The sequence below is a fragment of the Hafnia alvei genome (assembly GCF_900095695.1).
Taxonomy (GTDB): domain Bacteria; phylum Pseudomonadota; class Gammaproteobacteria; order Enterobacterales; family Enterobacteriaceae; genus Hafnia; species Hafnia alvei_B.
This window is the reverse complement of record NZ_FMIQ01000041.1, coordinates 1-115,343: the sequence shown is the minus strand read 5'-3', so window position 1 is coordinate 115,343 and position 115,343 is coordinate 1. Positions and strand designations below refer to the sequence as shown.

The window sequence follows — 115,343 nt, the reverse complement described above, 5'->3', positions numbered from 1 at the left end:
CCAAATCTCAGCTATCAAAGACTGTGCGCGATACCCTTTAGCCCGTAGTCGTTTGCTTTCTTCTCGATCAAGCACGCCATCGTTGGTGAACTCGTTATGCGCCCGGCTAAAGTCACCCAGCGCAGCGAGCAGATCGTTAAACTTGTGCAGCAGCTCCTCATTCCCGACCTGATCGACATCAGGCAATTTCACGAACACACCACCAGCGCGTTTGCACATAGCCTCGGTAATATCCGTGCGACCGGAAAAGGCCTCCATTTGGATGACCATGCCGAACGGCACCATTTGCCCACCGATCTGGCGAACGCGGTTACTCAGCGCGTTATGGGTACCATCGTGCGAAAGCTGTTGCGCCATCGCTTCATACCCACCCGGTGTAGAAGTGATCAGCTTGTGCATTGCTACTGTCATATCAGCCGGGGCTGGAAAGTTCTTGTTGTCCACAGCGTTGGTCCTTTTTTTGTGGTTTTACTTTTGGTCTGGTTACTTATGATTTATGGCTACAGGACATCTCCTCGCTTGTTGGTTTGTGATTTGGAAATGGCTTGATCTCTTCAGCTCGGACTGTTCCGTCCAACTGTTGAATAACGTTTACATTGCGCTTTGTTCTGATCGCCTTACTGATAGCTGTTTGATGTACACCAAGCGTTGCGGCCGCGGTAACCTGCCCCTTCTCCTTGACATAATCAGCTAGTGAAACGACTCTCACTGAACACCTCCTGACTAGATGAAAGTCCAATAATAATACCCAAAGTATTATTTAAATCAATACCTGAGGTATTCGCATTTTTATGACTAAAGGTATTAAAATCAAAGAATGAAAAACCAAAAGACATTGACGCCAGATCAGCTTGAAGACGCCAAGCGACTAAAAGCGATTTATGAGGCTAAAAAGAAAACACTGGGACTAACCCAGCAATCTATCGCCGACGAGCTGAATGCGAGTCAAGGTGCGGTTGGTCATTATCTAAATGGTAGGAATGCGCTTAATACAAAAGCCGCAGCTGTATTTGCCAAGATGCTAAACATCAGCATTTCAGACTTTAGCCCTACTCTTGCAAAGGAAGCACAGCAAATGGCGTCATCACTTGATGCCAATGTTAAAAATCCAATTCCTTATGCTCGCGGCAATCTCTATCCAGTCATTAGCTGGGTAAGTGCTGGCGCATGGGCTGACGCTTGCGAGCCCTATACTCTTGATGATATTGATGAATGGTTCGAATCAGATGCTACTGTTTTTGGCTCTGGTTTTTGGCTGCGTGTGCAAGGCGATTCAATGACAGCCCCTAGCGGCATCAGTATTCCTGAAGGTACTTTAGTGCTTATAGATACGGGCAGAGATCCTGTGAATGGCAGCTTAGTCATTGCAAAACTAACGGATGCGAATGAAGCCACATTTAAAAAATTGATCATCGATGGTGGAGCTAAATATCTCAAAGGTCTGAACCCTGCATGGCCTCTCGTTCCAATCAATGGCAACTGTAAAATTATCGGAGTCGCAATCGAAACCAAACTGAGATTAGTTTAGTCCTGCATCTACCCTCTAAAGAGCTCTCTAAACTGTTGGGCTCTCTGTCTTATCCTCAGCAGTTCACCCCGCAAAAAAATAAAATCACTTAACTTTCAATAAAATAATATCCAAATATTAAATTAAAATACCGCTGGTATTGATTTAAATAATACCTAAGGTACTATTAATTCATCCCAGAGATACTCGTTACACTTGTTTTGGCTTGTGAGGGGTCTCAAGCAGAGTGGGTGGCGTAGCTCAGTTGGTAGAGCGTCACAAGCGTTCATAGCGTAGCGGGTACGCGCTGGTTCAAGTCCAGCCACCACTGCTCATTTATGTGGAGAATTATTAGAGAACCTATCTGTTTGTGTGAATTTTAATTAATTCGCACCGGAGATACTCATACCTAAAAAAATGTGGAGGAATAATCGTGACGTTAAGCGAATTACCAGCAAAGACACTCGTTAAGCAGGCGCATGCAGGCACCAAGCTAGTGAGAGGGCAATACCCGGAGGCCGCAGCAATATTGCGTGAGGTCACTACTCGGTATGACGTGTTGTATGAAGTGCGTCTGCAAGCCAAGGATGCAGAAAGAAAGCCTGAGCTTGTAGATTTGAGCCAACAGATAGAACTACTAAACAGAGTCCTTAGCTGGATTTTGAAAGAGCTTCCTACGCCAACACAAAAGGCTGCAGCAATGGCCATGAGGCTAAGCTCGGTAATAGAGATCATTTCAAATCTTGAACTCCCAGCACAGGGGCAGAAAAATGACTAACTCAATCGTGATCGACATTGAAACTATGGATGTACGCCCTTCTGCTTTAATCCTTTCTATTGGGGGCTTCGCTTTTGATATCTCAAACATCGAGAAGACACGCAGTTCTATTCTTGAAGTTAGCCGAGATCTAGATGTAGCCGAATATTCCCCATATATCTTTTACGCACTTGTGGATACGTTCAACCAGCTCATGTCTGGCCGTTCTGTTGGCAAAGATACTCAGTTCTGGTGGAGAACTCAGGGGGAAGATGCTCATGAAGCTTTAGCCGGTGAGCGCCATTCATTAAGCACGCAACTGCTGAACTTATCCAACTGGATCGCTCAGCATAATGATGCCCGGATATATTTTCGTGGTACTGATTTTGATGGCTCCATTTTGGAACATGCTTATCGCCAATGCGGTTTGACCTGCCCTTGGAAATACAACGGCAAGCGAGACGTCCGCACGTATATCGATGCGCTAACTGACAGCCAAAAAGGTTACATCGTGGACCACCAGCCATGTTTTCAGATTATTAAGCATCATGCACTGCATGATGCAATGAATGATGCTGAGCAAATGGTCATAGCCTACTCTGGCAACATGGCATCCCATTAAAACTGATTATTAGTACCCAAACTACCCGCCAGCTCATACTGTGCTATTGGGCTGGCTATCGAGGAATGACTATGGCGCGAATGCTTCCATTGCTGGAGTGGGCAAAAGAGGAATTTGGCGACCTCGCCCCTAGCGAAAGAATCTTAAAAAAATATGCCAAGGGGCAGATGATCGTCCCACCTGCTCAGAAAATTGGTCGAGAGTGGATGGTTGACCGCAATGCTCGATATGTGGGCATGCTGGCAACACCTGTACTCTCAAAGACGGCAAATCCAATGCTAAAAAGGATTATTTCAGATGGCTGCTCGTCCACGCTCGCATAAGATCACTATACCGAATCTGTATAGGAAATTAGATAAGCGTAATGGAAAGGTCTACTGGCAATATAAGCATCCTATCACCGGTAAATTTCACAGCTTAGGGTGCGATGAAGATGAGGCCAAACAGGTCGCTAGTGAAGCAAACGTAATTATTGCTGAGCAGCGTACAAGGCAAATCCTGTCTATTAATGACAAAATTGCGCAGTTAAAAGGCTCGAGAGAATCCATTACTGTTTCTGAGTGGCTTGATAAATATATAACCATTCAGGAAGAACGAATTAAAAACGAGGAATTAAGACCCAATACTTACAAGCAGAAAATAAAACCCGTCCGTCTGTTCCGTGAACACTGTGGTATGCAGTATTTAAAAAGCATTACTACTCTCGATATCTCAGAGATTGTCGATCCAGTAAAGGCCGATGGACACAGTCGTATGGCTCAGGTCGTTCGAATGGTTCTGATTGATATATTCAAAGAGGCCCAGCACGCTGGGCACGTGCCTCCAGGCTACAACCCTGCACAAGCAACCCGACAGCCCCACAACAAAATCTCACGACAGAGATTATCTCTTGTGGAGTGGCAGGCGATTTTCACACAAGCAGATCACCACCCAGCCTATCTCAAGAGCGGGATGCTATTAGCATTAGTCACCGGCCAAAGGATCGGAGATATATGCGCGATGAAGTTTTCGGATATTTGGGATGACATGTTGCATGTAACCCAAGAAAAGACAGGCATGAGATTGGCGATCCCACTGAGCCTCAGATGCAACGCGATTGATATGAGCCTTAGAGATGTAATTGCGGTATGCCGCGATGCCGTGGTCAGTAAGTATTTGGTTCATTTTAGGCATTCAACATCTCAAGCCACATGCGGCGGAAATGTATCGGTAAGTTCGCTGACAACGACTTTTAAGAAATCACGCAACAATTGCGGTATCAGTTGGGAAGAAAAGACAGCACCAACCTTTCACGAACAAAGATCGTTATCGGAACGACTCTATCGAGAGCAAGGAGTCGATACGCAAAAACTACTTGGGCATAAATCAAAAAAAATGACAGATAAGTACAACGACGATCGGGGGAAAAATTGGATGGTTGTTGCTATATAAAAGAGCCAATCACAGGAGGGTTTTGGGGAAGAATTTTGGTGGAGTTTTGGGGAAGATTTCTTGTTAACAAAAAATAACGGGGCTCTAACGGCCCCGTTTACATTTACGCTATTACATGTGCTTAATAATCGCGTCACCAAACTCTGAACATTTCAGCAGCTTAGCGCCTTCTAACTGACGTTCGAAGTCATAGGTCACGGTCTTGGCAGCAATCGCGCCTTCCATGCCTTTAACAATTAAATCAGCCGCTTCAAACCATTCCATGTGGCGCAGCATCATTTCAGCGGACAAGATAATAGAACCTGGGTTTACTTTATCTTGGCCAGCATACTTAGGTGCCGTGCCGTGGGTAGCTTCGAACAGTGCGCATTCGTCACCGATGTTAGCGCCCGGTGCAATACCGATACCACCAACCTGTGCGGCCAGCGCATCAGAAATGTAGTCACCGTTCAGGTTCATACAGGCGATAACGTCATATTCGGCAGGACGTAGCAGGATCTGTTGCAGGAACGCATCCGCAATCACATCTTTAACGATGATGTCTTTGCCGGTTTTAGGGTTCTTGATTTTAACCCATGGGCCGCCGTCGATCAGTTCGCCACCGAATTCTTCACGCGCCAACTGGTATCCCCAGTCTTTAAATGCGCCTTCGGTGAACTTCATGATGTTGCCTTTGTGAACCAGCGTCAAAGAATCGCGGTCGTTGGTGATCGCATATTCAATCGCCGCGCGTACCAAACGCTTAGTGCCCTCTTCCGAGCAAGGCTTGATGCCGATACCGCAATGTTCAGGGAAGCGAATTTTCTTCACGCCCATTTCATCACGCAGGAATTTGATCACTTTGTCAGCTTCAGCGCTATCTGCTTTCCATTCGATACCAGCATAGATGTCTTCTGAGTTTTCACGGAAGATCACCATATCGGTCAATTCTGGCTGTTTCACCGGGCTTGGCGTGCCCTGATAGTAACGGACTGGGCGCAGACAAACGTAAAGGTCGAGCTGCTGGCGCAATGCAACGTTAAGAGAACGAATACCGCCGCCAACCGGAGTGGTCAGTGGGCCTTTGATAGCCACGCGGTAGTCACGAATAAGGTCCAGCGTCTCTTCAGGCAACCATACGTCTTTGCCATAAACCTGAGTTGATTTTTCGCCGGTGTAGATTTCCATCCAAGAAATTTTGCGTTCGCCTTTGTAGGCTTTGTTAACGGCTGCATCTACGACTTTGATCATTGCAGGAGTCACGTCAACACCGATACCGTCACCTTCAATGAACGGAATCACCGGGTTATGCGGAACAACCAGTTTCCCCTGAGCATCAACCGTAATTTTCTTACCTTCAGCCGGAACAACAACTTTGCTTTCCATTAACCTCTCCTTCAGCGCACGTACTTATAAAATACCGTTTATAAATATTACTACCCATTAACCTGGGTCATTCGTTTTTGTACAGTAACTGCTTGATTTCGCTAAGGCATGAATTTTAAAAAACGCAGCCTTTTGTTAATGCAATGTAAGATACCTGTCAATATTACTTGAAATATTGTCTGTCGCCAATCGGAATACGATTTCAGTTATAATGTTGCGACCATCTGCTATCATAATCACTATGTCAAAATTCCCTGTTAAAAATCACAAAGTTAACCGATTCAGCTCGCGCCCTGCTGCGGCTGTAAAGCGTCCACGTGGGCCACGAAAAGTGGTCATATTCAACAAACCTTTCGACGTTTTGCCTCAGTTCACCGATGAAGCAGGACGCACTACCTTAAAAGACTTCATCCCGTTGACCGACGTTTACGCCGCCGGTCGTCTCGATCGAGACAGCGAAGGCCTACTGGTGCTAACCAACGACGGCCAACTTCAAGCTCAGCTAACTCAGCCAGGGCAAAAAACGGGTAAGGTCTACTATGTTCAGGTTGAAGGTGCGCCAGACGAAACCGCTCTAGAGCAATTCCGCCGTGGCCTTGAGCTAAAAGACGGTATGACGCTACCCGCCGGGGTTGAAATCGTTGCCGAGCCAGAATGGCTTTGGCCGCGTAATCCCCCAATTCGTGAGCGTAAATCTATCCCTACCACATGGATGAAAGTAACGCTTTATGAAGGCCGTAACCGGCAGGTGCGTCGAATGACAGCGCATATTGGTTTCCCCACCCTGCGCCTGATCCGCTACAGCATGGGAGATATTACGTTGCAAGATCTCGCCCTCGGCGCGTGGCAAGAAATCCAATATCCCTAGCCGTGAAGCATGCATAACACATGGCTGAATTAAACGCCTTAAGAACGAAATGGTTAAGCAATATTGAATAGCTAAACAATAGAAGAAGGAAATCTGATGCTAAAACCTCATGTGACCGTTGCCTGCGTTGTGCAATCCCAAGATCGTTTTTTGATCGTTGAAGAAACCGTACACGGCAAACCGACCTGGAATCAGCCTGCGGGTCATTTGGAGGCCGACGAAACTTTGTTGGAGGCCGCGGTGCGTGAGCTATGGGAAGAGACGGGGATACACGCCCAGCCTCAGCACCTGTTGCAAATGTATCAATGGGTTGCGCCAGACAACACCCCCTTCTTGCGTTTTACCTTCTCGATTGATTTGCCAGAACAGCCGGAAACGCAGCCACACGATAACGATATTGACCGCTGCCTGTGGCTTACCGCCGATGAAATTATTCACAGTGACCGTCTGCGGTCGCCGCTGGTTCGCGAGAGCATCCTGCGTTATCAACGTCAGGAACGATATCCGCTGGAAATTCTCGCTACTTTCGGTGAACTGAAAAGCCGCTGATTAAGCGATAAACCCCGCATCGTCGTAACACCGTTCACTTAAGCGTGATTTTAGGGGAAGTACACCGATGGGGGGCGTAGCAGCTTTAGCTGCCGGAGCGCCCCGCGGTGTGCTAGCCCCGTGTATCTCGATCTCTTAAACGAACGGCGTTACGCATCGGCGGGGTTTTTCTTATCCTCTCAGCATGACGTGCTGGCGATCACACTTTTTACCTTTGATATTCTTATTCGTCACAATTGACGTTTTTTTAACTCATAAAAATGACGACCCCGCCCCAAATCACTTAATTTGTCTCGCGCTAAAAACGTTACTCATTCTTTTTATTAGAAAAAATTCTTAGGCCTCTCTTTGGCACGGATCGTGCTCATGCATTGAGCATGATAGTCACCGTTGTCATCTGAACCAGAGGACCGAACATGAATCGCTTTGTGATTGCAGAACCTTTGCGATGCATTGGCTGTAATACTTGTCTGGCTGCCTGCGCCCAGACGCACAAGGATCAAGGGTTGCAGCAGCACCCTCGCCTTGCGATGACGCGTACCGGCGACCAAACGGCCCCCATCCTGTGCCGCCAATGTGAAGACGCACCGTGTAAACGAGTATGCCCAGTTAGCGCCATCAGCCAAGGCGCAGACGCCATTGAGCTAAATGAAAGCCTGTGCATCGGCTGCAAACTATGTGGTCTGGTCTGCCCCTTCGGGGCGATTACACCTTTTGGTAGTCATCCTCTGGATCTTCCCAATCAATTTCAATATCACGTCAGCGCGGCTGAGCTTGCCGATGTCCCCGTCAGTCCGCCGACGATGGAACCCTTTCTGGCATGGAATGCAGGGGTACGTAGCATTGCCGTCAAATGTGACCTATGTGCTTTCTCGCCGTCTGGCCCCGCCTGTATCCAAGTTTGCCCCACCGATGCGCTGCACTTGGTCGATGAAAAACTGATGGCTCAGCAACTGCTACAACGCCGCTTGGAAGCCTCTTCCGAGTTAGCGTCTGACCTTCTGGCGCTCGCCATCCCACCGCAGGAGCACCTCTAATATGGATTCTCTACAATTGTTGTTCTGGTCTGTTGGTCTCTACGTTGTGGGTGCCGTACTCTCTTTACTGTTTGCACGGCAAGAGCGTATCGCGATTTGGGCCACCGGCATCAGCGCAATTCTGGGCGGTATTATCGGGCTGTGCAGCGCGTTTCCGGTATTGATGCAGGGCATAACGCTCACCTTTTCTGCTGCCGGCCCCTTCCCTTTCGCCGAGTTCGTGGTTCGAATGGATCCCCTCGCGGCGTTTATGGTGCTGGTCATTTCATTACTGGTGACCCTTTGCGGGCTGTATTCACTTTCTTATGTTGAGGAGTATCGCGGCCGCGGAGCGTGGAGCATGGGGTTCTTCATGAACCTGTTCATTGCCTCCATGGTGGCGCTGGTGGTGATGGACAATGCCTTTTACTTCATCATTCTGTTCGAAATGATGTCGCTCGCCTCGTGGTTTTTGGTTATTGCCGATCAGGACGACGAATCTATCCACGCGGGCCTGCTCTATTTCTTTATCGCCCACGCCGGTTCCGTGCTCATCATGATTGCCTTCTTCCTGATGTGGCAGCAAAGCGGCAGCCTCAATTTTGCTTCTTTCCGCAGCCTCTCGCTTTCTCCAGGGCTGGCCTCGACCGTTTTTCTGCTGGGCTTTTTTGGCTTTGGTGCCAAAGCAGGGATGCTGCCGCTGCATAGCTGGCTGCCTCGCGCGCACCCTGCGGCACCTTCCCACGCATCGGCCTTAATGTCTGGCGTTATGGTGAAAATCGGCATTTTTGGCATCATCAAGATCGGTATCGACCTGCTAGGTGCCACCGAGCTGTGGTGGGGGATCGTGGTGCTGGGATTTGGTGCCGTATCTTCCGTGTTAGGCGTGCTGTATGCGCTTGCCGAGCACGATATCAAGCGGCTCCTCGCATGGCATACGGTTGAAAACATCGGCATCATTTTAATGGGCGTGGGCGTAGGCATGGTTGGCATCGCCACTCAGCACCCTGTTCTCGCCGCGTTAGGTCTGCTTGGCGCGCTCTATCACCTGCTGAATCACGCCGTCTTTAAAGGGCTGTTGTTCCTCGGCGCAGGCGCCGTTATTTACCGTGTGCACACCCGCGATATGGAAAAGATGGGCGGCCTCGGCAAACTTATGCCGTGGACAGGACTGGCATTTCTCATCGGCTGTATGTCTATTTCGGCACTCCCCCCGCTCAACGGCTTCATCAGTGAGTGGTACACCTATCAATCGCTGTTCTCAATGAGCCATTCCGGTGATTTCATCATGCGGCTAAGTGCGCCCATTGCCATTGTGATGCTGGCCATCACCGGCGCACTCGCAGCGATGTGCTTCGTTAAAGTGTACGGCATTAGTTTTTGCGGCGGTGCGCGCAGTGAGCAGGCCGCGCAGGCTCGCGAAGTGCCTTGGCCAATGACGCTCTCCATGTTGCTGTTGGCGTTACTGTGCATTTTGCTTGGCGCAGGTGCCAGCATTGTGGCACCCATCATTTCTAGCGTAGCCACTACGCTCGTCAATACTCACCCCATCACCGTCTCTGAAGGATTGCTGCTGGTTCCCGCGCAGGCCTCTCAGGCCATGCTTTCCCCAGCGGTCATGTTCATCTTATTACTGGCATTGCCGCTGCTGCCGCTGCTGGTCTATCTGGCGTTACGCGGTAACCAGCAGAAATTTCGTCGCCATGGCGATCCTTGGGCCTGTGGATACGGCTGGGAGGATGCCATGTCTGCTTCCGCTGGCAGTTTCACTCAACCGCTGCGCGTGATGTTTATGTCGCTTTATCGGCTGCGTAAACAGCTCGATCCGTCACCTCTTTTAGCACGTGCGCTAGATAGCACCACCCGCGGAGCCGCACGTGCAGAACCGTTTTGGGACGAAGGCATCATCTACCCACTGGTTCGTGGCGTGCGACGTTTTGGCTCACGCGTTCAAAATCTGCAGGGGGGCGATTTCAGACTGTACTGCCTCTACATTGTGGCCGCATTAGTGATCCTACTTTTGATTATTGCGGTGTGAGGAGAAAATCATGTTAATGCAAGAAACGCCCTCGCTGGCGATGGGGATCTTCGCGCTAATGCAAGCGATTATCCTATTAGCCATGACTCCACTGATGACCGGTATCTCGCGCCAGATCCGCGCCAGAATGCAATCTCGCCGCGGGCCGGGGATTTGGCAGGATTATCGCGATCTTGGCAAACTGTTCAAGCGCCAAGAAGTCGGTCCAGCACAGTCCGGCATTATTTTCCGCCTGATGCCCTATGTTTTGCTCGGCAGCATGCTGTTAGTGGCGATGTCTCTCCCAGTCTTCACACAGACTGCCCCCTTCGGTGGCGCGGGTGACCTTATCGCTTTGCTGTATCTTTTCGCTCTGTTCCGGTTTTTCTTCTCGCTTTCCGGCTTGGATACCGGCAGCACTTTTGCCGGTATTGGTGCCAGCCGTGAACTCACGTTGGGGATCTTAGTTGAACCAACGTTGATTCTGGCTCTTTTGGTGGTGGCGCTTATCGCGGGGTCAACCAACATTGGCACCATCAGCGCCACCTTGACTCAGGGGTGGAGCTCACCCACGGCAACGTTCTTGGCGCTGCTAGCCTGCGGATTTACCGCCTTCATTGAAATGGGAAAAATTCCCTTCGACGTGGCCGAGGCCGAACAGGAATTGCAGGAAGGGCCGCTCACCGAGTATTCAGGTTCGGGACTGGCCTTGGTGAAATGGGGAATCGGCCTGAAGCAGGTCGTGGTCGCAGAACTGTTTCTAGCGGTGTTTATTCCCTTTGGTAAGGCCGCCACGCTCAGCGCTTCTGCGCTCTTCTTCGCGTTGATCCTCATGCTTATCAAACTTCTGGTGGTATTCGTGCTGGCCTCACTGGTGGAAAACAGTTTGGCTCGCGGTCGCTTCCTGATGACTCACCGTGTGACATGGCTTGGCTTTGGCGTTGCAGCGCTAGCCTTCGTGTTTTACCTAACCGGTCTATAAGGAGCTACCGCCATGATGGAAAATATCGCTCTAACGACCCTTTTGCTACCGTTTATCGGCGCACTTATCACCGCCTGCGCACCCAAACGTTACGCTAAATGGCTATGTACTCTCCTCGCCCTATTAGCCACCTTGGGCACGCTGGCACTGGGTTGGCAATATTGGCTGCATGATAAAGCCGACGTCACCTATACCCTACTCAGCTACGGCACGGTCGAGCTGTTTGGTTTTACCATTGACCGAATCAGCACCCTTATCGTGTTTGCCGTGGTGTTTCTTGGCTTCTTGGTCAGCCTCTATTCAACGGGTTATCTCACCGTTGGTAATAAAGAGCATCCACATGAGGACAGCAATCGCTATTACGCGTTTCTGCTGATCTTCATTGGTGCCATGGTCGGGCTGGTGCTTTCATCCACCATTCTGGGGCAACTGCTGTTTTTCGAAATCACAGGCGGCTGTTCGTGGGCATTAATTGGCTATTACCAGACGCCAAAATCTCAGCGTTCCGCCATGAAAGCGCTGCTTATCACCCATGTGGCCTCGATTGGGCTGTATCTCGCGGCCGCCACACTGTTCCTTAATACCGGCACTTTTGCCCTCAGCGCGCTGGCTAATTTACACGGCAGCGCCAGCTATATCGTGTTCGGCGGGATCTTGTTTGCCGCATGGGGGAAATCTGCCCAGCTACCGCTACAGGCGTGGTTGCCCGATGCGATGGAAGCGCCAACGCCTATCAGTGCTTATTTACATGCGGCATCAATGGTCAAAGTCGGTGTTTATATCTTCGCGCGTGCCATCCTATCGGCCGGAGAAGTGCCGCATATTATCGGCTGGGTCGGCATCATCATGGCGACCATCACGCTGATCTACGGCTTCTTAATGTATTTGCCGCAAAAAGACATGAAGCGCCTGTTGGCATGGTCAACCATTACCCAGCTTTCCTACATTTTTCTCGCCCTCTCGCTGTCGATATTCGGCTCTAAACTGGCCTTTGAAGGCGGTGTGGCTTACATCTTCAACCATGCCTTTGCCAAAAGCCTGTTCTTCCTGATCGCCGGAGCACTTAGCTACAGCTGTGGCACCCGAATGCTGCCGCGTTTAAAGGGCGTGCTGAAGAAAATGCCGCTGCTTGGCATCGGATTCTGCGTGGCCGCCTTAGCCATTACCGGCGTCCCCCCGTTTAACGGCTTCTTTAGCAAATTCCCTATTTTCGCCGCAGGTTTTGCGCTTTCACATGAGTTTTGGGTCATGACGCCATTAATGGTGCTGGTACTCATCGAATCTGTCGCCAGCTTTGCGTGGTTCATTTATTGGTTCGGTCGCGTCATTCCCGGCACGCCGAGCGAAGAGGTTGCTCAAGCGGCGCCGGTTCCTCTAGCCATGCGTATCGTGTTGGTGGTGCTGATCGCGATGTCAGTATTCTCAAGTTTTATCGCCGTTGCCTGGCTTGGATAAGGGAGTCAACTATGACCGGATCATTGATCGTTAATAACCTCGCAGGGCTGATGATGCTCACGTCGCTGCTGGTCATTGGCGCCAAACGCCCTACCGCTTCTTGCTGGCTCTATGCTTTGCAGTCGCTGGTTTTGGTGCTGATATTCTTCACGCTGTCGCAAACTCTTGAGGCTCATCAGTTAGCCCTTTGGGCCATCAGCGCCTTCGTTACCAAAGTCGTAATGGTGCCGCTTATTATGGGTTATGCCTTTCGCAAGCTGTCAGATCCCAGCGCCAACGGCAGCATTATCAGCATGTCGATGCTGATGCTGTCTGCTGCCGTTATCGTGGTGCTGTGTTGGTTCGTGGTCGCGCCGGTTCAACTGCCGTTACTGGCGACGCTGAAACCTGCGCTGGCGGTCTCGCTTGGGCATTTCCTATTGGGGCTACTGTGTATCGTAACCCAGCGCAATATCCTGAAGCAGGTATTTGGCTACTGCCTGATGGAAAACGGCTCTCATCTCACTCTGGCATTGCTGGCATTCCGAGCACCAGAGCTAGTTGAAATCGGTATTGCCACCGATGCCATTTTTGCCGTGATCGTCATGGCGGTGCTAGCGCGCAAGATTTATCGCACGCTCAACACGCTGGACGTTGAACAACTCACGGCGCTGAAGGGGTAACGCGATGAATCAAGAATCGATTTTATTTCTCCTACTGGCGACGCCGTTAATTGCCTCGTTGTTAACCTTTGCCAGCCGCCTGCTGGGGGATTCAGCCCGCGTCATAGTCACAGCGCTGCACAGCGTTGGTATTCTCGCGTTGTTAATCGTCGCCCTGTGGGTAGTTGCGATGACAGCCGAGCACGGCGAGCTTTTATCGGCTAACCACTGGCTGCATATTGACAGTCTTAGCGCCCTGTTCTTGGCAATTCTGGGCGTGATTGGCTTTTTAACCGGACTTTACTCTATCGGTTACATGCGCCATGAAGTCGACGAAGGGGAAATTTCCGTCCCAACGCTGTGCAATTACTATGGTTTCTTCCACCTGTTCCTCTTCACCATGCTGCTGGTGGTCACCAGTAATAATCTCATCTTAATGTGGGCCGCCATTGAAGCCACCACCTTAAGCTCGGCGTTTCTGGTGGGAATTTACGGACAGCGCTCGTCGCTGGAAGCCGCATGGAAATACATCATTATTTGTACCGTCGGCGTTGCCTTTGGCCTGTTTGGCACCATTTTGGTTTATGCCAATGCGGCCAGCTTTATGCCCGATGCCAACAACGCTATTTTCTGGACGGAAGTGCTTAAACATGCGGGCCAGCTAGATCCCACCCTCATGCATTTGGCCTTTGTATTTATCCTGATTGGCTTCGGAACCAAAACCGGGCTATTTCCTATGCATGCGTGGTTACCGGACGCTCATAGCGAAGCGCCCAGCCCCACCAGCGCCCTGCTTTCTGCGGTGCTGCTGAACTGCGCTCTGTTGGTGATAATCCGCTACTACATCATCATCAGCGCCGCTATCGGGCCAGAATTCCCAAGTCGATTACTGATCGTATTTGGCTTGCTGTCCGTTGCCGTTGCGGCGTTCTTTATTCTGGTTCAGCGCGACATTAAGCGTTTGCTGGCCTACTCCAGCGTCGAAAATATGGGGCTGATTGTGGTCGCTATCGGCATCGGCGGCCCGCTGGGTGTGCTGGCGGCCTTGCTGCACACGCTGAATCACAGTCTGGCCAAAACGCTGCTGTTTTGTGGTTCTGGCAACGTGTTATTGAAATACGGCACCCGTGATCTGCACGCGGTGAGAGGTATGCTCAAAATCATGCCGTTCAGCGCGGTGCTGTTTGCGGGGGGCGCCCTGGCGCTCGGCGGAATGCCGCCGTTTAACGTCTTCATCAGTGAATTTATGACCGTTGTTGCTGGTTTGGCTGCGGGGCATCTTTGGCTCACCCTTTTCATCCTGCTGCTGTTAACCATCGTGCTCGGTGGTTTAGTGCGCATGGTGGCGTGTGTTCTGTTTGGCGACGCCCCTGATGCCGTCAGCAAAGGCGAACTGGGGCTGCTCACGACCTTACCGATGGCGATCCTAATCGTGCTGATGCTGGTGATGGGGACGCATATTCCCCAACCGGTGACACGTCTGCTTGAAAACGCCGCCACCATCGTCATGAATCCATCATCAACGCAGACCCCAACCTTCAACTGGCCGTGGGTCGCTGCACAACATGTTTCGTCCGCGCAATGCGCACCAACATCCTGCATGGAGAAGTAATGTGAGCTACCTAAATGTGGTAAATAATAATCAACAGGGTGAAAAGCGCGGTACGGGCTATTTGAAAAAGCTGCGCGAAAAGTTTCCCAATAGCGTACTGGATGAAGAGTGGCAAACCGCCGATCAGCTCACCGTGACGGTGAAAACCAACGAACTGCCAGAGATAGTGGAATATTTGTACTATCAGCTCGGCGGCTGGCTGCCGGTCTTATTCGGCAACGATGAACGCTCTCTGAATGGCTATTTTGCCGTTTATTACGTGCTATCGATGGAGGAAGGCGAGAAGTGCTGGGTGACGGTTAAAGCCTTGGTTAGCGCGTCCACGCTAGAGTTCCCTTCAGTGACGCCTCGCGTTCCGGCCGCGGTATGGGGCGAGCGTGAAATTCGCGACATGTATGGTTTGATACCGGTGGGTTTACCCGATGAGCGGCGTTTAGTGCTACCCGATGACTGGCCAGACGGCATGTATCCGTTGCGCAAAGACGCAATGGATTACCGCCAGCGCCCAATGCCAACCACCGATGCCGAAACCTATGAATTCATCAATGAACTCGGCGGCAAAGATAACCGCATTGTGCCCATTGGCCCGATGCACATTACCTCCGATGAACCCGGGCATTTCCGCTTATTTGTCGACGGCGAGCAGATTATCGATGCGGACTATCGGCTTTTCTACGTGCATCGCGGGATGGAAAAGCTGGCTGAAACGCGCATGGGTTATAACGAAGTCACTTTCCTCTCCGATCGGGTATGCGGCATTTGTGGCTTCACCCACAGCGTGGCTTACACATCATCGGTTGAAAATGCGCTGGGTATTGTGGTTCCTCCTCGGGCTCATACCATTCGCAGTATTTTGTTAGAAGTCGAGCGGCTACACAGCCACTTGCTAAACCTCGGCCTATCGAGTCACTTTGTGGGCTTCGATACCGGATTCATGCAGTTTTTCCGCGTGCGTGAAAAATCCATGATGATGGCAGAGCTGCTCACCGGCGCACGCAAAACCTACGGCTTAAACCTGATTGGCGGCATCCGTCGTGACATTCTCAAAGCCCAGCAGATGAAAACCCTGCAATTAGTCCATGAGATGCGCGATGACGTCACCCAGCTAGTCGATATGCTGATGAATACGCCCAACATTGAGCAGCGCACACAGGGCGTAGGTATTTTAGATCGTAAAATTGCACGTGATTTCAGCCCCGTTGGGCCACTGATCCGCGGTAGCGGTTTCAAACGAGACATGCGCTTCGACCACCCCTATGCCGATTATGGCAACCTGCCGAAAACGTTGTTTACCTTCGACGGCGGCGACGTGTTCTCGCGCGTGATGGTGCGCGTGAAGGAGGTTTTCGACTCTTTAGCCATGATCGAATACGGCTTAGATAATCTTCCCGAAGGCAATCTGCTGGTCGAAGGCTTCACCTATCAACCGCATAAGTTTGCACTGGGGTATGCCGAGGCACCGCGCGGTGAAGACGTGCATTGGAGCATGCTGGGTGATAACCAGAAACTGTTCCGCTGGCGCTGTCGCGCCGCGACCTACGCCAACTGGCCGGTATTACGCTACATGCTGCGTGGAAACACCATCTCCGATGCCCCGCTTATCATTGGCAGCCTTGATCCCTGCTACTCCTGTACAGACCGAGTGACCCTAGTTGACGTGCGTAAGAAAAAATCCAAAACCGTCTCCTATCGGGAAATTGAGCGCTATAGCGTTGAACGTAACCATTCACTGCTGAAATGAGGGTTAAACAATGCTGAAACTGTTTAAGACCATCCTCAAAGCCGGTGAGCCAACGGTGAAATATCCTTTCAAGCCGCTGGACGTTTGTCCCGGTTTTCGTGGCAAACCAGAATACGATCCCGAGCAATGTATCGCCTGCGGGGCCTGTACTGTCGCCTGCCCCGCGAACGCATTGACGATGGAAACTCACCTCCAGAATGGTGAACGCATTTGGCAACTGTTTATTGGCCGCTGCATTTTTTGTGGCCGGTGTGAAGAGGTGTGCCCAACGCGCGCCATTGTGCTGTCGCCCGAGTTTGAAATGGCGGTAACCCACAAACCTGATTTGTATGTAAAAGCCACGTTTCAACTGCAGAACTGTCGCAGCTGTCATCGTCCTTTCACGCCGGTGAAATCGGTGGAGTATGCCATGGCGCTGCTGATCCAGTCTGGCGTCGATGCCGCCAGCGTTGAGGAAATGCGGCCCAAGTTTGAAACCTGCCCTAGCTGCCGACGTAAAGATGACCTGAGCCACCATGAGCACCAAAACCTGTGCTATCACGTTGGGGAGAAAAGCCAATGAGCCACACACCGAGTCCGATAGGGCACACTGCCAGCCAACCGATTCAATTGGACGAGTCGGCAACCGCGCTCAAACAAACCCTGCTCAGGGACATTAAGCGTTCTGCCTATGTCTATCGCGTTGACTGCGGCGGCTGCAACGGCTGCGAAATAGAAATATTTGCGGCTATAACGCCCCTATTTGACGCCGAGCGCTTTGGGATCAAAGTGGTTCCCTCCCCGCGTCATGCGGATATTCTTCTGTTTACCGGCGCCGTCACGCGCGCCATGCGGGTTCCGGCATTGCGCGCATATGAAGCGGCACCCGATCCTAAAATCTGTATTTCTTACGGCGCCTGCGGCTGCGGCGGAGGCATTTTCCACGATCTGTACTGCGTATGGGGCGGCAGCGATACCATTGTTCCGATTGATGTCTGGATCCCTGGCTGTCCGCCAACGCCTGCCGCCACCATTTACGGCTTTGCCGTCGCACTCGGCTTGCTCGATCAAAAACTCAAAGGCGTTGACCACCAACAGCAGCCGAATGAGAAAGCCTCGTTATTGCTGCCACAAACGCTGCCAGAGCTAAGGATACTCATTGAACGCGAGGCTCGGCGCTTGGCGGGTTATCGTCAAGGGCGCGAGATCAGCGATCAATTCCTCGGACTGCTACAAAACGGCGATGCGAACACGGTGGCAAGCAATATCGATCAATGGTTGCGAAGTGCTAGCGACCCACGCTTAAGCGAAATCGTGCATCGGCTACAAAGCCTGCTAGCTACGGGAGGTCGATAATGGCTGGGGAAGAAAAACCAAATCAGCACAACGTGGTCTTTTGGTCGCTGCGGCAAAAATTTCTTGATAGCGGCGACGTCCCCGAACAGGCGCAGCAGGTGATGTATTACTCCTTAGCGATTGGGCATCACGTGGGCGTTATTGACTGTCTGAACACCGAGCTCACCTGTTCTTTAGCTGAGTACCAGAACTGGATTTCACGCTTACCGGAGGGCGATGCGCTGCGTAAAATGCGTGGGCTGCTGACTTTTGGTGAGATAACGATTGATAGCACGCACACGCAAATGCTGGCCAACGCATTTGCTCCGCTCTGTGAGTCAGCGGAAGCGCCCTTTGCCGAGTGGAGTTCAACCTTAATCCGTTTGTTAGCCGAGATAGTTCACGAGCCTGCCATCTATCTGATGGTGAAAAAGACACCCGCTAATATCTGATTGCCTCATCACAAATCAAGAAGCACAGCAATGTGCTTCCCAAACGGTGCATTACTTGGTGTTCACAAATTTATACTTCTCGGGCAGAAATGCCTAAACGCTGCATCCGCGACAGCAGCGTGGTGCGCTTTATTCCCAGTTTAACCGCGGCGCCGCGAGGCCCTGCCACAATACCGTTAGTTTCCCGCAGCACCTGCACGATACGCTCTCTTTCTTCTTCATCATTTTCTGGGGCTTTGGTTTGCAGGATCTGCGCCATTTTAGAGATTTTATCTGCCACATGGCGTTTGGCTGCGGGGATCCTCAGATCATTGAGCTGTAAATTAAGCGGTCCGCGACGAGTCAAAATTACCGCTCTTTCAATCACGTTTTCCAGCTCTCGCACGTTGCCAGGCCAAGGATAGTGGCTCAGATGGTTTAAGGCTTCGGCGGGAATACTGTCAATATCTCGATTCATGCGGCGAGCCAGCTTTTGGGTGAAAAATCTCGCCAATAAAGGAATATCTTCTGGTCTTTCGCGCAGCGGCGGTAACAAAATCGGAAACACATTCAGCCGGTAATAGAGATCGCCACGGAACTCACGTTCAGCCGCCATGTGTTGCAAATCGCGGTTGGTCGCAGCAATAACGCGTACGTTCACAGGGATCACTCGATTCCCTCCCAAGCGCTCAATTTCGCGCTCCTGCAAAACTCGTAGCAGTTTGGGCTGAAGTTCGAGTGGCATATCGCCGATCTCATCTAAAAATAACGTTCCACCTTCGGCCATTTCAAAACGCCCAAGATGGGTATTGGTGGCACCGGTAAACGCCCCTTTATCATGGCCGAACAGATCGCTTTCAAGCAGGCTAGAGGGCACCGCCGCACAGTTCATTTTTATCATGGGATTATTATGTCTAGCGCTAAGCTTATGAATAGCGCGAGCCACCATCTCTTTGCCCGTTCCCGTCTCCCCCAAAATCAATACGGTGCTGTCGCTTTCTGCCACCATCTCCATTTGTTCAACCACATCACTCATCGCTTGGCTTTGGTAAATAATATCGCTGAATCCATCACTATTTTGGATCTGCTCATTGAGCCAGATATTTTCATGCGCCAGACTGTCTTTACTGCGGGTAATCTGTCCATAGGCATCGGCGTTTTCCACCGCAATACCGATACGAGCAGCGATCTGAGCCAAAAGTTGGCAGCTGTCGCGGGTAAAAATAGCGGGCTCGGGATGCGCTAAAATCAGAACACCGAGGGGCTTGTGGTTAAACGATAGCGGCAGGAAAAAAGCCGCCTGCATGCCTTTTTGCGCCAATGACTGCAATAAAGGATCTCGCCGCCAATCGGCTAAATGCTTGGTGGTTTGCAGCAAAATAGATTGATTCTCATGCAGCGATCGCGCCACCATGCTGCCGTCAAGTTCGAGAGAATATTGGCTGCAGGTCACAGACTGTTGCGGTAAATAGTCGCTGGCATACACCACTAAACTTTTCTGCTTACCCGCGTCACGTAACGCCATGCCAATCGATGCGATGCCAAAAAAACGATGGATCTCTTTCGACACTTCTGCCACCAGCGCATCCGTTTCAAGATGTGAGAGTACAGAATTGGTGGTATCCACCAGAATCTGACAGTGATCGCGCTCATGGCTTAAATTTGCGCACTCTTCCCGCAGCCGTTCTTGCTCCAGTAAGCCTTCAAGAACCGGCGTGACCAACCGTGCGAGCCAGGAAAAAAGCACTTTATCCTCAGCGGTAAAGCGCCCACCGTCATTACGCACAAAACTAAGCTCAACCAGCGTGCTACCCGCAAGCTTGACCACATGCAAATTGCTGTCGCTCACGCTACCCGAAAAAGCCGTTGCCGCACGCTCAACGCTGCCATCGTCAAAACAGCGATAATAAACGCCGTCACTGAGGCGAAGTTCGATAAATTGTACAGGGCTAAAAGGGGGCGGTAGCGGGATAAATGCTTTGAGCGCAGCAATACTGTCGGTTTGGCCAAGCAGCTGCTGCGTAACCAGAGAGACAACCTCCTGCCACGGTAAATTTTGCGGAGTAATAACGCTAGTAACAATGCTCGTTTCGCTCGGCTTCATAATATCGCAACGTTATCATTCTGATTATTGAATACGCAGTGTAATACTTTTTAGAATTAATATAACAAGTGACACATTATTCTTTGATCAGAACAGGATATTTTTTTGTTGCCTATCACTCGTATATATCCAAGTCATCTTTAATAATCAATTTTTGTGATCTCGATGGTTATTCTGCATTGGTCAGAAAGTTTTTTGGTACGCAATGTGCATAGTTTAAAGCGAATATAGAATGATAACCTCACAACGTTCCTTTTTTTATATCGTTTGATATGACAGGAGTTAACTATGAGCACAGGCAATCCATTTGATTTACGCTTACCGGATGAAATGGCAAAGGTCGCTGAGCAGGCAGGATTATATAAGGCGACTAAAAAGAAAGAACTCTCATTCTTTCTCGCATTAACCGCCGGCGTATTTATTTCTCTTGCCTTTGTCTTCTACATCACTGTGACAATGGGCCCAGCGCCCGCCACGGGGATCACCAAGCTGGCCGGTGGCTTATGCTTTGCATTAGGTCTAATTCTGGTGGTTGTTTGCGGCGCCGACCTCTTTACGTCTTCGGTTCTTACCGTGATGGCCAAGGCGAGCGGGCTTATCAACTGGCGTCAGTTGATAACCAACTGGATCATTGTTTATGTTGGCAATTTTGTCGGCGCTATGCTGCTGGTCGCGCTAATCTGGTTCGCAGGACAAGCGATGAATAGCAACGGTCAATGGGGACTCAACGTCTTACAGACCGCCGATCACAAAATGCACCATACGTTTATTGAAGCCGTATGCCTTGGTATATTGTGTAATCTGATGGTCTGTCTTGCCGTATGGCTCAGTTACTCTGGCCGGACGCTGGTCGACAAAATTGCTGCCCTGTTATTACCTATCGGCATGTTTGTCGCCAGTGGTTTTGAGCACAGCATTGCCAATATGTTTCTTATTCCTCTGGCAATCGTCATTCGTAATTTCTCACCTGATTCGTTCTGGCAAACACTGAATACCACACCGGATCAATTTTCTGCTCTAACCGTGAATAATTTTATTACTGACAATCTTATCCCCGTCACTATAGGTAATATTATTGGCGGTGGCGTATTAGTGGGCATTACTTACTGGATGATCTATTTACGCCATCCAAAAAATGGATAATAACATTATCGTCATTAATGACGACATGAAAACTCATTATCATAATGGCGCCTTGCCATTGTGATAAATATAAAAAACGTTACTGCATAATATCGGCAAGGGTAAGGTTTATTTCTATTCGTCAGATTTGACGATTTGAAAATATAATTTTTATCTGCTGTTAAATTGACAATCAACAGCGCTAACCAGATGACAAACCATTACCAATAGGTAAAGACAAATAGGTCCATTTAACATGCTAAAGAAACAGGCTAATCTTATTCAACATGACACAATAGACAGCCTTTCAGCCTGCTTTATTGCGTATTTTAAGCATTATGGCAAGCCGAAAAAAGCCTGCTTTTTAGCACATATCCAAACGCTATATCACAGACATACGGGTGTGAATCTTCCTTTAGGCGAAGGTGAAAGCCATCATCTGGAAATATTATTTAACCAAGCCATCAAAGCATGGCATATCTATCGATACCACACATATGAACACCCCACGAAGAGAAGCCAGGGCCTCCTGAAGGCAGGACGGGTATTTCGCGTCAATAACTGGAGCCTGCGCGAACTGTATCAGTGGTCGAAGAAGAATAGCTTCGACCTCTTCAACCATCTCAATATGCGGGGTGCCAAAAGGCTACAGTGTGTTTATCTCAACGATGAGGAACAGCCCTATTATATTCGCTGGCGCTCTGCCGCAGAAGGCATTCATCCTTATGATATTATTGATTTTTCATGGCGTGAAATTTTCACTTATCGCGTTATTCACTCTGCATCGTTGATCGTGCATAACCGCTGTGCGGGCAGGGAGAATGGTGTCTGCGTCAACGGAAATAACTACCGTTCGATTCGTGATGCCTATCAAAATTTGATGCCGAATAAGTCTTATGGTGCTATTTGCCGTCAACTGCGTCATGGAAAGACACCCGACGAAGCGTTTGACGACGACGAGTGAAGAGAAAAACGAAAATATTTTCTTTTTTTTGCATCCAATCCGTCACCCCGTCCGTATATGAGTATGTGAGGCACAGAGCCTGACTTTTTCCCCTACTCATAAGGAACGCATCATGAATATGTTTACCCGTACCTTACTTTGCTCTTCTCTGCTGGTGTGTGGCGCTTCTGCATTTGCACAAAACATGTCTGAAGCCTCCATGATGTCTGGTGGTACCACCATGGTCGGCGGCGCAGCGATGTATCCACAAAAAAATATCGTCGAAAATGCGGTGAACTCTAAAGATCACACCACCTTGGTCGCCGCGGTCAAAGCGGCTGGTTTAGTCGATACCCTACAGGGAAAAGGGCCATTCACCGTGTTTGCACCAACCAATGAAGCGTTTGCCGCACTGCCCGCTGGCACCGTAGATACCCTACTAAAGCCAGAAAACAAAGCCAAACTGGTTTCTGTTCTCACATATCATGTGGTCCCCGGCTCTCTGGATATGAAAGCGCTGGAGAAAAAAATCCATCAAGGTAATGGCAAAGCCATGCTTAAAACCGTGAATGGTCAAGATATCTGGTTATTACAAAACGGCCCGCACAATATTCAGATTAAAGATGCAAACGGCGGTGTTGCTAATATCAGCACATATGACGTTCATCAGAAAAACGGCGTCATCGATGTCATTGATAAGGTGCTCCTTCCTAAATAAAGCCGTCTATACTTGCTGCAGGTTATTTCAGTAGATTATTCCTGCACAGGGTAGAACGATGAATAACGGCGATATTGAGCCTCTAACACGACTAATCCAAGAGGCTGCTCGGGGAAACCGAGCGGCCTTTGAAGATCTTTATCGTCAAACGTCGCCGAGGCTTTATTCGGTTGCCGTACAAATCCTGCGGAATCCCACATGGGCGCAGGATATTCTGCAAGAAAGTTTTATTACTATCTGGCACAAAGCGGCCACTTATCAGCCGGGCCTTAGCAGCCCACAAACTTGGTTGACGCATATCGTCCGTAATCGCGCCATTGATGGCTTACGTAGCGGTAGCGCACGCTATGAAATTCCAACCGATGATGAATTCGATACGGTGATAAGTGACAACGGCATTAATGAGGATCCGCTACAGCATATTCAAGACAGCGTGCAAAATTTGCGGCTTAAAGAGTGCTTAGCGGGGCTGCCTTCCGATCAGCAGCAAACCGTCGTGCTGGCTTATTATCAAGGGCTGTCACATGGCGAAGTCTCCGCCTTTCTCCACCAACCGCTGGGGACAATTAAAAGCTGGATACGCCGTGGGCTGGAACAACTTAAAGGATGCTTAGGCCTATGACTCCGCGTACCGAACATCTCGATAAACTGGCTGGCGAATACGTGCTTGGCACGCTTCGCGGTTTGCCACGAGCACGGTTTGAGCGTTGGCTGGAACAGACGCCTGAGCTACAGGTTCATGTACTACGTTGGCAAAATGGCCTCGCGCCGCTTGATGACCTCTATCTGCCGATTCAGCCTCCGGCTCACGTTTGGCAAAATATTGTACGTCAGCTAGACGGCGAACGTGACAACGTCACTAATATCAAATCTCACTGGCTTAAACGCCATGGTTGGATCGGCGCAGCCGCATTAGCAGCGGCCTGCCTGCTATTAGTGTTACTACCGAGAACATTGGTGAAACCGTATGCCTCGCCGTCTGAAGTCGCAGTACTTGCCGCACAAGACAATAATATGCGCTGGCAGGTTAGCTTAAACCCAGATAGCCATGCGTTAACGCTAACGCCACCGCGTGGGTTGAATATTCCGAGCGATCGCAGCCTAGAACTGTGGGCAATACCGAAAGGTGGTAAGCCTATCTCCCTCGGTATTATCAGCAATACCGCATTGAGCGCCGTTTCGGCGTTAGGCAAACCGATTATTGATGGCAGCCTGCTCGCCATCAGCTTAGAACCGCGCGGCGGTTCTCCAACCGGACAGCCAACCGGTAAGGTTCTGTTTACAGGCAGTATTCAACTGTAAAATAGATATTGTGCTCGGCATGCCTATCGCTTAAGCCTGCGCCGTTAGACCAGTCGTCTAGAAAATACGGCGCAGTGCTTTTTCCACGCCCTGCTTTCGTGCTAAAATCCGCCCCTTAAATTTGTGTTCCACTCAGACTGTGAGAGTCTCATGTCAGATAACAGCCAGAAAAAAGTGATCGTCGGGATGTCCGGCGGCGTTGATTCCTCCGTATCCGCCTACCTATTACAACAACAGGGATATCAGGTTGCTGGCCTGTTCATGAAGAACTGGGAAGAGGACGACAATGAAGAGTACTGCTCAGCGGCGACCGACCTGGCCGATGCTCAGGCAGTCTGCGACAAGTTAGGTATCGAGCTGCATACCGTAAACTTTGCGGCAGAATATTGGGATAACGTATTTGAGCTGTTTTTAGCCGAATACAAAGCAGGCCGTACGCCTAACCCCGATATCCTGTGCAACAAAGAGATCAAATTCAAAGCATTCTTAGAGTTTGCCGCTGAAGATTTAGGCGCCGATTTTATTGCGACGGGCCACTACGTGCGCCGCCGCGATATCAACGGCACCACGCAGCTGCTACGCGGCGTTGATACCAACAAAGACCAGAGCTACTTCCTGTACACGCTGAGCCATGAGCAAGTTGCACAGAGCCTGTTCCCTGTGGGTGAGCTCGAAAAGCCAGAAGTCCGCAAAATTGCCGAACAGTTAGATCTTGCCACCGCGAAGAAAAAAGACTCAACCGGTATTTGCTTTATCGGCGAGCGCAAATTCCGTGACTTCCTTGGCCGCTATCTACCTGCGCAACCGGGCAAAATCATGACCGTTGACGGTGATGAAATCGGTCAGCATCAAGGTTTGATGTACCACACGCTCGGACAGCGCAAAGGCCTCGGTATCGGCGGTACCAAAGACGGTGGTGAAGATCCTTGGTATGTAGTTGAAAAAGACCTTAAAAACAACGTGTTGTTAGTTGCTCAAGGCCACGACCACCCAAGCCTGTACTCCCATGGTTTGATTGCCCAGCAGCTGCATTGGGTCGACCGCAAAACCGTGCGTGAACCGTTCCGCTGCGTGGTTAAAACCCGCTATCGTCAGCCTGATATCGCCTGCACCGTTACGCCAATTGATGATGAACGCATTGAGGTTCGCTTCGATGAGCCTGTTGCAGCGGTCACTCCAGGACAGTCTGCGGTGTTTTATATCGACGAAGTCTGCTTGGGCGGCGGCGTCATCGAACAACGCATCATTGACTAAGTTTTCAGCATCTTACTTAAGCCGGAGCACATTATTTGTTCTCCGGCTTTCTTATTTACAAAATTCAGACAGTTATAAATAAATCCTTTCTTAAATTACGGTTGAAAGTCGCGTGCTAGACTGAGAATATTCTGACGAATACTAATCAGAGATAAACGATGAATCCGCTACAGTCGCTCGATGTTCTCTACATAAATGCTTGTGTCACCTATGCATCGCTGTCGGTGAGCTATTTTGTGCTTAGCAAACACAACGCATTAAATTCAAATTCATCGTTAAGTCGCCGCATTTTATTTGGCGTGATTGCGGGACTGATCTCGTTGTATCTCACACGCAGCAAAATGTACTTCACGCAGGAGGTTTACTACAGCTTCGAAATTGTACCGATGCTGTTAGTCACTTTCTTTGGTGGCGGTATTGCAGGGATCACCGCATGGCTGGTTAACTTCGCGACCACCGGCGGCTTCGTTCTCGATAATCTGCTACTGGCGGTGATGCTGGTTCCGGTGCTCATCGCAAGAGTCTGGGAACGCAATACTTTCCGCACCTATCTTAAAACCATCATTTTGATCACGCTTTATCGCATTGTGATTGTGCTGCCGTTTTTGCATACCAAAAATCACATGCTAGATATTTTGATTTACCAAGCTGTCTCTTTTCTCTGCCTGCTGGTTTGTTACCAAACGCTATCCATCAAGCGCCGTAGCGTCGATGCCTTCTTTAAAGTGCGCGCGGCGTCTCTGCTTGATCCGATGACCAAAGTACATAACCGGCAAGCGCTTGAGCAACAAATGCAGGCGTTGTCGAAGTCACGTTCCCCGTGCTGTTTAGTAATGATCGACATTGATAATTTTAAATCTGTTAATGATACCTACGGGCATTTGGCGGGCGATCAGGTACTGATTGAGGTGGCAGAATTGATTCGTTTGATCACGCGATCAAGCGATTTTGTTGCGCGTTTCGGCGGCGAAGAGTTTGCAATCATCATCCATTATGACGATCTCAATCGCGCCTACCACATCTGTGAGCGCATTCGGCTAGCCATCAGCAACCGTAAATTTTTCCTCTCCCACGGGCCTAAAATCCATGTGACGGCCTCGTTTGGTATTAGCCTGTTTGATGGCAAAACCGCAACCTTAGAAGAAGTGCTCAATCGCGCCGATAACGCGCTTTATACGGCGAAGCACAGTGGCAAAAACAGGGTAGTCATCGAGTAAAGCTTGCTCTAGCGGCGTGGGAATTGAGCAGACGCCAGCTAAATGTCGGTCAGGGACTCGATTGCCTCTGTGTTTAAGCCCTGCTTTGTGGCATGATCTGCGCTTAAATTTCTACACGAGTTTCTAAAGCCGTGTTAATTTTTCCTTGTCCGCGCATACAGGAGTCTCCGTGGCGAAGAACTACTATGACATCACCTTGGCATTAGCCGGTATCTGTCAATCAGCCCGACTGGTTCAACAGCTGGCACATGAAGGTCAGTGCGATAACGCAGCAATGAGAACGTCGCTGAACAGTATTCTTCAAACTAATCCTCCCTCGACGCTAGCCGTATTTGGCGATCATGAGCGCGATCTTAAGTTAGGCCTCGAAACGCTATTAAACGTGTTGAATGCCAACCGCCAAGGGCCTGGCGCTGAGTTAACGCGTTATTGTCTGAGCCTGATGGTGTTAGAACGCAAGCTCATTGGCAACAATGCAGCCATGCAAACGCTGTCTGACCGCATCAATGTTCTAGACCGCCAGTTGGCACATTTCGATCTAGAATCTGAAACCATTATTAGCTCACTGGCCTCGATTTACGTTGACGTCGTTAGCCCACTGGGGCCGCGCATTCAGGTCACGGGTTCCCCAACCATCCTGCAAAACCCACTGATTCAAGCCAAAGTACGCGCCGCATTGCTAGCGGGTATTCGCTCTGGGATCTTGTGGCAACAGGTTGGCGGCGGGCGCTTGCAGCTGATGTTCTCACGTAATCGTTTATTCCAGATGGCGCAAAATTTACTCACGCATTGTTAATTCAAGGCTTAGTAAATTCTAACGACAAGATTTTGTAGGTTTTAAATACAGTTAGCCCAGCGATCGCTCGCTGGAAGATTTACCGATTGGTTACGTTTTTCTATATCCACCTCAATCCCTCAGGAGTTGCTACCGATGGAATTATCCTCTCTGACCGCTGTGTCACCGATTGACGGCCGCTATGGCGATAAAGTCACCGCGCTGCGTCCGATTTTCAGTGAATATGGTCTGCTGAAGTTCCGTGTGCAGGTAGAAGTACGTTGGTTGCAGAAATTAGCAGCCTGTGCAGAAATCCGCGAAGTTCCGGCTTTTGACGCCGACGCAAACGCTTACCTCGACAAAATCGTCGCAGAATTCAGCGAACAAGACGCTCAGCGCATCAAAACCATCGAGCGCACCACCAATCATGACGTTAAAGCCGTAGAATACTTCCTGAAAGAGAAAGTTGCCGAAGTTCCTGCGCTGCACGCTGTATCGGAGTTCATCCATTTTGCCTGTACGTCTGAGGACATTAATAACCTGTCCCATGCGTTGATGCTGAACACCGCTCGCGAAGAAGTTATCAAGCCACAGTGGCGCAAAATCATCGACGCCATCGCAGGTCTATCTCAGGAATATCGCGATATCCCCCTGCTTTCTCGCACCCATGGTCAGCCAGCCACACCATCAACCGTAGGCAAAGAATTTGCCAACGTGGCTTACCGTATGGAGCGCCAATTCCGCCAGTTAGGTAATGTCGACATTCTCGGCAAAATCAACGGCGCAGTCGGTAACTACAACGCTCACGTGGTGGCATATCCTGAAGTCGACTGGCATCAGTTTAGCGAAGAGTTCGTTACGTCTCTGGGTATCCAATGGAACCCATACACCACTCAAATTGAACCGCATGACTACATTGCAGAACTGTTCGACTGCGTGGCACGTTTCAACACCATTTTGCTCGACTTTGACCGCGACATTTGGGGCTATATTGCACTTAGCCATTTCAAACAGAAAACCATCGCGGGTGAAATCGGCTCCTCCACCATGCCGCACAAAGTCAACCCTATCGACTTCGAAAACTCTGAAGGTAATCTGGGTCTCTCCAATGCGGTACTGGGGCATTTGGCCGCTAAATTGCCAGTTTCACGCTGGCAGCGCGATCTCACTGACTCCACCGTACTGCGTAACTTAGGCGTTGGACTTGGCTATGCGTTAATCGCTTATCAGTCCACCCTGAAAGGGATTAGCAAACTGGAAGTAAATCGCGATCATCTTCTGGATGAACTGGATCACAACTGGGAAGTTTTGGCCGAGCCAATTCAGACCGTGATGCGCCGTTACGGCATTGAAAAGCCGTATGAAAAACTGAAAGAGCTAACGCGTGGTAAGCGTGTTGACGCCGCGGGTATGCAGGCATTTATTGATGGACTGGCCCTGCCTGACGACGAGAAAACGCGTCTGAAAGCCATGACGCCGGCCAGTTACATTGGTGAAGCCATTACTCTCGTCGATAAGCTGAAATAATTAGCCTTTCCGCTGCAAGCTGCCCGCGATTGCGGGCAGTTTTCATTCAACCTGTTGTATTTTTTGCTTCGTTCTAAACCGCCACCACGAAATCACGCATTTTTCCTTCTGCAATCCGAAATCACGGTCTACACTGAGGATCTCATCCGTCTTAATCAATACATATAATCCGGACGTTCAATGCTATGAGCGCAGAAAATAGCCTGCAGTTATTAAATAAATTACAGCAAGATATTGCCCAAACTGGCTCGATGCCAATCTATCTTCGATTTAATGAATCTCTCCGTGAAGCCATCGATCAAGGGATCGTCAAACCAGGCGATTTTCTGCCAAGCGAGCGCGCGTTCACTGACGCGTTAAAAATCTCCAGAATTACGGTGCGTAAAGCGCTGGCATGCCTTGAGCAAGACGATATTATCGGCCGAGGTCGCGGCTTTGGTACTATGGTGAAAAACACGCCTACGTCGCCGCTGGCCTACTCTCTTGCCACCATTAAAGGGTTTTCGGGTGAGGTGAATTTACAAGGCCGTACGCCTGGTTCAGTGTGGATCAAACGTGAGCGCGTGACTGCATCCGTCAACGTGGCCGAAAAGCTGAATATTCCTCATAACAGTTCGGTATTTCGCCTAGAACGTATTCGCACCGTAGATCACAGCCCCGTTTCCGTCGCCATTTCATACGTGGTTGAAAATGCCATTGATGACGTCGAACAAATCGGCAATTCATTGTATGACTATCTACGCAGCCGCCAGATCCAGTTTGGTAAGCTTTATAGCCAAATTAGCGCCTGTTTGGCGAGCAACGAACTGCGTGAGAACCTGCTGATCAAAGAACCTTCGGCGATGTTAGTGATCCGTCAAACTTTGCTCGATCACGAGCTGCGACCGTTGGAGTACAGCATCAACTATTGCCGTGGCGATATGTATGAGTACTCAACCGAAGACTGAGTTCTAACGCCCCGTCATCAAAGCGCTGCTCAACCCATTGGGTGGCGTTTTTATTCCGCACTCTGTGAATCTCTCCGCAAATTCAGTGAGCAACCCCTTTTCAAACCTTACCGCACTGTGCACAACCTCGCAGGCTTTTATCGCCGATGAAATTCTCCCAAGCAATTAAATTTTCTCAGGATTACTCTTTTTCTGGCTAAAGCAGGACGAGTCATATAGGCGTGCATTTGAAAATATTGCTTGCAAAGCATACAAACAAGTATAAAATTTTATACATAAAAAGGATCGACACCATGTGTGATCAAAAACGGACTTTTATTGCCATAACAGTTTCAGGTTTAAAACTCACCCCCTGCGTTAAACCTATCGACTGGAGGGGCTCATCTAAGAAGGCGTTGCTCTCCTTCTGTGATGAGGTTAAAAAAGCAGCGGGATTTGAGCTTCACCGTGTTCAATATGGCCTTGAACCTCGGCACTGGAAACCAAGAAACGATTTAGGTTCCGGCGTCGTTGAAATCCGCATAGATAACGGTAATAACCAATACAGAATCATGTATGTCGCAACATTTGCCGAATCAGTCTATGTACTGCATTGTTTTGCCAAGAAAACACAAAAGACCTCTCGCATAGACAATGAAATCGTCATGCTACGGTATAAAGAAATCGTCAAAGAAAGGAGTCTTAAAGATGAGTAATCACGACATAAATAACCGCATAAATAACCACATTGATACTCAGTCTCGCCATATCACTGAGGCCGATGGCAATATTTTTGCAGACCTTGGTTTTTCTGACAACCAAGCTCAGCAATTGCACGCAGAATCTCTCACCCAGATTAACGCAGAATTAGAAATGAAGATCACACTGATGGTTGAAATAACCCAGTGGATTGCGTCTAACAACCTTAAACAAAGCGCAGCCGCAGAAATATTAAATATTTCTCGCCCAAGGGTTTCTGACGTGGTGAACCAAAAAACCGAGAAATTTACTATCGACTCACTTGTCGGCATGTTGAGCATGACCGGCAAGCGAGCACGTTTAGTTATTGAGTAGTGCGTGGAGGGGTTAGAAAAATTCGGCTAACTCTTCCGTGGTCGGTGCACAATCGCCGCCGCGGAAAGAGACCACATAGGCAGCAATATGATTGGCTAACGTCAATGCATCCTTGGCCGATAATCCGCTGGCTAACCCCGCCAACAGTCCAGCACAATGACTATCCCCAGCGCCAATCGTATCAACCATGTTTACGGAGCAAGCATCAACCCAGCCTTTTTCATCATCCGCTTGGTGATAGTAGCAGCCAGCATCTCCCATTCTGACTACCACGAGTTCTTTGGTTTGTTCGTGGCGCTGCTGGCAAAATGCCTCAACCCCATCCTTTTTCATTCCAAGGATCTGGGCTTCACGCTCGTTTAACGTGAGGATAACGCCGGAGCGCAATAGCTGCTGAACCACCTGTGGTGGAATACGATCCAGCCGTGGGCCAAAATCAACCACCACTCTCACACCAGATGGCAAACCTTTAACCCAATTGAGCAAAACATCACCACGCGGAACGCTAAGCTGATAGCCAGAAATAGACACAAAACCTGAAGTAGGTGTCAGCGGCTCTAGCCAATGTGCCTGCCACTGGTTTTCAATACCGTCAAACGAGATAAACGTGCGCTCACCATCCGGTTCAACCAGCGCCAAACACCACCCATTGTCGCCGCCGGTCACGTTCAGCTGGCTATGAATGCCTTTGCTCGCCATGGCCGCCCGCAGCCGGTCTGCCCACATCCCTTCGCCAATCGGCAGCATGGGTACACAGTTAACGCCTAAGCGATGCAGCGCCAGCGTAATGTTTAACCCACATCCGCCCAGATGAACGCCGCGCTCAAAGGCCGGTTGATCGCCGCCCCTTTCCGGCAAACGATCGGTTTGCGCCACAACGTCCATGACCGAGGCGCCGAGCACCATAACGGGCTGTGCCTGTTTTCGTTGATGCAAAAATTGGTTCAGCCACGGTTTCATTATTTTGCTTCCTGCCATTGAGCTCGGAATTTTTCGAACGCGGTGCTATAGCGCGTCATATCGATAGGGTTAGTTTGTTGCAGCGTTGCAAGCCACTCTGGTTTAATTGCGTTAACACCTTTCAACGCGCCGCAGATGGCCGTTGCCATAGCACCAATGGTATCGGTGTCTCCGCCGAGGTTGGCACACAGCACCGCACACTGGTTAGGACACCCCTGAGACAAATCAACCATCGCGATCGCCGCAGGAACAGACTCAATGGTGCTCACCCCCGCCCCCACCAGTTGGTAAACCCGTTCGCAGGCGTCTTCGACACCATCAGCCCCAGCAACCACCGAAAGCGCCAATTCAATACGCGCAGCCAATGATGCGCTGAACGTTGATGGACGAAACTCCTGCGCATAGGTCGCTACGGCAGGCAGCGCCATTTTTATCTCATCCCACGCAGCGCCTTCCACCGCTTTAGAAACCGCCCACGCAATCGTCACTGCGCCAGCTACCGCAATATCCGATTTATGCGTTGGGCTAGAAGCTTCCCAAACCTGATCAACAAAAGTACGCAAGGGAGCCGAAGGAAGCACGCATCCCAAAGGAGAAACACGCATTGCCGCACCGTTAGTCACGCCGTTGTTTTCTAAACTGCTTATTGGCTTGCCTTGTTTCTGTTCACGCAGCGCTACTTTTGAGCTCGGGCCTAAAATATTCTTATTGAAGGCATCGAAACTATCTACCCAACGAATAACGTTTCTCGCAATCAGTTCAGGCACCACTTTTCCGTTAGCCTCTACCAGCGCGTCAGCTAATGCCAGCGCCATCGAGGTATCATCGGTAAATTGTCCAGCGGTGAAATAACATGCAGCGCTGTTTTCCTGAGGGCCATCTAAGAAGCGGTCAATCCAACCAAAATGGCTACGCACGCGCGAACGTGGCCAAAGTTCGGAAGGCATTCCGAGTGAATCGCCTAGCATTTGGCCATAAAGCGCGCCAAGAATACGCTGTTGGAGGGTCACCTCTGCCTGTGAAGATTCGTGTAATTCCATAACAAACAACCTCAATATGTCATTGGCGACTGAGTCAGTGCAAGTCGCCGCAAGATTAGAAAACTGTCTTAATTTCCGATAGCAACCTGCGTAATTTCACGGTTCTTTTCGCGGAAAAAGAGGATGAAGAGCAGCATCACGGCAAAGACCATCGCGGCGCCAACCCCCCACACGGTAAACCAGTCGAAGGTCATACCGTTGTGCGCTTCAGGCAGTTGGAAGGCCGTCATCGCTCTTCCTCCCAGCCAGTTACCAATAAAGCTACCAAAGCCTTGGCAAATAAGAGTAATCAAGCCCTGCGCCGCTGTTCGCATATGCGCGGGTGCTTTCTTATCCACATAGATATAGCCGGTCACAAAATAGAAGTCGTAGCTGACACCGTGTAACAAAATGCCGATAAACAGCATGCTATACATCAGCACATCCGCCGTACCGCCATAGATAAACAGCACATAGCGAATGCCCGCGGTAACAAACCCCAGCAAGAGAACTTTTTTGATGCCGTAGCGTTTTAGCAACAATGGCAGCGCCAGCATGGCAAAGATCTCGGATACCTGTCCAAGCGTCATCCAGCCGGTGGCATTTTCTAAGCCCACCTGCGTGAGGTAACCATTGGCGAACTGGTAGTAGAAGGCCAGCGGCATGCAGAAGAGAAACGAGCACAGCGCGAAAATTGCAAAAGAACGGTCGCGTAGCAGGCCCAGCGCATTCAATCCGAGCAAATCTTTAATATCGGTACGCTGCCCCACTTTCGGCGGGGTATTTGGCAGCATAAAGCTGTACAAACCCAGCAATACGGAAGCAACCGCCGTGACAATCAGCGGCATATTGGTGTCCGAGACGTTATCCATCCCCAACAGTGGCGGCAGCATAAAGCCAACAACCAAGCCCGAAGCAATCCAGCCTAAGGTGCCTAATACACGGATACGGGGAAAATCTGTTTCAGTATCACGAATATTGGCAAAGGCGATACTGTTGGTCAGCGCCACGGTTGGCATATACGTCAAGGCATAAACCACCAGCAGAGGGAAAAATGTTGAGAACTGCGTCTGCCATGCCAAAAGCAGCATCAGCGCGCCGCCCACCAAGTGCAGCCACCCAAGCACCTTCTGCGCCGCAAAAAAACGATCGGCAATAACCCCCACCAGCACCGGAGACAATATTGCAGCGATCGCAGTGCTGCTGTAAGACCATGCGATCTCTGAAGGAGAAAACCCCAGTTTGTTCAGATACTGCCAAAGAGGCACAAACCATGCCCCCCAAATAAACCACTCCACGAACATCATCACGGATAGTTTAGTATTGTTATTATTAACTATTTGCATTTGATTTCCTTGCACACGAATGGACTAAGAACCCTTTCATTGCGTAGTACCTTAATAATACCATTGAAATAAAACCGAGAGCTGAATCGAACAATCATATTTACTCTCTGTTTCCAGGCAAACGTTTTCTTCTCATTTCCTTCCCCCACACTTCTAGCTAGGCATCGTCTAATCGTTATTTTACTGAGCGCATTAGGTAAATAAATTGTATGAAAATATTTTCTTAATTGTTTTTTATTCCCACACCTTTACAATGGAATTTATGATTAGCAAGCTAAGAATATAAAAAGCAAATGCTTATCATGATGTCTTCATCAACCTTCTCTGCCTCTCACTCAACATGACGCTGGATCAAAACAAACAGCATTTTTTGGGTGGCAGGTATCTATTAAAGCAAGGTGCCGTTATGTCTAAGCCTCATGAAGCAATTCCAGCCAGAAGGCTGTTCTTAAAAAAATCGTTAACGCTTATTCCACTCGCCGCCGCGGCGGGAACCGGTGTGGTATCTCTCACCGCTATCGCCCAAGCGTCACCTGCAAAATCACCGGGAATAAGTCAGCACTACGTTCCTGTCTATTTTAACAATGAGGAGTGGGCCTTCCTGCTAGCAGCCTGTGAGCGCCTGATCCCTAGCGATGTAAATGGCCCAGGCGCGGTATCGCAAGGCGTCCCGGTTTTTATTGATAAACAGATGGAAGCCCCGTTCGGGCATGGCGGCCTGTGGTACATGCATCCCCCTTTTGTTGCCGCGGTGCCGGAGCTGGGGTATCAGTCCAAATTGGTTCCCCGTGAGGTTTATCGTTTAGGGATCGGTGCGGTGAACGATTATTGCCAGCAGAAATTTCAACATCGTTTTGCCGAGCTAAAGCCGGATCAGCAGGATCAGGTGCTATCTGGGCTTGAAAAAGACCAGCCGGCATTCGATGCCGTATCCGCCAAAATGCTGTTCGATTTGCTGCTACAAAACACGAAAGAGGGATATTTTGCTGACCCGATCCATGGAGGCAACCAGACGCTTGCGTCGTGGCAACTGATCGGATTTCCTGGTGCCCGCGCCGACTTCACCGATTGGGTTGATCATCCCAATGAGCCTTATCCACAGGGCCCTGTCAGTATTTCCAGCAAGAGGACTGCATAAATGACAACCATAAAAAAAGACCCCGTTGACGTAGTCATTGTCGGTTTCGGTTGGACCGGAGCCATTATGGGCATGGAAATGACCGATGCGGGTTTAAGCGTAGTGGCCTTAGAGCGCGGTGAAAAACGTGATACCTACCCAGACTTTGCCTATCCACGTATTGCCGATGAATTAACCTACGGTATTCGGCTTAAACTTTTTCAGGAAGCGGCCAAGGAAACGGTGACCGTGCGCCATAATCCCGGAGATTACGCCGTACCCTACCGCCAATTTGGATCATTCTTGCCGGGCAACGGCGTTGGTGGCGCCGGGGTACACTGGAACGGCATGCACTGGCGTGCATTACCGAGCGATTTAAAATTACACACGACGATCGGCGAGCGCTACGGAAAGGCATTTATTCCTGATGGCATGTTATTGCAAGACTATCCTGTTGATTATGCCGACTTAGAGCCTTTCTTTGATAAGTTCGAAAAAGTCTGTGGGACCGCCGGTAAATCAGGCAATCTGCGGGGAGAAATTATCGAAGGCGGTAATCCCTTTGAAGGCCCAAGAGCCTCCGAATATCCAACTCCGCCGCTAAAATCGCTCTATTCTGGCACTTTGTTTAGCCAAGCCGCCAAAGAGCTGGGTTATCATCCTTTTGCCATCCCTGCGGCAAACTGCTCACAGCCGTATACCAATCCCTACGGTGTGCAACTCGGTCCGTGCAACTATTGCGGTTACTGCGAGCGCTTTGGGTGTTTCATGTATTCCAAAGGCTCGCCACAAAGTACCATCTTGCCCGTTCTCACCCAGCGCAAAAACTTTGAACTCCGCACCAACTCAATGGTTATCAAGGTAAACCTCGATAGCAGCGGTAAAAAAGCCACCGGCGTGACCTATATTGACGTACAAGGCCGTGAAATAGAACAACCGGCCAATATGGTTATCTTGAGCGCATATCAACTGCATAACGTTCGCTTACTGTTACTTTCTGGCATTGGTCAGCCCTACAACCCACAAACGGGTGAAGGGATGGTCGGTAGAAACTACGCATATCAGATGAACAGCGGTATTTCTCTCTTCTTTGATAAAGACACCCATTTCAATCCGTTTATCGGCGCTGGCGCTGCGGGCGCCGTTATTGATGATTTCAATAGTGATAACTTCGACCATGCCGATCTTGGGTTTATCGGGGGTGCTTATATCTCCGCCGTGCGTACCGGCGGGCGTCCAATCCAGCAAATGACACTGCCTGCCGATACACCAACGTGGGGCGCAGGTTGGAAACAAGGGATCAAGGATAACTATCTGCACTCGATGAGCATCGGCTCCGAGGGGTCTGTTATGCCTTACAAAGAGTGCTATTTAGATCTCGATCCAAACTATAAAGATGCTTTCGGCCAGCCACTGCTGCGCATGACCTTCGATTGGAAGCCCAACGAAGTGAAAATGACACAGCACATCACCCGTAAAATGCAGGGGATCGCTACCGCGATGAATCCTAAACAAATGAAAGTCTCGGTGATGGACATGAACAGCCATTATGACGTGCGGCCTTATCAGTCAACGCATACCACCGGCGGCGCTATTATGGGTGATAGTCCATCCAACAGCGTGGTGAATAAATATCTGCAAAGCTGGGACGTCCCTAACGTCTTCGTACAGGGTGCAAGTGCCTTCCCGCAAAACATGGCCTATAACCCAACCGGGCTGGTTGGTGCGTTGGCCTATTGGTCAGCACATGCCATTCGCACCCAATACTTAGCCAATCCGGGCCCATTGGTTCAGGCCTGACAGGGAGAGTAATCATGAAAATAAGTAGACAAACGCAGCTGGCCATCGTGTTACTGAGCGCATCTGGACTTTATGCTCAAGCCGCTCCAGCGCCAATGGAACAACGGATCGCTCATGGTGAATATCTTTCCCGTGCAGGCGACTGTACCGCATGCCATACCGCCGTCGGTGGTCAACCCTTTGCTGGCGGGTTAAAAATGACGACGCCGGTCGGGGCCATCTATTCCACCAATATCACCCCAGATAGAAAACAAGGTATTGGCGAATACAGCTTTACCGAGTTTTCCGACGCGGTGCGCAAAGGTATCCGCAAAGATGGCACCCATCTCTATCCGGCTATGCCCTATCCCTCCTTCGTTAAAATCAACGAAGACGACATGCAAGATCTCTACCTTTATTTCCAGCATGGCGTAAAACCCGTGGCGCAAGCCAACAAAGATAGCGATATCCCATGGCCGCTGAATATGCGCTGGCCGCTGGCTGGCTGGAATCTTTTGTTCCGTCATGACGGCGTATTCCAGCCTGATACTCAGCAGACGACCGCATGGAACCGGGGAGCGTATTTAGTTCAAGGGCTGGGCCACTGTGGTTCTTGCCATACTCCACGCGGGATCGGTTTCCAAGAGAAAGCGTTAGACCAGTCTGAGCCTGAATATCTCAGCGGGGGTACGTTAGAAGGCTGGCACGCGGCCAACTTACGCGGTGATAAAGTCACCGGTCTGGGTCAGTGGAATGAGCAACAGATTGCCCAATTCTTAAAATCCGGCCATACGGAAAAGTCCGCCGCGTTTGGCTCTATGACCGACGTGGTGCAAGACAGCACCCAATATTTAAATACAGAAGATGTGCAGGCTATTGCGGTCTACTTAAAATCGCTGCAGCCGATGGGCGACAACGCCAAAGAACCCGTGAAGGTTCCCGCCACCTATCAGGCACTCGCCAGCGGTAAGGCCACTCAACCCGGCGCACAGCTGTATCTTGATAACTGTGCGGCCTGCCACCGTTCAGACGGCATGGGCTATGAAAACACGTTCCCTGCGCTCGCGCATAATCCTGTGCTGCTTAGCCAAGACCCCTCTTCACTCATCAGCATTGTATTAAAAGGTTCTCATATGCCGATTACGCAAACGGCACCAACCGGACTCACCATGCCAGATTTTGGCTGGCGTCTCAGCGATGAAGATGTCGCTCAACTACTGTCATTTGTTCGCACTGGCTGGGGAAACCAATCAGAGCCTGTCAGCGCATCGCAGGTGAAAGATATTCGTGCCGATCTGCCAAAGCCTAAAGATAAGTAATCGTTTTTCCGCTTCATTCACTGTTACTGCACACTCTCATAGGCTCCATTCGGGGCCTTTTATTTCCCGTTTAGTTTTCGTTTAAGTTTGATAGCGCATGGTTGAGGAAGGGTTTAGGCGATAGTTTCGATACTGGTTGTCGCAACACTGCAACAATGAATATTGAGGGAATCACCTATGTTTAAACAATCCTTATGCGCATTGGCCATCATCGGCACGATGACCGGCATGGCACAAGCCGACGATTACACCTATGTCGCTGGCGGCCTGCAAGTTGGTGGTATCACCAGCAAAAGTGATTTTGATAAATTAGTGCACCAAAACCGTTCAGATCAAAGCAAAACCACCATGGGTGGCTTTTACCTGCGCGGTGGCTACGGATTTGAAAATAATCTGTTCATTGATGCGCGTTTGAGCGGAATGGGAAACAGCCAACGTAGCAGCGGCGATAGCCTACTGGGCCTTGGCTATCATTTCCCCATTAATCCAAGCACCGATATGTATGCAATCATCGGTGCCAGTGGTCACGCCATTTCAACCAATTTTGATTGGGATAAGAAGCGTGATAAAAGCTGGGGCAGCGCAACCGGCGAAATTGGTGTGAAAAGCCACATTACGGATAAAATCGGCATGAACGTCGCCTATCGTTATGCTGAATATGACAGTCGCGGTTTTAACGAAGCGCGAATTGGTGCAGATTATGCCTTAACATCAAATCTTGCGGCCGAAATTGGTTATACCTACCATAATTGGAAAGTGGACGATCAGATCGGTGAGATCGGGCTTCGTTATACTTTCTAGTAAGATAACGTAAATATTAATCTTGCCAAGAGGTGCTTTCTCTTGGCCCCCCATTTTAGGGAGAAGTCATTCATGCGAATTCTGGTCGTTGAAGATAATGGTTTGCTTCGTCATCACCTGTCTGTGCAAATGCGCGATATGGGCCATCAGGTCGATGCGGCGGAAGATGCCAAAGAGGCTGATTTTTTTGTTAATGAACAAACGCCAGATATTGCGATTGTTGATTTGGGCTTGCCGGGAGAAGACGGCTTAAGCCTGATCCGCCGTTGGCGTTCAGAGCAAATTAAGCTGCCAATCTTGGTACTGACCGCTCGTGAGAGCTGGCAGGATAAGGTTGCCGTGCTTGAGGCCGGTGCTGATGACTACGTCACTAAACCTTTCCACCTCGAAGAGGTGATTGCACGTATGCAGGCGCTGATGCGTCGCAACAGCGGATTGGCCTCGCAGGTTATTACCCTGCCGCCGTTCCAGATCGATCTTTCGCGTCGTGAGCTCACGGTTAACGACAATCTGATCAAACTGACCGCATTTGAATACACCATCATCGAAACGTTAATCCGTAACCACGCCAAAGTGGTCAGCAAAGACGCTCTGATGCTACAGCTTTACCCTGATGCCGAACTTCGCGAAAGCCATACTATCGATGTCTTGATGGGGCGCCTGCGTAAAAAATTGCAGAACGAATATCCACATGAAGTGATTACAACCGTGCGTGGTCAAGGCTACAGGTTCGATATCAACGAATGAATCTCTCGCGCTGGAACCGCTTTAAAGCACAGCCGTTCTCGTTAAGAACGCGCTTTCTACTTGCCACCGCAGCCGTAGTTTTCATGCTGTCATTAGCCTATGGCGTGGTTGCAGTGGTTGGTTATGTGGTCAGTTTTGATAAAACCACGTTCCGCTTATTGCGCGGTGAAAGTAATCTGTTTTTCAGCCTGGCGCACTGGGAGAACAATAAGCTCACCATCACCTCTCCGCCCAACTTCGATCTTAATGCACCGACGTTGGTGATGATTTACGATGACAAAGGCAAACTGCTTTGGTCACAGCGTAAAGTTCCTGAGCTTGAAAAACGTATTGAGAAATCTTGGCTAGAAAAGCCTGGATTCTATGAGTTGGACTCCAGCACCGTGTTCAGTAGCACCGTGCTGGGAGACAACCCGAAGGTTCAAGACCAACTCAAAGACTACGATGATGATGATGACGATGCGATGACCCACTCCGTTGCGGTAAATCAATACGCCGCAACGGCGCGTCTACCGGCACTGACTATCGTCGTCGTCGATACCATTCCGCAGGAGTTACAAAACTCCGATATGGTGTGGGGCTGGTTTACCTACGTCCTGATCGCTAACATTCTGTTAGTCGTACCGCTCCTGTGGTTGGCGGCATACTGGAGTTTGCAGCCGATCAAAGCGGTGCTAATACAGGTCCGTGAGCTTGAAAGCGGACAACGGGAACAACTGAGTGAAAATCCACCGCGCGAGCTGCGTGGTCTGGTACGCAACCTGAATATTTTGCTCAACAATGAGCGCCAGCGTTATACCCGTTATCGCACCACGTTAACTGATTTAACCCATAGTCTGAAAACGCCGTTGGCTGTGCTGCAAAGCACTCTACGCTCTTTGCGTAATGGTAAAGACTTAAAAATTGAACAGGCTGAGCCCATTATGCTGGAGCAAATTAGCCGAATCTCACAGCAGATTGGCTACTATTTACACCGTGCCAGCATGCAGTCTGAACACAATATGCTAAACCGCGAACTTCATTCAGTTGCACCTTTATTAGATAGCCTATGCTCGGCGCTTAATAAAGTTTATCAGCGCAAAGGCGTTGATATTACGCTAGATATTTCTCCTGAGCTTACGTTCGTCGGTGAAAAGAACGACTTTATGGAAGTGATGGGTAATGTGCTGGATAACGCCTGCAAATATTGTCTGGAATTCGTCGAAATCACCGCTCAGCAGACGGATAAAGAACTGATTATCATGATCGACGACGATGGCCCGGGTATTCCAGAGAGCAAACGTGAGCTGATCTTCCGACGCGGGCAGCGCATTGATACCCTGCGTCCAGGGCAAGGTCTTGGTTTAGCGTTAGTCGATGAGCTATTACAACAGTACGACGGTGAAGCCATCATTACTGATAGTCAGTTAGGCGGAGCAAGAATGAGCATTCATTTTGGCCGCCAACAGGTTTCACACGCCGTCGACTAAACAATAACTGCCCTCTTTTCTCTCAATACGGCGTGCTATCTGCGCCGTATCAGCAAAACATTCCGCTTTAAAGTACAAGTTGTGACAAACAGGCAGAGGAATCCCTGCGCGCATCCGTTATAATCCCAACAGATACATACACAGGGAATTAACAATGGATTATCAACTTGATCTCGACTGGAATGATTTTTTGCAACGCTACTGGCAAAAACGCCCGGTCATCCTAAAGCGTGGGTTCAAGAATTTTGTTGATCCCATCTCACCCGATGAGCTAGCAGGTCTTGCGATGGAAAACGAGGTTGATAGTCGCCTTGTGAGTCAACAAGATGGCCGCTGGCAAGTGGCTCACGGCCCGTTTGAGAGCTATGACCATCTAAGTGAAAACAATTGGTCTATCCTAGTTCAGGCAGTCGATCACTGGCACGTCCCCTCCAGCGCATTAATGCGCCCATTCCGCAAACTTCCTGACTGGCGAACTGACGATCTCATGATCTCGTTCTCAGTACCGGGCGGCGGCGTGGGGCCTCATTTGGATCAGTACGACGTCTTTATCATTCAGGGTACCGGTCGTCGCCGGTGGCGTGTTGGCGAAAAGCATCCGCTAAGACAACATAGCCCGCATCCCGATTTGCTTCAGGTTGAGCCCTTCGATGCCATCATCGATGAAGAGATGGAGCCGGGTGACATTCTGTATATTCCACCAGGGTTCCCACATGAAGGCTATGCGCTAGAGAACTCACTGAACTACTCGGTTGGCTTCCGCGCCCCCAATAGCCGTGAGCTCATCAGCGGCTTTGCCGATTTTGTGCTGGCCAACGAACTGGGCAGCGAACGCTACAGCGATCCCGATCTTGCCCTGCGCGAAAACCCTTCTGAGGTTCAAAGCGCCGAATTGGAAAAACTGCGTGGCATGATGATGAGCCAATTGCAGAATCAAGATAATTTCAACCTTTGGTTTGGTGAATTTGTTAGCCAGTCACGTCATGAGCTGGATATTGCACCACCTGAACCGCCCTATCAGGCCGGTGAGATTTACGAATTACTCCAATCAGGTGAATCCCTTGAACGACTGGGCGGGCTTCGTGTTATCAACGTAGCAGGTAGCTGTTATGTCAACGGTGAGATTATTGTCACTGAACACAGCGCTGCTGCGCAGGCCTTAGCACGTGAATACGTCGTTGACGCAGCGATGCTGGGAGACGCGCTTGACGATCCAAGCTTCCTCGTTACATTGGCAGCTTTGATTAATAGCGGCTATTGGTTCTTCCGCGATTAAGCCTATCTATATTTAGAAAACCTAACATCTGGCAGATTAGATAAATTTGTCAGATGTTTTTCCAATTAAAATATAAAATAATTATTTATTAATACATTTTTAATTTAGAGTTATTCAATATATGTGCCATCCCTCTCTATTAAACTAATAATTTACGTATTATTCTCTTCCTTATCCTTTCAATAGCAGCATTTTTTTAGAAAACCACTTTCTATGGACCCGCTATCTAATAAGAAAATATCTCTACGTATTAACGTACTAAAAGCGGCAAGAACACGTATTGAATGGACATTCAATACCTTCAGCCGAATTTGTGTCTCTTTTTCAGGTGGAAAAGACTCAACTGCAATGCTTCATTTAGCCGCAGAGCAGGCAAGAAAAAAGGGCAGAAAGTTTGATATTATCTTTATCGATTGGGAGGCTCAGTTTAGCCACACCATCAATCACATTGAAAAAATGCGAAGCTTATATCAAGACGTCATCGATCATTTTTATTGGGTTGCGCTCCCTATTACAACGGGGAATTCTGTCTCACAATTTCAACCCGAATGGCAGTGCTGGACGCCAAATACAAATTGGATCCGCAAACCGCCCGCAGATGCTATTACCGATCCTGAGTTTTTCCCATTTTACTATGACGGTATTACCTTCGAGTCATTTATGCCCGCCTTCTCTGACTGGTATTCCAACCGTCAACCCAGCGCCATGATGATTGGAATTCGAACCGATGAGTCCTATACCCGTTTCTGGGCTATCGCTTCTCAACGTAAAAACCGCTTTGCCGATGACAAACCATGGACAACAGGAACGATTTCAGGTCATACCTACAATATTTACCCTATATACGACTGGAAAACAGACGATATTTGGACCTACTTCTCCTCCTCAAAAAAAATCTATAATCCTTTGTATGACCTGATGTTTCAGGCTGGTGTGGGGTTACATGCCATGCGTATCTGTGAACCTTTTGGGCCAGAACAGCGGCAAGGTCTATGGCTCTATCACGTTCTTGAGCCTGAATGCTGGGAACATGTTTGTGAGCGAGTCTCTGGCGCTAATACCGGCAGCATTTATGCCAACAGCCGAGGCGATTTCTATGCTCGCCGTCAGGTACATAAACCCGACAATCACACTTGGCATAGCTATGCTCTATTTTTACTAAATAGCATGCCGCAGCAAACCGCCGAACATTATCGAAATAAAATCGCAATTTATTTACGCTGGTATCAGACCCATGGTTTCCCAAGCGATATACCCGATGAGCAAGAAAAAGATATCGGCGCTAAAGATGTTCCATCATGGCGGCGCATTTGCAAAGTGCTTTTACGCAATGATTATTGGTGTCGGTCACTATCATTTAGCCCTAATAAGCCAAGCAGCTATGAACGTTACAACAAAAGGATCCAAGCAAAAAGGAAATGCTGGAGCATTATATGAATATTAATTTATTAATAAACGAACTAAAAATAGCATTAGGTGAGATGTCTGAAACCGCCCAAATTGAGACTCTAAATAAGATCCGATTAGCACTGCATAAGATCAGCCCTTTTTCTAATGAACCTATCGATTGCGTACTTTGGAAACCCATTGAGAACGTTGTCTCCAATGATTACAACCCTAACTCCTTAGCTCCACCAGAAAAACGTTTGCTATACACATCACTATTACGCGATGGATATACTCAGCCTATTGTTACCAGCCAACTATCCACGGATGATAAAACAAACGTTATCGTTGATGGTTTTCATCGCCGTGAGCTCGCATCCAAGCGCCCTCTTTTGCGCACCCGAGTGCTTGGTTATCTCCCCGTTGTGATGCTTAACGAAAGTACACAGGAAAAAACACATCTGATTGCGGCGACTATTCGTCATAACCGCGCCCGCGGTAAACACCAGATCAGCGCCATGTCCGATATTGTCCGTGAGCTCTATCATTTAGGCTGGGACGACGAAAGAATCAGTGAGGAATTAGGCATGGATGCCGATGAGTTTTTACGTTTAAAACAGATTAGCGGCCTGATGGAACTGTTCGAGGACCGTGAGTTTTCAGAGGCATGGACGGTGAAATAAAAAAAATCGCCATCCTGACGTAATGAGGATGGCGATCAAAATGCGCTTCACAAAAGTAAGCCGCAAGCCGCTATTTATAAATCTCTTCTAGCAACTCTCGAACGTATTCAGGCACCACCTGGCTTGCTGCGCCGTAATGCTTCTCGTCAAACTGACTCTCAACCTGACTGGGCTCAAGATTGAGCTCAACGGTATGAGCGCCATTTAAATGAGCTTCATGTACAAAGCCCGCCGCAGGATAAACATGTCCCGATGTGCCAATCGCAATGAAGTAATCAGCTTTTGCCAGAGCATCATAAATCTCATCCATGCCGATTGGCATTTCACCAAACCAAACAATGTGTGGACGCAGCGGCGCAGGAAATTGACAACAATGACAGCGGTCATCGACGGTTAAATCCCCTTTCCATTCGATAACCTGTCCTGACTGAGTACAACGAACTTTGAGCAATTCCCCGTGCATATGAATAACACGGGTATTCCCTGCTCGCTCGTGCAAGTTATCGATGTTTTGCGTCACTAGCACAAAGTTGTCACCCAACTGCCGCTCTAATTCGGCTAGCGCCAAATGGGCCGCATTAGGCTGAATTTCTGGCTGCTGTAGCTGATGACGACGTGCATTATAGAAACTCTGCACCAACTCCGGATCGCGATGGTAGCCTTCTGGCGTGGCCACATCTTCAACGCGATGTTCTTCCCACAGTCCATCAGCCGCACGAAAAGTTCGAATTCCCGATTCAGCAGAAATCCCCGCGCCGGTGAGTACCACGACATATGGCTTAGTCATACACCCTCCTGCCTGATTATTCGCGTGACACAGCGTGTCACGGTGGAAAATTCGTGAACGAAAACGCTGGTGTCGTAATCGTTTGTTTTTCCTAAACCGGCATATACGATGACGGGTACGCATAACCACAGCTCCTCATTGGTTTCATTACCACAGCAAATAATTAATCGTCGTTAGTCGGTCAAATTCAAAAACGCGGCACCGCGCACGCCGCCAGCATCACCGTAACGAGCAGGCTCAATACGTGGCGCTTTAGCAACCCGCAGCAAAGCACGCGGGACGCGCTCATTCAGCAGCGGATAGAGCTCAGAGAAATTCGACAATCCACCGCCGAGCACCACCAGATGCGGGTCGATCACGGTAAATAAATTTCCCAAACACATCGCCAACACGTCGGCAAAGCAATCTACATGCGCCAACGCTTTATCATCCCCCGCGCGGTAACGCTCAATAATTTCTTTAGCACCGAGATTTTCACCGGTACGGTGCTGATACAGCCATTCAAAGCCACGCCCAGAAATATATTTTTCGATGCAGCCCTGCTGTCCGCAGCCGCACGCTACACGGGGTGTGTCCGCTCCCATACGATCCAAGGCATCAACCGGCAAACGGAAATGGCCAAACTCACCGGCAATATAATTACGGCCAGTCAAGGTTTTACCATTAATCACTAATCCACCGCCCACGCCGGTACCGAGGATGATCCCAAGCACAATGGGATAAGCACGGAACTCTTCGTCCCACGCTTCCGAGAGAGCAAAACAGTTGGCATCGTTATCCACTCGAACCGGACGCCCGATAAGCTGAGAAAGATCGCGCGGGAGCGGTTTTCCCATTGCGGCAGGCACGTTAGACGTGAAGAGTTCGCCCGTATCGGCGTTGGGTAATCCAGGGATGCCGATACCTACTTTGCCCTGAGCGCCGGTAAAAGCATCGGCCTCAAAGGTTAACGACGCTAGCGTATTTAACAGTTCATGGTAATCGTCGCGTGGCGTAGGCACCCGCTTACGCCAAATTTGATTCAGCTCGGCGTCGAATACGCCCAGCTCTATTTTGGTGCCGCCCATGTCAAAACCGTAATACATTAACTCTCCTTGTTGCGCGTCGTTAAATGAAGTCGTTACTGTCTGCCGTTTATCTCGGTATTATTGACCACCACGGGTTACTGACCGCCGCTGAGTACACGCGCAGGATCGATACGGCTTGCGCGACGAGCGGGATACCAGCTGGCCACCAAACTCAGCACAATCGCCGTGACCAGCACTTCCACCACGTCAATCCAATGCAGCTCTGTCGGCAAGAAATCGATAGGATAAATATCGCCCGATAGCAATCGATGCCCGATCACCTTTTCAATAACTTTAGAAATATTAGTCAGTTCGAGTGATGCCACCACGCCGATCACCACACCGCAAATGCTACCAACCATGCCCGCAAGCAATCCATACCAGATAAAAATCGCGCGAATAAGCCGGTCTTTCGCACCCAGCGTTCTTAGTACGGCGATATCACTGCTTTTGTCTTTCACCGCCATCACCAGCGTAGACACAATGTTGAAACACGCCACCCCAATCACCAAAACCATCGCCAGATACATGATGGCGCGGATCATCTGGATGTCACGGAACATATAGCCGTAGGTGCCTTTCCAACTGCGAATATAAACGTATGCATTGGTCACCTCACCCGCATCTCGCACCAGTTTGTCGGCGTTAAAGACATCCGCAACTTTGATGGAAATACCGGTAACGCTGTTGCCAAGATCTTGATACTGCTGAGCATCCGCCAGCGGTACCATCGCCAAACTGTGATCCAGCATGCCACTTAATTGCAAAATACCGCTCACGTGCAGACGAATACGTTTAGGCTGCAAAAGCTTCATCTGTGGATCGTTGTTTGGCACCATCACGGTCACCCAATCGCCAACCTTCACATGCAGCGCATCAGCCACACCTTTACCGAGAATAACCTGCTGCTCTCCGGCTTTAAACGTTGACCATGCGTTACCCTGCACGTATTGCGACAGTGAGCTCACGCGGCTCTCTTGCTCTGGATTAACGCCGCGCAGTTGTACCGCCACCAGCTGAGTGCCGCTTTCAATCAGGCCAGTAAATTCCACATAGGGTGCTGCAGCAACGATACCCTTTACTTTTTCAACCCGTTCTAATACCTGCGGCCAGCCGTTAAACGGCTGCTCCACTGGATAGATTTCACCGTGAGGCACAACAGAAAGAATGCGATGATCCAACTCGCGTTCAAACCCATTCATGGCGCTCAGGCCGACGATCAAAACGGCGACACCCAGCGCAATACCAACGGTAGAAATCACGGAAATCAGAGACACCATGCCGCCACGGCGTCGTCCGCGGCTAAAACGCAGACCGATCAGCAGAGATAATGGTGAAGCCGACATTATTGCGCCCCCATCAGGGTCACATTTTGCTGAAGCTGGCCATCACGCATTTCAAGCTGGCGGTTCAAACGCTTCGCCAATGCCAAGTCATGGGTAACAACCAAAAAAGCCGTTCCTTGACGCACATTTAGCTCGCCTAACAGGTCAAAAATACTGTCGGCGGTGCGCATATCAAGGTTACCGGTCGGTTCATCAGCCAACACCAAAGAGGGATTGTTTACTAACGCACGCGCAATCGCCACGCGCTGACGCTCACCGCCCGACAGCTCGGAAGGTCGATGATGACTACGCTTAGCCAATCCAACGGCGGTCAGCATGTCCATCGCTTTGCCTTGGGCGTCGTCACCTTTTTTACCACCAATTAACAGCGGCATCATCACGTTCTCTAACGCGCTAAAATCGGGCAGCAAATGGTGAAATTGATAGATAAAACCCAGCTCACGGTTTCGTAGTTCGGCTTTGGCAGCTGAAGACATATCGTTAAGCGATTGACCTTTAAAAATCACTTCGCCGGAGGTCGGAGAGTCCAGACCACCAAGCAGATGCAGCAACGTACTTTTACCTGAACCTGAGCTGCCCACGATGGCCATCATTTCGCCGGGCTGCATGTCAAAGGTCACATTACGCAATACGTCCGTGTGCAATTTACCTTCGTGATAGGTTTTGCACAGGTCTTTGCACTGCAACAGTTCTTTATACAAAGACGGAGAATTACTCATAACGTAAAGCCTCAGCAGGATTCACCGCGGCGGCACGCCACGACGGATATAACGTAGAAAGCAGCGCGAGCAGCATTGCCACAACGGCAATCAGCACCACCTGCGGAATATTGATATCAACCGGCAAACTCCCACCGGCCAACATTTCGCCTAACCCCGGAATAACATTGATTTGGCTGGCAAACACCACGCCCAATACGGCACCGAGTAAGGCACCGATAATACCGGCACTGGCACCCTGCACCATAAATACCGACATAATCTGCGCACGCGTTAATCCTTGGGTTTGCAAAATCGCCACCTCGCCCTGTTTTTCCATCACCAACAGGCTCAACGAGGTAATAATATTAAACGCCGCGACGGCGATGATTAGGCTGAGCAGCAGCCCCATCATATTTTTTTCCATTTTGACCGCTTGGAATAACTCGCCCTTCCGCTCACGCCAATCTTTCCATACCAAGCCTTTCGCCAGCGGTTGGCTGACCAGCGCATCAATCGCCAGTGGCTTATCCATATAAATACGCCAGCCGGTGATATTTCCCAGCGGGTAGCGCATCAGGCGGGAAGCATCCTGCTGATTCATCAGCATTTGATACTGATCGACTTCGCTATTGGCGGAGAATGTGCCCACCACGTTAAACACGCGTTGGCTAGGAATGCGACCCATCGGCGTAAACTGGCTAGCGCTAGGCACCATAATGCGCAGCTTTTCACCGCGCTTCACGCCCAGTTGACCCGCGAGTTGGTCACCTAAAATCACATTGTATTGGCCCGGCTGCAAAGCCTGTTGAGTCGCACCATTAAGATAAGGCGACAGCGGATCTTTTTCGTCAGGGTTCACACCGATAATCACGCCCACCGCCACGCTATGCGCGCTTTGCAATACCGCATTACCGGTGGTCAGCGGCGTGATACTTTTCACACCGACAAGGTGTTCAAACTGTGCGGCAGGAACCTGTTGAGGATTGATCGACCCTTGTGTCGACGTCACTAATGCCTGCGGCATCAGCCCAAGAATATTATTTTCTAGATCTCGCTCAAAACCGTTCATCACCGAAAGAACGGTGACTAACGCCATAACGCCGAGCGTGATACCTATAGTAGAAAGCCAAGAAACAAACCGGCCAAAGCGGTCTGAGGCTCGTCCGCGCATGTAACGCAGACCGATGAATAACGCGACAGGTTGATACATGAAATCCGTTCGGTTGCAGTTGGTAAGGCAAAATGAGTATGGATGATAACATTTAGGAAACCCAAAAAAACTACGTAATGCATTTTCACGTCATTTTGTAGTGATTTCAGGCCCCTCAACGACCTGACGTCAACCCTATCACCCTACACTTCAACAGTAAGGCACTCACTCACCAGTTGCTAAAGTGAAGTGATAAAGGATAATAAAGCCTAGAACCGCGGTGCCTGATCGGGCTACGCGCCAAAAGAGCGACAGAGACTGACTAACGATTTATGCCTGAACAATACCAATACACGTTACCTGAGCGTTATACGCTCCCGGCCAAAGCTGGCGATGTACGGCTTTTAGGTCAGCTCACTGGATCTGCATGCGCGCTAGAATGCGCGCAGATTGCCGAAAATCATGCTGGTCCGGTGGTGCTGATCACCTCGGATATTCAATCAGCGCTACGGCTACGCGACGAAATCCAACAGTTCACTACCCGCATGGTGACTACCCTGTCTGACTGGGAAACGCTGCCATACGACAGTTTCTCACCGCATCAGGACATCATCTCCGCTCGCCTGTCTAGCCTGTATCAGCTCCCGACGATGAAACGCGGCGTCTTCATTCTACCGGTCAACACGCTGATGCAGCGCGTATGTCCGCATGAATTCCTGCATGGGCATGCGCTGGTGATGCACAAAGGCCAGTTGCTATCCCGCGACAAACTCCGCAGCCAATTAGAACAGGCTGGCTATCGCAGCGTCGATCAGGTGATGGAACACGGTGAATTTGCCACCCGTGGTGCTTTGCTCGATCTCTATCCGATGGGTAGCGATGAGCCTTACCGTATTGATTTCTTTGATGATGAAATCGACAGCCTGCGTATATTTGACGTGGATTCTCAGCGCACGCTTAACGAAGTTGAATCCATCAACTTACTTCCGGCACACGAGTTCCCAACCGATCAAACCGCGATCGAGCTGTTTCGTAGCCAGTGGCGTGAGCTCTTTGAAGTACGCCGCGATCCCGAACATATTTACCAACAGGTCAGCAAAGGCATCTGGCCTGCGGGGATAGAGTATTGGCAGCCGCTGTTCTTCAGCCAAGCACTGCCGCCGCTGTTCAGCTATTTCCCAAGCAACACGTTATTAGTCAATACCGGCGAATTAGAAGCCTCGGCGGATCGATTCTGGTTGGATGTGAATCAGCGCTACGAAAACCGCCGCGTTGACCCCATGCGCCCACTGCTCACGCCCGACAAGCTCTGGTTGCGCGTTGATGAGCTGTTTTCCTCGCTCAAACAGTGGCCACGCGTTCAGCTAAAAACCGACAAGCTAGATAAAAAAGCGGCGAACACCAACCTCAGCTACCAGCCTTTGCCGGAGCTCACGGTTCAGGCGCAAAACAAAAATCCGCTCGATCTTCTGCGGCGCTTCATTGAGCAAACCAAAGATGCCATTGTTTTCTCGGTAGAAAGCGAAGGCCGCCGCGAAACCATGCTAGAACTGCTGGCCCGCATCAAAATAAATCCGAAGCTGATTACCCGCATAGAAGACGCGGAAGCGGGCAAAATTTATATTATGCAGGGCTCGTGCGAGCATGGATTTATCAATCCAGAGCTCAAGCTTGCGCTGATCTGTGAAAGCGATCTGTTGGGCGAACGCGTTAGTCGTCGTCGCCAAGACAACCGCCGCACTATCAATACCGATACTCTGATCCGCAATCTGGCTGAGCTGAGCATCGGTCAACCGGTCGTTCATCTCGAGCACGGCGTGGGCCGCTATGGCGGTATGACAACGCTGGAAGCCGGCGGCATCAAGGGTGAATACCTGATCCTAACCTATGCCGGTGATGCCAAACTGTATGTTCCGGTTTCCTCGCTATATCTGCTAAGCCGCTACTCCGGTGGCGCAGACGAAAGCGCACCGCTGCATAAATTAGGCAGCGACGCGTGGACCCGAGCCCGCCAAAAAGCCGCGGAAAAAGTCCGCGACGTCGCGGCTGAGCTGCTGGATATTTATGCCATGCGGGCGGCGAAACCCGGCTTTGCGTTCAAACAGGACCGCGAAGCCTATCAAATGTTCTGCCAAACGTTCCCATTCGAGACGACGCCTGACCAAAGTATGGCGATCAATGCCGTACTCAGCGATATGTGTCAGCCACTGGCGATGGACCGCCTCGTGTGCGGCGATGTGGGCTTCGGTAAAACAGAAGTGGCGATGCGTGCCGCATTCCTCGCAGTGCACAACAATAAGCAGGTGGCAGTATTAGTGCCAACGACCCTTCTGGCTCAACAGCATTACGACAATTTCCGTGACCGTTTTGCCAACTGGCCAGTTCGCATCGAAATGATTTCTCGCTTCCGTAGCGCGAAAGAGCAAACGCAGGTGCTGCAAGATGCCGCTGATGGCAAAGTCGATATTTTAATCGGCACTCACAAACTCTTGCAGGCTGACGTGCAGTGGCGTGATTTGGGTCTTCTGATCGTCGACGAAGAGCATCGCTTTGGCGTGCGACAGAAAGAACGCATCAAAGCCATGCGCGCCGACGTGGATATTCTCACGCTGACGGCTACGCCAATCCCACGTACGCTCAACATGGCGATGAGCGGAATGCGCGACCTATCGATTATTGCCACGCCTCCGGCGCGTCGTTTAGCCGTGAAAACTTTCGTGCGCGAATATGACAGTTTGGTGGTGCGCGAAGCCATCCTGCGTGAGGTGACGCGCGGCGGCCAGGTCTATTACCTGTATAACGACGTTGAAAACATTGAAAAAGCAGCCCAGAAGTTAAGCGAGCTGGTGCCTGAAGCGCGGATTGCAGTCGGCCATGGCCAGATGCGAGAACGTGAACTTGAACGCGTGATGAATGATTTCCACCACCAGCGCTTCAACGTTCTGGTATGTACTACGATCATTGAAACGGGCATCGACATCCCAAGCGCTAACACCATCATTATAGAACGTGCCGATCATTTTGGTTTGGCACAGCTGCATCAGCTGCGTGGGCGTGTGGGTCGCTCTTTCCATCAGGCCTATGCGTATCTGCTTACGCCACCGCCTAAAGCGATGTCGACCGATGCACAAAAACGCTTAGAAGCGATTGCGTCGCTGGAAGACTTGGGTGCGGGCTTTGCGTTAGCGACTCACGATCTGGAAATTCGCGGCGCGGGCGAGCTGTTGGGCGATGACCAAAGCGGCCAGATGACCACCATTGGCTTCTCTCTGTACATGGAACTGCTAGAAAGCGCGGTTGATGCGCTTAAAGAAGGACGCGAACCTTCGCTAGAAGATCTCACCAGCAATCAGACCGACGTTGAGCTCCGCATGCCGGTGTTGCTGCCGGATGATTATATCCCGGACGTCAGCACCCGTTTGTCATTCTATAAGCGTATTGCCAGCGCCAAGAGTGACGATCAGCTTGAAGAGCTAAAAGTGGAATTGATCGATCGCTTCGGCCTGCTACCTGATGCGGCGCGCAATTTACTGCAAAGCGCCAAGCTGCGTCTGGATGCGATGGAACTTGGTATTCGCCGTATTGAAGGCAATGATAAAAGCGGTTTCATTGAGTTCGGCGAGAAGAACCATGTTGACCCCATGTTCCTAATTGGTCTGTTGCAGAAAAAACCGCACATCTTCCGTTTGGATGGGCCAACTAAGCTGAAGTTTATTGTCGACCTCAGCGAACGTAAGGTACGGCTCGAGTTTATTTCCGATCTCCTCAGCCAGTTTGCTGAACATCGGGTTTGATCTTGCAACGGGGTATATGAATATATGCCCCGTACTTTATTGATACAAAATACATGTCATACATACCACATTTTTTATTACGCCGTTGATTATCTATAAATCAAAAAAATTCAGGTCGTAACAATTAAATCTTTCGAAGTGTTATTTTTATTTGGCTTAGCATTTTAATTAATCATAATATAAAAGCATGAACCTGATGAAGAGGAAGCACATTCAACGCTTACGGATATATATGCTATATATATATCGTATTGCAGCAACTTTCCATCTATAAAAACCTCATCTGCATTTTTATTTAAATGAGGTTTTTTATAATCAGATGATTTAATTCTTTCCGAATGTAAGATTACCGTTTGATAAGTATATAAGATATAGGCATGGATCCAATATACTGATCGTCACTATCATTATTTATAACATCGCCGGTATTTAGATTAATTCTATGTGTCGGTTCTTTTTTGCAGAAAATCGCTATCTGAACAGAATAAATCCCATTTGGCGAGTTATAGTTAGTTATTTGCCTTATTGTATAATGATCCATTAGATTATTTCCTGCAGAATCACAAGGAACCTCGGGGAACTCTACTGTGAACCCTACGCTATCTTCTATATGATGATCAATAGGTTGATCATTACTACCAAGAACAGGTACGCGAACATACATTACAAACTGCCCATCAGGACAATAAACTTTACCAGCACTCCAGTGACCATAACCAACATGAATACTTCTTGGGATGTTATTTCCTCCCCTAACCCCAGCACCTATAACTTGCAACATAAACACCTCTTTAATGTAGTTAAATTAAATGATTACCCATGCAAATATTCGATTTTTAATACAATCAAAACCAATCGAAATTAACATAAGACAATTTAATGTCAACTCACCACTGACTTATTTACATATTAATTAACCATGTATCAAAGAAATAAAACAATTGCAGAAACAGCATCTGGTAAATATATACATCGATTTAATGAATTGAATAAATTCACCACCACCAATATATAGTTAACAAACTTAGAAATACTGGTTTCAGCATCTTTAATACTTATTCAATCTAATTCAGGTTATAGCGCCTAAGATAACCAGCATCATCCAGAATGACATGACAGTCTTACTATTTTCAGGATGAATTTTTCACATCTCACTGAAAAAACAAGATGAGCTATATTTATTGAACGGCTTGAATTCACAAATGAATGGCCAAGCTAGGGACTTAAGATTTAGCTCCATATCATGTGCTGATGAGTTCGTTTTAATACATGAAGTAAATAATGCTGGAATGCTTGAATCAGTAAGGGAGGCATTAGCCTCCCTTACTGATTCGCGTTATCAAACTCTTATACGCTTTGGTTCAGCACCAGCTGGCCGTTACGGTCAACGGGGATCTGGGTACCCGGATCTTTATCCATGCGAACCCGACCTTGCTGATCGCCAATTTTGTAGGTGACGTCGTAGCCCAACAGTTTCTGCGATTTGTCGTAAACGGTTGAGCAGCGTTGCTGGGTGCTGGTATAGGTGTCGTTGTTTTGCATTGCGCCCTGAACCTGATTACCGGCATAGCCACCGCCTAATGCCCCAACCACGGTCGCCACATCTTTGCCGCGTCCGTTACCGATTTGATGGCCTAATACCCCACCCGCCACTGCGCCTAGCACAGAACCCGCTATTCGATTTTCGTCTTGTACCGGACGGCGATGCGTTACCGTGACATTACGACACTGCTGCCGTGGGGTCTTCACTGACTCATGAATCGGCGTTGCTGAGAGTACCTGCGCATAACGCGGTCCAGTGCTAAACACGTCTAAACTTGCTACTGCAGCAACGCTTAACGCTGCGGCTACGCCGATACCAACACCTGCCAACATTGATTTATTCACAGGGCACTCCTCCTGAATAGACTCACGCAATGGTGATGAATACGTTGCTTATGAACATAACGGACTCATAACGATGCGAAAGTCATAGGATCCTTTCGCTCGGTGTGCGTGCTTCACCTAACTTATAGGAGATAGTTTGCATAGGAATATTCATTGCAACAATCAGACAACATAACCAAATGATATTCATTACTCACTTTAAGAGCTTTCCTATCAGACCCTTTAGTTCGTGCGCTTTAACGTTGTGTGCCTCTAAAAGAGGCGCTTATTGGCATATACCAATACTTACCCTGTATAAAAAACACTCGTCAATGTATCAGCAGCCAGAATTTTTAAATCTAAATAAGCACACACTTTGTTTCTAAACGGCGCAAAGCCTATGCAATAACTGAGCTACCTTAGTTTTTGTAGGGCTCGTTACTTTCATTTTTTTCATATTCATTCATTGGAGAAAAAACAATGAAGCATTGCGTTGCATTACTATTAGTACTCTTCTCTTCGCTGCTGCTTAATCCATTTTTTGCATATGCGGATAATTATCAAACTAGCGTCAACTGTGCGTATAGCCATACATTAGGTGACGACGCTATTCTCATGTATGGCATGCCTAATCATGCTATGTGGCATGACTTTTTTGGTAACCAAAAAACCGACGCATATTCAACTTATGTAACACTTCGTGAAGCAGCAGGAACCACCTGTGACACTTTAGCTGACTCTTCAGCCTATTGGGCACCGGCCATGAGATTGCCAAACCAGCAAACTGCACCGCCTAAATACACCAAAGTCTATTATCAAACTGTCAACAGCACACAATATCCATTGACCTCCTTACCTGAAGGGTTACAGCTATTGGCCGGCAACCATACTGGAACAGCGGAAAACCCTTACATTTCATTCTTTTGTAACGATGGTACGGGTTATAGCAATAGTGACCAACGCATATGCCAGCGTGCATCTGACGGCACATTACAGGTCGATATCGGAATTCGATTCCCTAACTGTTGGGATGGACATACGCTGAAAGCTAAGCCGTCAGGTTCACCAGCAAAACCGAATGCGGTTTATTCTAATAGCGATGGTTCCTGTCCTGTAGATTATCCAAAGCATATCCCAACGATAAATATGAACGTCGCCTATATTATTAATGGCTATGACAAATTGGATTTAACTCAGGTTCAATTGTCATTAGACCCGATCATGAATGGCGAACAACGAATTGAACAATGGGGAACGATGTATACCGCTCACGGTGATTTTATTAATGGCTGGTCACCCGATGCAGCAAAATTTATGACAGAACGCTGCATGAATAATAATTATGACTGTACAGGCCATATGCCATATAGCTATAGCGATCCTATTGCTGACACCTACGTCAGTAATTTAGCTGACAGTGACAAAAATTTTGGCTCACAAATCCAAATGCTAGCGCTAGGCGATATATCAAACAGCAGCGCACTGAATAATCCCATGAAGATTGCGCTGGTAAAATATAAAATCCCACCTATGCCGACCCAATATCCCGCAGATCAAACGGCGCTATTCAGCTATAAGTTAAGATTATCAGGCGGTATTCTCACCACACCGGCAAATGCCATCACTATGTATGCGTATCCTGCCAACACTAACTGGGATGAAAATAGCGTTACGTGGAATAACCGCCCATCGTGCGATGTGTCCAGCTGGAGTTCGTTGTATTTAGATAATGCTGTTTCCTACCGAGAGTTTGATGTTACGACACTGGTGCAAAAAGCGCGGCAAAAAGGACAAACTGAAATTGCCTTCTGCATAGCAGGTGATAGTAAAACATCAGGATATACCTATTCGTTTAGCACCAAAGAGACGCCTTACCTGTCTCAGTTACGCGTTGTTGCTACCCAGCCAGGTGGAGAATAACGTCATATTGCCTGACACGTTAGGGTAAAAAAAACGGCTCTAATCAGAGCCGTTTCATTTCAACGATATATTCAGCAACGCATTAGTGCAGTTTCAAACGCGGACGAATCACGCGATTGATGCCACCGACCAGCATCATCAGCCCAGTCTTGATATAGCCGTGCAGCGCGATTTGGTGCATACGGTACAGCGAAATATAAACCATACGCGCAATACGCCCCTCTACCATCATTGAACCACGCATCAGGTTGCCCATCAGGCTGCCAACGGTGCTGAATTTAGACAAAGAAACCAGTGAACCGTGGTCTTTGTACACGTAAGGCTTCATATTGCCGCCTTTGAGCTGTGCCAAAATGTTGGCGTAGCAGCGAGAAGCCATCTGGTGCGCGGCCTGAGCACGCGGTGGAACAAATCCGCCGGTTGGCTGCGGGCATGACGCACAGTCACCAATCGCGAAGATATTCGGATCGCGCGTGGTTTGCAGCGTTGGCTCAACCACTAATTGGTTGATACGGTTAGTCTCTAAACCGCCAATATCTTTCATGAAATCAGGCGCTTTAATGCCCGCCGCCCACACCATCAGATCGGCAGGAATAAATTCACCATCTTTCGTGTTGAGGCCATTTTTATCCGCGCTGGTAACCATGGTTTTGGTCAGAACGCGCACGCCTAACTTCCTCAGTTCGCTGTGTGCTGCGCCAGAAATTCGGGGAGGCAGCGCAGGAAGAATTCGCTCGCCCGCCTCAACTAACGTCACGTTTAGCGCTTCACTGCTCAGGCCTTCAAAGCCATAGCTGTGCAGTTGCTTAACCGCATTGTGCAGCTCCGCAGACAGCTCAACGCCGGTTGCTCCGCCACCCACAATCGCGATATTCACCTTCGCCGCTTTATCTTTTTGCGCCGAGAACTTCAGGAACAGATTCAGCATTTCGTTGTGGAAACGACGAGCCTGATGCGGGTTATCTAAGAAAATGCAGTTATCTTTCACGCCCGGTGTACCGAAATCATTCGAGGTACTGCCCAACGCCATCACCAAAATGTCATACGACAGCTCGCGCTGTGGTACCAGAATTTCACCCTGCTCGTCGTGAATGTCTGCCAGCGTCAGCTGCTGCGCAGCGCGATCGATGTTGGTCAACGAACCCAGTTGGAAGGTGAAGTGGTGATTACGCGCATGAGCCAGATAGCTCAACGCATCCACGCCGTCATCCAACGATCCGGTTGCAACCTCATGCAGTAGTGGTTTCCACAAGTGGCTATGGTTACGGTCAATCAGAATGATTTCCGCTTTGTCTTTACGACCGAGTTTATGGCCCAGACTGGTTGCCAGCTCGAGACCGCCCGCACCACCGCCGACAATCACGATTTTTTTCTTAGATGCGCTCAAAGCTTTCTCCCTTGGTAAAAAATGTAAACCAATAGTTAATTAACGGTAAATAATCAATACCCTTATTTTACGTATGGTTCACTCAGGTTAATTTAATTTTCTACGCAAAGAATAACACGACAGGTCATTTGGTCATACCAAAATTGATGCACATCAATTTTTATGTTTATTCCTTGGGCGATATGTATCATCTCCTCACAAATTTGAGTTGTTTTTCAACGTAATCATTACAAATCAGACGCTCTTCACACTTCTATCGCCTACTCGAATCATCAACATGACAAAGCCCAGTTTTTAACCTTTATTTAACCATGCGAGCCTAGTCTCCAAACCTCTCTTACAACAAGAAATCGATACCTCTCCCCCTATACGAAGGAGCCGTACAATGAAGAACGTCCGATCCGGCCTGATTTGGCTATTGGTGGCGTTAATCGGCGCTTATGCTTTTGGCATGCTAGCGCTGAGCCGTGGCGAACATATTAATGCGGTGTGGCTGGTGATAGCCGCTATTGCCTGTTACAGCATTGCCTACCGTTTTTACAGTCTTTTCATTGCTGAAAAAGTGTTTGAACTCGATGACCGTCGATTAACACCCGCCGAGCGCCACAACGATGGTTTGGACTATGTGCCAACTAACAAATGGGTGCTATTCGGGCATCACTTTGCGGCGATTGCCGGAGCGGGTCCGCTAGTCGGCCCCATTTTGGCGGCGCAAATGGGCTTTTTACCCGGTACCATTTGGATTTTGGTTGGTGTCATGCTGGCGGGCGCAGTGCAGGACTTTTTAGTCCTGTTTATTTCGACTCGTCGTGATGGCCGGTCGCTGGGCGAAATGGCTAAACAAGAGCTGGGCTCTTTTGCAGGCGTCATCACGATGCTTGGCGCATTAGGCGTGATGATTATCATCCTCTCAGCCTTGGCTCTGGTGGTAGTTAAAGCCTTAGCTGACAGTCCGTGGGGGCTGTTTACCATTGCCGCTACGATCCCTATCGCTCTGTTTATGGGCGTGTACATGCGTTATCTGCGCCCGGGGAAAATTGCGGAAGTCTCGATCATTGGCTTTGTTCTGATGATGGCCGCGATTATCTACGGCGGCGATATCGCCATGCACCCTTATTGGGGGCCTTTCTTTACTCTACACGGCACCACGCTAACGTGGGTGTTGGTTATTTATGGCTTCATTGCTTCCGTACTGCCGGTTTGGTTGCTGCTGGCACCGCGCGATTATTTATCGACCTTCCTGAAAATTGGCGTGATCGCCGGTTTAGCCGTGGGGATTGTCTTTGCTGCGCCAGAGATGAAAATGCCAGCGGTAACCCGCTTCATTGACGGCACTGGCCCGGTATTCTCCGGCAGCCTATTCCCATTCTTGTTTATTACCATCGCCTGCGGTGCCATCTCAGGTTTCCATGCGCTGGTTTCCAGCGGCACAACGCCGAAACTCATCGAGCGTGAAAGCCATATTCGCTTTATCGGCTATGGTGCCATGTTGATGGAGTCATTCGTGGCCATCATGGCATTAATCTGCGCCTCGGTTATCGACCCTGGCGTCTATTTCGCCATGAACTCCCCTACGGCACTGATCGGTACTACGGTAGAAAATGCCTCACAGGTGATTAATAGCTGGGGTTTTGTCGTCACTCCTGAAACGCTTGCCATGATTGCCAAAGACGTGGGTGAGAATTCCATTCTGTCACGCGCCGGTGGTGCACCGACCTTCGCCGTTGGCATGGCACATATCATCACCGAGGTCTTCAACAGCCGCGCCATGATGGCGTTTTGGTATCACTTTGCCATTCTGTTTGAAGCACTGTTCATTCTGACCGCCGTGGATGCGGGTACGCGCGCCTGTCGTTTTATGGTGCAAGATCTGGTTGGTGTCGCAATTCCAAGCTTAGCCAACAACCGTTCTTGGTTTGGTAATCTTGCAGGAACCACGGTGGCCGTTGCCGGCTGGGGCTTCTTCGTTTATCAAGGCGTGGTTGATCCGCTAGGAGGAATTAATACGCTCTGGCCGCTGTTTGGTATCGGTAACCAAATGCTGGCCTCGATGGCGTTAATTCTCGGCACGGTCGTGCTGTTCAAGATGAAAAAGCAGCGCTACGCATGGGTGACCATTCTGCCAACGGTCTGGTTATTCGTGACTTCAATGACCGCTGGCTGGCAGAAGATTTTCCATGAGAAAGCCAGCATTGGTTTCTTAGCACAGGCCAAACGGTTCTCTGCGGGGATCGATTCAGGCACCCTCATTGCACCTGCGAAAACCATCAAAGATATGGAAACCATTGTGATGAATAACTACATCAACGCCGCGCTGTGTGGCTTCTTTATGTTGGTTGCCATCACCATGCTGATTTCTGCTTTCTTTGTTATTCGCCGTGCACTCAATGCCAACCAGCCGACGGTGCACGAGACAACGCCGGCACTGCGTGAGGAAAAATCACATGGCTGAGGAACATGATGTCAAAGCACACATGATGATCAAAAGCGGTCTGCCGTGGAAAAGGCAGGCGCAGCCGAATATGGTTATCCTGCGCTGTTTGCCACTTTCGCTGGGTGAGTCACACCCAACGTCGGCATGGCAGTGGGTAAAACTGATGTATCGGCGAGCCGCACAAAGTTTGCGTTTGATGGTTGGCGTGCAAGATTATCAGAACTACGTGCGCCACCAGCAGCTACATCATCCTGAAAATACGCCAATGACCGAGCGTGAATTTCATCGCTATTGCTTAGAGGCACGCTTCCCAAGCAAGGGGGGGAAATTGGGCAAATGCCCATGCTGAGGATCACGCGTTTATAAACATCAAAACCGGCCAAGTGGCCGGTTTTTTTATGGAGATTTATTCTATTTTATCGCTTGAGGTACGCTCTTCATTGCCAACCTCTTTTTCGCCCGTTTAGACCACTTGGGCGATAGGCTACAAACGAGCTAGCCCAACAGATTGGTGCCAAACGCACCCTGCCAATCTTGTTCAAATTTCTCAACGGCAGACTGCACTGCGGGGCTCAGCAGCATTTGCTCAGCAATATCGACCGGCAGCGTGATCGCCTCACACCCCACCAACATGCAGTCCAATGCCTGGCGTGGCGTTTTAAAGCTCGCTGCCAGCACGCGAGAATTTGGCGCATGCATCTTCAGCAATTGATGTAATTCTCGCACCATGCCGATACCATCGCCGCCCTGCGCATCAACCCGATTAACATAAGGGGCAACGTAGGCTGCTCCGGCCATAGCCGCCAGCAACCCTTGGCCTGCACCGTATACCGCGGTGCCAAGCGTGGCGATATTCATTGTATTCAGCTGTTTGATGGCTGCCAGCCCCTCTGCCGTGGTCGGGATTTTCACGATCACGCCAGAAATTCGCTCGGTCAGCATAACGGCTTCCGTCACCATGCGTTCCGAATCGTTAGCCATCACCTGCGCAAAAAGTTTACCCGAACCGCCCAGCGCATCTCGCAAAGCCGGCAAAACCTCCCATACAGATTTACCCTCTTTGGCAATAATACTTGGGTTGGTTGTCACCCCTTGCAAGGGTAAAACACGCGCCAGCCTTTTCACCGCAATGACATCGGCCGTATCCAGATACAGTTCCATTCACTTCCCCCTATCGAAAATGTGCTCAACGTCTGATTGTGCTCACTATAAAGCATTAAACCCATTTGCAGTTGATCAATATCAACTCAACTTTCATTCGAAAGTGCATTAATCTTCGTTAGAAGAAATTGAACACTAATCATACCTTCGGAGTTCGTATGCTATTTAACCTGCAACGTTATTCGACCCATGATGGTCCAGGGATCCGCACAGTGGTATTTCTGAAAGGGTGCTCCTTAGGGTGTCGTTGGTGTCAAAATCCAGAGAGTCGCTCACGAGCCCGTGAACTGCTGTATGACGCAAGACTGTGCCTAGAAGGGTGTCAGCTATGCGAACAGTGTGTGCCGCACGCCATTCAACGAGAGAATAGTGGCGTCACGATCGATCGTCATGCGATCGCTGAGCGCGATTTAGATCGTCTGGAGACATGTTGCCCTACGGGCGCGTTGTCTGTATGCGGGTCGGCACTGGATCTGGATGAGGTGATGGGGTCGGTGCTGCGAGACTTGCCTTTTTATCAGCGAACCGGCGGCGGAATAACCCTTTCTGGCGGCGAGCCTTTCATGCAGCCCGAAGCCTGCGCAGAATTGCTGAAGCGCAGCCATCAACACCAAATTCATACTGCCGTTGAATCCTGCCTGCATGTGCCTTGGCATAACATTGAGCCCAGCCTTGAGTTTCTGGATCTATTGTTAGCCGATTTAAAGCATGTTAACGCAAACACCTTTAAACAATGGACTGACGGCTCTGCTAAACGCGTGATGGACAATTTTTGCCGTCTCGCCACGCGCGGCGTCAATATGACGATCCGTGTTCCACTCATTCCCGATTTTAACGCCGACGAACAATCCATTCGCGCAATCACCAACTTCGCCGCCGATGAACTCGGCGCCAAAGAGATTCATTTTCTGCCCTACCACACGCTCGGCATCAATAAATACCGCCTGCTGGATATGCCTTATATAGCGGCGGATAAGCCATTGGATAACCCAGAGTTACTGGACTTTGCGCAGCAATACGCCCGCGATAAAGGTCTTACCGCTCTGCTACGAGGATAACGTCATGACCCAACTCGATTTAACTTCGCTGTCGCCACGTATTCGCGCTCATAAAGAGGCGCTAATCCATATCGTTAAGCCACCGGTGTGTACCGAACGTGCACAGCACTATACCGAGATGTACCAACAGCATCAGGATAAACCGCTGCCCGTACGCAGGGCACTGGCGTTAGCCCACCATCTCCAGCAACGCACCATCTGGATTAAACATGATGAGTTGATCATCGGCAATCAGGCCAGTGAAGTGCGTGCCGCGCCGATATTTCCTGAGTATACGGTCAGTTGGATTGAGCAGGAAATCGACGAGCTGGCGGATCGCCCTGGCGCTGGATTCTCTGTCTCAGAGGAAAATAAAGCGGTATTGCATAAAATCTGCCCGTGGTGGCGAGGCCAAACCGTTCAAGATCGCTGCTACGGTATGTTTACCGACGAGCAAAAAGCCCTACTCTCAACCGGTATCATTAAAGCAGAAGGCAATATGACCTCCGGTGATGCCCATCTAGCGGTCAATTTCCCGCTGCTGTTGGAGAAAGGATTGGACGGACTGCGGGATAAAGTCGACGAACGCCGCAGCCGTTTGCAGCTCACCGACTGGGACGATCTGCACAAGGAGCAGTTCCTAAAGTCGATTGATATCGCCCTAAGCGCCCTTAGCGATCATATTTTACGCTACGCGGAGCTGGCGAAAAGCATGGCGGAACAGGAGAGTCGGCCTGAACGTCAGGCTGAACTGCGCCATATTGCTGCAAACTGTGAATTGATTGCACATCAGCCACCGCAAACCTTCTGGCAAGCGCTGCAGCTGTGCTATTTCATGCAGTTGGTGTTACAGATCGAATCCAACGGACATTCGGTTTCATTTGGCCGCCTCGATCAATACCTTTATCCATGGTATCGCCGCGATGTGGAGCTGAAGCAAAGCATCAGCCGTGAATTTGCCATTGAGCTATTGCACGGTTGCTGGCTGAAATTGTTAGAAGTGAATAAAATTCGCTCGGGTTCACACTCAAAAGCCTCTGCCGGTAGCCCGCTCTACCAAAACGTCACCATCGGCGGACAAACATTGTTAAACGGCCAGCCGCAGGATGCCGTCAACCCCCTGTCTTACACCGTTTTAGAATCCTGTGGACGATTACGCTCTACGCAGCCGAACCTCAGCGTTCGATATCATGCGGGCATAAGCAATGATTTCCTCGATGCCTGCGTACAGGTCATTCGTTGTGGCTTTGGCATGCCAGCGTTTAATAACGATGAAATCGTGATCCCTGAGTTTATCAAACTGGGCGTTGAACCGCAGGATGCCTATGATTATGCCGCTATTGGATGCATCGAAACCGCCGTCGGCGGAAAATGGGGATATCGATGCACCGGAATGAGCTTCATCAACTTCGCCCGTGTGATGCTGGCTGCATTAGAACAAGGCCGCGATGCAACCAGTCAAAAAACATTTCTACCGCAAGAATTAGCGCTGTCTAAAGGTAACTTTGAGACGTTCGATCAGGTCATGAACGCTTGGGATGAGCAAATCCGTTACTTCACTCGCAAATCAATCGAAATTGAATGCGTTGTGGATACCGTGCTTGAAGAAAATGCCCATGACATTATCTGTTCTGCGCTCGTTGATGACTGCATCGAAAGAGGCAAAAGCGTGAAGCAAGGCGGCGCTAAATATGACTGGGTCTCTGGCCTACAGGTCGGCATCGCTAACCTCGGTAACAGTTTAGCGGCAGTACGAAAATTAGTCTTCGAACAAGGCGTTATCGGCCAGCAACAGCTTGCCGCGGCGCTGGCAAATGATTTTGATGGTTTAGACGGTGAACTGCTGCGCCAGAGACTGATGAACAATGCGCCGAAATATGGCAACGACGAAGATGACATAGATAACTTGCTGGTTCGTGCCTATCAGACCTATATTGATGAACTGAAACAGTACCATAATACCCGTTTTGGTCGTGGGCCGATCGGCGGAACCTACTATGCGGGGACGTCATCCATTTCGGCTAACGTGCCTTTTGGTGCGGCCACGCAGGCCACACCAGATGGACGCAAAGCCAAAACGCCACTGGCGGAAGGCGCAAGCCCGGCATCGGGAACCGATCATCTTGGGCCCACGGCGGTATTTAACTCTTTAGGCAAACTCCCCACCGCCGCAATTCTAGGTGGCGTGTTGCTGAATCAGAAACTCAATCCAGCTACGCTGGAAAATACGCGCGATCGAGAAAAACTGATGCTGATGCTGCGCACCTTCTTTGAAGTGCATAAAGGCTGGCACGTGCAGTACAACATCGTTTCACGCGAAACACTGCTGGAAGCAAAAGCGCGCCCAGAACGGTATCGCGATCTTGTGGTGCGCGTAGCGGGCTACTCAGCGTTCTTTACGGCCTTATCTCCTGACGCTCAGGATGATATCATCGCGCGTACCGAACATACGCTTTGATGTGGGCGATTAAACACAAAGCTATCGGTGGCTTAGGCCACCGATAAATTAGGTCGTTAAGCCAAGGAACTCATGAATTCAAGACAGCAAGCTATTCTCCAATATGTCAACGACACACGCCGCATTAGCGTGGCCGATCTGGCACGTGATACCGGTGTTTCAGAGGTGACGATCCGTCAAGATCTGAACCTATTGGAAAAACGTAACTATCTAAAACGTATCCACGGATACGCCGTAGCGCTAGAAAGCGACGATGTAGATGCTCGAATGATGATTAATTTCACGTTAAAACAAAAATTGGCAGCCTACGCGGCATCTTTGGTTAACGATGGTGAAACAATTTTTATCGAAAATGGCAGTACCAATGCCCTTCTCGCCCGTTATCTGGCAGAACGCAAACGCGTTACGCTGGTGACCGTAAGCACCTACATTGCCCACCTGCTGAAAGAAACGGATTGTGACGTCATTTTAATGGGTGGACTGTACCAAAAGCGCAGTGAAACAATGGTAGGCCCGCTAACCCGCCAATGTATCCAGCAGGTTTACTTCAACAAAGCTTTCCTCGGCATTGATGGTTTTCACCCAGAAACAGGCTTTACCGGTCGCGATATGATGCGCGCCGATATCGCCAATACGGTTTTAGCCAAAGGCGTTGAAAACATCGTGCTGACAGACTCTTCAAAATTCGGCCAAATTAACCCCAACCCATTGCAGCCCACTCACGCGATTAATCGGGTGATCACCGATTATCGTTTAAACGATGAATACAGAAACCATCTCAAAAAACTAAATATTCAGCTCGATATCGTTTATGAGGAGCAGGGTACGCTATGAGTGAAATGACCTTCAGCCGTGAACAGACCTCACAGATGGTCCACAAATTACAAAAATATCTACAGGCTGAATTAGACGTTGAAATTGGTGATTTTGATGCAGAATTCTTGCTGGATTTCTTTGCCAAAGAGCTCGGCGCGCATTTTTATAATCAAGGGATGGCTGACGCACTGCGCGTAGTAGAAGAAAAAACGGAAGATCTTGTCGATACGCTGACTTGGCTGCAAAAGCCTGTCGATTAAAAACATACCGCCCATAGCTAACTCTAACGTCCGATATTAGGGGGAACCGTAGGGATGGGGTCGTAGCAGCTTTAGCTGCCGGAGCGCCTCACCCTACGGTAGCCCCCGTGAATCTCAATCGCCAAAGCGACCAGCATCAACCATAACACTATCTTTTTCTATAGTATTAATATTCAGAGTTAACAATAACCTCTTCACCCAACGCCCCTGCTTTTGGCAGCGGCTGATAGCTTGAGTTAGATGCCCGCAATACCCGAATACCACGGATACCGACATCGCGAGCCGCGGTGATATCACCATCCGAATCACCGTAATAAACCTTAATCTGCTTTTCTTTGATCCAGTTTATCTTGGTATTTTGTCCAGGCTGATCGCCTGCAAAGATCACGCTATTCATGTTTGCTGCCGGTATCGAGAAATCCGCTTGCAAGGTATTCGTAACGGTTTCTGTTTTGGTCGGGCTGCGACCAGTAATGAAATAAATGCTGTCACCACGCTTAAGATGCATTGCAATCAGATCTTTACCCACCTGCTTGGGCATACTGAAGCTATCCCAACCGTTATTCATTTTCTCCCAAAATGCGGGATCTTTCAGATAGTTTTGATCTTGCGGAGAGAACTCTTTCTGCCCACGATAAAATCCTGGGCTCGAAAATAGCACCGTATCATCAATATCAAAACCGACTGCTATAGGAGGAATACCCTGTAGGCTATTCTCAATCTGCGTCACAGAAACCCAGTGAATTGGCGCTTGATGTGCCAACTGTGCAACGGTAACCCCAGCATTAAGAGGCGTATCTGTAGACACTTTTGCCTGTGCCGATGGGCTTAAACTGATAACAAGGGCTAACGCACTGAGTGCAACCGCAATCTTTCGCATGGATATTCCTTTTATTTGTTAATTCTCACATTCACAGCTGTGAAATATCGGATTAGGGTTTTGTCACATTCGCGCTTCATAGTATGCAGCAAATACATCAGAAAACGTGCTCTGGTTCAAAATTGATGGGCGTAATAAGCAGGCAAACGGGAAGAACATCGCATATTGATAGAAAAGTGACGTACTGAAGCGCAAAGAAAATAAAAATAGTGGTTGTACAGTATTGCGTTAATAGAATCTCGACTGTATAAATATACAGTATATTGTGAATGCGGAGGCGACCATGCGCATTGAATTGACATTGGACAAACGTAACAAGCTGCCAGACGGTGCTCTGGAAGCATTAAACCACGAATTTTCAAAACGAGTAAACCATATCTATCCTGAAACTGCGGTACAGGTTCGAATGACTAACTCGAATACGCTAACCGTTATGGGCGGACTGAAATCCGACAAAGAACGCATCGAGGAAGTCCTGCAAGAAACGTGGGAAAGTGCCGACGACTGGTTCGATAACGGGTTTAGCGAATAACACTAATTCGCGGTGTAAACACACACTTTTACGCCGCAATAATAAGCCTAATTCATTGAATGATAATAGGCGATGAGTTCCATCTCCGTTAGCCATCGGCAATTCCTACGGATAGTAAAATGCGTAGGCCGGGAGTCGCTTCCCGGCTTTTTTTTGCCTATCTAGCCGCACAACATCTTTCTTGCACTATTATTTCGTTCGCGATTTGCAGCAAGGCCTTTCCACCGTAGGGATCAGCCTTTTTTGCACCAGCAAAATCACCGTTTTGAGCATCAGCAAGGCAATCACAAGGTTAGTGAAAACGAACATGGGAACCGCTAACGCTGCAAACAATCCATCTTGTTCACCCACGCTTAAATGCAGAGCCGTGGTTGCTAGTGCCGAAATACCGAATGAAAAGCTCCAAAATGAAGCATTGAACGGCTGTTTCATGTACCACGGCATTAGCCTAAGCATAAAAATAAGCTGCAATAATCCATAACCAAACAGCATCTTGGCAACGAAGTCTGTATGTCCACCATTAACGCTGAGGTAGGCACTGCATGCCACCAGCGCTGGAGCAAGTTGAATACCCAGCGAAGTTCGTACCGGCTTAGCCATTTCGCCATGGCTGCGCATACGATGCAGAATCGCGGGTTCCAAGCTCAGCCATGAAAATCCCCCTGCGCCTAAGAACAGAATACCCAGATCGTGAAAACCCAATGCGCCACACGCCATGGCACTGATGAAGTTATTAGCTACCGTGGGCAAATATAAGCCTGGTGTCGTGGCCTCTGGCGGATGTTCTCCCTTCCACAGCCCCGCGCTTTGCCATGCGGCATAGCACAGTTGGACGCAGGCACCGATACCAAACATGATTTCAGCCAGAAGGTGCGTTGGCGAATAGTGAGCAAAGCCAATTGAAACCAGCATCGTGGTGGCCGGAAATAAGCTCACGAAACTTCCGCTCAGCGGGTGGCGCATTTCAGCTATCACTAATTGCGGATAACGTACAAGACGATATATAAAAGCCAACGCTAAACTGAGCCAAATCAACGTTGCTAGCCCAACCAAACCTTCGCCAATGAAAGGTGAAACGGGCCAAATAGTCGCCGCATAGCGCCAAGCAAACCCCATCCCGATGATGCCCAGCACCATCCCAAAATATCCTGCAGGGATATTGACCACGTGAGGCTCAGTGCGCTCAGCGGTGCTTTCTAAAGAACTATTCATGAGAACTTTTACACAACTCAAACAGGACGCAGATTATAGCGGATGATCCCTCTGCTGTTTTCACTTTCATCCTACAAAACTCGCAAAGTGTCATTTTTGATACGCTTTATCACCACCCTACGCTGGGTTTAGGTCATTTATCTGATTGTATTGGCATAAAATGATGGACTAGGCTTAACTTAACTCGGTGGTTTAACTAACCTCAATACTCTAGGACTTATGCCGTAGGAGAACAATAAATGAACAGCGACAATCCCGAGCATGCAATGACGTTTGGTGAACTACTTGAACTGATCCACGATCAACAACGACGAATTAATGTGCTGGAAACTGCATTTTCCTATTTAGCATTCGGACTCGAGGGAAAAAGCTGTCAACTATTGACCCACAGCTTGAAATTGGAGGCCAACAACCAAACATATGATACTAAGACGCAAGAATACTTCGCCAAACTTGCAGAACAGTTTGAGGTACGTAATTCCGGCGTTAGCGAGACAACAACAATCGCAAATAATCACAATATCTAGTTAGTACCTGTGTTTAATTCATCGCCAGAAAACATTTTTTTAACAAAACACATAAAAAATGCGTCATTTAAACAGTTAGATGCGTATACTGAAAATGCTCATCTAATGAGACACATTGATCCTGGTTAGTAGCTCACGACAGTCACTACGTTTTAGGGGGTCTTTATGAACGGAAAAGATGAAGTAATTCAGACGCACCCAGTGGTTGGTTGGGATATCAGTACTGTTGATAGCTATGATGCTTTGATGATCCGCCTGCACTATCTTTCTTCACGCGATCAAGATCCTGAGAAAGCGGAAGTGGATCGTACTCTGTGGTTAACCACCGATGTTGCACGGCAGCTCATTGACATCCTCGAAGCCGGAATTGAAAAGATAGAATCTTCGGAATACCAAGACATTGATTACCTTAAACATTAGTACATTAACGCACCGCTAGAACACCGCCCCTCACAAGGCGGTGTTTTTTTATGTCTCGATTTCCCTCTGCAACCCTGCAAAGGTTATCATCAGGTTGTAAAATAGATCACAAATGTTGTTCAACCAAATTTGTTGCGCTGAATTCGTTCATCGCCATAAAAACGGGTGTACTCATGGAAAAACCATGACACGGAGGATCCCTTTATGAAATACGATTTAGCTATTGTCGGCTGTGGCTCTGTTGGTGCAGCCGCTGGCTATTATGCTGCACTTTCAGGCTTAAACGTTTTGATGCTAGATAGCCATACCCCACCCCATCGGCAGGGTAGCCATCATGGCGACACCAGAATTATTCGCCATGCCTATGGCGAAGGTGAGAAATATGTTCCCTTGGTGCTACGCGCACAGGAGCTCTGGAACAAGTTGGAAGAGGCTTGCGCAGTACAACTTTTTCATCGCAGCGGCGTTCTTAACATAGGGCCGTCCAGTTCTGAATTCATGCGTAATGCCGAAAACAGCGCCTCTCAGTTTGGGCTGTCCGTAGAGAAATTGGACGCTGAACTACTGCGAAAACGCTGGCCTGAGTGGTCAGTGCCTGATGGCTACATCGGTTTATTCGAGCCAAACGCCGGGTATTTAAAAGCCGAGCTCGCGGTAGGTATTCTCAATGAAAAAGCCGCCGAGGCCGGTGCTGATTTGCACTTTAACTGTCAAGTTGATGCAATTACACCTGAGGATAACGGGGTAAAAATCACCACGTCTGAGGGAGAATTTAGCGCACGCCAAGTTGCCGTTACGGCTGGAACATGGGCAAAAGCATTACTACCGGAACTGCCAATAACGCCAGTACGCAAAGTTTTCTCTTGGTATCAAGCCGATGGCCGTTACAGCGAAAATAACAACTTCCCTGCTTTTACGGTTGAAACTCCCGAAGGCGATCAGTTTTATGGCTTTCCATATAACAATGACGGTCTAAAGTTGGGTAAACATAATGGCGGACAAGCCATTACCCTGCCCGAGCAGCGCCGTCCGTTTGGTACTAATCCACAGGATGGTAGTGAAGTATTTGGCTTTTTACGTCAATTCCTGCCCGGCGTTGGCGTCTGTTTGCACGGTGAGGTTTGCACCTATGATCTCTCCCCAGATGAAGATTTCATTCTAGACACACTACCGCATTCACCGCAGGTCAGCGTAGTAACCGGTTTAAGCGGGCATGGTTTTAAATTTGCTACCGTATTAGGTGAGATTATTGCGCTTCAGGCCGCAGGCCAACCCGTTCCATTCGATCTCTCTCCTTTCAAAATAAGTCGATTTTAATTGCTTGCCCGCAAAAATGCGGGCTAATAATTTAATAGCACAAGCCATCGCTCACGGTGGTTATTTTAGAATTGACAACTGCATATTAAAAACACTAACTTATAGAGGTGGAATTTATATAAATCATATCAAAAAACATAAGACGTTATTTTCAAGGATGATGAATGAACGTATTAGTTGTAGACAAATGTCTCTATACACGATTGGGTATATCCTGTTACTTTTCTGAAGAAACAGGTATAAATATTCACCATGTGAATTCGGTGATTCAAGCTTTAGAGAAAAAAGATATACCTAATCCTGATATTATTTTAGTCAACCTGACGGATTATTGTCGAATCAATGAGCAAGACACATCTCTGATACGATTTTTCTCTCATTATTCACACGTTAAAATATTTGTTTACCTGGATGCGGACTATCCGAATGGCACTAGACCCATTATATTAAATGGCCATGTATATATCATTAATAAACAAAACCTTACAGCAATTTTATCCGTTTTCACCGAGTTACATCGAAAGCCAGATCTGCATAAAAGCATACAGCAATATTTTGGCAATTATCCGGCATTGACCGATCGCGAAGCCTCTATAACCCAATATTGGATGGAGGAAATGCCTAACCACAAAATTGCACGTAAGTTAAACATCTGTGGCCGAACCGTATATGTACATAAGCAACATATCACCGAGAAAATGCATGTACGTAATCGGCTTGAGTTCTGCTATCTCTATAATGTCATTAAATATGTAGTCTTCCCTAGCCCTAACCTAATCAAATAAATTCTGCAATAAAAAAAGCCCGCGTATGCTCGCGGGCTTTTTAAAAAGAAAATACTTTTCATAATATAATTCACAAAACAATAGTTTTGTATTTACATCATAATTAATTAATAGGCATCATTAATTTACAGTACTGTGATTATTTTGTAAGACTCGTTCTTGTTCTTTTTTCTGGCGACGCAAACGCAATTTGTTTATCAGCGCTTTAGCCTCAGCCTTGGTCGCTACTGCTGGTGCTGAGCCACGCAGTGGCTTTCGTGCTGTTTCACGCATAAACAACACGGTGACAACACCGATCGCTCCCGCCACCATCAAATAATAGGCCGGAACCATTTGGTTGCCCGTTGACGAAACCAACCACGAAGTCATCAGCGGCGTCGTTCCACCAAATAATGAAACTGAAATATTAAAACCTACGGCCAAAGCACTATAACGAGTCTGCGTAGTAAATAGCGCAGGTAATGCAGAAGGCATGGTGCCACTGAAGCAGGTATGCAGCATCCCCAAAATCATCAGTCCCGCAAATACCGCCCACATATTCCCAGTACCAATCAGCATCAGGGATGGGATAGCCAACACGATTAACCCCAGCGCACCAAACATGATAACGGGTTTGCGTCCTAAACGGTCATTCCAGTGGCCCCACAACAGCGTCATTGGCATCATGATGAACATCACGACCATAATCAGCATTAAGCCACTGAGTTCGCTCAGTCCCAACACCCCGGTCAAGTAACTTGGCATGTACGATGTCAGCATATAATTAGACACGTTGAACAGCAGAACAAGGCCAATACATTTCAGCATCTGCTGCCAGTAGGTGCCCATCATTTCAAACAGGCCCATCTTTGGCTTACTATCTTCAATGGCTTCCTGTTTTTCCATATGTTTTTGGAACGCAGGCGTCTCTTCAAGTTTTAAACGGATATACAGACCAAATAATCCCAACGGCGCAGCGATAAAGAATGGAATACGCCAGCCCCATGCAAGCAACGTTTCTTCAGGCATAATCGCCGTTAGCCCGGTCACCAGCATCGCTCCGAGCAAATAGCCACCGAATGTGCCGAACTCTAACCAGCTTCCCATGAAACCACGGCGTTTATCCGTTGAGTACTCAGCGATAAACGTAGCAGCGCCGCCGTACTCACCTCCGGTGGAAAAGCCCTGAACCAAACGAGCGGCCAATAGCAATATTGGGGCTGCAATACCAATACTTTCATAGCTTGGGATTAATCCAATACAGAATGTTCCCACCGCCATCATGATCATGGTAAACGCCAATACCTTTTGGCGGCCAATGCGATCGCCGAGCGGGCCAAACACCATGCCCCCTAATGGGCGTACCAAAAATGCAGCCGCAAAAGCGGCGAAAGTCGCAATCAGCTGGGCTGCGGGGCTGCCGCTGGGGAAGAAGACTTTACCAATGGTCACGGCTAAAAAGCTGTAAACACCAAAATCAAACCACTCCATGGCATTGCCCAACGCCGCAGCGCCTACGGCTCGTTTGAGCATGCTGCGGTCGACGATAGTAATATCGTCAACGGTCATTTCTGGTTTTTGATTCTTCTTTTGACTCTTGCGCCAAAACGCAAGATGGGATGAATGTGGCTGTGCATCAGCCACGCGCGCTTCTGACGCGAGAGTCTCTTTAGGATCGGTCATAGTTACCCTTGATGTGCATTGAATTAATTCTCAGCAGCACCATAGATTTCGCGTCCCCGTAATTACGGCTTAATCCAATTTTCGGATCGCAGCGTGAGGCGAGATCTATGCAGCAGCATTAACGAGAAATCGTTAAAAGTCACCTATTTTTTATCGTGTTATTTTCTGTTCCCTTAGCAGGTTTTTTATTTTTCATGGTGTCTTTACATATCTTTAATTTACACATTTTAGTGACTTTGGTCAAGTTTTTGACTTTTTGTCTAATGCAATGCGCCGGTAATTTACCAACGTTATTACAAAGCGAATAATTTAAAAAATATCTTTATATTCATAACATTGAGTTAAATTTCATTTAAATTTTGTTGGCTGTAAACCGTGTAAAAACGGCGCTAAAACCAATACGGAATATTGCTTTATCCGTCACTGTTTTTAGCTAAAAAATTGACAAAAAAAGACAGAAAACTTGGCCTAATTCTCAAGAAAATATATGTGTTAAACCCAACAGAAATATCATCTGCTGATTGTGATTTTAGATATAAAAAATTATACTTTTTTCAATCTGCGCTTTTGAGTTGCACGTATGTTTGACAAAATAATTCAGATGATTATTAACAACGTTCGCAATCATCTGATCTTTTATCTGGCTATTTCGTTATTACTGCTTTTGTTAGATATTTATCTTCTTTACTTCTGAAATCACCTCGCCCCCTCTTCTCCCGAAGAGAGGACTTCGTCACCGGCTATTTCTCTTCAACACCCTCACCTAACAGAACCGCAAAACGCGATCCCACCGGGGTGAGCTCTAACAAAATTTTAACCACGATAGTGAGTGGCACAGACAACAACATCCCGATAGGGCCAAGCAGCCATCCCCAAAATATCAGCGATAAAAACACCACCAGCGTTGAAAGCCCCAATCCACGGCCCATCACCCGAGGCTCGAGGATATTGCCAAACACCATATTGATGATGATATAGCCCGATGCCACCATAACGGCATCGCCAAAACTATTGAATAACAGCGCCTGAATCACCGGTGGGACTGCGGCAATCACCGAACCAATATTTGGAATATAGTTCAGTACAAAAGCCAATACGCCCCACATCATGGCAAAGCGGATCCCCATCAGATGCAGCATTAACCAAACCACGACACCAGTAATAACGCTGATGCCGGTTTTCAACGCCAAATATTGGGTTACGCCATCCAACGCTCGCTGGATGCTTCCCATACCCGCATCAGCATTAGAGAGGGATTTTCGTAACTTGTAAGGAAGATGGGGAACTTCCATCAACATAAAAACGACCGTCATCAGCAGCAGGAATAAACTCGACATTGCCCCTGATAATTGGGTCACAATCCGCGTGGCCATATTCATCACGACACCGGGATCAAAATGATTCGCCAACTCGATAGGTGAAAAATTCAGATTCAAACGCTCGGCAATATGCTGCACTACCGCAAGCTTGCTGGCTAACATACCGCGATATTGCGGCAACGTTCGGCTGAAATCATTAAGCGACGAGCCCAACATACCTATCATTAGCGTTAGCAACAGAATAATGATAACCAGTACCAGCCCGACCGCGGCAGCGCGTGGCAAACGCAACCGCATAAGCCCCGTCACCAGTGGGTTAAGGATAATAGCCAGAAACAAGGCCAGCAAAAACGGCACAATAATATCGGATGCGGCTCTCACTCCAGCCAGAACGATAACCAGAGCCGCAGCCATAATCGCAATTCGAATACCCTGTGCGCTTAATACGGTTCGGGACATGGTGATTCCTTGTTGTCATATATCCTGATCGGCGCTTTCCGATCCAACTGTTCGCGTGTTCCCTATCCAAGACCTTGCTCACCCATCATTGTTCAGATGCTGTCTCTAGCCAGATACGGTAACTCCCTATAGATTATCGCAGGATTTTTTTGATCACCACCCGCCAACTAAATTCAAAATATTAATATGAATGAGGCCATTGGCAGTCGCAATTAAATAATTGATTGTAATATATTTTATGTCAACATATTGATGGATACTCCATCTCGCTGGTTAGAATCACGTATACTGGCGTTTTATTCTCTTTGATCCGGATCCCGAATGCTGTCGTTTAACCTCGATCGCCACGACTCTTTGTCGCTGCAAAAACAGATTTATCAGCAAATCCATACGGCGCTGCACAACGGAGTGTTAACGAACGGCGAACGCCTGCCTTCGATTCGTGAGCTCGGAGAAAAGCTACAGGTTTCCCGTAATACGATTACGGCCGTTTATGAAAAACTGGTTCTAGAAGGATTTATCGCCAGCCGTCCAGGCGTGGGATACAACGTTATCCTATCGTCACGTATTGATCTGCCCGAGTCTAAAACGCCGCAAAGCGATTTAGATCATCCCCCCAGCGTGTTGCAGACTCAGGCACCAGACACCTACGTTGACGTAGATAGTCCCATGTTTTTCAGCCTAGGTAATCCTGATGAGTCATCATTTCCTTGGCAGCGCTGGCGCAGTTGGAATAACAAAGCCTCGCGTAGCAAACATTTATTGATGACGCGTTACCATCCACCAGCTGGCCTGATGTCGTTGCGACAAGAGCTGGTCAAATACTTGGCTAATGCCCGCGGCATTCATACCGATGCCGAGCACATCATCATCACCAACGGCGTCCAAGAAGGTTTAGCCCTGATTGCGCGCACGCTATTAACGCCGCAAGAGCATATTGCCGTGGAGTCTCCCTGCTATTCCGGTGCGTGGAATTTGTTTAGCAGTTGCACCCCGCATATTCACGCTATTCCGGTAGATGATTTTGGCTTGCAAACCCAAGGCCTGCCAGATCAGCAGTGTGCCTTAGCATACGTGACACCGTCACATCAATACCCTGTAGGCGGAACTTTGCCGCTTGAGCGGCGTAAAATGCTGTTGGATTGGTCGCGGCGATCAAACGCTTACGTGATTGAAGACGACTACGACACCACGTTCCTATATGGCACACAGCCGCTTCCGGCGTTGAAATCATTGGAAAATGCTAACAACGTCATTTATCTCAGCAGTTTTTCAAAAACGCTGGGGCCCGGCATGCGTATTGGTTTTATGGTGTGTCCAGAGCGGTTAGTGGCGCCAATTCTTAACCTGAAAGCGCTGTGGAATCACGGTGCCAGCTGGTTGTATCAGCAATTTCTCGCTGACTTTATGCACGATCAGGGTTATCACCGCCATCTACGCAAGCTTGAAATCGAATATGGCGCACGCCAAAAATTACTGCGTGAAGGCCTAATGGCGTTATTCCCGAGTGCTACGCTGTTAGGCACCTCATCAGGCCTGCATATTACGTTAAAAACGTCGCTGTCGGCCCATACCGTTAGCCAACTGCGTGAACGCTGCCTGCGCGAAGGCGTGCGTTTCGATACTTTAGGCAGCATGTGTAATGGTTCCGAGAACTCCTATTTGGCAGAAAATCAGGATACGCTAATGCTGTTTGGCTTTAGCGCGTTGTCACAGGGACATATTCGGTTAGCGTTAGAGATTATTGGCAAAGCCTGCCGGGAGCTGGGTATTTCATCCACCGGCAAGGCTTAGGATGGGCTATTTATACGGGCTAATCGTCGCGGCCAGGAATACGTAAACGAAGCGGTTTGCTGCGTGACTTGTTGAAAATCATATTGCCATTTTCACGGCCAGCACGGCGGAGCCGCTGCTCTTCAACTGGCAATGCTCGCTCTTCTTGGCACTCAGAACTACAGCAACCGCTAAATTTCTCTGCACAGGCTGGGCATTGAATAAATAGCAGGTGACAGCCGTCGTTCAAGCAGTTGGTGTGCGTATCGCAAGACGCCCCGCACTGATGGCATTGGGAGATGACATCATCGGTGATACGTTCCCCCATTCGCTCGTCAAAGACAAAATTTTTGCCAATGAACTTCAGCGGTAATCCCTGCTCACGGGCACGGCGAGTGTATTCAATGATGCCACCTTCCACGTGATAAACATTATTAAAACCGTTATGCATCATGTAAGCGCTGGCTTTTTCACAGCGTATCCCGCCGGTGCAATACATCACGATTTTCTTATTTTTATCCTGCTGCAACATATCCACCGCCATCGGCAACTGATCGCGGAAAGTATCCGAAGGCACTTCCAATGCATCGGTAAAGTGCCCGACCTCGTACTCATAGTGATTGCGCATATCCACAAACACCGCATCAGGGTCATCCAACATGGCGTTCACTTCGGCGGCTTTGAGATATTGGCCCACGTTGGCAGGATTAAAGCTGGGATCATCAATACCATCGGCAACAATTCGCTCGCGCACTTTCATACGCAACACCCAGAAGGATTTTCCATCGTCGTCGAGCGCCACGTTCATTCTTAGCCCGTCGAAATCAGGGTGCGCCTGATACAACGCGCTTTGCATCGCATCATAGCGGCTTGCAGGAACGGAAATCTGTGCGTTAATGCCTTCATGCGCGATGTAAATACGACCGAACACGCCTAGTTCACGAAACGCGATATAGAGAGCGTCACGGAAGAGCTGCGGCTCTTCAATGCGGCAGTATTTGTAGAATGAAACCGTGGTGCGTGGCTCGGTTTCGGCCAACATCCGCGCTTTTAATTCTTGGTTTGAGATTTGGTTATGCAACACTGGCATGGTGTTCATTTCCTCAATGTTAGTTATTCAAATTTTCACGGGTTCATCGAGTATCTGACCCGAGTCAGCCCCATAGGGCGGCGATTATGGATATTCATTGATGAATAATCCACCGACAGACCGTGTGGTTATTTAAAGAATAGCTAACAAAAAGATAAATAAATGTTGCCGAATGCTTATTCATCCCCACGTAGCTGGGGATAATGAACAATATTGTAGAATTTGGCGGCGTGGTTGCCCGTATTGCGATAGCTGTGTGTTTGGTCAGCCACAAAGCGCAATGGCTTGCTGGTTGTCACCGTCTGCCATACGCCTTTCACCTGTACTTCTATTTCGCCGTCGATCATAAGAATATCTTCCACAACCCCTTGCTCGTGCGCGTAGGAATTGTGAATGCACCCCGCGTGCAAGGTGATCAGAAGCACCTCATAACCTAGCTGAGCATCAAAACTAAGCTGGGTCTGAGCGGTAATCGCCTCATCTTCATGATGTAAGCTTAGCGTGGGCTCTTCATCCACCAGCTGCGGGGGCAAAAACTCACTGAAGGAAGCCTGTAGCCCGCTGGAAATCCGCCACAGGGTGACCACGGTTGGGCTCGATTCGCCACGCTCAATTTGTCCAAGCATAGCCTTGCTCACCCCTGTAGCCTGCGCCGTTTTATCTAGACTCCATCCTCGCCGCTGGCGCAGTTCACGCAGCGTCTTTCCAATATGAAGAGCAAGATCGGTCATGATTTATTCTCATTGGTGTTGTGCGTTATAACGCACAATGCTAATCTTGTTTTGTGCGCTATAACGCACAAGGCGGTGAAAAGTTTATCCTAATACCAGCCATTCACCAATCCTAATACATAAAAAATTCGGACTTCCCCATGCAGGCTATTGTCTATGGCGTGATCTCATCCCTCTTCTTCGCCTTCACTTTTATTTTCAATCGCTCTATGGAAATCGGCGGCGGCGACTGGATGTGGAGTGCTAGTTTACGATTTTGGTTTATGGCGCCGATGCTATTGGTGCTTGTTGCCCTACGCGGCCAGTTACGCCAAAGCATTGCTCATCTGCGACAGAATATCCGCACCTATTTGCTATGGAGTACGCTGGGCTTTGGTCTGTTTTATGCACTTGTCACGCTGGCGAGCGCCTATGGCCCCGGCTGGTTAGTTGCAGGAACGTGGCAAATTACCATTATTGCAGGATCGTTGCTGGTGCCTTGGCTGGGCGCAAGCGGTGAGCCTAAACATAAAATTCCATGGTTTGGGCTACGTTGGTCACTGCTGATCTTACTCGGTATTGCGCTGATGCTGTGGCAACAAGCTGAACATATCAGCCTGTTTCAGGCGCTGGCGGGGCTCATCCCCGTGGTTATCGCCGCATTTTTGTATCCTCTTGGCAACCGTAAGATGATGAATATTTGCCACCATAACGTGGATACACTGCAGCGGGTATTGAATATGACCCTCGCCAGCCTGCCGTTTTGGTTGGTGATTTCATTGGTAGCTTGGTCACGTGTTGGCCTTCCTTCCGCACCGCAGGTTGAGCAATCCGTATTGGTGGCGCTGTTTTCTGGCGTTATTGGCACCCTGCTGTTCTTTGCCGCAACCAACCGCGTGCGTAACGATCCGTCGCAGCTTGCCGCCGTGGAGGCCACACAGTCTGGAGAAGTGTTATTTACGCTACTTGGCGAGATGTTTTTCCTCGGTTCCGCGCTGCCTTCTCCTATTTCTCTGCTCGGTATTACCCTGGTTATTTTGGGTATGATTGCTCACAGCATGGCTTCTAAGACAATAAGGGGCTCAGGCAAAACGCGGGTCCGACGCAAACCGAGCAATCAAAAAATCGAGGAACGCACGTAGAGATACAGGCAGAAACTGACGCGACGTGTAGACACCGTAAATCCCCAGCTCTTGTGGTTGATATTCAGCAAGGATCTCAACCAATTGTCCATCTGTGAGCAATTGATTAACCAAATAACGCGGTAACAAGCTGATGCCAAAACCACGCAGCGTTGCCGCCGTTAACACCGTGGCACAATTAGCGCTTAAATTGCCGCTTATCGTCACGGTGATAGATTCCCCCTGATAGACAAAGCTCCAGTGATGATGAGCGTAGTATTCATGCGTCAGACAGTTGTGCTCACTCAAATCCGTAATTGTTTGCGGTAACGCATGGTGTTCGAAATAGCGGGGAGCCGCGCACAATACCGAATGACAGGTTCCCAAGCGGCGAGCAATTAGGTTGTGATCCAGCTGATTCGTAATACGGATCGCCAGATCGATGCGTTCATCTACCAAGTTAAGCGTTTTTTCTTGGCGGCATATATCTATCTGAGCAACCGGATTGAACGTTAGATAGTCACACACCGCATCGGTGAGAAAGGCCTGTATCAGCGACTGGCTGCTGGTGATGCGTAACAAGCCTCTCGGCTGCTGCTGACTATTATCAACCACCTGCTCTATCTCTTCGCTTAACAGCAGCAATGCTTTACTGCGCACAAGAACCTCTTCACCCGCGCTGGTTAGGCTTTGGCTACGCGTGGTCCGATGCAACAGGCGGCCACCAATCCACTGCTCTAAGTCTGCCAAATAGCGCGAAACCATGGCCCGCGAGAGATTTAGCTTCTCCGCAGCGCGACTCAAACTCCCCTGCTCAACGACGCAAACAAAAACCCGCATCGCACTGAGTCGATCCATGTGTTCTCTCCTACGATTTGCTCGATTTGGTAAACAGTATGTCTACTATTCTGGCCTATTTCTTTCAACAATTGCTGAATATACTTCCAAACAGTAATAATTCACATTAATAATAAAGGCCTGTCTCATGCAACCATCCATCGCGGTTAAACCTCTGTTTTTGTCCTTACTTCTCACCACCAGCGCCTTTGCAGCACAGGCTAAAGCGCTTGAGCTGCAAACCTATAACCCTGGTGCTACCAGCCTGTTTCCGGTCTCCTCTGAGCTGATTGTTGGCGATAAAGAAGCGGTGCTGATTGATGCACAATTTGAGAAAAAAGACGCTAATGCGCTGATCAATATGATCAAGAAGAGCGGCAAAACGCTGACGACGATTTATATTAGCCACGGCGATCCTGACTTCTATTTTGGTTTACAAACGCTAGCAGCAGCCTATCCGCAGGCTAAAATTGTGGCCACTCAGCCTACCGTTGACCATATCAAAGCGACCCAAGACGCCAAGCTTCACTATTGGGGGCCATTGATAAAAGATCAGGCACCAACAAAAATCATTACGCCTGAAGTCCTTCAGGGCAACGAAATCACGCTGGAAGGCCAGAAACTGGTCATTCAAGACCTTGATAGTGCTTCGCCAGACCGTACCTATGTCTGGATCCCCTCACTCAAAGCCGTGATGGGTGGGGTGTTAGTTTCAGCCAACCAGCATATTTGGACTGCCGACACCCAAACGAAGACCTCGCGTGAGAACTGGATTAAAGCGTTAGATCGCATGCAAGCGTTACACCCTCAAACGGTGGTTCCTGGCCATTATTTAGGAACACCTCCAAAAGGTGACGCCGCGATTGTATTTAGCCGTGACTACCTGAAAAAGTTTGAGCAGGTTTTAGACACCCACAAAACCTCTGCAGGTGTGATCGATGCGATGCAAAAGGCTTACCCCAACCTGAAAGATGGTGAAAGCCTAAACTTGAGCGCGAAAGTGAATACCGGCGAAATGAAGTGGTAATATTTCAATTATTTTGATGTTGTTTATCAGTGTTATCCGGTTACTTGCGGGGGCGAAGTGCCGGATAATACCCATACCGTTTAGCCAAGAAATTTTACTTTTTCGGTGCTCGTTAGCACCACCTCTACAAAGGATGTAAGTATGCTCACCTCGCTAAATCAGGCTTTCACACGTTTAACCGATCATCCAGACGGCGGAAAGCTATTGCTGCGTCTCACCTTTGGTTTATTAATGCTTTTTCACGGTGTTGCCAAAATCGAGCACGGCGTTGGTTGGATTTCTGAGATGCTACAGGCGCAGGGTGTGCCTGGATTTGTCGCCTATGGGGTATTTATAGGCGAAATCGTTACGCCAGTGCTGATGGTTTTGGGTATTTTTACACGTCCGGCAGCGCTGATTTACGCCGTTAACCTGCTGGTTGCCACCCTGATGGTCGGTACCGGCAAATTTTTCACCCTGACCGACGTCGGTGCTTGGGGACTGGAAAACGAAATGCTGTACTTCATGGGTGGCATCATCATCATGTTGCTAGGCAGCGGACGTTACTCTGTCGCCAGTAATCAGGCTCTGCGTTAATCTCCCCATTACTGCTTGCTTAATTTCCCCTATCTACAAGCGCTATTTGCAACGTTAAATAGCGCTTTTTCAAAACTTCTCTTCTCAAAGACATACCCCTCAAAAAAGCCATTTGTCATCAAAAGCCCCATGCAATAGAGATTCACAGCGGAAAAACCGTACCATTAACGATGTTTACCCTGCTTTACACCTCATTTTCGTTACAAAAGACCAAATAACTGTTCACAAAACAACGATTTTGATGATAAAAAGATGACCACGCCTATAAATCTATGTTAGTTTCCAAATCCCGTATTATTAATGAATACTCGAATAATATGGCAAAAGCCGAACAGTTCATTAATAAATACTATAAATACAATGAGTTAAATATTAAGTTTTTAAGTTATCAATCATACGCTCTCGTTCTTTGCGTATAGTTAATGGGAATACAACATGCAATCCTCTGATAAAACACAGCAAGGCCGTACTTTCCTCGGTCATCCCTATCCGCTCGGGTCTTTATTCTTTACCGAGATGTGGGAACGCTTCTCCTTTTACGGGATCCGCCCGCTACTTATCCTGTTTATGGCCGCCAGTGTTTATGAAGGCGGAATGGGCATTCCTCGTGAACAAGCCTCGGCTATCGTTGGTATTTTCGCCGGTAGCATGTATCTGGCGGCGCTGCCGGGCGGTTGGTTAGCCGACAACTGGTTAGGCCAGCGTAGAGCTGTTTGGTACGGTTCGATTCTCATTGCGCTTGGTCATTTAGCCATTGCGCTTTCCGCGCTTTGGGGCAATACCCTATTCTTCGTGGGTCTGCTGCTTATCGTTCTGGGAACCGGTTTATTTAAAACCTGTATTTCGGTCATGGTGGGCACCCTCTATAAAGACGGTGACACTCGCCGCGATGGCGGATTCTCGCTCTTTTATATGGGAATTAACCTAGGCTCATTCATTGCGCCGCTGGTAACCGGTTTACTCGTAGGTGAAAAAGGCTGGCATTGGGGCTTCGGTATTGGCGGTCTAGGCATGCTGGTTGCGTTGCTGATTTTCCGCTTCTTCGCGGTACCTTCCATGCGCCGCTACGATCGTGAAGTCGGTTTGGGATCTAGCTGGAATCATGCCGTTGTTGAACGCAAAAACGTTGGCCGCTGGATTTCTGTTTTGGCCGTGATTGCCATCGTGTTGATTGGTCTGCTGGCAAATGGCGTCATTCCAATTAATCCCGTCTTAATTGCCAGCGTGATGGTATACGTTATCGCCGCTTCCGTGACGCTGTACTTTGTCTATCTGTTCGCCTTTGCGGGATTAGCATCGGAAGAGCGTGTTCGTTTGCTGGTCTGCTTTATTTTGCTGGTTTCTGCGGCCTTCTTCTGGTCTGCGTTTGAGCAGAAGCCGACCTCATTCAACCTGTTTGCCAATGATTATACCCAGCGCCAGTTTGGTGACTTTGAAATCCCAACCGTATGGTTCCAGTCGCTGAACGCCCTGTTTATCATCATCCTTGCACCGCTGTTTAGCTGGTTATGGCCTGCACTGGGCCGCCGCCAGATGCAGCCAAGCAGTATGGTGAAATTTGTTATCGGTATTCTTTTTGCCGCCGCAGGTTTTGGCATCATGATTTTGGCCGCGCAGGATGTATTGACCAGTAGCCAATCTGTATCGCCGTTCTGGCTAGTGGGGAGCATTCTGCTGTTAACGCTGGGTGAACTTTGCCTAAGTCCAATCGGGCTGGCGACCATGACATTACTGGCTCCCGATCGAATGCGTGGACAGGTGATGGGGCTGTGGTTCTGTGCTAGCTCTCTGGGTAACCTTGCTGCTGGCTTGATCGGCGGTCAGGTTAAAGCGGACCAGCTTGATATGCTACCAGACCTATTTGCTCGCTGCTCCATCGCTCTGGTCATTTGCTCCGCAGTACTAACGCTGTTGATTTACCCTGTACGCCGCATGATGAAAAACGTCGAAATCTAATATCGATCGCTTTTCAATCGGTTGAGATCCCAAGGCACCCTTTATGGGTGCCTTGCTGTATCTGCGACAACGATCGCAATCACATCCCAACACCCTATTTCCTTAGATTTACATTTGTCATACTAAAAACATGGTAAAATGCGCCAGCTTTAGGCACTGAGCCTTCCTAAGCTGTATTTTGGAAAAAGAATCTCTTTGTCAGTGTGAACATCAATAAGCGATAAATTGATGTGCGGTTATCCCCGAAACTTCGTTCCATTTAGCATACAATGAATGGACTGGTATTAAGTGTTTTTGAGCGGATATCGTACGCGGTTATTAAGGTAGAGTAATGGAAGTAATCAAAGAGATCCTACACGCACTGTGGGAACAAGATTTCAGTGTGCTAAGCGATCCCAAAATGATTTGGGCAATTTACGGTATTTTGTTCACTACGCTGCTACTGGAAAATGGGCTTCTTCCTGCCGCATTTTTGCCGGGTGACAGCCTGCTATTACTGGCTGGTGCATTAATCGCCAAAGGCGTTCTGCCCTTTTTCCCCACTCTCAGCGTCTTAATCATCGCATCAAGTCTCGGGTGTTGGATGAGTTATATCCAAGGGCGTTGGCTTGGCGATACTAAATTGGTACAAGGATGGCTAGTACAGCTTCCGGCGCATTATCACCAGCGCGCTTACCATATGTTTCACAAGCACGGATTAGTTGCTCTACTCGTTGGCCGCTTTTTGGCATTCGTGCGCACCATTTTGCCTACCATTGCAGGTATATCTGGCTTAAAGAACGCGCGATTCCAAGTGTTCAACTGGCTCAGTGCGCTGCTGTGGGTTTGCTCTGTCACCGGCGTGGGATTAGCCATCAGCTACATTCCGTTTGTTAAACGCCATGAAGATCAGGTGATGACCTGTTTAATGATTTTACCGATTGTGCTGTTAATAAGCGGGTTGGTAGGAACGATCGTGGTGGTTATACGTAAAAAGCGCCAAACACCGGCTCAATAAATTACGCATTTTGTCCTGTAAGACATCAGCTTCAGCTGTCTTACAGGACGAAATACAACTCAGAAACCTTCGTAACGCAGCAACTCCGCTTTTAATTCCGCGTATGGCGCGAAGAGTTTGGCTGCCGGAATTGATCGCTCCCCCTGTTCGCCTACGACGATCAACGCGGGAACACCGTTAATATTATGTCTATCTAACAATGTTTGCGTTTCACGCAGGCTATGTTCGTAACGACGCAATAGCTCTTCGGTTGGACGCGCCACCGCTAACGCCTCGGTCTCAAACCCTTCACGTTCCAGAATTTCAACCACGCTTTTAGTGCTGGTGTTATCAAGCCCCTCAACGTATCGTGCCTTTTGCAATGTTTTAAGCACATCACCTGCGCGCTCTGGCTCAATTGTACCGGCGGCAATCATCGCTAGCGTTGACGCAAAGGAGTCAAATATCCCCCCCTGATTCAAAACGTTTTCTCGATACGCCTCGCTAAATACCTGACCCGTTGATGACTCAATGCGCATGTCATTTTGCCATGCATATTGGGCAAACTCAGGCGTCATGTCACGCGCACCTTCACGTGCAAAAAGCCCAGTGGGGCGAAATGTTACGTGAAAATCGTTATCCTTCACCAGTTGGCTAATTTTCGGTGAAGCACCGTAGCACCAGCCGCAAAGCGGATCAAAAAGATAAATGAGTTCTCGAATCTTCATCAGCACTCCTTGGTGTTGTTCAGCTCGTAGCACCATTGATACTGCGATAAGCATAATGTGTGTTGGTGGTTCTGCCAAACTGCGGCAGAACGACACAACCTAAGTCTGGCTCAAAATCAGAGACTTGCCACCTTATTCCATTCAACCATCATCGACCAGACATGAAATGATGTTAAAGTTCGACGCTGCGAATGCTTTTGTTACGGCGCGATTTTTTAGGTTTGATATCCGGATCTGAGTAGTATGACCACAAGAACAGCAATATCCCGCCCGCGGCTAAACCAGCGCCTACCCAACCGGTAGATGACCAGCCAAAACCGGCGGCAATGCTTACGCCGCCTAACCAAGCACCTAATGCATTAGCAATATTGAACGCGGAATGATTCAAGGCTGCAGCCAGCGTTTGTGCATCTTCAGCGACGTCCATCAGACGAGTTTGTAAAGCCGGAACTAGGGCAAAACTGCCTCCGGTGAGCAGCACAACCAATATCGTCGCCCACGCGATATCCGCCACCAGATAGAACGTCGTCAGGATAACCACGTTCCAAATCAATACGCCAACAATCGTGCCCATCAAAGAACGGTCTGCCAAGCGAGAACCAAAGATATTCCCTAAAATCATACCAACGCCAAACACAATCAGCACCAGAGGTACACTCGACGGTGACAGGCCTGTTTGATGAATAAGCGTAGGGGCGATGTAACTGAAAACAGCAAAGAGGCCACCAGAGCCAACTGCGGCAATACCGAGCGTGAGCCAAACCTGCTTACGCTTGAGTGCACCCAACTCACGCAGCGGGCTTGCACCTTCTTCAACCTTATCTTTTGGCAGCCATAGCATGACGAGCAGCGCCGTTAGTGCCCCAATCACACCCACCATAACAAACGCCGCACGCCAGCCCATCAACTGGCCAATCCATGTTGCCAAAGGCGAGCCTAACAGCGTAGCCAACGTTAGGCCCAGCATTACGCGTCCCACCGCTTTCGCGCGTTGCCCCACGCCCGCCATCGATGCGGCCACCAGCGATGCCACACCAAAATAGGCCCCGTGTGGTAATCCGCTGATAAAGCGAAACACCATCAGATTTCCATAGCTAGAACTCAGTGCGCTAGCAATATTGCCAACGGCAAACAGCACCATCAACAGGAGTAATAGCGTCCGGCGAGAAAGCCTCGCGGCCAAAGTCGCAATCACCGGAGCACCAATCACCACGCCCAGCGCATAAATGCTGATCACGTGCCCCGCCTGCGGAATAGAGATGGCTAAATCCTTTGCGACATTCGGCAGTAATCCCATAATGGCAAACTCGCCGGTACCAATGCCAAAACCACCAACGGCCAGTGCGAGCTCTGCCCCGCGCCGATGAGCAATGGGTGATGGTGCCGCTGACGGCGTTGATGTAGACATGGCTACCCTTAATATCTGAAGAATCTCTGACGTTGAATACGCAAGAAATAGTGACTTGAATCACATAATAAATGAGGTGAGCAGGATACCGAAGCTCACATTAAGCAGCCACTACTTTGTTAATTTTTCGTTTAAATCAGAATAGATATTGAACACTGTTCGGTTAAATAGAGACAAAAAAAAGCCCACGGGATAACTCCCATGGGCTTTTTCATCGCATGATGCTTAGAACAGCGTGAATGCGATCATTCCGACAACGCCACCCACGGTGCCCAGAATAGTTTCCATCACGGTCCATGTTTTCAACGTTTGCAGTTCGTTAGCGCCGGTAAATTTACCGAACAGCCAGAAGCCCGCATCGTTCACGTGGCTCAGTACAATCGAACCACCTGCAATACAGATAGCCAGCGCCGCCAGTTGACCGCCGTTCAGACCAAGCTGAGTGGTCACTGGTAAAACTAAGCCTACCGTCGTTAAACACGCAACGGTTGCAGAACCTTGGATCACACGCACTGCGGCTGACAATACAAAACACGCCACGGCAATCGGTAAACCGGCACCAATCAAAGCATCACCCAGCGCAGGGCCAACGCCTGAATCGACCAGAATTTGTTTAAACACACCGCCCGCACCGGTCATCAACAGGATAATACCCGCGGGCTGAATCGCCGCAGAGCAAATAGACATGATCTGCTCTTTGCTCATGCCGCGTGGTTTTGCCAAGCCGTAAATAACAACTAGGCAGGCAATCAGGATCGCGGTAAATGGATGGCCGATAAACTCTAACCAATCATATAAATTGGTGTTTGGTGTAACAAAGCGGGCACCAATGGTTTTCATCCCCACCAGTACCAGCGGGCAAAGCACCAATGCCAAGCTCAGGCCAAATGAAGGCATGTTTGATTTATCTAATACCGGTGCGTTTTCTTCTTCTGGCATTGGCCAGCTAACACGTTTGCTGATGAAGTTACCAAACAGAGGGCCCGCCAACAGCATCCCCAGAATCGCAGCCACCAAACCAATCGCAATCATCCAGCCAAAATCTGCATTCATCTGTGCAGCTAACAGCATCGGTACTGGCCCTGGCAGCAAGAATGCCGCCGCGCTCGCAACACCGGCGAACAGCGGGATCGCCATTTTTACCACGTTGCCGTTAGTACGACGCGCTACGGCAAAAACCACACCAATCAACAGCACAATCGCCACGTCAAAGAAAAGCGGCAGCGCACACACCAAACCGGCAATCCCCAGAGCGTAATGGGCGCGTTTCTCACCAAAGCTTTTCAGCAAATGGGCTGCAATCTGGTCTAACGCCCCTGTCTCATGCAGGATTTTGCCAAACATCGCACCAAGAGCCACAACGATAGTCAGGAAGCCCAGAGTGCCGCCCATACCATCCTGCATGGCCTGAGTAATTTTACTCAGCGGCATGCCAGAAAAAATACCTGCGCCAATCGACACCAGCATCAGCGCGACAAAAGCATGTAAACGCGCTTTCATCACTAAAAAAAGGAGAAGCAGTACAGAGCCGACAGCGGTGCCGACAAGAGTCATGGTATCCACAGAATTATCCCTGATTAGAGCGTTGTTGGATGTGTTTCAACGTGTCAGCAATGACGGCGTCGAGCGGTTGATTAATATCAATGGCACAAACATCCTGTTCGTCTGAATCAGGCACTTCCAGCGCCTCAAATTGGGAAACCAACATCTGAGGTTTAAAGAAATGTCCTTTACGTGCTTTCATACGGGATTCGATAAGGTCAAAATCGCCATCCATATACACAAAAGAGAGATTCCCATTGCCTTCACGCAAGCGGTCGCGATAGCGTTTTTTCAGTGCGGAGCAAACGATAATTGAAACATCGTTGGTGCGCTGCATGGCAAATGCCGCATCGTTTAGCGCACTCAGCCAAGGTGCACGATCTTCGTCGTTCAACGCATGTCCTTCTGACATTTTGTTAATATTGCTGCGCGGGTGCAAAAAATCGCCATCTAAAAAGCCACACGATAATTTTTGGGACACCGCACTTGCGACAGCCGATTTACCGCTGCCCGATACGCCCATAACCACATACACGTAATGGGGCTTTTGTGTGTTTTTCATTGACTGGCTCCAGACATTTAGTGTTTTGTTGACGCTGGCACGTAAACCCACGTCAATGTTACCGGTAATTGTTATCGGTAACATTGTCAGCGCCTTTACATAAACTTGCAATGTGAGCCAGCGCACAAAACTTTCTTGTGTGATCTATATCGCAATTTTAATTAGCGTCAGAACAATCACCATGAGAAGAAATAACAGGAATGCAACAGATGACGGGGTAAAAATAATTTCACTAGTGTGATTATTCAGCCATGAAATCAGTTAATTACCGCTAAGAATCGGAGATCAAAAAAGAGCGCCAAAGCGCTCATTTCGATGAAAGATGAGAGTCAGAGATGTCTACTGGCCGTAATAAGCATTAGCGCCATGCTTACGTAAATAGTGTTTATCCAGCAACGTTTGTTGCATATCCGGTAGCTGAGGGCTTAGCTGCTGCGAGAAAATCCCCATATAGGCGACTTCCTCAAGCACCACGGCGTTATGCACCGCGTCAATGGGATCTTTGCCCCAAGCAAATGGTCCATGCGAATGCACCAAAACCGCAGGCATCTGTTCAGCATCAATACGACGTTCTTGGAACGTCTGAATAATCACCTGACCGGTTTCCCATTCATAGTCATGTTGAATCTCTTCAGGCGTCATCAACCGCGTGCAGGGGATGTTTCCATAGTAATAATCTGCATGGGTTGTGCCCCACGCAGGGATATCTCGTCCCGCCTGAGACCAAATCGTTGCATGACGTGAATGCGTATGCACAATTCCGCCAATATTCTGAAAGGCTAAATATAGACCTCGGTGGGTTTCGGTATCCGAAGATGGCTTCCATTTCCCCTCAACCACTGCGCCTGATGCCACATCGACCACCACCATATCTTCCGCGTTCATTCCTGCATATTCGACACCAGAAGGCTTAATCACCATCAGCCCCGTAGCGCGATCGATGCCGCTGACGTTGCCCCACGTAAACGTCACTAGACCATATTTGGGCAGCGCCAAATTAGCTGCCAGCACCTGCTGTTTCAATTGTTCGAGCATCGCTTATCTCCCGCTTTGATAGCGCTATTGTCTAGAACAAGGATTAGCGTGGGTATGGGAAAACTGGCTACAAATCACTGGGGAATTGGCTAAATGAGAAGAATTGAGAGCATGAGCAACCGCATTGAGAGCACAATTCGTTCATATCAATAATTCAAAATAAGAATATTTACCTATTTTGAATTTACCAAGTGAATATACTAAGCCTCATAGACATAACGGTAATTAGCAGAATTATATTTTGTTGATATGGCCAATGTTAAGCATTACGTTCTGGATTACCAATAACCAACAACTATTTTTCTGAACGAAGCATGTCCTATACTTATATGGAAATATAATCGTCAGAAGCTTAAAAGGAGTAAGTGATGAATACAACAATGAAACGTTTTGCAGCGGCAGCACTGGCAGTGACGCTGGTTGCCTCTTTAAGTGCTTGTTCAAACTGGTCTAAACGCGATCGTAACACCGCGATTGGTGCTGGTGCGGGGGCCTTAGGTGGTGCCGTTCTTACCGACGGTAGCGCATTAGGTACCGTGGGTGGTGCCGCTGTTGGCGGGATCATCGGCCATCAGGTTGGCAAATAATACGAGTTAGCTGTGGGCTGATGTTTATATCAGCCCTTTTTTGATTAAAACGATTTAAACAATGAAATCGCTAATCAGCCGCCAGCCAACTTCACCTTATAACCTTTGGCCTCAAGAAGTTGCTTGAGCAAATCCCGTTTGTCGCCTTGAATTTCAATCACACCCTCTTTCACTGCCCCACCGCAACCACACTTCTTCTTAAGTTCTGCAGCTAGCGTTTGCAAGGCCGTATCGTCAAGATCTAAACCGCTAATCAGGCAAACACCTTTGCCTTTACGCCCGCTGGTCTGGCGTTGTATGCGGACGATGCCGTCGCCTTTTGGGCGCGCGACAACCGCCTTCTCTTCATCAATTCGCCCAGTTTCAGTTGAGTAAACCAGTCTGCTGTTTTTGTCTTGCATGGTTAGAATATGTCCTGCTTAAGCTAACGATTTTAATATTTCGCGCAATGTTTCTGCCGGCGCAGGAGATTGGGTGATCGGACGCCCAATCACCATATAGTCCACGCCCGCTTTAGCGGCTTCAACCGGAGTCATAATTCTGCGCTGATCGCCTGCTGAACTTCCCGCAGGTCGAATGCCCGGTGTAACCAATTTAAACGCCTGTCCGCAGCTCGCTTTCAAGCGAGTTGCTTCATGTGCTGAGCAAACCACGCCGTCTAAACCACACTCTTTCGTCAGCAGTGCCAGACGCTCAGCATAATCAGCAGGTGATAGCTCGATGCCAATACCGCGCAAATCCTGTGCTTCTATGCTGGTTAGCACCGTCACAGCAATGAGCAGTGGCGCATCTTTTCCAAACGGTAGCAATGCTTCACGGGCCGCTGTCATCATGCGCGCTCCGCCGCTGGCATGCACGTTGACCATCCAAACCCCTAGCTCTGCCGCTGCTGCCACGGCATGGGCAGCGGTATTGGGAATATCGTGGAATTTTAAATCGAGGAAAATTTCAAACTGACGCTGCTGTAATTCGCGCACGAACTGCGGGCCAAACAGGGTAAACATTTCTTTGCCGACTTTAAGGCGACAGTCACGCGGATCGATATTGTCGACAAATGCTAAAGCAGCATTTTTATCGGCATAATCAAGAGCGACTAGGATCGGTGACGTGATAGCGTTTGCCTGAGATGGCGTAGAAATGGACATTGCGACTCCCTGAAGCTGGCGGTAAATGAAATAAGGCCTTTATCAGGGAGGGCATTGTACACAGCGTTAGACAATGTGCCTAGCGCAGAGAGAGGCGAACGGCAAAGAATTACTGGCCATCGAGCCCACGAATAGGCTTGATGGTGGACCACGCACGACACGATGGGCAATGCCAATACATGGTGTGCGCGGTAAAACCGCACTTCATGCAACGGTAGCGAGGCTTGGTTCGAATTTGCTCACCAACCATATCACGCAGTAGCTGCAAACTTTCTTTTGCCCTACCGTCTTCGGCTTCTGCCAGATGGTAATCCATCAAGCGATGGAAGGTACGCATAGTTGGATGGCGTTGTATTTGGCGGCCCACATACACCTGAGCCACCTCGATACCTTCATTTTGTTCCAAGACTTCGGCCAGCATCAGCTCTGCGGTTGCGCCAGTATTTTCTTCTACACAGCGACGTAAAAATGAAACCCACTGATCCGGCTGGTTGAGTTGCTGGTAACATTCTTGCATCATTGGCAAGACTTCGCTGACCAGCTCTTTGTCTTGCTCTAATACCTGAGACAACGCTTCAACCGCCTTCGCGGGCTCATTTTTGGCAATATAAATACGGCCAAACATCACCGATACGCGAGCACAGTTTTTATCCGCAGAGGCCGCTTTTTTTAACAGCGTCATAGCGCGATCTAAATCATCGCTGCCCATTGCCTGCAATGACAGCTCACAGTAAAAATGCGCAATTTCGGTGCGTTGTTGATCTTTTCCCAGCTTCACTAGCTTCTCAGCAACATCGATGGCTTTTTGCCAATCGCTGGTCGCTTGATGGATGATCAACAGCTGTTGCAACGCGGAGACTTTAAAATCCTGTTCATCAATAAGCTGATTAAACATTTCCTCAGCGCGATCGTACAAACCGGCGGCCATATAGTCACGGCCAAGCTGCTGCACGGCCAGCAAACGCTGATCGAAAGTCAAAGAAGCACTCTCCATCAAGGACTGATGGATACGGATGGCGCGGTCGACCTCGCCACGCGAGCGGAATAAGTTACCTAACGTAAGATGCGCTTCGACCGTATTGCTGTCCTCTTTAAGCATATCAAGGAACAGATCGACCGCTTTGTCCTGCTGGTTAGAAAGCAGAAAGTTCACCCCAGCCACGTATTCACGTGAAAGTCGGCTCGCTTCCTGTTGCTTATCCTGCTGAGCACTTCTGCGTCCCATATACCAACCATAAGCGGCAGCAACGGGAAGAAGCAGAAACAGCAGCTCTAACATAGTCTCTATTCCTTCGGCGTCGCAGAAGGTGCGAGGTTGTCTGGCTCAGATGACGCAGCTTGCTGTTCCAGTCGACGAATTTTTCGTTCAGCGCGCGCTAAACCTAAACGCACTCGGACATAAAACAGGCCGCAGATAACCCAACCCAAAATGAATCCGGCTGCAAACAATGTGGCCAGCAACGTTGACAGGCGGTATTCGCCCTGAGCAATTAAATAGTTAAACGTAACAGCCTGATCGTTATGCGCACCCAATGTGACCGAAAGCACAAAGATGGCTAAAACAACCAAAAAAATCAGCAGATATTTCACATTTCTTCCTGTAAATCAGGTTAGTCGGATGAATTATGCCAAAGAAAACAGCACCCGAATGGTTAAATTATCATTTAGTTATATTGTAGGGAAACCCCACGTAGCACTAAAACCCTGTTTTAACAGCGTGCTCACCCTAACAACATCATGCCATTCTCCAATGAGATACCCAAGCGCCACACGGAAGAATAGATAAATATTAGGATCATATGGGGCCAAATGCCTAAAAATTCAAGCGTTATTCAGCCTTACTTCTCTGCCGTACGAGCACGAATCTCCTGAGACTCAGGCACACTGATGCCAAGAGAACCGCACCACCGTTGCACCAGTACGCAAGAAAGAGTGACTAGTACCCAGCTTATCGCGCAGGCAACAATTAAATCTATGGGCCAGTGCATCCCTAATACCAAACGGCTCCCCATTACGCCTATTGCCCAGATGGCGATTAGCCCCGTTGAAACATAGTGGCGGCGCGGCAACAACAGGCCGAACGCGAGTAGTGCCCACGTTGCAGCAAACGTCGTGTGGCCTGAAGGAAAAGCAAAGCCAGTTTCAAACGCCCAATGGCCTTTCAGCCACTGCGGGATCCGTATTTCATGCAACAGCTGTTCAGTGACAAGATTGCTGCGCTCTGCACGTTTGAGCGCATAAAACGCCTGAGCATCAACGCCATGTTCACCTTCTAGCCACAAAACAAAAGGCCGAGGTTCTTGCACCCAGCCTTTGATTGTCGATTTAATCGCCTGCCCTACCAACACCGTTGCCATCAGTATAATAAATAAGATTATCGTCGCTTTGATCCGAAAGCGTAAACACCATAAAAACCAGCAGCCAAGGATTAAACACGTGAGAATACCCCACGGCGCAGTCACTGTTTCAGTCATTGCATAGAGAGCTTTGAGCACGTTGTTTGAATCACCGGGCTGCCATTTCCAGCCGCACAGCCAAACGCTCACCGGCATCGCCAGCAGCACAATCAGGCCCAAAGTGGTACGTTTTGCAATCTGTAACATCAATTAATCCTTTCTTTCTATTGATTATTCAGTGTAGCAACACCATATCAATGAAGCCTATCAGGAATTGCCGAGCGGTGTTTTATTGACCGGTTGAAACAAATAATACGTGTCCTTCAGCGAAAACTGCTGTATCGACGCGACTTGTGGCAAAATAGGCACCCTATTAACGATTCGGTTTTACCGGATTTACTTCGGTTGTGCCTGCACTCACCTGCATCGGCGGCGCACAATAACCGATGTCCGTTATGGACAGTATCTAAAAGATGTAGTTGTGGAGATCAACATGCAGCTTAAACGAGTGGCTGAAGCAAAACTGCCGACACCTTGGGGTGATTTTTTGATGGTCGGCTTTGAAGAGATTGCCACCGGCCATGACCATCTGGCATTAGTTTATGGTGATGTGTCTGGCTCAACGCCGGTGCTTTCACGTGTGCACTCCGAGTGTTTAACCGGCGACGCCCTATTCAGCCTACGCTGCGACTGTGGTTTTCAGCTTGAAGCGGCGCTTGAGCACATTGCTGAAGAAGGTCGTGGGATCTTGCTTTACCACCGTCAAGAAGGCCGCAATATCGGCCTGCTCAACAAAATTCGCGCTTACGCCTTACAAGATAAAGGCGCGGATACGGTTGAAGCTAACCATCAGTTAGGATTTGCCGCTGACGAACGCGATTTCACCCTCTGCGCAGATATGTTCAAACTGCTGGGCGTTGATCAAGTGCGTTTGCTGACGAACAATCCAAAGAAAGTAGAAATTCTGACAGAGGCCGGTATCAACATTACCGAACGCGTGCCGTTAATCGTGGGCCGTAACCCTAAGAATGAACGCTATCTGTCGACGAAAGCCGCAAAGATGGGTCACTTACTCGATTAAAATATATCGATGTGATCTGTTGCTGATATCGCTACAGAGACAACAAAGGAGGCCATTGGCCTCCTTTTTAATACGCGCTTAGTGATATTGCAGGATCAGTGACTACGGATGTACTCATCCATATCAGTTTTCAGGTTATCGGATTTTGTACCGAAGATAGCCTGAACGCCAGAACCCGCAACAACCACACCCGCAGCACCCAGTTTCTTCAGGCCAGCCTGATCCACTTTAGCCACATCTGCCACGCTCACACGCAGACGAGTGATACACGCATCAAGGTTTGTGATGTTGTCTTTACCACCGAATGCAGCCACCAGTGCAGCAGACATACCGTCATTGCTCTGAGCACTCTGTTCGGAAGATGAATCTTCACGACCTGGCGTTTTTAGGTTCAGCTTAGTAATCAACACACGGAAAATCGTGTAGTACACCAGACCGTAGATAATACCCACAATCGGGAATAGCCAGATTTTGCTGCTGTTGCCACTCAGAACGATAAAGTCTATCAGGCCATGAGAGAAACTTGTACCGTCACGCATGCCCAACAGAATACAGATTGGGAAAGCTAGCCCCGCCAGAATCGCGTGAATGGCATACAGAATCGGTGCCACGAACATGAAGGAGAATTCAATCGGCTCGGTGATACCCGTCAAGAACGAGGTCAACGCAGCTGAGATCATGATCCCACCGACTTTGGCACGATTTTCTGGCTTAGCAGAATGCCAAATAGCAATCGCTGCAGCAGGCAGACCGTACATTTTGAACAGGAAGCCACCGGACAGTTTACCCGCGGTTGGATCGCCTGCCATATAGCGAGGGATATCACCGTGGAATACCTGACCTGCCGCATTGGTGAACTCACCGATCTGCATTTGGAAAGGTACGTTCCAAATATGGTGTAAACCAAATGGAACCAGTGAACGCTCAACCAAACCGTAGATGCCAAAGGCAACAACAGGGTTTTGGTAAGCCGCCCACTGTGAAAAGGTTTGGATCGCGGTTCCGACTGGAGGCCAAATAAAGGACAGCACAATGCCCAAGAAAATAGCAGCCAGACCAGAGATGATCGGAACAAAACGTTTACCGGCAAAGAAGCCCAGATATTCAGGAAGTTTGATGCGGTAGAAACGGTTGAACATATAGGCGGCAATAGAACCCGCGATGATCCCACCCAGCACACCAGTATCGGCTAAGTGCTTCGCGACGATCTCTTCGGCAGGCATGTGCAGAACCAGAGGCGCAACCACAGCCATGGTTTTCACCATAATGCCGTAGGCCACTACCGCCGCCAGCGCAGAGACGCCGTCATTGTTAGTAAAGCCGAGCGCAACACCAATAGCAAAAATCAGCGGCATGTTTGCGAATACTGAGCCACCGGCTTCAGCCATCACATGGGAAACTACCGCAGGTAGCCAGCTAAAGTTGGCAGAACCGACACCCAGCAGAATACCTGCAATGGGTAATACGGAAACTGGCAGCATTAGCGACTTACCCACTTTCTGCAGGTTTGCGAATGCGTTTTTGAACATAATTGAGAGTGCTCCTGAATAAATAGTGCTCTTTTATTAGCCTGCTCTCGTATGCCCGAGAGTCACGCCGCGGACAGGAAGAGAACCTGAACGCCTAGAAGTGTCTTAGCACTCCTTTAATTTTTACGCAGGGTAAAATAAATAACCTGCAAGATGTTTGATGGCTGTCACGTTTCCATAATTACAGAGATCTGAATAACATTTTTGACAAAAAAGTGTTAAAAAATCACCAAAATGGTTTCATAAAAATAGCCATGTAAACATTTTCGAACAGCAAGATACCTGCTTGAACGATTAATTACGAGCAATAAAATAAATAGACTTTAACTATGTGTTGGCAATGTTACGCCAAACAAACGGCTGAAATTGTCTGTTGTTTGCCGGGCTAAATTATCCGGAGTCATCCCCTTCAATACCGCAAGATACTCAGCGACATCGCGTACATAGGCGGGTTGGTTCTCTTTGCCACGGTGAGGCACGGGAGCGAGATAAGGCGAGTCGGTTTCCACCAACATACGATCTACAGGAACATAGCGGGCGACTTCACGCAGCGCATCCGCATTACGGAACGTTACAATGCCAGAAAATGAAATATAGAAGCCCATATCAAGTAACTGCCGCGCTGTTTCCTGATCTTCAGTAAAGCAATGCAGCACACCGCCGCACTCGCTCACCTGCTCTTCACGCAGAATATCTAACGTATCCTGCCGCGCATCACGCGTATGCACGATCACGGGTTTGTGTAGCTCACGGCCAATGCGGATATGCTGACGAAAAGACTCCTGCTGCAGGGGGATATTGTCTTTCTGATAGAAATAATCGAGGCCAGTTTCACCCATCGCAACCACTTCTGGGGCGCTCGCTAATTGACGCAGTTCGTCATAGTCATAGCCCCCGTCCAAATTCAGGGGATGGACACCGCAGGAAAAAGCCACATTGTCGCGCAGTCCGATTTGCTCACGCATTGCTCGATAGCCCGGCAACGTCGTTGCCACAGCCAGCACAAAACCAACATCGCGCGCTTTGGCATCAGCTAAAACGCTATCAACACTTTTGTGCAGATTTTCATAATCCAGACCATCTAAATGGCAATGGGAGTCAACTAAGTACATAAATTTTAACCTGATATTAATCACGGATCGCGTAGAGAACCCCGAGGGCACGGCTACGCGCTAGGAGGAAAGGAGTCGCTCCACAGACAAAGCTGGCGAGTGAGCATTAGCTCGCGGTTGAGCCCTGTGGTAGTGAGAAGCTGATGGCGGCAGAATATCCATTGCTCTAGCTGTTGCTGCAAAATCGTTGTTGCCTGGGTCGACGCCAGTTGATAAACCAACGGCTGTTGATCAAGATTTGCAAGGGCAGCCGTTGCTCCCTGCTGCAATTTCATCGCATCAAGCAATAAAGCACATAGCCATGTTAGCCGTTCATGCACATTATCGTGATTTAACAGTGGTAATAACTGCATCCACTGACGCTGAGGGATCGCTTGCTGCAAACCCTGACACAGCTGAAGACGTTGCTTCCAACTATTTGGCTCAAGCAGGCTCAAGGCTGCCACAGGCGCGCCACCGTTCAAGCGTAATGCGGTACGCATAGCCAGCTCATCGCCCGGCTGTTGGCTTTGAAGCCAGCGTAAGCTCAATGATTCTTCAGGCACAGCAAGATGCATATAAAAACAACGGCTACGTAACGTAGCGAGCAAATTAGCCGGCTCACGCGTTCCCAAAAGAAAATAGGTTTTCTCTGGTGGTTCTTCAAGCGTTTTCAGCAACGCATTCGCTGCCGCTTCCGTCAGCGTTTCAGCGCGCGGCAGCAGGACGACTTTAGCGCCGCCCTGCTGAGCATGGCTGTAAAGATGTTCGATAATTTGGCGAACAAGCTCAATACCAAGGCTCGTTTTACCTTTTTCTGGCTGTAAGTCGTACCAGTCTGGATGGTTACCCGCCAGCATCAAACGGCAGCTATGACACTCGCCGCAGCTTTTGTCGCCATTTGGCCGCTGACACATCAGCCAGCGCCCTAATGCATACATCAGTGAATCGTCGCCGCAGCCCGCAATCGCGTGCACCAACAGAGCATGGTGCCCTCGCCCACTCTGGTGCTGAGCAACCAGTTGACGGTATGGTACGGTCAGCCAAGGATACCAATTCACGCGGGCTGCTCCTGATCCTTAAACCATGTCTGAAGCGCAGTGCGGATAGAGGCCGTCACTTCGGGCAAGGTTTGCGAGGCATCAACGGTGATAATGCTGTCATCCTGTTCGGCTAATGCCAAATAACGCGCTCTTGTGCGTTCGAAAAAGGCCAGCGATTCCTGTTCGATACGATCTAATGCACCACGGCTACGCGCTCGCTCTAAACCTATCGCTGGAGGTAAATCCAGATATAGCGTTAAGTCAGGTTTAAAGTCACCTAATACCGTATCGCGCAGCGACTGCATCAGACGGGAGTCAACCCCTCTGCCGCCGCCTTGATAAGCCTGAGATGAGAGATCGTGACGATCGCCTACTACCCACGCTCCGCGAGCCAACGCTGGTTTGATCACATTATCCACCAACTGAACGCGTGCAGCGTAAAGCATCAGCACTTCGGCTTTGTCGGTTAGTTTTTCGTTTTCAACGCCTTGCTTAACTAAATCGCGCAATTTTTCAGCTAACGGTGTTCCACCCGGTTCACGGGTAAAAACGATCTCTTCAATACCTTGCTGACGAAGCTCATCTACTACGGTATCGCGGGCCGTTGTCTTACCGGCCCCTTCCAGACCCTCAATCACGATGAACTTACTTTTCATTCTTTTCCCTTAGCACCTGCAAATAGTTGCGTACGGCTTGATTATGGCTCTGTAGATTAGTGGTAAATACGTGTCCACCTTTTCCATCTGCAACAAAGTACAAATAAGAAGTTTTTTCCGGGTGCGCTGCGGCCTCTAACGAGGCGCGGCTTGGCATGGCAATCGGCGTTGGCGGCAGTCCTGATATCACGTAGGTATTGTATGCGGTTGGCTGCTGTAAGTCGCGCCGCGTCAAATTACCGTTATAGTTTTTGCCGAGACCATAAATCACCGTAGGATCGGTCTGTAAACGCATGCCAATACGAAGGCGATTGATAAATACCGATGCCACTTTGCCGCGTTCTTCACCAACGCCGGTTTCTTTTTCAATGATTGACGCCATGGTCACCAGATCTTCAGGTGTCTTATAAGGCAGATTTTTCTCGCGATCCTGCCATATCTCGTCAACTTCTTTGCTCATGCGATTATACGCCCGCTTAAGTATCATCTCGTCGCTATTACCCGCGGTGTAATGATACGTATCAGGATAAAGCCAGCCCTCGATTGGGCAGCCTTCAGGTATGCCCAAGATTTTGGCTATCTGGTTTTCATCTTTGTTCGCCAACGCATGCTTCAGGTTTGGCGAAGCGGCTAAGACCTGCATCCAATCTTGAAAGCGCGTTCCTTCAATGAAGCGTACCGTGAACTGTGCTTCTTTGCCGCTTTTAAGCAGTTCAAGAAATTCACGCACGGTCATACCAGGTGTAATGCGATAGGTACCCGCTTTAAAATTAGCCAATTCAGGCTCAAGCTGCAGTAGCCACGGAAAATAACGAGGATGCGCAATGAGCTTGTCCCTTACTAGTAGGCCTTCTAACGCCACGCGTCCGGTGCCCCCAGGGAGTTTAAACAGCGTTTCTTGAGTCATCGCCAAAGGCGTTCGGGCAAACTTCTGCACTTGTTGATAGCTCCAAAACAGCGCGACTAACAAAACAAGAATGCAGACAACAAGAAGTCCAAACAGTTTTTTCTTCATTCAACCGCCAAATCATGACTCATACACAGGAAGTAGACACTGTGGTAATAAATAGTCCGCCAATTGCCGTGAGCTAAAGCGATACTCCCCCGCTTTATTCACCGGCAACAACGGCATTAAAGAGTTGCATATAAACACTTCTTCCGCGTCTTGCAACGCATCTAAGGATGCAGAGACAATACTTAATTCATACTCACTTTCAGCCAGAATGCGAACAATGCGCTGACGCATCAGCCCATCAACGCCTGCGTTGGCAAGCGTTGGCGTAAATACCTGTTGCCCAATACGCCAGAATAAATTAGCCGCACAGCATTCCACTAGCCTAGCCTCGCTGTCAAGCACCAGCGCCTCATGGGCTTTCGTCTGCTCAAGCTTTGCCTTAATCAGCACCTGCTCTAGGCGGTTGAGATGTTTAATGCCAGCAAGAGAAGGATTGATACCTAAGCGGATAGGACTTACAGCCAGCGTGATGCCATCCTCTTGCCACTGGGCATACTGAGCCGGAATTGCGCCATTTGAAAATATACGGCGCGGGTTTTCGACAGCTGAAATAGAATAACCGCGTCCGCCGCTACCCCGGGTTATGATCGCTTTGACCACGCCATTCCCAGTCTCAATCGCCGCTTGACGAAATTCTGCGAGCCAAGCCGTCCAATCAACCGGTTCAATAAATAACCGCGAACAGGCAGACTGCATCCGTCTGAGGTGAGCGTGAATATCATCGATTCGCCCTTGCACAGAACGAGCCGTGGTAAAACAGCCATCGCCATAGTGCAAACCGCGGTCACCGAGCGAAATCACCTCTGCGGGTGTTCCATTTAGCCAAAACATCACAAACTCCCGACGATGACCAAGGCATTCTGCCTCGATGCGATAATCATATTTTAGCGTTTTGAGAGGCGTAGGTAAAAAAAATGGCCCCATAAGGGCCATTTGATTTATGCAGATAACATCTCAAAACTTAAGCGACTTTAGATTTTGCGAAAAATCACAGAACCGTTAGTGCCACCAAAGCCGAAGGAGTTACACAGTGCATATTCCAAACCTTTCACCTGACGAGCCTCGCCGGGTACAAAGTCAAGATCACAACCTTCATCTGGGTTATCCAGGTTGATGGTTGGCGCAACAATTTGGTCGCGCAGCGTCAGAATAGTAAAGATAGATTCAACTGCACCAGCGGCACCCAGAAGGTGTCCCGTCATAGACTTGGTGGAGCTGACCATCACTTTAGCGGCATCTGCGCCGTATACACTTTTCACTGCCTGCGTTTCTGCTTTATCGCCCGCCGGAGTAGACGTTCCGTGAGCGTTGATGTAGCCAACCTGAGATGGATTCAAGCCTGCATCACGCAGTGCATTCACCATCGCCAGCGCTGCACCTTCACCGTTTTCCGGTGGAGAAGTCATGTGGTAAGCATCGCTACTCATACCGAAACCAACGATTTCAGCATAAATTTTTGCACCACGCGCTTTCGCATGCTCGTATTCTTCAAGAACCAGAATACCAGCACCGTCACCGAGAACGAAACCGTCACGATCTTTATCCCACGGGCGGCTTGCCGCTTGCGGGTTATCGTTACGCGTTGACAGTGCGCGTGCGGCACCAAAGCCACCGACACCCAAAGGTGTACTCGCTTTTTCTGCACCACCTGCCAGCATGACGTCTGCGTCGTTATACGCGATCATACGGGCTGCATGTCCGATGTTGTGCACACCAGAAGTACATGCCGTTGCAATAGAAATGCTTGGGCCACGCAGACCTAACATGATAGTCAGATGACCGGCTACCATATTTACAATGGTTGAAGGCACGAAGAATGGGCTGATTTTACGCGGTCCGCCTTTAACAAGCGCACTGTGGTTTTCTTCAATCAGGCCAAGTCCACCGATACCAGAACCAATCGCGGCACCGATACGTGGAGCATTTTCTTCAGTTACTTCAATCCCAGAATCTTTAAATGCCTGAATACCGGCAGCGACTCCGTACTGAATGAAGGCATCCATCTTGCGAGCATCTTTACGCGAGATGTAGTCTTCACTATTAAAATCCTTTACTAAGCCAGCAAAACGCGTTGCATAGGCGCTAGTATCGAAATGGTCGATTAAGCTGATGCCACTCTGCCCGGCTACGATAGCATCCCATGTGGAATCTACTGTATTACCGACAGGAGACAACATGCCCAGTCCGGTCACAACAACTCGACGCTTAGACACGCTTGTCCTCCAGGGAGGGAATTTAATTTGAAACTCTATGAGAGCAGGAAAAAACGTAGGCGGTCGAGTGACCGCCTAGATGTGTTCGATTACTTGTTCGCAGATTCGATGTAGTCGATTGCTGCTTGAACAGTAGTGATCTTTTCTGCTTCTTCGTCCGGAATCTCAGTATCAAACTCTTCTTCCAGAGCCATAACCAGTTCAACGGTGTCAAGAGAATCAGCACCCAGATCGTCAACGAAGGAAGCAGCATTCACGACTTCGTCTTCTTTAACACCCAGCTGTTCGATAATGATTTTCTTAACGCGTTCTTCGATAGTGCTCATACTCTTAAATTTCCTATCAAAACTCGCTTTCGCGATGGTTTTCGTAGTGTATTGAAAGTTGAAAAAGATGCAACTAAATCCCGGCTGGTCAAACCACGATTTTGCGTTATTTTGCGGTCATTCCCTCAAAAAACGCAAATTATTTTCGTGATTTTTAGATCATATACATGCCGCCATTGACATGTAAGGTCTCACCGGTGATGTAGCTAGCCTCATCCGAGGCTAAAAATGCAACAGCGTTAGCGATTTCTTTTGCATCACCCAAACGGTTCGCTGGGACCTGCGCCAGAATGTCTTTACGCTGCTCTTCCGTTAGCGAACGTGTCATATCGGTCTCAATGAAACCAGGAGCCACGACGTTAACGGTAATGCCACGAGAAGCAACTTCTCGTGCTAGAGACTTACTAAAGCCAATCAAACCTGCTTTAGCGGCCGCGTAGTTTGCTTGTCCAGCATTACCCATTGTACCCACAACAGAGCCAATGGTGATAATGCGGCCACAGCGTTTTTTCATCATAGCTCGTAAAACCGCTTTTGACAGGCGGAATACGGAAGTCAGATTCGTGTCGAGGATATCCTGCCACTCATCGTCCTTCATACGCATCAATAGGTTATCACGAGTAATGCCGGCATTATTGACCAAAATGTCAATTTCGCCAAATTCAGCACGGATGGTGCTCAATACTGCATCAATAGAAGCTGAATCAACAACGTTCAGGTTTAAACCTTTGCCGTTTTCGCCCAAATAAGCGCTAATATCTTCTGCGCCTTTATCACTGGTTGCAGTGCCAATCACACGGGCACCACGGGCAACTAAAGTCTCAGCAATAGCGCGGCCAATACCACGGCTTGCGCCGGTGACCAGTGCAATTTTTTCTTCGAAGCTCATCATTTTCCTCTTCTTATTGTGCAAGCGCGGCAGATACAGACGCAGCGTCGTTAATCGCAGCTGCCGTCATGGTATCGACAATTCGCTTGGTCAGACCGGTTAGAACTTTACCCGGACCAACCTCCAGCAGGTGCTCAACGCCCTCACCTGCCATAAATTCGACTGATTCACTCCAACGTACTGGGCTATACAGCTGACGCACCAAGGCGTCACGGATAGCGTCAGGCGAGGTTTCAGTTTTAACATCCACGTTATTCACAACGGGGAACTTAGGCGCATTGAAGGCAATCCCCTGCAGCGCAATCGCAAGCTTATCAGCAGCAGGCTTCATCAATGCACAATGTGATGGCACGCTAACTGGCAACGGCAGCGCACGTTTTGCGCCAGCCGCTTTACACGCGGCACCAGCACGCTCAACGGCATCTTTATTGCCGGCAATAACAACTTGTCCCGGAGAGTTAAAGTTCACAGGAGAAACAACCTCACCCTGAGCAGACTCTTCACAGGCCTTGGCAATAGCATCGTTATCCAGACCGATAATGGCAGACATCGCGCCAGTACCCGCAGGTACAGCTTCCTGCATCAGCTTGCCGCGCAGTTCAACTAAACGAATGGCCTGTTTGAAATCCAGAACACCGGCACATACCAGCGCAGAATACTCACCGAGGCTATGACCTGCCATCATTGCAGGCTGAGCACCATTCTCCTGCTGCCATACGCGATAAATCGCGACGGAGGCCGCCAGTAACGCAGGCTGTGTCTGCCAAGTTTTGTTTAACTCTTCAGCTGGGCCTTCCTGAACCAGTTTCCACAGGTCATAACCCAATGCGTCGGATGCCTCAGCAAAAGTCTGCTCTACAATCGGAAATTGTGCCGCAAGATCGGCCAACATACCCACGGTTTGCGAGCCCTGTCCTGGAAACACCATTGCGAATTTAGACATGTTTGTTTTCCTGATATTCTTTTTATACCAACGGGTTAAATATTGTTACCCTGTAACTTATGTAACAACACCTATGCCAACGTCAGAAAACCTTAACGATTAAAAACGAACCAAAGCAGAGCCCCAGGTGAAACCGCCACCAAAAGCTTCAAGCAGAATCAGTTGGCCACGCTGAATGCGACCATCACGCACGGCCTCATCTAACGCGCAAGGCACGGATGCCGCAGACGTATTACCGTGACGGTCAAGAGTCACGATCACGTTATCCAACGTCATACCCAGTTTTTTCGCGGTTGCACTGATAATACGCAGGTTTGCCTGATGCGGAACCAGCCAATCCAAATCGCTACGCTCAAGATTATTCGCGGCAAGAGATTCGTCGACGATATGTGCTAATTCAGTCACGGCAACTTTAAACACTTCGTTACCCGCCATGGTCAGATAGGCCTGATCTTCGGTGTAACGTTGGCGATTTGGCAGAGTCAGTAACTCACCGTAGTGACCATCTGCGTGGATGTGAGTCGAAAGAATGCCCGCCTCTTCAGATGCACCAAGAATAACAGCGCCTGCCCCGTCACCAAAGAGGATAACAGTGCCGCGATCGGTCGGATCCAGCGTACGACTTAAGGTATCAGAGCCGATCACCAGCGCGTGTTTGACCGCGCCGTTTTTAACGTACTGATCGGCAATGCTCAGCGCGTAGGTAAATCCTGCGCAGGCAGCGGCAACGTCAAAGGCCGCACAGCCTTTGATATCCAGCATCTGTTGAACCTGACACGCCGCGCTTGGAAACGCATGCGTTGCCGATGTGGTGGCAACAACGATCAGGCCAATATCATTTTTATCAAGCCCAGACATTTCAAGCGCATGTTTCGCCGCTTCAAATGCCATGGTTGACACGTTTTCATTCGGCGCAGCGATGCGACGTTCACGAATGCCTGTACGGGAAACAATCCACTCATCAGACGTTTCAACCATACTTTCTAAATCGGCGTTGGTACGCACTTGTACGGGCAGGTAGCTCCCCGTACCGAGAATTCTTGTATACATGTACGATCAATCACTCTTGGGTAATATCGTCTCAAGGCGCAGGGCAATTCGCTGTGGAATTTGCCTTTGCACCGCCTGCACAGCCTGTTCGATAGCGACAGCGAACGCTTTTTGGTTCGCCGCGCCGTGGCTTTTAATCACGGTGCCACGTAATCCTACCAGACAAGCTCCATTATACTGGTCGGGGTTCAAATCACCGAAACGCTTAGCAATTCTTTTTTGTATCAAGCGCCCCAATAATTTTAGCCACCAAGAGCGCTTGCGCTTCTCTCCTGGTGATTTGAGAAGGGATAGAAACATGCGCACCACCCCTTCCATCGTCTTTAACGTAACATTACCCACGAAGCCGTCACAAACCAACACATCTGTTTTGCCAGTCAGCAAATCATTGCCTTCTAGATAGCCGATATAATTAAGCGTTGGCGTGCTTTTGAGCACAGCGGCGGCTTCGCGGATATTGTCTAAACCTTTAAACTCTTCTTCACCAATGTTCAGCAGGGCGATGCGTGGCGAGGTTATGCCAACGATCTCTTCCGCCATTACCGCACCCATCACGGCAAACTGCACTAACATGGCACTACTACTTTCAACGTTAGCGCCCAAATCTAGCACTACCGTCTTACTCTTTCGCTGATTCGGTAACACCGTCATCAGCGCGGGGCGCTCAATACCGTCTAGCGGTTTAAGCATCAATTTCGCCAGCCCCATCAGCGCGCCGGTATTTCCCGCGCTGACTACCGCCTGAGCCTCGCCACTCTTCACTAAATCAAGCGCGATACGCATCGATGTTCCTTTGCTGGTGCGGATAGCATGCGAAAGTTTAGCATCGTTGGGTATAACTGATTCAGCAGGGATCACACGCAAACGTTGTTGAAGCGCAGGTGCTGCTTTAGCAAGATAAGGTGCGATGGCGTCGGGTTGTCCGACAATAAGAAGGTATAGCGACGAAGTAGACGCCAGTGCCTGCAAAGCTGCAGGCACTGTGATGCAAGGACCGAAATCCCCGCTCATAGCATCTAACGCGAGGGTTAGACGAGTCAAAGTATCGCCTTGTAAATACTAAAAGTATTACTTAACGATAACCTTGCGACCGCGGTAGAAACCGTCCGCAGTGACATGGTGACGCAGGTGAGTTTCACCGGAAACCTTGTCAACAGAGACGGTAGTCGTGGTCAGCGCATCGTGTGAACGACGCATACCACGGCAAGAGCGGGTTTTTTTGTTCTGTTGTACGGCCATTGACCTTACTCCTTGATTACTTACGCTTTAAACTGGCTAATGCGGCAAATGGATTAGGCTTGTCTACCTCAGGAGGTAGTTTACCAAATACCATGTCCGCGTCGGACACTTCACAGTGTTCAGATTCATGCACCGGAACTACCGGCAGGGCGAGGATGATTTCATCTTCAACCATTGCCAACAAATCGACTTCACCAAAATCGTTGACTTCGATCGGCTCGTAAGCTTCCGGCAATGCTTCAGCCTGCTCGTCATTGGCGACCGGGCTGAAACAATACGTTGTATGGACCTGCTGTTGGAACGTCTGATTACAGCGCTGACAACATAACGTCACCGTTACGTCGGCATGACCAGTAATCACCGCTAACCGCTGGTTATCAATATTAAATGACAACGACACGGCAACATCGCTATCCACACTGACCACAGATTCAGCAACTCGTGTTACCTGCTCAGACGAATAGAAACCAACGTAATCTAATCGTTTCTGTGCAGTACGAACTGCATCAAGGGTCAAGGGTAATTTTACCTTTTGCATAGGGCGCGCATATTAACTTTGTAAAGACCGAGAGTCAAAGGAAAAGGCCTTGCAGGCACACTTTCCCTCCAATATTCGCTTCCTGAGCGGCGGACAGTTTAAAATGCCAGATTCAATTACGCCATGCTTTCTGGAAAAAATATGTCACCTTTAATTTTAGCGTCTACTTCGCCCTACCGCCGAGCTTTACTAGAAAAGCTCGGTATTGAATTCATCTGCGCCGCGCCCGACACGGATGAAACCCCCAAAGAGGGCGAGTCAGCGCCCCAACTCGTCCAGCGTTTAGCACAAGAAAAAGCGCAATCTCTGGCCGATAAATTCCCTAATAATTTTATTATTGGCTCCGATCAGGTATGCGTTATTGATGGGAAAATTGTCGGAAAACCGGGGTCGATTGAGAATGCGCATCAGCAATTGCGTGCCGCCAGTGGAAAAATCATTACCTTTTATACCGGCCTCTGCGTATTAAATAGCCACACAATGCAAAAGGAAAATGTGTGTGAGCCCTTCCACGTACATTTTCGCCGCTTAACCGATGACGAAATCCACGCCTATATTCAACTCGAGATGCCGCTGTACTGTGCGGGCAGCTTTATGTGCGAAGGTGCGGGTATATTGCTTTTTAGCCAGCTTGAAGGACGCGATCCCAACGCACTGGTGGGGTTACCTTTAATTGCGCTTAACGAAATTCTGCTTAAGTTTGGCTATAACGCCTTGCTTAAAGGTAAAAATAAAGCATAAAAAAAGCCGGAATAATCCGGCTTAGTTGATTTATCAGCCTCTATCAGGCTTTCGTTTTACGCAACACATCGAGGCAGTGGCGTAATTTCTTGTCCATAGGGGCTTCCACCCGCATGGTTTCACCTGAATTGGGATGTTCAAAGCGTAATGCTGCAGCATGCAAGAATAAGCGATCTAGGCCGGTTCCCTTCAGCTCACCATCAAAATCACGATCGCCATAACGATCATCGAAGGCAATCGGATGGCCAGCGTGCAGTGCATGCACGCGGATTTGGTGAGTTCGGCCCGTCACGGGACTGGCCTTCACTAAGGTTGCATGTTCAAAACGCTCTTCAACTTTAAAGCGCGTTTCAGACGGTTTGCCTTCGGCGTTAACGCGAACGATACGCTCACCGCTTTGCAGAATATTTTTGAGTAGCGGCGCCTGCACGACTTTACAATGCGACTGCCACTGACCACGAACCAGCGCCAAATAGTCTTTCTGCATTCCTTTCATACGCAGCTGCTCATGCAACGCGCGCAGTGCAGACCGCTTCTTAGCGACCAATAATACACCGGAGGTTTCGCGATCGAGACGGTGAACCAGCTCAAGAAAACGCGCTTCAGGACGTAATGCACGCAGCCCTTCGATAACACCAAAGCTTAAGCCGCTGCCGCCATGTACCGCGGTACCCGATGGTTTATTCAGCACCAACAAATAATCATCTTCAAAGATGATGCAATCATTCAGCGCGGCCACTTTGTCCAACTTCGCCGAAACGGGAGCCTCATCGCGTTCGGCAATCCGCACCGGGGGAATTCTAACTTCGTCACCCGGCTGCAATTTATATTCTGGTTTGATGCGCTTTTTATTAACTCGCACCTCGCCCTTACGCACGATGCGATAAATCATACTTTTTGGCACGCCTTTCAGCTGATTGCGCAAAAAATTATCAATACGCTGCCCTGCCTCATCGGCGGCAATCGTGACTAACTTTACTGAGGTGTTATTCATATTCATGGGCGCGATTTTAAAGAGGCATTCAACTGCATGCCACTTCTTTTTTGAGCTCGCAGCAGATTATCGTGAAAGGCAGGGATAATGAGAGCAATGAGAACGTTTGCGCCCGCATTCTGACTAATATACGAGCAACCAGACAGGCTTGTTGTGAAGTACCGCAAGAATCTTCTGGATAAGGGTAAAAGTCGTCTTGCTATACAGGCCGTTGCAGTGGAATAATGAAAAAGATTTCCGCGTTAATTCTCATTAAGACAGGGAAAACGACGGGATTTGACGTTTACTTGATGCCACAGAAATGCAGCAATGGCGTAAGACGTAGTGTGAAATCAAGTAATTAGCGGGCTGTGGGTAGCAGTCTGACCTAAAACATGGAATCAGCAATGCTGCATATTTTTGCAATCATTGACTGATAAACAGTGCTGTGTTTCACAAAGCTGTATTTTCGCTAAGAAACATAGGCTTACCGAAATATGCGCCCCTATGCAGGCGACAACCGTGAGGTTGACGACTTTGCGATAAGACTCGGGGTCATCGGTCTTCCTCTCGGTCAGGACGTTATTTTGCCCGCAGCTTAGTTGCCAATGCAAAAAAAATGAGTAAGTTGAAGATGAAAAGAATGTTGATTAACGCAACTCAGCAGGAAGAGTTGCGTGTTGCCCTTGTAGATGGACAGCGTCTGTATGATCTGGATATTGAAAGCCCTGGTCACGAACAGAAAAAAGCTAACATTTACAAAGGGAAAATAACCCGTATTGAGCCAAGTCTGGAAGCTGCTTTTGTAGATTACGGTGCTGAACGACACGGTTTCCTCCCCCTTAAAGAAATTGCCCGCGAATATTTCCCAAACAATTACTCCTCACATGGTCGCCCAAACATCAAAGATGTTTTACGCGAAGGTCAGGAAGTTATCGTTCAGGTTGATAAAGAAGAGCGTGGCAACAAGGGCGCTGCGCTGACAACGTTTATCAGCCTTGCTGGTAGCTACTTAGTACTGATGCCTAATAACCCACGCGCTGGCGGGATCTCTCGTCGCATCGAAGGTGATGACCGTACAGAATTGAAAGAAGCGCTTTCTTCTCTGCAATTACCTGATGGCATGGGTCTTATCGTTCGTACCGCAGGCGTTGGCAAATCAGCCGAAGCACTGCAATGGGATCTGTCATTCCGTTTGAAACATTGGGATGCCATTAAAAAAGCCGCGGAGGGCCGCCCTGCTCCGTTCCTTATCCATCAGGAAAGCAACGTTATTGTTCGCGCATTCCGCGACTACCTGCGTCCAGACATTGGCGAAATCCTGATTGATAATCCCAAAATTCTTGATCTGGCCAAACAGCACATCGCCGCGCTGGGACGTCCTGATTTCAGCAGCAAGATTAAGCTCTATACCGGTGAAATCCCGCTGTTTAGCCACTATCAAATTGAATCTCAGATTGAGTCTGCTTTCCAACGTGAAGTTCGCCTGCCTTCCGGCGGCTCCATTGTTATTGACTCCACTGAAGCCCTGACGGCCATCGACATTAACTCCGCACGCGCTACACGCGGTGGCGATATCGAAGAAACCGCATTCAACACCAACCTTGAAGCCGCTGATGAAATTGCTCGCCAGCTGCGCCTGCGTGACCTTGGTGGCCTGATTGTTATCGACTTCATCGATATGACACCAGTTCGCCATCAGCGTGAGGTTGAAAACCGCCTGCGTGATGCCGTTCGCCAAGACCGTGCGCGTATTCAGATTGGACGCATCTCACGCTTTGGTCTGCTTGAAATGTCTCGTCAACGCCTCAGCCCATCGCTGGGTGAGTCAAGCCACCACGTTTGCCCGCGCTGTAACGGCACCGGCACCGTACGTGATAACGAGTCACTTTCACTCTCCATCCTACGTTTGATTGAAGAAGAAGCGCTGAAAGAGAACACCAATGAAGTTCACGCTATCGTTCCTGTGCCGGTTGCCTCATACCTGCTGAACGAAAAACGTGAATCTGTTAGCGCCATCGAAAAGCGTCAGGACGGTGTTAAAGTCATCGTTGTTCCTAACGACCAGATGCAAACTCCGCACTACAACGTAGTTCGTGTGCGCAAAGGTGAAGAAACCAGCACCCTCAGCTATCTGCTGCCTCAGCTGCATGAAGCGGAAACGCTGACCGCCGAGGAAGAGCCTGTTCTGGAACGTAAACGCCCAGAACAACCTGCGTTGGCCGCTTTCTCACTGGATGTTGAAGCGCCTCCGGCAGAAACAGCCGATCCAGTCGTTGCAGCGCCTGCGGTGAAAACCGTTGCACAGCCTACAACGCCTGCGCAACCAGGTTTGGTAAGCCGTTTCTTCTCTGCGCTGAAAAACATGTTTGCAGGTTCTGAGCCTGAGCAAAAACCAGCGGTGGAAGTTTCCGCGCCAGCTGAAGAGCCTCGTCGTCAGAATCAAGATCGCCGCAACAACAATCGTCGCCAGAATGGTCGTCGTGATCGTAACGATCGCTCTGACCGTAGCAATGACCGCAACGAACGTAACAACGATCGTAACGACCGCGGTGAACGTACTGAACGCAGCAACGAGCGTAATAACGACCGTAACAGCAACCGCGAAGACCAGCGTCGTAACCGTCGTCAGTCAACGCAGCCAGCGAATGCTGATGTGGCCGTTGAAACAGCGAACGTTGAACAGCGTGATGAACAGCAGCCTCGTCGTGAACCGCGTAATAACGATCGTCAACGTCGTCGTACAGAAGATAAGCGTCAGGCCCAGCAAGAAGTCAAAGCGCTGGAAAACAGCGATGCCGTAGTAGCGAATGAGGCTGAAGAAAGCAGCCGTGAAGAGAATCAGCACATGCCGCGCCGTCAGCGTCGCCAACTGACTCAGAAAGTTCGCTTTACGACCCAGGCTGAAGACGATGCAGCAGCCGCTCTGGCTAAAGCATCCGTTCCTGCCGTTGTCACCGCGCCAGTGGTTGCAGAAACCGCGCCACAGACACAGGCTGAACCAACGCAGCAGCAAGGCAATGATGATGAAGGGTTCCGTGATAACCGCCAAGGTGAAAACGGCATGCCACGTCGTTCACGTCGCTCTCCTCGTCATCTGCGTGTGAGCGGCCAGCGTCGTCGTCGTTATCGTGATGAGCGCTATCCAACTCAGTCACCAATGCCGTTGGCATTTGCCGCAGCATCGCCTGAGATGGCCTCTGGCAAAGTGTGGATTAGCTATCCGGTCGCACAGCCGGCAATCTCTGATACTGAAGTTGAAACGCAGACTGTCGCTATCGAACAACCGATTGAACAAGCACCTGTTTCACCCGTTAACGGATCCGTGACTGAGCATGTTGCTCAACAGCCTGTTATCGTTGAAGAGCCTGTTGTCGCACCTGTAGATGTTGCACCAGTTGCTGAGTCAGTCGTTGCTGAGACAGTTGCAGTTGAGCCGGTCATCGAGAAGCCAGTTGTAGAGAAACCAGCCGCATCCGCTCCGGTAGTCGCTACCTCTGCAGCAGCAGTTCCAGCTGCGTTTGACGCCATCGTGCCAGCTCAAGTTATCAATGACGAACCGACGGCTGTTGAAGAACCAACACCCGCAGTTGAAGAGCTCATTGTCGATGACAAACCGGCCGTAGCTGAAGCTGCCGTAGTTGAAGCAACAACTTCTGAAGCACCTGTCGTAGCAGAAACCGATGCGGCAGTAACCGTCGCTGAAGAGACGGCTGCTGAAGAAACGTCCGTTGAACCTACTATCGTTGAAACAGCTGCAGTTGAAACACCAGTTGCTGAAGCTATTGAAGAAACGACGGTTGAGGAAGCGGTTGCTCAAGAACCTGTGCAACCTATCGTCGCGGCGAAACCTGTCGTCGTCGTCGCAGCTAAAGCTCAGCGCGTAGCATCAGCGCCGATGACCAAAGCTCCAGCGCCAGAATATGTACCTTCTGCGCCGGTCGTCAACAACTGGCAGCGCCCTGCTCTGGATTTGCAGAGTAAAAGCGGTGCCGGTGGACACGCTGCGGTAAGCCAAGCAACGGCTCCAGCAACCAAGCCACCAGCGGTTACTGACTAATCAGTTAGTGTAGTAAAA

Annotated in this window: 110 protein-coding genes and 1 tRNA gene (1 of these 111 running past the window's edge); 63 read left to right on the top strand and 48 right to left on the bottom strand. The window is 49.1% G+C overall.

The annotated features are described in order from the left end of the window. Together BN1044_RS11365 and BN1044_RS11360 are read right to left on the bottom strand one after the other, a co-directional pair. Window positions 1-444, bottom strand: partial view of a YmfL family putative regulatory protein gene (locus tag BN1044_RS11365; protein WP_072308767.1) — the 5' portion only. 90 nt of this gene lie to the left of the window's left edge; 444 of the gene's 534 nt are visible here — the first part of the coding sequence; it begins with the start codon at window positions 442-444; its stop codon lies beyond the left edge, outside the window. Window positions 445-487: 43 nt separating this feature from the next. Further along, window positions 488-709: a Cro/CI family transcriptional regulator gene (locus tag BN1044_RS11360; RefSeq protein ID WP_072308766.1), complete on the bottom strand. Its 222-nt coding sequence runs from the start codon at window positions 707-709 to the stop codon at window positions 488-490. Window positions 710-817: 108 nt separating this feature from the next. On the opposite strand from BN1044_RS11360, the gene BN1044_RS11355 reads away from it, so the two are divergent. The 6 genes from BN1044_RS11355 to BN1044_RS11330 all read left to right on the top strand — a co-directional run bounded on the left by BN1044_RS11355 (window position 818) and on the right by BN1044_RS11330 (window position 4,317). Then, window positions 818-1,528, top strand: a complete 711-nt coding sequence (locus BN1044_RS11355) for a LexA family protein (protein WP_072308764.1) — start codon at window positions 818-820, stop codon at window positions 1,526-1,528. Between the two features lie 229 nt (window positions 1,529-1,757). Then, window positions 1,758-1,838: transfer RNA gene (locus tag BN1044_RS11350), tRNA-Ile, on the top strand. A gap of 102 nt (window positions 1,839-1,940) precedes the next feature. Beyond that, the gene (locus BN1044_RS11345; RefSeq protein WP_072308763.1) at window positions 1,941-2,285 is read left to right on the top strand and encodes a hypothetical protein; all 345 of its coding nucleotides are present in this window, start codon (window positions 1,941-1,943) and stop codon (window positions 2,283-2,285) included. Beyond that, on the top strand, window positions 2,278-2,886 hold the full coding sequence (locus BN1044_RS11340; protein ID WP_072308762.1) for a 3'-5' exonuclease: 609 nt from the start codon (window positions 2,278-2,280) through the stop codon (window positions 2,884-2,886). The genes BN1044_RS11345 and BN1044_RS11340 overlap by 8 nt, the downstream gene beginning before the upstream one ends. A gap of 71 nt (window positions 2,887-2,957) precedes the next feature. Next, window positions 2,958-3,209: an excisionase gene (locus BN1044_RS11335; protein ID WP_072308761.1), complete on the top strand. Its 252-nt coding sequence runs from the start codon at window positions 2,958-2,960 to the stop codon at window positions 3,207-3,209. Further along, a complete protein-coding gene (locus tag BN1044_RS11330) occupies window positions 3,184-4,317 on the top strand; it encodes a phage integrase Arm DNA-binding domain-containing protein (RefSeq protein WP_072308760.1) in 1,134 nt (377 codons plus the stop codon). The genes BN1044_RS11335 and BN1044_RS11330 overlap by 26 nt, the downstream gene beginning before the upstream one ends. A gap of 111 nt (window positions 4,318-4,428) precedes the next feature. On the opposite strand, the gene icd is transcribed toward BN1044_RS11330, so the two are convergent. Further along, entirely contained in the window at window positions 4,429-5,682 is a 1,254-nt protein-coding gene (icd, locus tag BN1044_RS11325) for an NADP-dependent isocitrate dehydrogenase (RefSeq protein ID WP_025797012.1), read from the bottom strand. 241 nt (window positions 5,683-5,923) lie between these two features. Between icd and rluE the strand changes: the two genes are divergently transcribed. The 12 genes from rluE to BN1044_RS11265 all read left to right on the top strand — a co-directional run bounded on the left by rluE (window position 5,924) and on the right by BN1044_RS11265 (window position 18,329). After that, on the top strand, window positions 5,924-6,550 hold the full coding sequence (gene rluE / locus BN1044_RS11320) for a 23S rRNA pseudouridine(2457) synthase RluE (RefSeq protein WP_072308758.1): 627 nt from the start codon (window positions 5,924-5,926) through the stop codon (window positions 6,548-6,550). A 96-nt stretch (window positions 6,551-6,646) separates the two neighbouring features. Further along, window positions 6,647-7,099 carry an NUDIX hydrolase gene (locus BN1044_RS11315; RefSeq protein WP_072308757.1) on the top strand — a complete coding sequence of 151 codons (453 nt, stop codon included), beginning with the start codon at window positions 6,647-6,649 and terminating at the stop codon, window positions 7,097-7,099. A 416-nt stretch (window positions 7,100-7,515) separates the two neighbouring features. Next, window positions 7,516-8,136, top strand: coding sequence for a 4Fe-4S dicluster domain-containing protein (locus BN1044_RS11310; protein WP_072308756.1), 621 nt, complete (start codon window positions 7,516-7,518; stop codon window positions 8,134-8,136). Between the two features lies 1 nt (window position 8,137). Continuing rightward, window positions 8,138-10,153 (top strand): hydrogenase 4 subunit B, encoded by a 2,016-nt coding sequence (hyfB, locus tag BN1044_RS11305; RefSeq protein WP_072308755.1) that lies wholly within the window; start codon window positions 8,138-8,140, stop codon window positions 10,151-10,153. A gap of 10 nt (window positions 10,154-10,163) precedes the next feature. Further along, window positions 10,164-11,114 carry a respiratory chain complex I subunit 1 family protein gene (locus tag BN1044_RS11300; protein WP_072308754.1) on the top strand — a complete coding sequence of 317 codons (951 nt, stop codon included), beginning with the start codon at window positions 10,164-10,166 and terminating at the stop codon, window positions 11,112-11,114. Window positions 11,115-11,129: 15 nt separating this feature from the next. Beyond that, the gene (locus tag BN1044_RS11295) at window positions 11,130-12,569 is read left to right on the top strand and encodes a hydrogenase 4 subunit D (RefSeq protein ID WP_072308786.1); all 1,440 of its coding nucleotides are present in this window, start codon (window positions 11,130-11,132) and stop codon (window positions 12,567-12,569) included. A gap of 11 nt (window positions 12,570-12,580) precedes the next feature. Continuing rightward, complete coding sequence (gene hyfE, locus BN1044_RS11290) at window positions 12,581-13,231, top strand: hydrogenase 4 membrane subunit (protein ID WP_072308752.1); 651 nt, start codon at window positions 12,581-12,583, stop codon at window positions 13,229-13,231. Between the two features lie 4 nt (window positions 13,232-13,235). Next, window positions 13,236-14,822 (top strand): hydrogenase 4 subunit F, encoded by a 1,587-nt coding sequence (locus BN1044_RS11285; protein WP_072308751.1) that lies wholly within the window; start codon window positions 13,236-13,238, stop codon window positions 14,820-14,822. 1 nt (window position 14,823) lies between these two features. After that, window positions 14,824-16,563 (top strand): hydrogenase large subunit, encoded by a 1,740-nt coding sequence (locus BN1044_RS11280; RefSeq protein WP_072308750.1) that lies wholly within the window; start codon window positions 14,824-14,826, stop codon window positions 16,561-16,563. A gap of 10 nt (window positions 16,564-16,573) precedes the next feature. After that, complete coding sequence (hyfH, locus tag BN1044_RS11275) at window positions 16,574-17,125, top strand: hydrogenase 4 subunit H (RefSeq protein WP_072308749.1); 552 nt, start codon at window positions 16,574-16,576, stop codon at window positions 17,123-17,125. After that, entirely contained in the window at window positions 17,122-17,898 is a 777-nt protein-coding gene (locus BN1044_RS11270) for an NADH-quinone oxidoreductase subunit B family protein (RefSeq protein ID WP_072308748.1), read from the top strand. The genes hyfH and BN1044_RS11270 overlap by 4 nt, the downstream gene beginning before the upstream one ends. Further along, window positions 17,898-18,329: a formate hydrogenlyase maturation HycH family protein gene (locus BN1044_RS11265; RefSeq protein WP_072308746.1), complete on the top strand. Its 432-nt coding sequence runs from the start codon at window positions 17,898-17,900 to the stop codon at window positions 18,327-18,329. The genes BN1044_RS11270 and BN1044_RS11265 overlap by 1 nt, the downstream gene beginning before the upstream one ends. Window positions 18,330-18,399: 70 nt before the next feature. Here BN1044_RS11265 and BN1044_RS11260 read toward each other — a convergent pair whose 3' ends face one another. Beyond that, window positions 18,400-20,412, bottom strand: a complete 2,013-nt coding sequence (locus tag BN1044_RS11260) for a sigma 54-interacting transcriptional regulator (RefSeq protein ID WP_072308745.1) — start codon at window positions 20,410-20,412, stop codon at window positions 18,400-18,402. A gap of 288 nt (window positions 20,413-20,700) precedes the next feature. Between BN1044_RS11260 and focA the strand changes: the two genes are divergently transcribed. The 12 genes from focA (at window position 20,701) to BN1044_RS11200 (ending at window position 31,270) form a co-directional block, all read left to right on the top strand. Then, the gene (gene focA / locus BN1044_RS11255) at window positions 20,701-21,555 is read left to right on the top strand and encodes a formate transporter FocA (protein WP_072308744.1); all 855 of its coding nucleotides are present in this window, start codon (window positions 20,701-20,703) and stop codon (window positions 21,553-21,555) included. Window positions 21,556-21,790: 235 nt separating this feature from the next. Then, window positions 21,791-22,498: a hypothetical protein gene (locus BN1044_RS11250; protein WP_072308743.1), complete on the top strand. Its 708-nt coding sequence runs from the start codon at window positions 21,791-21,793 to the stop codon at window positions 22,496-22,498. 112 nt (window positions 22,499-22,610) lie between these two features. Next, window positions 22,611-23,195 (top strand): fasciclin domain-containing protein, encoded by a 585-nt coding sequence (locus BN1044_RS11245; RefSeq protein WP_072308742.1) that lies wholly within the window; start codon window positions 22,611-22,613, stop codon window positions 23,193-23,195. A gap of 58 nt (window positions 23,196-23,253) precedes the next feature. Next, the gene (locus BN1044_RS11240) at window positions 23,254-23,817 is read left to right on the top strand and encodes an RNA polymerase sigma factor (RefSeq protein ID WP_072308740.1); all 564 of its coding nucleotides are present in this window, start codon (window positions 23,254-23,256) and stop codon (window positions 23,815-23,817) included. Beyond that, the gene (locus BN1044_RS11235) at window positions 23,814-24,497 is read left to right on the top strand and encodes an anti-sigma factor (protein WP_072308739.1); all 684 of its coding nucleotides are present in this window, start codon (window positions 23,814-23,816) and stop codon (window positions 24,495-24,497) included. The genes BN1044_RS11240 and BN1044_RS11235 overlap by 4 nt, the downstream gene beginning before the upstream one ends. Window positions 24,498-24,647: 150 nt before the next feature. Next, the gene (mnmA, locus tag BN1044_RS11230; protein ID WP_072308738.1) at window positions 24,648-25,751 is read left to right on the top strand and encodes a tRNA 2-thiouridine(34) synthase MnmA; all 1,104 of its coding nucleotides are present in this window, start codon (window positions 24,648-24,650) and stop codon (window positions 25,749-25,751) included. 158 nt (window positions 25,752-25,909) lie between these two features. Continuing rightward, window positions 25,910-26,968 (top strand): GGDEF domain-containing protein, encoded by a 1,059-nt coding sequence (locus BN1044_RS11225; protein WP_072308737.1) that lies wholly within the window; start codon window positions 25,910-25,912, stop codon window positions 26,966-26,968. Between the two features lie 169 nt (window positions 26,969-27,137). After that, complete coding sequence (gene hflD / locus BN1044_RS11220; protein ID WP_072308736.1) at window positions 27,138-27,764, top strand: high frequency lysogenization protein HflD; 627 nt, start codon at window positions 27,138-27,140, stop codon at window positions 27,762-27,764. A gap of 135 nt (window positions 27,765-27,899) precedes the next feature. Further along, complete coding sequence (gene purB / locus BN1044_RS11215) at window positions 27,900-29,270, top strand: adenylosuccinate lyase (RefSeq protein WP_072308735.1); 1,371 nt, start codon at window positions 27,900-27,902, stop codon at window positions 29,268-29,270. Between the two features lie 185 nt (window positions 29,271-29,455). Further along, window positions 29,456-30,217, top strand: coding sequence for a GntR family transcriptional regulator (locus BN1044_RS11210; RefSeq protein WP_072308734.1), 762 nt, complete (start codon window positions 29,456-29,458; stop codon window positions 30,215-30,217). A gap of 293 nt (window positions 30,218-30,510) precedes the next feature. After that, on the top strand, window positions 30,511-30,912 hold the full coding sequence (locus BN1044_RS11205; protein WP_081329573.1) for a type II toxin-antitoxin system RelE/ParE family toxin: 402 nt from the start codon (window positions 30,511-30,513) through the stop codon (window positions 30,910-30,912). Between the two features lie 19 nt (window positions 30,913-30,931). Further along, on the top strand, window positions 30,932-31,270 hold the full coding sequence (locus BN1044_RS11200; protein WP_081329572.1) for a helix-turn-helix domain-containing protein: 339 nt from the start codon (window positions 30,932-30,934) through the stop codon (window positions 31,268-31,270). 12 nt (window positions 31,271-31,282) lie between these two features. Here the strand turns inward: BN1044_RS11200 and BN1044_RS11195 are convergent, their stop codons facing one another. From BN1044_RS11195 to BN1044_RS11185, 3 genes are all read right to left on the bottom strand, one after another. Further along, window positions 31,283-32,230, bottom strand: a complete 948-nt coding sequence (locus tag BN1044_RS11195) for a PfkB family carbohydrate kinase (RefSeq protein ID WP_072308732.1) — start codon at window positions 32,228-32,230, stop codon at window positions 31,283-31,285. Further along, window positions 32,230-33,270, bottom strand: coding sequence for an ADP-ribosylglycohydrolase family protein (locus BN1044_RS11190; RefSeq protein ID WP_072308731.1), 1,041 nt, complete (start codon window positions 33,268-33,270; stop codon window positions 32,230-32,232). Before BN1044_RS11190 ends, BN1044_RS11195 begins: the two co-directional genes overlap by 1 nt. A gap of 68 nt (window positions 33,271-33,338) precedes the next feature. Further along, window positions 33,339-34,595: a nucleoside permease gene (locus tag BN1044_RS11185; protein WP_072308730.1), complete on the bottom strand. Its 1,257-nt coding sequence runs from the start codon at window positions 34,593-34,595 to the stop codon at window positions 33,339-33,341. 406 nt (window positions 34,596-35,001) lie between these two features. Between BN1044_RS11185 and BN1044_RS11180 the strand changes: the two genes are divergently transcribed. The 9 genes from BN1044_RS11180 to BN1044_RS11140 all read left to right on the top strand — a co-directional run bounded on the left by BN1044_RS11180 (window position 35,002) and on the right by BN1044_RS11140 (window position 45,172). Next, a complete protein-coding gene (locus tag BN1044_RS11180; protein WP_072308784.1) occupies window positions 35,002-35,733 on the top strand; it encodes a gluconate 2-dehydrogenase subunit 3 family protein in 732 nt (243 codons plus the stop codon). Continuing rightward, complete coding sequence (locus BN1044_RS11175; RefSeq protein ID WP_072308729.1) at window positions 35,734-37,512, top strand: GMC family oxidoreductase; 1,779 nt, start codon at window positions 35,734-35,736, stop codon at window positions 37,510-37,512. It begins immediately after the preceding gene. Window positions 37,513-37,526: 14 nt separating this feature from the next. Further along, a complete protein-coding gene (locus BN1044_RS11170) occupies window positions 37,527-38,810 on the top strand; it encodes a c-type cytochrome (protein ID WP_072308728.1) in 1,284 nt (427 codons plus the stop codon). Window positions 38,811-38,987: 177 nt separating this feature from the next. Continuing rightward, complete coding sequence (locus BN1044_RS11165) at window positions 38,988-39,611, top strand: porin family protein (RefSeq protein ID WP_072308727.1); 624 nt, start codon at window positions 38,988-38,990, stop codon at window positions 39,609-39,611. 72 nt (window positions 39,612-39,683) lie between these two features. Then, the gene (phoP, locus tag BN1044_RS11160; RefSeq protein ID WP_040046551.1) at window positions 39,684-40,358 is read left to right on the top strand and encodes a two-component system response regulator PhoP; all 675 of its coding nucleotides are present in this window, start codon (window positions 39,684-39,686) and stop codon (window positions 40,356-40,358) included. Beyond that, window positions 40,355-41,827, top strand: a complete 1,473-nt coding sequence (gene phoQ / locus BN1044_RS11155) for a two-component system sensor histidine kinase PhoQ (RefSeq protein WP_072308726.1) — start codon at window positions 40,355-40,357, stop codon at window positions 41,825-41,827. The genes phoP and phoQ overlap by 4 nt, the downstream gene beginning before the upstream one ends. Before the next feature lie 154 nt (window positions 41,828-41,981). Beyond that, window positions 41,982-43,103 carry a ribosomal protein uL16 3-hydroxylase gene (locus tag BN1044_RS11150; RefSeq protein WP_072308725.1) on the top strand — a complete coding sequence of 374 codons (1,122 nt, stop codon included), beginning with the start codon at window positions 41,982-41,984 and terminating at the stop codon, window positions 43,101-43,103. A 213-nt stretch (window positions 43,104-43,316) separates the two neighbouring features. Then, entirely contained in the window at window positions 43,317-44,540 is a 1,224-nt protein-coding gene (locus BN1044_RS11145; RefSeq protein WP_072308724.1) for a phosphoadenosine phosphosulfate reductase, read from the top strand. Beyond that, a complete protein-coding gene (locus tag BN1044_RS11140) occupies window positions 44,537-45,172 on the top strand; it encodes an IbrB-like domain-containing protein (RefSeq protein ID WP_072308723.1) in 636 nt (211 codons plus the stop codon). The genes BN1044_RS11145 and BN1044_RS11140 overlap by 4 nt, the downstream gene beginning before the upstream one ends. 70 nt (window positions 45,173-45,242) lie before the next feature. Here the strand turns inward: BN1044_RS11140 and cobB are convergent, their stop codons facing one another. The 5 genes from cobB to lolC all read right to left on the bottom strand — a co-directional run bounded on the left by cobB (window position 45,243) and on the right by lolC (window position 50,283). Further along, window positions 45,243-46,082 (bottom strand): Sir2 family NAD+-dependent deacetylase, encoded by an 840-nt coding sequence (gene cobB / locus BN1044_RS11135; RefSeq protein ID WP_072308722.1) that lies wholly within the window; start codon window positions 46,080-46,082, stop codon window positions 45,243-45,245. A gap of 50 nt (window positions 46,083-46,132) precedes the next feature. Next, window positions 46,133-47,044, bottom strand: a complete 912-nt coding sequence (gene nagK / locus BN1044_RS11130) for an N-acetylglucosamine kinase (protein ID WP_072308721.1) — start codon at window positions 47,042-47,044, stop codon at window positions 46,133-46,135. Between the two features lie 77 nt (window positions 47,045-47,121). Then, window positions 47,122-48,372, bottom strand: a complete 1,251-nt coding sequence (gene lolE / locus BN1044_RS11125; protein ID WP_072308720.1) for a lipoprotein-releasing ABC transporter permease subunit LolE — start codon at window positions 48,370-48,372, stop codon at window positions 47,122-47,124. After that, window positions 48,372-49,091, bottom strand: coding sequence for a lipoprotein-releasing ABC transporter ATP-binding protein LolD (gene lolD, locus BN1044_RS11120; protein WP_072308719.1), 720 nt, complete (start codon window positions 49,089-49,091; stop codon window positions 48,372-48,374). The genes lolE and lolD overlap by 1 nt, the downstream gene beginning before the upstream one ends. Beyond that, window positions 49,084-50,283, bottom strand: coding sequence for a lipoprotein-releasing ABC transporter permease subunit LolC (gene lolC / locus BN1044_RS11115; protein ID WP_072308718.1), 1,200 nt, complete (start codon window positions 50,281-50,283; stop codon window positions 49,084-49,086). Before lolC ends, lolD begins: the two co-directional genes overlap by 8 nt. Window positions 50,284-50,555: 272 nt before the next feature. On the opposite strand from lolC, the gene mfd reads away from it, so the two are divergent. Next, the gene (gene mfd / locus BN1044_RS11110; protein WP_072308717.1) at window positions 50,556-54,017 is read left to right on the top strand and encodes a transcription-repair coupling factor; all 3,462 of its coding nucleotides are present in this window, start codon (window positions 50,556-50,558) and stop codon (window positions 54,015-54,017) included. A 346-nt stretch (window positions 54,018-54,363) separates the two neighbouring features. Here the strand turns inward: mfd and BN1044_RS11105 are convergent, their stop codons facing one another. Together BN1044_RS11105 and BN1044_RS11100 are read right to left on the bottom strand one after the other, a co-directional pair. Next, window positions 54,364-54,798 carry a hypothetical protein gene (locus BN1044_RS11105; RefSeq protein WP_072308716.1) on the bottom strand — a complete coding sequence of 145 codons (435 nt, stop codon included), beginning with the start codon at window positions 54,796-54,798 and terminating at the stop codon, window positions 54,364-54,366. A 566-nt stretch (window positions 54,799-55,364) separates the two neighbouring features. Further along, window positions 55,365-55,904, bottom strand: a complete 540-nt coding sequence (locus tag BN1044_RS11100) for a glycine zipper 2TM domain-containing protein (protein ID WP_168780263.1) — start codon at window positions 55,902-55,904, stop codon at window positions 55,365-55,367. A gap of 459 nt (window positions 55,905-56,363) precedes the next feature. Between BN1044_RS11100 and BN1044_RS11095 the strand changes: the two genes are divergently transcribed. Then, window positions 56,364-57,803, top strand: coding sequence for a CBM96 family carbohydrate-binding protein (locus tag BN1044_RS11095; protein WP_072308715.1), 1,440 nt, complete (start codon window positions 56,364-56,366; stop codon window positions 57,801-57,803). An 82-nt stretch (window positions 57,804-57,885) separates the two neighbouring features. On the opposite strand, the gene BN1044_RS11090 is transcribed toward BN1044_RS11095, so the two are convergent. Next, a complete protein-coding gene (locus BN1044_RS11090; protein WP_072308714.1) occupies window positions 57,886-59,190 on the bottom strand; it encodes an NAD(P)/FAD-dependent oxidoreductase in 1,305 nt (434 codons plus the stop codon). Window positions 59,191-59,575: 385 nt separating this feature from the next. Here BN1044_RS11090 and BN1044_RS11085 point away from each other — a divergent pair, with 385 nt between their 5' ends. Then, window positions 59,576-61,642 (top strand): carbon starvation CstA family protein, encoded by a 2,067-nt coding sequence (locus tag BN1044_RS11085; protein WP_072308713.1) that lies wholly within the window; start codon window positions 59,576-59,578, stop codon window positions 61,640-61,642. A gap of 25 nt (window positions 61,643-61,667) precedes the next feature. Then, window positions 61,668-61,973: a YbdD/YjiX family protein gene (locus BN1044_RS11080; RefSeq protein ID WP_072308782.1), complete on the top strand. Its 306-nt coding sequence runs from the start codon at window positions 61,668-61,670 to the stop codon at window positions 61,971-61,973. A 146-nt stretch (window positions 61,974-62,119) separates the two neighbouring features. On the opposite strand, the gene fsa is transcribed toward BN1044_RS11080, so the two are convergent. Next, a complete protein-coding gene (gene fsa, locus BN1044_RS11075) occupies window positions 62,120-62,785 on the bottom strand; it encodes a fructose-6-phosphate aldolase (protein WP_072308712.1) in 666 nt (221 codons plus the stop codon). Between the two features lie 158 nt (window positions 62,786-62,943). On the opposite strand from fsa, the gene BN1044_RS11070 reads away from it, so the two are divergent. From BN1044_RS11070 to BN1044_RS11055, 4 genes are all read left to right on the top strand, one after another. Then, window positions 62,944-63,843, top strand: coding sequence for a glycyl-radical enzyme activating protein (locus tag BN1044_RS11070; protein WP_072308711.1), 900 nt, complete (start codon window positions 62,944-62,946; stop codon window positions 63,841-63,843). Window positions 63,844-63,847: 4 nt separating this feature from the next. Further along, entirely contained in the window at window positions 63,848-66,280 is a 2,433-nt protein-coding gene (locus BN1044_RS11065) for a formate C-acetyltransferase/glycerol dehydratase family glycyl radical enzyme (protein WP_072308710.1), read from the top strand. 72 nt (window positions 66,281-66,352) lie between these two features. Beyond that, a complete protein-coding gene (locus BN1044_RS11060; protein ID WP_072308709.1) occupies window positions 66,353-67,114 on the top strand; it encodes a DeoR/GlpR family DNA-binding transcription regulator in 762 nt (253 codons plus the stop codon). Beyond that, window positions 67,111-67,356, top strand: a complete 246-nt coding sequence (locus tag BN1044_RS11055) for a DUF2164 domain-containing protein (RefSeq protein WP_072308708.1) — start codon at window positions 67,111-67,113, stop codon at window positions 67,354-67,356. The genes BN1044_RS11060 and BN1044_RS11055 overlap by 4 nt, the downstream gene beginning before the upstream one ends. Window positions 67,357-67,522: 166 nt before the next feature. On the opposite strand, the gene aphA is transcribed toward BN1044_RS11055, so the two are convergent. Continuing rightward, the gene (gene aphA / locus BN1044_RS11050; RefSeq protein ID WP_072308707.1) at window positions 67,523-68,236 is read right to left on the bottom strand and encodes an acid phosphatase AphA; all 714 of its coding nucleotides are present in this window, start codon (window positions 68,234-68,236) and stop codon (window positions 67,523-67,525) included. A 283-nt stretch (window positions 68,237-68,519) separates the two neighbouring features. On the opposite strand from aphA, the gene dinI reads away from it, so the two are divergent. Continuing rightward, complete coding sequence (gene dinI / locus BN1044_RS11045) at window positions 68,520-68,768, top strand: DNA damage-inducible protein I (RefSeq protein WP_072308706.1); 249 nt, start codon at window positions 68,520-68,522, stop codon at window positions 68,766-68,768. A 189-nt stretch (window positions 68,769-68,957) separates the two neighbouring features. On the opposite strand, the gene tehA is transcribed toward dinI, so the two are convergent. Next, complete coding sequence (gene tehA / locus BN1044_RS11040) at window positions 68,958-69,980, bottom strand: dicarboxylate transporter/tellurite-resistance protein TehA (RefSeq protein ID WP_072308705.1); 1,023 nt, start codon at window positions 69,978-69,980, stop codon at window positions 68,958-68,960. Between the two features lie 239 nt (window positions 69,981-70,219). Between tehA and BN1044_RS11035 the strand changes: the two genes are divergently transcribed. The 4 genes from BN1044_RS11035 (at window position 70,220) to BN1044_RS11020 (ending at window position 73,029) form a co-directional block, all read left to right on the top strand. Further along, window positions 70,220-70,507: a hypothetical protein gene (locus BN1044_RS11035; protein WP_072308704.1), complete on the top strand. Its 288-nt coding sequence runs from the start codon at window positions 70,220-70,222 to the stop codon at window positions 70,505-70,507. A 165-nt stretch (window positions 70,508-70,672) separates the two neighbouring features. Then, complete coding sequence (gene bssS, locus BN1044_RS11030) at window positions 70,673-70,927, top strand: biofilm formation regulator BssS (RefSeq protein ID WP_004092990.1); 255 nt, start codon at window positions 70,673-70,675, stop codon at window positions 70,925-70,927. A gap of 204 nt (window positions 70,928-71,131) precedes the next feature. Continuing rightward, window positions 71,132-72,244, top strand: a complete 1,113-nt coding sequence (gene solA / locus BN1044_RS11025) for an N-methyl-L-tryptophan oxidase (RefSeq protein ID WP_072308703.1) — start codon at window positions 71,132-71,134, stop codon at window positions 72,242-72,244. A 164-nt stretch (window positions 72,245-72,408) separates the two neighbouring features. Further along, window positions 72,409-73,029, top strand: a complete 621-nt coding sequence (locus BN1044_RS11020; RefSeq protein ID WP_072308702.1) for a response regulator transcription factor — start codon at window positions 72,409-72,411, stop codon at window positions 73,027-73,029. Between the two features lie 120 nt (window positions 73,030-73,149). Here the strand turns inward: BN1044_RS11020 and proP are convergent, their stop codons facing one another. Then, window positions 73,150-74,691, bottom strand: coding sequence for a glycine betaine/L-proline transporter ProP (gene proP, locus BN1044_RS11015; RefSeq protein WP_211095677.1), 1,542 nt, complete (start codon window positions 74,689-74,691; stop codon window positions 73,150-73,152). A gap of 580 nt (window positions 74,692-75,271) precedes the next feature. On the opposite strand from proP, the gene BN1044_RS23345 reads away from it, so the two are divergent. Further along, on the top strand, window positions 75,272-75,385 hold the full coding sequence (locus BN1044_RS23345) for a DUF2770 family protein (protein WP_096387890.1): 114 nt from the start codon (window positions 75,272-75,274) through the stop codon (window positions 75,383-75,385). Between the two features lie 46 nt (window positions 75,386-75,431). Here the strand turns inward: BN1044_RS23345 and BN1044_RS11010 are convergent, their stop codons facing one another. Beyond that, entirely contained in the window at window positions 75,432-76,469 is a 1,038-nt protein-coding gene (locus BN1044_RS11010) for an AI-2E family transporter (protein ID WP_072308701.1), read from the bottom strand. A 321-nt stretch (window positions 76,470-76,790) separates the two neighbouring features. Here BN1044_RS11010 and BN1044_RS11005 point away from each other — a divergent pair, with 321 nt between their 5' ends. Beyond that, window positions 76,791-78,263: a MocR-like pyridoxine biosynthesis transcription factor PdxR gene (locus tag BN1044_RS11005; RefSeq protein WP_072308700.1), complete on the top strand. Its 1,473-nt coding sequence runs from the start codon at window positions 76,791-76,793 to the stop codon at window positions 78,261-78,263. Between the two features lie 19 nt (window positions 78,264-78,282). Here BN1044_RS11005 and trhO read toward each other — a convergent pair whose 3' ends face one another. Both trhO and BN1044_RS10995 read right to left on the bottom strand, forming a co-directional pair. Continuing rightward, window positions 78,283-79,332, bottom strand: a complete 1,050-nt coding sequence (trhO, locus tag BN1044_RS11000) for an oxygen-dependent tRNA uridine(34) hydroxylase TrhO (protein ID WP_072308699.1) — start codon at window positions 79,330-79,332, stop codon at window positions 78,283-78,285. 176 nt (window positions 79,333-79,508) lie between these two features. After that, the gene (locus tag BN1044_RS10995; protein ID WP_072308698.1) at window positions 79,509-80,063 is read right to left on the bottom strand and encodes a helix-turn-helix domain-containing protein; all 555 of its coding nucleotides are present in this window, start codon (window positions 80,061-80,063) and stop codon (window positions 79,509-79,511) included. Window positions 80,064-80,203: 140 nt separating this feature from the next. Between BN1044_RS10995 and BN1044_RS10990 the strand changes: the two genes are divergently transcribed. Next, a complete protein-coding gene (locus BN1044_RS10990) occupies window positions 80,204-81,184 on the top strand; it encodes a DMT family transporter (RefSeq protein WP_072308697.1) in 981 nt (326 codons plus the stop codon). Here BN1044_RS10990 and BN1044_RS10985 read toward each other — a convergent pair. Further along, window positions 81,125-82,021: a LysR family transcriptional regulator gene (locus BN1044_RS10985; protein ID WP_072308696.1), complete on the bottom strand. Its 897-nt coding sequence runs from the start codon at window positions 82,019-82,021 to the stop codon at window positions 81,125-81,127. The genes BN1044_RS10990 and BN1044_RS10985 overlap by 60 nt on opposite strands. Window positions 82,022-82,148: 127 nt before the next feature. Between BN1044_RS10985 and BN1044_RS10980 the strand changes: the two genes are divergently transcribed. From BN1044_RS10980 to BN1044_RS10965, 4 genes are all read left to right on the top strand, one after another. Next, window positions 82,149-83,027, top strand: coding sequence for an MBL fold metallo-hydrolase (locus tag BN1044_RS10980; RefSeq protein ID WP_072308695.1), 879 nt, complete (start codon window positions 82,149-82,151; stop codon window positions 83,025-83,027). A gap of 141 nt (window positions 83,028-83,168) precedes the next feature. Further along, complete coding sequence (locus BN1044_RS10975) at window positions 83,169-83,603, top strand: DoxX family protein (protein WP_072308694.1); 435 nt, start codon at window positions 83,169-83,171, stop codon at window positions 83,601-83,603. A 435-nt stretch (window positions 83,604-84,038) separates the two neighbouring features. Continuing rightward, the gene (locus tag BN1044_RS10970) at window positions 84,039-85,559 is read left to right on the top strand and encodes a peptide MFS transporter (protein WP_072308693.1); all 1,521 of its coding nucleotides are present in this window, start codon (window positions 84,039-84,041) and stop codon (window positions 85,557-85,559) included. A gap of 331 nt (window positions 85,560-85,890) precedes the next feature. Continuing rightward, on the top strand, window positions 85,891-86,556 hold the full coding sequence (locus tag BN1044_RS10965) for a DedA family protein (protein ID WP_072308692.1): 666 nt from the start codon (window positions 85,891-85,893) through the stop codon (window positions 86,554-86,556). Between the two features lie 59 nt (window positions 86,557-86,615). On the opposite strand, the gene BN1044_RS10960 is transcribed toward BN1044_RS10965, so the two are convergent. The 5 genes from BN1044_RS10960 to araD form a co-directional block, all read right to left on the bottom strand. Continuing rightward, window positions 86,616-87,263, bottom strand: coding sequence for a DsbA family protein (locus BN1044_RS10960; RefSeq protein ID WP_072308691.1), 648 nt, complete (start codon window positions 87,261-87,263; stop codon window positions 86,616-86,618). A 172-nt stretch (window positions 87,264-87,435) separates the two neighbouring features. Then, entirely contained in the window at window positions 87,436-88,671 is a 1,236-nt protein-coding gene (locus tag BN1044_RS10955) for an MFS transporter (protein WP_072308690.1), read from the bottom strand. Window positions 88,672-88,896: 225 nt separating this feature from the next. Next, a complete protein-coding gene (gene gntU, locus BN1044_RS10950) occupies window positions 88,897-90,234 on the bottom strand; it encodes a gluconate transporter (RefSeq protein WP_025797154.1) in 1,338 nt (445 codons plus the stop codon). Between the two features lie 4 nt (window positions 90,235-90,238). Continuing rightward, window positions 90,239-90,775, bottom strand: coding sequence for a gluconokinase (gntK, locus tag BN1044_RS10945; protein WP_025797156.1), 537 nt, complete (start codon window positions 90,773-90,775; stop codon window positions 90,239-90,241). 339 nt (window positions 90,776-91,114) lie between these two features. Continuing rightward, a complete protein-coding gene (gene araD, locus BN1044_RS10940) occupies window positions 91,115-91,810 on the bottom strand; it encodes an L-ribulose-5-phosphate 4-epimerase (RefSeq protein WP_072308689.1) in 696 nt (231 codons plus the stop codon). Between the two features lie 368 nt (window positions 91,811-92,178). Here araD and osmB point away from each other — a divergent pair, with 368 nt between their 5' ends. Beyond that, complete coding sequence (gene osmB / locus BN1044_RS10935) at window positions 92,179-92,397, top strand: osmotically-inducible lipoprotein OsmB (RefSeq protein WP_004092957.1); 219 nt, start codon at window positions 92,179-92,181, stop codon at window positions 92,395-92,397. 74 nt (window positions 92,398-92,471) lie between these two features. On the opposite strand, the gene yciH is transcribed toward osmB, so the two are convergent. From yciH to pgpB, 5 genes are all read right to left on the bottom strand, one after another. After that, window positions 92,472-92,798, bottom strand: a complete 327-nt coding sequence (gene yciH / locus BN1044_RS10930; RefSeq protein WP_072308688.1) for a stress response translation initiation inhibitor YciH — start codon at window positions 92,796-92,798, stop codon at window positions 92,472-92,474. A gap of 18 nt (window positions 92,799-92,816) precedes the next feature. Next, window positions 92,817-93,542, bottom strand: a complete 726-nt coding sequence (gene pyrF, locus BN1044_RS10925) for an orotidine-5'-phosphate decarboxylase (protein WP_072308687.1) — start codon at window positions 93,540-93,542, stop codon at window positions 92,817-92,819. Window positions 93,543-93,651: 109 nt separating this feature from the next. Next, window positions 93,652-94,821: a lipopolysaccharide assembly protein LapB gene (gene lapB / locus BN1044_RS10920; RefSeq protein ID WP_072308686.1), complete on the bottom strand. Its 1,170-nt coding sequence runs from the start codon at window positions 94,819-94,821 to the stop codon at window positions 93,652-93,654. 5 nt (window positions 94,822-94,826) lie between these two features. Continuing rightward, window positions 94,827-95,132, bottom strand: a complete 306-nt coding sequence (locus tag BN1044_RS10915) for a LapA family protein (RefSeq protein WP_072308685.1) — start codon at window positions 95,130-95,132, stop codon at window positions 94,827-94,829. Between the two features lie 248 nt (window positions 95,133-95,380). Continuing rightward, window positions 95,381-96,145: a phosphatidylglycerophosphatase B gene (gene pgpB / locus BN1044_RS10910; protein WP_072308684.1), complete on the bottom strand. Its 765-nt coding sequence runs from the start codon at window positions 96,143-96,145 to the stop codon at window positions 95,381-95,383. A gap of 286 nt (window positions 96,146-96,431) precedes the next feature. Here pgpB and ribA point away from each other — a divergent pair, with 286 nt between their 5' ends. Next, window positions 96,432-97,019: a GTP cyclohydrolase II gene (gene ribA / locus BN1044_RS10905; protein ID WP_025797168.1), complete on the top strand. Its 588-nt coding sequence runs from the start codon at window positions 96,432-96,434 to the stop codon at window positions 97,017-97,019. A gap of 95 nt (window positions 97,020-97,114) precedes the next feature. Here ribA and ptsG read toward each other — a convergent pair whose 3' ends face one another. From ptsG to yceD, 14 genes are all read right to left on the bottom strand, one after another. Beyond that, window positions 97,115-98,548: a PTS glucose transporter subunit IIBC gene (ptsG, locus tag BN1044_RS10900; RefSeq protein WP_046449145.1), complete on the bottom strand. Its 1,434-nt coding sequence runs from the start codon at window positions 98,546-98,548 to the stop codon at window positions 97,115-97,117. Window positions 98,549-98,871: 323 nt separating this feature from the next. Then, window positions 98,872-99,660 carry a metal-dependent hydrolase gene (locus tag BN1044_RS10895; RefSeq protein WP_072308683.1) on the bottom strand — a complete coding sequence of 263 codons (789 nt, stop codon included), beginning with the start codon at window positions 99,658-99,660 and terminating at the stop codon, window positions 98,872-98,874. A 53-nt stretch (window positions 99,661-99,713) separates the two neighbouring features. Beyond that, on the bottom strand, window positions 99,714-100,700 hold the full coding sequence (holB, locus tag BN1044_RS10890) for a DNA polymerase III subunit delta' (protein WP_072308682.1): 987 nt from the start codon (window positions 100,698-100,700) through the stop codon (window positions 99,714-99,716). Further along, window positions 100,697-101,338 (bottom strand): dTMP kinase, encoded by a 642-nt coding sequence (tmk, locus tag BN1044_RS10885; protein ID WP_072308681.1) that lies wholly within the window; start codon window positions 101,336-101,338, stop codon window positions 100,697-100,699. The genes holB and tmk overlap by 4 nt, the downstream gene beginning before the upstream one ends. Further along, entirely contained in the window at window positions 101,328-102,353 is a 1,026-nt protein-coding gene (gene mltG, locus BN1044_RS10880; RefSeq protein WP_072308680.1) for an endolytic transglycosylase MltG, read from the bottom strand. The genes tmk and mltG overlap by 11 nt, the downstream gene beginning before the upstream one ends. A gap of 12 nt (window positions 102,354-102,365) precedes the next feature. Further along, the gene (pabC, locus tag BN1044_RS10875) at window positions 102,366-103,184 is read right to left on the bottom strand and encodes an aminodeoxychorismate lyase (RefSeq protein ID WP_072308780.1); all 819 of its coding nucleotides are present in this window, start codon (window positions 103,182-103,184) and stop codon (window positions 102,366-102,368) included. 140 nt (window positions 103,185-103,324) lie between these two features. Continuing rightward, window positions 103,325-104,566: a beta-ketoacyl-ACP synthase II gene (fabF, locus tag BN1044_RS10870; RefSeq protein ID WP_072308679.1), complete on the bottom strand. Its 1,242-nt coding sequence runs from the start codon at window positions 104,564-104,566 to the stop codon at window positions 103,325-103,327. Window positions 104,567-104,655: 89 nt separating this feature from the next. Further along, complete coding sequence (gene acpP / locus BN1044_RS10865; RefSeq protein WP_004092933.1) at window positions 104,656-104,892, bottom strand: acyl carrier protein; 237 nt, start codon at window positions 104,890-104,892, stop codon at window positions 104,656-104,658. 154 nt (window positions 104,893-105,046) lie between these two features. Further along, window positions 105,047-105,781: a 3-oxoacyl-ACP reductase FabG gene (fabG, locus tag BN1044_RS10860; protein WP_072308678.1), complete on the bottom strand. Its 735-nt coding sequence runs from the start codon at window positions 105,779-105,781 to the stop codon at window positions 105,047-105,049. 13 nt (window positions 105,782-105,794) lie between these two features. Continuing rightward, window positions 105,795-106,724 (bottom strand): ACP S-malonyltransferase, encoded by a 930-nt coding sequence (gene fabD, locus BN1044_RS10855; protein WP_072308677.1) that lies wholly within the window; start codon window positions 106,722-106,724, stop codon window positions 105,795-105,797. A 99-nt stretch (window positions 106,725-106,823) separates the two neighbouring features. Further along, a complete protein-coding gene (locus tag BN1044_RS10850) occupies window positions 106,824-107,774 on the bottom strand; it encodes a beta-ketoacyl-ACP synthase III (RefSeq protein ID WP_072308676.1) in 951 nt (316 codons plus the stop codon). A gap of 6 nt (window positions 107,775-107,780) precedes the next feature. Beyond that, window positions 107,781-108,815, bottom strand: a complete 1,035-nt coding sequence (gene plsX, locus BN1044_RS10845; protein WP_072308675.1) for a phosphate acyltransferase PlsX — start codon at window positions 108,813-108,815, stop codon at window positions 107,781-107,783. 27 nt (window positions 108,816-108,842) lie between these two features. After that, the gene (gene rpmF / locus BN1044_RS10840; RefSeq protein ID WP_004092921.1) at window positions 108,843-109,013 is read right to left on the bottom strand and encodes a 50S ribosomal protein L32; all 171 of its coding nucleotides are present in this window, start codon (window positions 109,011-109,013) and stop codon (window positions 108,843-108,845) included. Between the two features lie 16 nt (window positions 109,014-109,029). After that, window positions 109,030-109,551, bottom strand: a complete 522-nt coding sequence (yceD, locus tag BN1044_RS10835; protein WP_025797194.1) for a 23S rRNA accumulation protein YceD — start codon at window positions 109,549-109,551, stop codon at window positions 109,030-109,032. Between the two features lie 141 nt (window positions 109,552-109,692). On the opposite strand from yceD, the gene BN1044_RS10830 reads away from it, so the two are divergent. Further along, window positions 109,693-110,292, top strand: a complete 600-nt coding sequence (locus BN1044_RS10830; protein WP_072308674.1) for a Maf family protein — start codon at window positions 109,693-109,695, stop codon at window positions 110,290-110,292. Between the two features lie 43 nt (window positions 110,293-110,335). On the opposite strand, the gene rluC is transcribed toward BN1044_RS10830, so the two are convergent. Then, on the bottom strand, window positions 110,336-111,292 hold the full coding sequence (gene rluC / locus BN1044_RS10825; RefSeq protein ID WP_072308673.1) for a 23S rRNA pseudouridine(955/2504/2580) synthase RluC: 957 nt from the start codon (window positions 111,290-111,292) through the stop codon (window positions 110,336-110,338). A gap of 607 nt (window positions 111,293-111,899) precedes the next feature. Here rluC and rne point away from each other — a divergent pair. Beyond that, window positions 111,900-115,325: a ribonuclease E gene (rne, locus tag BN1044_RS10820; protein WP_072308672.1), complete on the top strand. Its 3,426-nt coding sequence runs from the start codon at window positions 111,900-111,902 to the stop codon at window positions 115,323-115,325. The last annotated feature ends 18 nt before the right edge of the window (window positions 115,326-115,343 follow it).

Excerpts from the sequence above, each read along its gene's own strand:
- BN1044_RS11355 (WP_072308764.1), top strand. The coding sequence starts at position 818 with ATGAAAAACCAAAAGACATTGACGCCAGATCAGCTTGAAGACGCCAAG.
- BN1044_RS11340 (WP_072308762.1), top strand. The coding sequence starts at position 2,278 with ATGACTAACTCAATCGTGATCGACATTGAAACTATGGATGTACGCCCT.
- BN1044_RS11335 (WP_072308761.1), top strand. The coding sequence starts at position 2,958 with ATGGCGCGAATGCTTCCATTGCTGGAGTGGGCAAAAGAGGAATTTGGC.
- BN1044_RS11330 (WP_072308760.1), top strand. The coding sequence starts at position 3,184 with ATGGCTGCTCGTCCACGCTCGCATAAGATCACTATACCGAATCTGTAT.
- icd (WP_025797012.1), bottom strand. The coding sequence starts at position 5,682 with ATGGAAAGCAAAGTTGTTGTTCCGGCTGAAGGTAAGAAAATTACGGTT.
- rluE (WP_072308758.1), top strand. The coding sequence starts at position 5,924 with ATGTCAAAATTCCCTGTTAAAAATCACAAAGTTAACCGATTCAGCTCG.
- BN1044_RS11315 (WP_072308757.1), top strand. The coding sequence starts at position 6,647 with ATGCTAAAACCTCATGTGACCGTTGCCTGCGTTGTGCAATCCCAAGAT.
- BN1044_RS11310 (WP_072308756.1), top strand. The coding sequence starts at position 7,516 with ATGAATCGCTTTGTGATTGCAGAACCTTTGCGATGCATTGGCTGTAAT.
- hyfB (WP_072308755.1), top strand. The coding sequence starts at position 8,138 with ATGGATTCTCTACAATTGTTGTTCTGGTCTGTTGGTCTCTACGTTGTG.
- BN1044_RS11300 (WP_072308754.1), top strand. The coding sequence starts at position 10,164 with ATGTTAATGCAAGAAACGCCCTCGCTGGCGATGGGGATCTTCGCGCTA.
- BN1044_RS11295 (WP_072308786.1), top strand. The coding sequence starts at position 11,130 with ATGGAAAATATCGCTCTAACGACCCTTTTGCTACCGTTTATCGGCGCA.
- hyfE (WP_072308752.1), top strand. The coding sequence starts at position 12,581 with ATGACCGGATCATTGATCGTTAATAACCTCGCAGGGCTGATGATGCTC.
- BN1044_RS11285 (WP_072308751.1), top strand. The coding sequence starts at position 13,236 with ATGAATCAAGAATCGATTTTATTTCTCCTACTGGCGACGCCGTTAATT.
- hyfH (WP_072308749.1), top strand. The coding sequence starts at position 16,574 with ATGCTGAAACTGTTTAAGACCATCCTCAAAGCCGGTGAGCCAACGGTG.
- BN1044_RS11270 (WP_072308748.1), top strand. The coding sequence starts at position 17,122 with ATGAGCCACACACCGAGTCCGATAGGGCACACTGCCAGCCAACCGATT.
- BN1044_RS11265 (WP_072308746.1), top strand. The coding sequence starts at position 17,898 with ATGGCTGGGGAAGAAAAACCAAATCAGCACAACGTGGTCTTTTGGTCG.
- BN1044_RS11260 (WP_072308745.1), bottom strand. The coding sequence starts at position 20,412 with ATGAAGCCGAGCGAAACGAGCATTGTTACTAGCGTTATTACTCCGCAA.
- focA (WP_072308744.1), top strand. The coding sequence starts at position 20,701 with ATGAGCACAGGCAATCCATTTGATTTACGCTTACCGGATGAAATGGCA.
- BN1044_RS11250 (WP_072308743.1), top strand. The coding sequence starts at position 21,791 with ATGCTAAAGAAACAGGCTAATCTTATTCAACATGACACAATAGACAGC.
- BN1044_RS11245 (WP_072308742.1), top strand. The coding sequence starts at position 22,611 with ATGAATATGTTTACCCGTACCTTACTTTGCTCTTCTCTGCTGGTGTGT.
- BN1044_RS11240 (WP_072308740.1), top strand. The coding sequence starts at position 23,254 with ATGAATAACGGCGATATTGAGCCTCTAACACGACTAATCCAAGAGGCT.
- BN1044_RS11235 (WP_072308739.1), top strand. The coding sequence starts at position 23,814 with ATGACTCCGCGTACCGAACATCTCGATAAACTGGCTGGCGAATACGTG.
- mnmA (WP_072308738.1), top strand. The coding sequence starts at position 24,648 with ATGTCAGATAACAGCCAGAAAAAAGTGATCGTCGGGATGTCCGGCGGC.
- BN1044_RS11225 (WP_072308737.1), top strand. The coding sequence starts at position 25,910 with ATGAATCCGCTACAGTCGCTCGATGTTCTCTACATAAATGCTTGTGTC.
- purB (WP_072308735.1), top strand. The coding sequence starts at position 27,900 with ATGGAATTATCCTCTCTGACCGCTGTGTCACCGATTGACGGCCGCTAT.
- BN1044_RS11210 (WP_072308734.1), top strand. The coding sequence starts at position 29,456 with ATGAGCGCAGAAAATAGCCTGCAGTTATTAAATAAATTACAGCAAGAT.
- BN1044_RS11205 (WP_081329573.1), top strand. The coding sequence starts at position 30,511 with ATGTGTGATCAAAAACGGACTTTTATTGCCATAACAGTTTCAGGTTTA.
- BN1044_RS11195 (WP_072308732.1), bottom strand. The coding sequence starts at position 32,230 with ATGAAACCGTGGCTGAACCAATTTTTGCATCAACGAAAACAGGCACAG.
- BN1044_RS11190 (WP_072308731.1), bottom strand. The coding sequence starts at position 33,270 with ATGGAATTACACGAATCTTCACAGGCAGAGGTGACCCTCCAACAGCGT.
- BN1044_RS11185 (WP_072308730.1), bottom strand. The coding sequence starts at position 34,595 with ATGCAAATAGTTAATAATAACAATACTAAACTATCCGTGATGATGTTC.
- BN1044_RS11180 (WP_072308784.1), top strand. The coding sequence starts at position 35,002 with ATGTCTAAGCCTCATGAAGCAATTCCAGCCAGAAGGCTGTTCTTAAAA.
- BN1044_RS11175 (WP_072308729.1), top strand. The coding sequence starts at position 35,734 with ATGACAACCATAAAAAAAGACCCCGTTGACGTAGTCATTGTCGGTTTC.
- BN1044_RS11170 (WP_072308728.1), top strand. The coding sequence starts at position 37,527 with ATGAAAATAAGTAGACAAACGCAGCTGGCCATCGTGTTACTGAGCGCA.
- BN1044_RS11165 (WP_072308727.1), top strand. The coding sequence starts at position 38,988 with ATGTTTAAACAATCCTTATGCGCATTGGCCATCATCGGCACGATGACC.
- phoP (WP_040046551.1), top strand. The coding sequence starts at position 39,684 with ATGCGAATTCTGGTCGTTGAAGATAATGGTTTGCTTCGTCATCACCTG.
- phoQ (WP_072308726.1), top strand. The coding sequence starts at position 40,355 with ATGAATCTCTCGCGCTGGAACCGCTTTAAAGCACAGCCGTTCTCGTTA.
- BN1044_RS11150 (WP_072308725.1), top strand. The coding sequence starts at position 41,982 with ATGGATTATCAACTTGATCTCGACTGGAATGATTTTTTGCAACGCTAC.
- BN1044_RS11145 (WP_072308724.1), top strand. The coding sequence starts at position 43,317 with ATGGACCCGCTATCTAATAAGAAAATATCTCTACGTATTAACGTACTA.
- BN1044_RS11140 (WP_072308723.1), top strand. The coding sequence starts at position 44,537 with ATGAATATTAATTTATTAATAAACGAACTAAAAATAGCATTAGGTGAG.
- cobB (WP_072308722.1), bottom strand. The coding sequence starts at position 46,082 with ATGCGTACCCGTCATCGTATATGCCGGTTTAGGAAAAACAAACGATTA.
- nagK (WP_072308721.1), bottom strand. The coding sequence starts at position 47,044 with ATGTATTACGGTTTTGACATGGGCGGCACCAAAATAGAGCTGGGCGTA.
- lolE (WP_072308720.1), bottom strand. The coding sequence starts at position 48,372 with ATGTCGGCTTCACCATTATCTCTGCTGATCGGTCTGCGTTTTAGCCGC.
- lolD (WP_072308719.1), bottom strand. The coding sequence starts at position 49,091 with ATGAGTAATTCTCCGTCTTTGTATAAAGAACTGTTGCAGTGCAAAGAC.
- lolC (WP_072308718.1), bottom strand. The coding sequence starts at position 50,283 with ATGTATCAACCTGTCGCGTTATTCATCGGTCTGCGTTACATGCGCGGA.
- mfd (WP_072308717.1), top strand. The coding sequence starts at position 50,556 with ATGCCTGAACAATACCAATACACGTTACCTGAGCGTTATACGCTCCCG.
- BN1044_RS11105 (WP_072308716.1), bottom strand. The coding sequence starts at position 54,798 with ATGTTGCAAGTTATAGGTGCTGGGGTTAGGGGAGGAAATAACATCCCA.
- BN1044_RS11095 (WP_072308715.1), top strand. The coding sequence starts at position 56,364 with ATGAAGCATTGCGTTGCATTACTATTAGTACTCTTCTCTTCGCTGCTG.
- BN1044_RS11085 (WP_072308713.1), top strand. The coding sequence starts at position 59,576 with ATGAAGAACGTCCGATCCGGCCTGATTTGGCTATTGGTGGCGTTAATC.
- BN1044_RS11080 (WP_072308782.1), top strand. The coding sequence starts at position 61,668 with ATGATCAAAAGCGGTCTGCCGTGGAAAAGGCAGGCGCAGCCGAATATG.
- fsa (WP_072308712.1), bottom strand. The coding sequence starts at position 62,785 with ATGGAACTGTATCTGGATACGGCCGATGTCATTGCGGTGAAAAGGCTG.
- BN1044_RS11070 (WP_072308711.1), top strand. The coding sequence starts at position 62,944 with ATGCTATTTAACCTGCAACGTTATTCGACCCATGATGGTCCAGGGATC.
- BN1044_RS11065 (WP_072308710.1), top strand. The coding sequence starts at position 63,848 with ATGACCCAACTCGATTTAACTTCGCTGTCGCCACGTATTCGCGCTCAT.
- BN1044_RS11060 (WP_072308709.1), top strand. The coding sequence starts at position 66,353 with ATGAATTCAAGACAGCAAGCTATTCTCCAATATGTCAACGACACACGC.
- BN1044_RS11055 (WP_072308708.1), top strand. The coding sequence starts at position 67,111 with ATGAGTGAAATGACCTTCAGCCGTGAACAGACCTCACAGATGGTCCAC.
- aphA (WP_072308707.1), bottom strand. The coding sequence starts at position 68,236 with ATGCGAAAGATTGCGGTTGCACTCAGTGCGTTAGCCCTTGTTATCAGT.
- dinI (WP_072308706.1), top strand. The coding sequence starts at position 68,520 with ATGCGCATTGAATTGACATTGGACAAACGTAACAAGCTGCCAGACGGT.
- tehA (WP_072308705.1), bottom strand. The coding sequence starts at position 69,980 with ATGAATAGTTCTTTAGAAAGCACCGCTGAGCGCACTGAGCCTCACGTG.
- BN1044_RS11035 (WP_072308704.1), top strand. The coding sequence starts at position 70,220 with ATGAACAGCGACAATCCCGAGCATGCAATGACGTTTGGTGAACTACTT.
- bssS (WP_004092990.1), top strand. The coding sequence starts at position 70,673 with ATGAACGGAAAAGATGAAGTAATTCAGACGCACCCAGTGGTTGGTTGG.
- solA (WP_072308703.1), top strand. The coding sequence starts at position 71,132 with ATGAAATACGATTTAGCTATTGTCGGCTGTGGCTCTGTTGGTGCAGCC.
- BN1044_RS11020 (WP_072308702.1), top strand. The coding sequence starts at position 72,409 with ATGAACGTATTAGTTGTAGACAAATGTCTCTATACACGATTGGGTATA.
- proP (WP_211095677.1), bottom strand. The coding sequence starts at position 74,691 with ATGACCGATCCTAAAGAGACTCTCGCGTCAGAAGCGCGCGTGGCTGAT.
- BN1044_RS23345 (WP_096387890.1), top strand. The coding sequence starts at position 75,272 with ATGTTTGACAAAATAATTCAGATGATTATTAACAACGTTCGCAATCAT.
- BN1044_RS11010 (WP_072308701.1), bottom strand. The coding sequence starts at position 76,469 with ATGTCCCGAACCGTATTAAGCGCACAGGGTATTCGAATTGCGATTATG.
- BN1044_RS11005 (WP_072308700.1), top strand. The coding sequence starts at position 76,791 with ATGCTGTCGTTTAACCTCGATCGCCACGACTCTTTGTCGCTGCAAAAA.
- trhO (WP_072308699.1), bottom strand. The coding sequence starts at position 79,332 with ATGCCAGTGTTGCATAACCAAATCTCAAACCAAGAATTAAAAGCGCGG.
- BN1044_RS10995 (WP_072308698.1), bottom strand. The coding sequence starts at position 80,063 with ATGACCGATCTTGCTCTTCATATTGGAAAGACGCTGCGTGAACTGCGC.
- BN1044_RS10990 (WP_072308697.1), top strand. The coding sequence starts at position 80,204 with ATGCAGGCTATTGTCTATGGCGTGATCTCATCCCTCTTCTTCGCCTTC.
- BN1044_RS10985 (WP_072308696.1), bottom strand. The coding sequence starts at position 82,021 with ATGGATCGACTCAGTGCGATGCGGGTTTTTGTTTGCGTCGTTGAGCAG.
- BN1044_RS10980 (WP_072308695.1), top strand. The coding sequence starts at position 82,149 with ATGCAACCATCCATCGCGGTTAAACCTCTGTTTTTGTCCTTACTTCTC.
- BN1044_RS10975 (WP_072308694.1), top strand. The coding sequence starts at position 83,169 with ATGCTCACCTCGCTAAATCAGGCTTTCACACGTTTAACCGATCATCCA.
- BN1044_RS10970 (WP_072308693.1), top strand. The coding sequence starts at position 84,039 with ATGCAATCCTCTGATAAAACACAGCAAGGCCGTACTTTCCTCGGTCAT.
- BN1044_RS10965 (WP_072308692.1), top strand. The coding sequence starts at position 85,891 with ATGGAAGTAATCAAAGAGATCCTACACGCACTGTGGGAACAAGATTTC.
- BN1044_RS10960 (WP_072308691.1), bottom strand. The coding sequence starts at position 87,263 with ATGAAGATTCGAGAACTCATTTATCTTTTTGATCCGCTTTGCGGCTGG.
- BN1044_RS10955 (WP_072308690.1), bottom strand. The coding sequence starts at position 88,671 with ATGTCTACATCAACGCCGTCAGCGGCACCATCACCCATTGCTCATCGG.
- gntK (WP_025797156.1), bottom strand. The coding sequence starts at position 90,775 with ATGAAAAACACACAAAAGCCCCATTACGTGTATGTGGTTATGGGCGTA.
- araD (WP_072308689.1), bottom strand. The coding sequence starts at position 91,810 with ATGCTCGAACAATTGAAACAGCAGGTGCTGGCAGCTAATTTGGCGCTG.
- osmB (WP_004092957.1), top strand. The coding sequence starts at position 92,179 with ATGAATACAACAATGAAACGTTTTGCAGCGGCAGCACTGGCAGTGACG.
- yciH (WP_072308688.1), bottom strand. The coding sequence starts at position 92,798 with ATGCAAGACAAAAACAGCAGACTGGTTTACTCAACTGAAACTGGGCGA.
- pyrF (WP_072308687.1), bottom strand. The coding sequence starts at position 93,542 with ATGTCCATTTCTACGCCATCTCAGGCAAACGCTATCACGTCACCGATC.
- lapB (WP_072308686.1), bottom strand. The coding sequence starts at position 94,821 with ATGTTAGAGCTGCTGTTTCTGCTTCTTCCCGTTGCTGCCGCTTATGGT.
- pgpB (WP_072308684.1), bottom strand. The coding sequence starts at position 96,145 with ATGTTACAGATTGCAAAACGTACCACTTTGGGCCTGATTGTGCTGCTG.
- ribA (WP_025797168.1), top strand. The coding sequence starts at position 96,432 with ATGCAGCTTAAACGAGTGGCTGAAGCAAAACTGCCGACACCTTGGGGT.
- ptsG (WP_046449145.1), bottom strand. The coding sequence starts at position 98,548 with ATGTTCAAAAACGCATTCGCAAACCTGCAGAAAGTGGGTAAGTCGCTA.
- BN1044_RS10895 (WP_072308683.1), bottom strand. The coding sequence starts at position 99,660 with ATGTACTTAGTTGACTCCCATTGCCATTTAGATGGTCTGGATTATGAA.
- tmk (WP_072308681.1), bottom strand. The coding sequence starts at position 101,338 with ATGAAAAGTAAGTTCATCGTGATTGAGGGTCTGGAAGGGGCCGGTAAG.
- mltG (WP_072308680.1), bottom strand. The coding sequence starts at position 102,353 with ATGAAGAAAAAACTGTTTGGACTTCTTGTTGTCTGCATTCTTGTTTTG.
- pabC (WP_072308780.1), bottom strand. The coding sequence starts at position 103,184 with ATGTTTTGGCTAAATGGAACACCCGCAGAGGTGATTTCGCTCGGTGAC.
- acpP (WP_004092933.1), bottom strand. The coding sequence starts at position 104,892 with ATGAGCACTATCGAAGAACGCGTTAAGAAAATCATTATCGAACAGCTG.
- fabG (WP_072308678.1), bottom strand. The coding sequence starts at position 105,781 with ATGAGCTTCGAAGAAAAAATTGCACTGGTCACCGGCGCAAGCCGTGGT.
- fabD (WP_072308677.1), bottom strand. The coding sequence starts at position 106,724 with ATGTCTAAATTCGCAATGGTGTTTCCAGGACAGGGCTCGCAAACCGTG.
- BN1044_RS10850 (WP_072308676.1), bottom strand. The coding sequence starts at position 107,774 with ATGTATACAAGAATTCTCGGTACGGGGAGCTACCTGCCCGTACAAGTG.
- rpmF (WP_004092921.1), bottom strand. The coding sequence starts at position 109,013 with ATGGCCGTACAACAGAACAAAAAAACCCGCTCTTGCCGTGGTATGCGT.
- yceD (WP_025797194.1), bottom strand. The coding sequence starts at position 109,551 with ATGCAAAAGGTAAAATTACCCTTGACCCTTGATGCAGTTCGTACTGCA.
- BN1044_RS10830 (WP_072308674.1), top strand. The coding sequence starts at position 109,693 with ATGTCACCTTTAATTTTAGCGTCTACTTCGCCCTACCGCCGAGCTTTA.
- rluC (WP_072308673.1), bottom strand. The coding sequence starts at position 111,292 with ATGAATATGAATAACACCTCAGTAAAGTTAGTCACGATTGCCGCCGAT.
- rne (WP_072308672.1), top strand. The coding sequence starts at position 111,900 with ATGAAAAGAATGTTGATTAACGCAACTCAGCAGGAAGAGTTGCGTGTT.